Genomic DNA, 113,331 nt, shown 5'->3' with positions numbered 1-113,331 from the left:
GTGTTTGCCGAGTGTGCGGTAGTAGCGCACGGAGGCGAGGACCTCCTCGTGAGTCATTCGACGCCAACCGAAGTCGTCGATCCACCGTTTGGGGACTACGACGAAGGTGGCCAGGACGTAGAGCATGTCGTCGTTGCTGATGTCGTAGTTGTGGTGCATCTGGTTGATCCGACGGATCGCGGCGCGACCGTTGGGACTCGAGAATCCTTCGAGTAGAGGAACTTCCAGGAGGAGGCCGGTGTCGTCGTAACGTTTCTGGACTCGGCCGGTGAATTCGCCGGTGTCGTCGAGAAGTCGGCCGATGCTCGGAACGGCATAGGTGCGGAACAGAGCGAAGCTCAACGCCTGATTCATGTCCCACGGGAACTCGAAGGTGGTCAGGTTGCGGTAGACGAGTTCGAACTCGGTGTCGGGATCGAGTCCTCCATTGCGATCGATGGTGTACACACGCGCTCCTCACATCGGGCCGGTGTCGTCGACTATAAGTAGACTTACACTAATGTGCAAGGGGTCACACCAGAGATGTGTCGTGGGGTGATCGACTACTCGGACGTGGCGGACGGCATCGTCGACTCCGGGGCCGGCGCGTCGTCGAGTGGTCCGATGGCACTCTCGACAAAGAGATGAAATCCCTGGTCGAGGGCGTCGTAGGAGCGCAGCGTGCCGCTCTCGTAGCCGACCAGCAGGTACATCGAGATGGTGGCGTAGACCTCGGCCTTCGCATCGTCGCCGAGCACATCGCGGTAGGTCTCGGCGATGAAATCGCGGCGCTCGAGGTCGACCTCCTCCTGAAGCGCCCGCACCTCGGGGTCTTGGGCCGCCCACACGCGAATGGCCGACTCGGAGTCGTGGGGCAGTGTCAGGCCGATGTCCATCAGGACCGCGAGTCGCGCGCGCGGATCGGCCACCTTGCGGGCCTCGGCGATCGGGCGCTGGCTCTTCTCCTGCCGCCAGAAGGTGATGAGGGCCGAGGTGAACTCGGCCCAGTTGTCGAAGGCGTGGTAAAAGCTGCCGGTGGTGGCATCGGCGCGGGCGCAGACCGCGGCCAGCTTGAGGGCGCCGTACCCGTCCTCGGCGAGAACGGTCAGGCCGGCCTCGAGGAAGCGCACACGCGCGTACCGCGACGGTGTGGATCTGCGCTCGCGGGCCATGGAAGCCGATCCTAGTTCATCGTCGGGGCCACCCGGATCACCCGTTTCGGCTGGTTGTGCGGCCGTGATTGATCTGGATCACACCTATGTGTTAGTACTTAGCGAACGATCAGTCGGTGGTTCCGTGTGGGAATCGGGCCACCAAAGTCGTCACTCCTGGGAGGATCGCCTCATGCCCGAAGCCGTCATCGTCGACGTCGTCCGCCTCGCGTCCGGGAAGGGCAAGCCTGGTGGCGCCCTGTCGGAGACCAAGCCGGTCGAGTTGCTCGCGCACGTGCTGCGCGCGCTCGTCGAGCGCAACGACCTCGACCCCGCCCGCGTCGACGACGTCATCGGCGGATGCGTCGGCCAGGCCGGTGAGCAGGCGCTGAACATCTCGCGCACCGCATTGCTGTCCGCGGGCTTCCCGGAGTCGGTGCCTGCGACCACCGTCGACCGTCAGTGCGGCTCGAGTCAGCAGGCCGCGCACTTCGCCGCGCAGGGCGTCATCGCCGGCGCCTACGACATGGTGATCGCCGCGGGCGTCGAATCGATGAGCCGGGTGCCGATGGGATTCTCCACCGCAGGACAGAGCCCCTACGGTCCGAGCATCGCCGCCCGATACCCCGATGGTCTTGTCGGTCAGGGTATTTCGGCCGAACTGATCACAGCGAAGTGGAAGCTCGAACGTGAGGCTCTCGATGCCTTTGCGGCGCAGTCACATCAGCGCGCGGCGCAGGCCGCCGCCAACGGCTTCTTCGGTCGGGAGATTTTGCCGATCGACGTCGTCGACGCCGACGGCAACCGCGTGACCCACACCGTGGACGAAACGGTGCGTGCCACCACCACCACCGAGGGGTTGGCCGGACTCAAGCCGTCCTTCTACAGCGAGCAGTATGCGCAGCGATTTCCCGAGATCGGTTGGCACATCACGCCCGGCAACTCCTCGCCGCTCACCGACGGCGCGTCCGGCGCGTTGATCATGAGCGACGCCATGGCCTCGACGCTGGGTCTGACGCCGCGGGCCCGGTTCCATTCCTTCTCGGTGGCCGGCGACGATCCGGTCTTCATGTTGACCGCGCCGATCCCGGCGACGCACAAGGTGCTTGCCCGGGCCGGCCTGTCGATCGACGACATCGATGCCTACGAGGTCAACGAGGCATTCGCACCCGTACCGCTGGCGTGGGCACACGAGTTCGGTGCCGACCCGGCCAAGCTCAATCCGCGCGGCGGGGCGATCGCACTCGGCCACGCGCTGGGATCGTCGGGAACCCGACTGCTCTCCACGCTCGTCAATCATCTCGAGGCCACCGGCGGCCGTTATGGTCTACAGACCATGTGTGAAGGCGCCGGAATGGCCAACGCCACCATCATCGAACGGATCTGACCCATGAAACGCACCATCTTCGAAACCGAACATGAGCAGTTGCGTGAGAGCGCGCGCGAGTTCCTGGCCCGCGAATGCGCGCCGAACGTCGAGAAGTGGGAGGCCGCGGGGCAGGTCGACCGCGAGGCCTACCGTAAGGCCGGCGACGCCGGACTGCTCGGCTTCAACATCCCCGAGGAGTTCGGTGGCGGTGGAGTCACCGACGACTTCCGTTTCAATGCCGTTGTGGTGGAAGAATTCTCCCGGTTCGGTGGTGCCGCGCCCGGTCTGAGCCTGCAGAATGACGTGCTCGTCCCGTACTTTCTGGACCTGGCCAACGACGAGCAGAAGGCCCGGTGGATGCCCGGAATGGCCACCGGCGAAACGATTCTCGCCGTCGCCATGACCGAACCCGGTGCCGGAAGCGACCTGGCCGGTATCAAGACCTCGGCACGCGACGAAGGCGATCACTACGTCCTCAACGGATCGAAGACCTTCATCTCGGCCGCCATCAACTCCGACCTCGTTGTCGTGGTGTGCCGCACCAATCCGGATCCGGCCGCCGGTCACAAGGCCTTCTCGCTGCTCGTCGTCGAACGCGACATGGAGGGCTTCGAGCGCGGACGCAAGCTCGACAAGATGGGCCTCAAGGCCCAGGACACCGCCGAACTGCAGTTCACCGATGTCCGTGTGCCCAAGGAGAATCTGCTCGGTGTCGAGGGCCGCGGCTTCTATCACCTGATGCAGAACCTGCCCTCGGAGCGGTTGTCGATCGCCGTCGGTGCCACCGCCGGTGCCCGAGGGGTCTTCGAGGAGACCCTGCAGTACACCAAGGACCGCAAGGCATTCGGCAAGCCGATCGGCTCGTTCCAGGCCAACCGCTTCTACCTTGCCGAGATGTCGACCGAACTCGACATCGCCGAGCAGTACATCGACCGCTGCCTGCGCGCGGTGCTCGACGACGACCTGACCGCGGTCGACGCCGCCAAAGCCAAGTGGTGGTGCACCGAAACCGCCAAGAAGGTCATCGACCGCTGCGTGCAGCTGCACGGCGGCTACGGGTACATGAACGAGTACAAGGTCGCCCGGGCCTACACCGATTCCCGTATCCAGACCATCTTCGGTGGCACCACCGAGATCATGAAGGACCTCATCGGCCGCGACATGGGGCTGTAGTAGACCCGCGCCGTCGACGAAAACCCGCGGAAGAATGTGCTTCCGCGGGTTTCTTCGTCTTCGGCCGAGAGTTTCCGGCCGGGGAATCGGAAAGTGGGGGAGGAGTGTTCGTCCCCCACTTCCGCCATCCCTCGCTTCGGTCACCGCCGACCGACTACCCGCAGCAGTGCTTGGCCGTGCTGGGCGGCACGTTCATCACCGGGCACTTGTCGGTGAAGTTGTAGGGCTTCAACGTGAATCCGGCGTAGTCGACCGGCATGATCGGCCAGTCCTCGGTACGCGGGAAGTGGGTGATCCCGAAGGTGTGCCACACCACGATGTCCTCGCCGTCGAGGGGGCGATCGGCCGAGAGATAGGCGGGTAGGCCGTCCGTGCCCGAGCTCTGGTTGACGAAATCGCCTGCCGCATAACGTTCCGACGCATCGTAGGCGCTCACCCACACCTGATTGGTGGTGAATGCGGCCCGCTTGGCGATCGATGACGCGGGGTCGGCGAGCAGCATCGGGGTCTGATGGGCGTGAAGTGCGTACGCCGGGTGGTGACCCATCCGGCCGGTCTTCTCGGTGTTGACGATGTGCCAGGTGCGGCCCGCCGCCGCATTGGCCTGCCGCACTCCGTCGGCCTCGGAGCTGATACGGGTGGTCTGCGCGGTGAACGCGTTACCCCACGGATTGCCCTCTCCCATCGGCACACTCACCGCGTCGATCTCGTCGACGGCGTTGGTCACGCCGTCGACGGTCATGTCCAGGCGTGCGCTGAACAGGTGCTGGTGATAGGGCAGACCCAGACCGGGCGCGACGTGGCTCTGGTAATCCGACCCCTCCTCCGGGTAGGCGGCGGTGAAGGCCATGCCGGTGAGCTTCGCCTCGAGTTCGATGGTGCCGTCGAGGTAGAGGTACCAGTAGAAGCCGTAGTCGTAGTTGCCGACGGTGGTGAAGAAGCTGATCACCAGGCGGCGCTGACGCCGCATCTCACTCATGCCGGTGAAGATGTCGGTGTGCTTCCACAGCGTGCCGTAATCCTCTTCATGCATGCAGATCGCATTGGTGATCGTGCGGGGCGAGCCCTGCTCGTCGGCGAGGGTGGCGTCGAAGTAGTAGATCTCGCCGAGGCAGTCACAGCCCAGGGTCAGTGAGTTCGTGTAGCGCCCGTAGACGTACTCGCCGGTGTCGAAGTAGTTCTGCCAGTAGCGGTTCGGTGACGGATCGCCGTACGGCACCACCATCTCGTTGATCGACGCGCGGTAGGCCACGTCGCGATTCTGATACTGCAGGTTGCGCAGGATCAGTCCCTCGCGGGCGTCGAAGGAGATGTCGAGGGACCAGTTGGTCCAGTCGATGTGCTCCCCGGTGACGGTGAAACTCGGCCCCTCGGGCTGGGTGATGTCGATCGGCTTGAGGCCCTGCAACGGCTCTCCGGCGATCTCGGTGGTGTCGAAGTTCCCCGATTCGGCGGGAACGTCGAAGATCCGGTAGTCGACGATGTCGATGATCTCGCGGTTCACGATGTCGACGTAGGCGCACAATCCGTCGACGGGATGGGCCCAGGGCAGGTCCCTCTCGTGCTCCTGGACGAAAGCGAAGGAACGAATGATTCGGCGGCCCTTCTCATTCGGGTTGTCGTACGTACCCGCCGACAGCGGCACGGCGACCGTCGTGGCCGGGTCGACGCCGCGTGCCCGCAGCGCCTCACCCCAGCGGGGTTCGGTCGCGAGGAACTCCGACACGATCGCGAATTCCTCGTCGAGGATGGGGAGTTGGCCCACCTCGGGATCGACCGGGGTGCTGGCCACGAGACTCCCGTCGGTCAGCGACACCAGATTGTCGGTGGCTGCACCGGATACGATGTCCAGCAGCATGATCCGGGCACGGCGCTGAATTGCCGGGCCGTTGCCGGAGCGGTGCGCCAGCACGGCGGCCTTGTCCGGTTCGTCGAGTCCGACGTAGACGAAGCGGGTCGTGGTGGTGACGAGTCCGGCGCCGTTGAGGATGTCGCGGGCGGCGGTGATCTCGTCGGCAGTGAGGCTGCCCAGTACCGGGGCGGTGACGGTCTCGGGGGCGATGGTCATGGTGTTCCTCTCAATTGGTGGTGGGAGGCCGATTCCTGGTGAGTGGCGAGGTCAGGCCGCGATGGCGGAGGTCAGTGAGTCATAGGCGGTCTCGTTGCGACGGCGCAGGATCAACGCCTGGACGACGCCGATGAGGACCGCGGCGACCACCAGGGCGAAGAAGAAGTCGGCCAGCGACTGTGACCCACCGATGAGGGTCGGGAAGTTGGCGACGACGGCGATCAGCGTGACCCCCAGGCCGAGGAGACCGAGGACGGGTGCGACGACCGAACGCCACACGCCGGCGGCGATCTTCTTGCGCCGGAAGTAGACGATGACGGCGACGCAGGTCAGTGCCATCAGCACCACGATGCCGAGCGTCGCGACACCGGAGAACCAGGCGAAGACCTGCAGTTCGGGATCGAGTCCGAGGGCGGCGAACAGTGCCACCAGCGCCACCGCGGTGGTCGTCTGCACGAAGGAACTGACGTGCGGTGACAGGTGCGTCGGGTGGATGGTGCCGAGGCGGGACGGCATCGCCGTCGCGTTCGCCATCGAATGCTGGTAGCGGGAGATCACGTTGTGGAAACTGAGGATGCAGGCGAACAGGCTGGTGATGAGCAGGATGTTGACGGTCGTCGACGCCCAGGGGCCGAGGTAGGTCTGCGCGGTGGCCATGATCATGCCGGCCGGATCCTCGGCGGCCGCGGCCACCACATTGTCCGGGCCCCACGCCATCACCAGCGCCCACGACGTGAAGGCGTAGAACACGTCGATCAGGAGCACGGCGACGTAGGTGGCGCGCGGGATGGTGCGGTCGGGATCGCGGGCCTCATTGCGGAAGATCGCCGTCGCCTCGAAGCCGATGAAGCCGGCGACGGCGAACATCAAACCGATGCCGGGAGCGCCGGAGAAGACCGCCGACGGGGTGAACGATTCCAGCGACAACCCTTGTGCGCCACCCTGAACCATGATGGCGATGTCGAGGATGAGCACGATGCCGATCTCGGCGATCAGCAGCAGTCCCAGCACCTTGGAGCTGAGCTCGATGTGGCGGTAGCCGAGTACTCCGGTGAACGCGGCGACGGCCAGCGCGCAGGCCCACCACGGGATGTCCGGGCCACCGAGGTCGACGATGCCCGAGGAGATCAGCACACCGATCAGCCCGTACACCGCGACCTGCACCATCGTGTAGGTGAGCAGTGCGAGATGGGCGGTGCCCAGGCCGAGAGGCCGGCCGAGGCCGTAGCCGACGTAGGTGAAGAAGGCGCCGGGACGCGGGATATGGCGGGCCATCGTCGACAGGCCGACCGCGAACAGCAGCAGCACCACGGCGGTGACGACGAACATCGCCGGCACACCGGGCCCGTTGCCCAGCAGGAACGCGATCGGCACGCCGCCGCCGACGACGGTCAGCGGTGCGGCCGCCGCGACGACCATGAAGACGATCGCCCCCACACCGAGGGAACCGGACAAGGATTGGGCGGTGGGAGCCGAGGCTGTCCCCGGGGAGGTCGTCGCGGCGGAGGCCGCGCCGGCGTCGATGGATGTCATGGGTGTGTCTTTCGTGGCAGGGGCGCGCAGTGGGATCGGGCGCCGGGGATGAACGCATCGGGCCGCAATGCCCGTCGTGCATCCAGAATCACGGTCGCTCATCGCCACGGAGTTGCTCCGCCGTTAACCGTTGTGACACCCCATCGGGAATCGGCCGGGCCCGACGACCCGTTGCATGTCACCGCGCGAACACGGGCCCGAAACACGGCGGCAACACCGCGTCACTAGCGTCGCGCCCTATGTCCGAGCCCGTAGCCGATGGTGCCGGGCGCCGCGCTCGGGTGCGCCTGCGGTTGGGTGCCCGGACGCAACTTGCGGGCCTCGACCGCCGCACCCTGGGCTTCGGCGACGTCGTGGCCCAGTCGGTGGCGGTGATGGCACCGTGTGCCGCGGCCGCCACCATACCGATGCTGGTGAGCCAATCCGGCGGGCCGCTGGTCTGGAGTGTCCTCGGCGCCGCGGTGTTGTCGGCGCTGGTCGCGGTCACCCTGGGCGCGTTCGCGTCGCGGATGGCCGCCCCGGGTGCGCTCTACACCTACGTCGCCAAGGGATTGGGATCGACGAGCGGGCTGATCACGGCCGCCGCGATGGTGCTCGGGTACGGCGCGTTGAGTGTACTCATGCTGTCGCAGATGTCCTGGTACGGGCTGCGCCTGATCGGTGTCGACGATCCCGGACCCGTGCAGATCTGCGTCGCCGCCACCGCGCTCGCCGTGTTGTGCGCGGTCCTGCTCATTCGCGGAATACGCTTCTCGGCCAGGGTGGGACTGGTGGTGGAGGCCGTCGCCGTCGTCGTGCTGTTGGCCGTCGTGGTCGCACTGCTCGTCCGAACCTCTCCGCATTCGTCGTTGTCGGCGATGGTGGCCGGCCCGGAACGCATGACCGATCTGTTCAGCGGCGTTGCCATCGGCGTGTGCGGACTCATCGGATTCGAGAGCGCGGCAACGGTGTCGGTGGAGGCGCGGCGACCGCTGCGCACCGTTCCGCGGGCCATGCGCGTCTCGCTCGGCATCGGGGTCGTCGTCGTGGTTCTCGCCACCGCGGCACAGGCGGGCAACCTGTCGGTGTTGGAGGCCATCGCGGGCCTCGGCAGCGGCGACCTCGGTGTTCTCACCCGGGAACTGGGGGTCGGGTGGGTCACGCCGATCGTCTACATCGGGGTGTGCGCGTCGTTCCTGGCGTGCATGCTCGCCAGCACGACGGCGTTGACGAGGACATTGCTGTCGCTGTCGCGTGAGGGTGTCGTGCCCGCGCCGCTCGGGCGCACCCATCCGCGATACAAGACCCCGGTGGTGGGGGTGGTGATGTCGGTGGCGCTGATCGCCGCGGTGGTGGTCGTGAGTATCTTTGCGGGGGCGTCGGCCAACAGCGTCCGTGGGTCGATGGCGTCGGCGCCGGCGATCGCGTTTCTCGTGGCGTACGCCCTGGTGTGTGTCGCGGCGCCGGTATTCCTCTATCGGACCGGTGAACTGCAGCCGCGGATCGTCGTCGCCGCCGCGCTCGGTTCCGTCGGGATCGTCGCGATCCTCGTGGTCTTCATCGTCACCAACATCGGTGGGGTGTGGTGGCCGGGGATCCTGGCGGCGGTGGCCTGGCTGGTGATCGCGGCGCTGGGCTGCGTGGTCTTGCGTGTCGTGCGGCCGGAGTTGTTGGCTCGGGTCGGTATTCACGAAACGCCGACCCGTTCCGAAGTCTGGAGTGGGCATCTGGACACCGACGACATCGCCGTCGTCGGGCCGACCCGATGAGCCCGGCCTTCGCCGGCGATTCGTCGTCGCGGTCGGTGATCAACGCGCTGCAGATCCTCGAAGAAGTGGCCACGATCGGGCCCGGTGTCAGTGCCGCCGAACTGTCGCGGCATCTGGGACTGTCGAAGTCGGCGATCTACCGGCTGGTGAATCTGCTTGCCCAGGAGGAGTATCTGGTCCGGACTCCCGATCTCGGCGGGTTCGCGCTGGGTGCCAAGATCGAGCGTCTCGTCGGAGTCGCGTCGGGCTCGACGGTGCCGGAACAACTGCGCACCACCCTGGATGAGCTCCGGGGTGGGTTGCGCTTCGGCGTGCACCTGTTCGGCTGTCACCGGCCCGGTACCGCGCGTGCGCGTCTGAGTCTGATCGACATCGACCCCGACTATCCACTCAGCGATCCCGGGCGGCTCCTGCACGATCTGACCGCCTCGGCCGCCGGACGTCTCGTACTCGCCGTCGGATCGGGACATCCCTCGGCGGCACCGGAATTCGTCAGTCAAGTCGGATCGTTCATCCACAATTTCGGCTGCGTGGCGGTGCCCGTCTGGGGGCGGGACGATGAGTTGAGTGCCGTGCTGGTGATCTCGGCGCCGGCCAAGCACATCGACAACGCCGACGCGCTGGCGCGGTTGCTGAGCGAGCCGGCCGCCCGGGTGGGGGCCATCCTGCGGGCCGAGGGCTGAGCTCGGATTCGGGTTATGTCTCCTGCGCGCGTTCACCCAACGCGTGCAACAACTCCCGGAGCCGGCCGAGATGCACGTCGAGGTGGGAGAGATCGCCGTCGCCGAGGGTGAGGGCGCGGAACACGAGGCCGTCGACGGCGGAGAAGACCACCTCCACGGTGGTGTCGTCGTCGGGAAGGTGCATCCGCCGCAACGATTCTCCGATGGACTCGGCATATCGCGCGTAATAGCGCTCGACGTGCGGCCGTAGCTCGGGACGGCGACGGGACTCGAGCACGAGTTCGTACTGGAAGACCTGTTCGTCGAGGGTATCGCTGACCAGGCGCGACAGTCCCGCCATGAAGTTGTCGACGCTGTCATGGCCGCCGGATAGGGCCGAATCGGCGATGCTGACGTCAACGCAATGCTCGAGGGCGGCCTCGAGGAGGGTGTCCAGATTGGCGAAATGATGCTGCACCGTGCCGTGGGTGACGCCGGCGGCCGCGGCCACCGCACGGTAGGTCAGTTTCCGAATGCCTTGTGTGGCAACGATGGTGATGGTAGCCGACACCAGGGCATCCCGGCCGGTGCCGTAGCCGGGACGGGCGCCGGAGGTGGGCGTGGAGACGTTGTTCACGACGGTGGCTCCTCCTCCCGATGCGGTTTACCCAAAGGGAACATACCAGCACTCATCCGAAACATTACGTTTGTAATGTTGCTGGCAACCGCAGGGTATCGACGTCGATGCGACTGCGCGACCGATGACCTCACCCACACGTCAGGACCCACGATCATGACCGAAACGACCCGACCGACCACCGCCATCGACTTCCGCTACCTGTCCGAGCAGGACATGATCGCCGCCGGCGTCACCGACATGGCCGCCTGCGTGGACGCCATGGCTGAGACCTTCGTGCTGCTGCACCGTGGCGACTACCGGATGGCCGGACCCAACGCGGACTCGCACGGTGCGATGATCACCTTCCCCGATGAATCCGAGTTCGAGACGATGCCGGCCAACACCGCCGACCGTCGCTTCATGGCGATGCCCGCCTACCTCGGTGGCAGCTTCGGCACCAGTGGAATGAAGTGGTACGGATCGAACATCGCCAACCGCGAGAAGGGGCTTCCCCGTTCGATTCTCATGTTCATGCTGAACGACACCGACACCGGTGCCCCGCTGGCACTCATGTCGGCGAATCTGCTGTCGGCGTATCGCACCGGCGCGGTTCCCGGCGTCGGCGCACGACTGCTCGCCCAACCCGACTCGCAGGTCATCGGCATCGTCGGACCCGGCGTGATGGCCAAGACCTCACTAGCCGCGTTCGTGGCGACCTGCCCCAAGATCGACACCGTCAAGATCAAGGGCCGCGGCCGAAAGAGCCTGGACACCTACACCTCCTGGGTCGCCGAGCAGTTCCCGCAGATCGAGGTGATCGAGGTGGACACCCTGGAAGAGGCCGTCCGCGACAGCGACATCGTCACCTTCTGCACCTCCGGTGAGGCCGGTGATCCGTCGACCTATCCGACGCTGACCCGCGACTGGATCAAGCCCGGTGCCTTCCTGAGCATGCCGGCCGGCTGCAACATCGACGAGACCCTCCGGGGTCCCGACGTGCGCAAGGTCGTCGACAACACCCGCCTCTACGAGGCCTGGGCGGAGGAGGCCGGACACCCGTCGCACAACGTGATCCCGATCATCGGCTGCAAATTCCTCGACATGATCCACGACGGCACGATGGACCGTGACGAACTCATCGACCTCGGTGCGGTGGCCGCGGGCGATGTGGTCGGTCGTCGCAGCGACGACGAGATCGTGCTGATGTCGGTGGGCGGCATGCCTGTCGAGGATGTCGCGTGGGCAACGGTGGTGTACCGCAACGCCGTCGAACGCGGCATTGGGACCTCGTTGAACCTGTGGGAAAGCCCGGTGCTGGCGTGAGTCCCGCCGCGCGACGTTCGGTGATCGTCGTCGGACTCGGCTCCATCGGGTCGATGACGCTGTGGCAGTTGGCCTCCCGGGGTGTGGATGTGCTCGGTATCGAACAGTACGGGCGTGTCCACCCCAATGGGGCCTACGCGGGGGAATCCCGACTGTTCCGGGTCGCCGCCAAGGAAGGCGAACTGTTCACCCCGGCGTTGTTGCGCTCGCGGGAACTGTGGCAGCAGTTGGGTGCCGCCTACGGCAGCGACGTCCTGCTGCCGGTGGGTGCGCTGAGCGTGGCGCCCGCCGACCACCCCGATCTGGTGCCGACCCTCGCCGCGATCGACCAGTTCGATCTGCCGCATGAGGTCTTCGATGCCGCGTCATTGCGAGAACGGTTCCCCCAGTTCGCCATCGATGACGGCGACGTGGGTGTTCTCGACACACTGGGCGGCGCGATGCGGCCCGAGATGGCCGTCGCGGCAGCCACGGATCAGGCAGTTGCGCACGGTGCTTCGATGCTCTACGACACCACGGTGCTCGACATCGAGGACACCGGGCACGGGGTCAGGGTGAGCACCACCCGGGGTGAGTACCTCGCCGATCAGGTCATCGTCACCGCCGGTCCGTGGACCACACAGGTACTGCCCGGCCTCGCCGACATCGTCACGTCCAAGACGTTCGCGCTCACCTGGCTGATGCCGCGCCACGTCGACCTGTTCACCCCGGATCGGTTGCCCGGCTTCATGCGTGACCGCGACGACGTGCATGCGTTCGGCGTGCCGACACTCGACGGGTACAGCATCAAGATCTGCCCGCATCTCGACTTCGACACCGCCACCGAGCATCCCACGACACTCGACGGCGATCAGTTGCGCTGGGTCGGCGAGCAGGCACAGCGGCTGATGCCCGATCTCATCCCCGAGGTCGTCCGGTGGTCGCTGCACGCGGATTCGTGGACGCAGACGAAGATGCCGGTCATCGATCGAGTCGGTGACCGGGTTGTTGTGGCAACGGCGATGAGCGGCAACGGTTTCAAGTTCGCACCGGTGTGGGGTGAGGAACTGGCGGCGATGGCGCTCGGAGAGCCGGTGCGGTTCGTCGGGGATGCGTTCACCGTCGACGGGCACCGGAGTGTGGCGGTGTCCTGACCACTACCCGGTCACCACACCCGCGACGAGGTTGATGGTGGTGGCCAGGATCACCGCACCGAAGACGTAGGAGATCAGGCAGTGACGCAGGGCCACCGCACGGATCGCGGAGTCCGAGACCGACGTGTCGGACACCTGATACGTCATGCCGAGGTTGTAGCTGAAGTAGAAGAAGTCGCGGAACGCCGGCGGGTCGTCGGAGTTGAAGTCGATGCCGCCGGGCGTGGCGTCGGCGTAGTACATGTAGGCGTACCGGGTGGCGAACATCAGGTGCACGCTCGCCCAGGCGAGGAAGACGCCGGCCAGAGCGAGTGCCGCCGGAGGCCACTGCGCGTGGGAACCACCCTCGATGAGCAATCCGACGATGCCGCCGAGAGCGGAGAGGGCGGCGGCGATGACGATGATCTCGTCGACCTGCGGCCGGAAATCCTCGCGCGCCACATGCTCCTTGGTTTCGGCGCCGTCCATCGGCCACAGAGCGAGCCAGCCCATCAGCACGAACGCTCCCGCGGTCCCGACGATGCCGACGAGCAGTCCGTGTCCGATGTCGTCGATGAGCACGCCGGTGGCGGTGCCGGCCACGACTCCTACGGCCACCGCGGTGAGGATGCGGTGGGTCGCGGCGATCGGCGTTATCTGCATGCTTCAGTGATAGTGGTTCGTCAGCCGTTTGCGGCTGTACGACGCGGCGTGTGGCACCCCGATGCCGTGTGGATCCGGTCTCCCGGCACCCTGGAGGCATGTCCACCTGGGAATTGATCGCGGTGCTCGCCGCCGGGTTCGGCGCCGGAGCCATCAACGCTCTGGTCGGTAGCGGAACACTCATCACCTTCCCCACGCTCGTGGCGTTCGGGGTGCCCCCGGTCAGTGCGACCATCTCCAATGCGATCGGATTGGTCGCCGGCGGCGTGTCGGGAACGTGGGGGTACCGGCGAGAACTCGATGGGCAGTGGCCGAGGCTGCGGTGGCAGATCCCCGGGTCGTTCCTCGGTGCGTTGCTGGGATGCTTTCTGTTGCTGCATCTGCCGGAGACGGTGTTCGAGGCGGTCGTACCGGTGTTGCTCATCGGTGCGCTGATCCTGGTGGTTCTCGGACCCCGGATCCAACGGTGGTCGTTGCAGCGGTCGAGGGCAGGCCATGACCCGGATGTGCCGATCTCCCAGGCATTTCCGCTGACGCCCACGCGCCTCGCCGCGATGACGGCGGCCACCTTCCTCATCGGCATCTACGGCGGCTACTTCACCGCCGCGCAGGGCATCCTGCTGATCGGTGCCATCGGTGTGATCGCCCCGGACGACATCCAGCGCCTCAACGCGGCCAAGAATCTGCTGTCGTTGATCGTGAATGTCGTTGCCGCCGTGACCTACACGATTGTCGCGTTTGACCGGATCGAGTGGGCGGCGGCCGGGATGATCGCCGTCGGTTCGCTGATCGGCGGCGTGGTGGGTGCGCGGTACGGGCGGCGGTTGTCGCCGTGGACGCTGCGCGTGGTGATCGTCGTCGTCGGTCTCGTCGGCCTGTGGCGGCTGCTCGCCTGAGTTCTGAGGTTTCACCGTCGATGGGATGGCCACCGGGTAGCGTGCGACAGGTCAAACTGCAGTCGAGACGAAGGTGAGTGACACGAGATGTCCGAGGTGATCGTGGTGGCGACAATCAGCCCGCAGGAGGGCAGGGAAGCCGAGGTCAAGGACGCGATCCTGACTGCCATCGACAAGGTCCACGGCGAGCCGGGCTGCGAACTGTACGCATTGCACGAAGCGGCCGTCGGCACCGATTTCGTGATGATCGAGAAGTGGGAATCGGCCGACGCCCTCAAGGTGCATGGCAGCGCACCGGCGCTCGCCGAACTCGGCGCCGCGATCGGTCCCCTCCTCGCGGGGCCGTTGGACGTGAAGACTTTCACCGCCGTCCCGGCCGGCGACGCAAACAAGGGCGCCCTCTAGGTTCCGTCGACCGCAGTCGACCAAGGAACGGCCGTCTCGCAGACGGCCGTTCCTTGTGAGGATTCCCCGACCCGCGCTCTCTCACTGCGTTGACAGCGCTCTCTTCCACGTTGACAGCGCTTTGTTCGACGCTGATGGCGCCCGGCCGGTGTGAGCCTGGCGCCGTCAGACGTCAAGCGAGCGCTGTCACGTCATCGGTGAGCGCTGTCAACGTCGGTCCGGGCGCTGTCAACGACGACGAGGGCGCTGTCAGTGGGGGCGAGGACGCTGTCAACGGTGTCGGGCTGCGCGGCCTGTCGGGACCGGAGTGCGAGGACCGAGTGACGACGGCCGTAGAGCAGGTAGACGACGACGCCGATCAGCATCCAGACGACGAACCGAATCCAGGTCTCCACCGACAGGTTGATCATCAGCCACCCGCAGGCGACGATCGCGAGGATCGGGACGAATGGGCTTGCCGGAACCCGGAAGCCGCGCTTGAGATCTGGTCGGGTGCGACGCAGGATCAGCACACCGGCGCAGACGAGCACGAAGGCGAAGAGGGTGCCGATGTTGACCATCTGCTCGAGCACACCGATCGGGAACAATGCGGCGATCACCGCGACCACGACGCCGACGATCATGGTGACGCGCACCGGATTTCCCGACGCGTTCGTGGTTCCCCACGATCGCGGGATCAGGCCGTCGCGTGACATCGCGAACAGCACACGGGTCTGACCCAGCATCATCACCATCACGACCGTGGTGAGGCCCGCCAGGGCGCCGACGTTGATCGCGGTCTGTGCCCAGGTGACGCCATGCGCCTCGAATGCGGTGGCCAGGGTGGCGCTGCCGTCGCCGACCAGCGGGCTGCCGGGCCGCAGTTCCTGATATCCGACCATGCCGGTCAGTACAACGGTCACCGCCACGTAGAGCACGGTGACGATCGCGAGGGACCCGAGGATGCCACGCGGAATGGAGCGTTGCGGGTTCTTGGTCTCTTCGGCGGTGGTCGCGACGACGTCGAAGCCGATGAACGCGAAGAAGAGCAGGCTTGCCGCGGCCAGCAGTCCGTACCAGCCGTAGTTACTGCCGTCCGACCCGCTCAGCGCCGCGAACAGGGTCTGCTGCAGTCCCGCGTTGCTGTCGGTGTTCGGTTCTGCCGCAGGCACATACGGATGATAGTTCGCCGTGTTGATGAAGAACGCGCCGACGATGATCACCAGCAGGACCACCGCCACCTTGATGGCGGTGATGATGGCCGAGACGCGTGAGGACAACTTGACCCCGAACGCCAGGGTCAGGGTGATCGCGCCGATCACCGCCACCGCACCCCAGTCTGTGTCGATCCCGCCGATCGAGATGGTCGTCGGCAGACCGATGAAGTCCGACAGATACAGCGACCATCCTTTGGCGACAACCGCACTGGCCAAGGCGAATTCGAGGATGAGGTCCCACCCGATGATCCAGGCGATGAATTCGCCGAAGGTGGCGTAGGAAAAGGTGTAGGCGCTGCCCGCGACCGGGACGGTGGACGCGAACTCGGCGTAGCACAACGCCGCGAGACCGCACGCCACCGCGGCGAGGATGAACGCCAAGGACACCGACGGCCCGGCCATGTCGCCGGCGGTGCGGGCGGTGAGGGTGAAGATGCCCGCTCCGATCACCACGGCGACCCCGAAGGCCGTGAGATCCTTGGTCGTCAGGTCCTTGCGCAGCTTGCTGCGCGGTTCGTCGGTCTCGGCGATCGATTGCTCGACGGATTTTGTCCGCCATATCCCGGTTCCGGCATATGTGTTCTCCTCGTTGCGAGTTCGCTACGCGCAGTGCATCTCTGACTGCCGACCTGACACGGGGGTACCCGTGGCACGCACTGGGGTGCCTGCGCGCACGAGGGCTGTGGCCGGTGCGGGCAGACGATGATCGGCAGTGCTCGTCATGCAATCAGTGTGACCTGGGCCACGCCAAGGAGAACGGCGATCCCGGTGCCGATACGCAAAGAAGTCGAGCACGCCGCCGCAACCGGTGAAAATTCTTGTGTTCGACGGCGACAGGTCCGGGTGGGTCTCGCTCAGCGATGCCAGGACCCGAGCACGATCATCGTCTTCGTGCCGGTCGCCTTGCCGCCTCGCCGCAGGTGGTTGATCACCTGCTGCAGATGGCTGTGGTCGCGGGCGCGCACCTTGACGAGCATGTCGGGGTCGCCGGCGATTGTGTAGACCGCCTCCACCTCGGGGATCTGCGTCATCTCGGCCATCATCTCGTCCGGTTGGGAGTTGCCGACGTAGCGGACCTCGGTGAAGGCCTCGACGGGGCGTCCGAGCGCGGCGTGGTCGACGGTCGCGGTGAAACCGGTGATGACATTCTGTGCGCGAAGCCGGTCGACGCGCCGTTTGGTGGCGGCCACCGACAGATTCACCCGTGATGCGAGATCCGAGAACGTCGCCCGACCGTCGTCGGACAGCAGCGCGAGCAGGTGGAGATCAACGTCATCGAGCTGGACCATGCGCAATAATCTATCGCGAAGATCGTCCCTGTGACAAAGATTTGCGTACTCGTCGCTATTTCGCGCCAAGTCCTTGTGCAGGACCGCGCCGCGCCAATAGCGTCCTGCGCCATGACATCACAGACATCGACCACTGGATTCCTCACCGCGCTGCATGATCGCGACTTCGAGCAGATCGTGCTCTGCCGCGACCCCGAGGTAGGTCTCGAATCCGTTATCGCCGTGCACGATACGACGCTCGGACCGTCATTGGGTGGTGTCCGGATGCGTTCCTACGCCTAGCCCGCGGACGCCGTTGCCGATGCGATGAACCTCGCCCAGGCGATGACCTACAAGGCGGCCCTCGCCGGAGTGCCACTCGGTGGCGGCAAGAGCGTGATCAACATCGATCCGCGAGTGGCCAATCGGGACGAGGTGCTCATCGCCCACGCCAAATACATTGCCTCACTGAATGGCCGGTACATCCCCGGCGTCGACATGGGCACCTCGGTGCGCGACCTGGAATTGATCGGCCGCCACGTACCCGTCGTCTCCAGTCAACGCGGCGACCCGTCGTACTTCACCGCTCGCGGCGTGGTCCGCAGCATCGAGGTGGCCCTAGAGGCCTGCGGCCGGACCGTCGCCGGCGCCCGGGTGGCGGTGCAGGGACTCGGCAACGTCGGCCTGCACGTCGCGCGGATGCTGACCCAGGTCGACGCGCAGGTCTTCGGCGCCGACATCGATGCCGACCGGATGCATCGCGCCGTCGACGAGATCGGAATCATCGCAGTCGATCTGGAGGATGTGTTGCAGCTCGACGTCGATGTCGTGGCGCCGTGTGCCGGTGGTGGTGTCATCGACGGGAATGCGGTCGGCGCGCTGCGTGCTACCGCGCTCGTCGGTGCGGCCAACAATATGCTGAGCGCCAATTCCCTTGCGGCCGAACTCCGTACACGCGGCATCATCCACGTCCCCGACTTCGTCGCCAACGCCGGCGGACTGCTCGCCGTCGAGGCCGAGGTACGCGACGACGAGACCGGGCTCACCGAACGGGTCGACGCCATCGCCGACACCGCCCGTGAGGTGCTCAATCGCTCGACGGCGGCCGGCACCGACACCGTCTCGGTGGCGCTGACGATGGCAGGAGAGATCGTCGAGGCCAACCGGAAGCACCGGCCGTACTTCCGGACGGAGTGAACGTCACCGGTTATCGGCGGCGTCGTTGATCACGACGTCCAACAACACGATCACCGACAGCGGCGAGACGAGCACGACCAGCAGGCAGGCCCACAGCGGCCAACCGACGGCCGCCAACACCGTGGCCACGACCGGCGATGTGCACATATATGCCCACGGAATCACGTTGTCCCGCCGAACATCGAGGATCGGACCCGAGGGAATGACGAAGTACGTCCACCACAACGAGAACGAGATGAGCACGCCGGCGGCGAGCGCGACCACCGATTCCACCGTCCGTCCCTGTGCGTTCGATATCATCTGGGCGGCAGCCAGAGCGCCGGTGATCGATTCGCCGATCGCGATGATGGCGAGCAGGCCGTAACGCTCGGCGATGTGGTGCGCATGCCACGGAAAGCCGCCGCCGCGTCGGCGGTCGTTGAACTCGGCGATGACCGGTCCGCCCAAATCGAGGATCCAGATGATCACCAGCCGGACGAGCGCAGCGGTGAACGACAGTGGTAGCAGAATCCATGTCACCCAACCGATCTGGGCGATCCGCCACGGCCTCTCCTTTTTCGGCGAAGTTTATCCATATGGCGGATGCATCGTTCGGAGCCGGCCGGACCGGGTCGGTGCGGGCGAATCGGGTCAGGGCGTGTCGGCGCCCAAGGGTACGGCGGGACCGACGAAATACTGCTGCCCGTCGAATGACGCGGGCAGCCCGGCCGCGAGATATCGGCCGATTCCGGGTTGATCGAGTTCGGCGAACAGCGGATTCCTCGCGAGCTCACCCGACGCGACGACCTCGTCGAAGCTGCGGTACCGCTGCGACAGCACCGATGATCCGGCCAGTGCGGCGGCGACCTCGTCGGTCGAATGGTCGGCGAACCACCTGCCGAACAACGCGTTCAGCACGGCTCGGTGGGTGAAGCGATCGGATTCGGCGGAGAAGTCGACGCCGAGCGACTGCTGGAGGGAGTCGACGACCGCCTCCGTTCCGGTGATCCGGACCAGGTCGCGGAAATGGCGGCCGGTAAGCGCGACGAGCATGAACCGGTCACCGTCGGCGGTCACCACATCGGTGCCGTAGGTGCCGTACACGTCGTTGCCGGTGGCCGGGCGGGACTGCGAATTGACCTGCGGTTCGGTGAGATAGCCGAGTGTACCGGCGATGGAGAGGGCGGTGTCCGCCAGCGGCAACCGAATCCGGCTGCCCACTCCGGTCTGTTCACGGCGCCGGACGGCGGCGGTGATCGCCAGCGCCGCATAGAGTCCGCACACCACATCCCACGCCGGGAGCACGTGGTTGACCGGGCCGTCGTGGTCGAGGGGGCCGGTGATCAGTGGGAATCCCAGTCCCGCATTGACGGTGTAGTCGACGGCGGGGGTGCCGTCGGAGCCGCCGAGGAGTTCCAGGGTGATGACGTTGGGTCGCAGTGCGGCCAGGGTGTCGTGGCTCATCCAGTCGCGACCACCCGCGTTGGTGACGAGAATGCCGCCACCGGAACCGGATTCGGTGACGAGCCGCTGGACCAAGGCCTGCCCGTCGGGTGATCGCAGATCCGCGGTGACCGACTTCTTGCCCTTGTTCAGTCCGGTCCAGTAGATGGAGGTGGTGCCGTCATCGGTGAGTGGCCACCGATTCACGTCGGCGGCCCCGCCGATGGGATCGACGCGGATCACCTCGGCACCCAACTGGGCCAGTGTCAGCCCGCACAGTGGGGTGGCGACGAAACTGGAGACCTCCACCACGCGTACACCGGCGAGCGGACGGACATGGGAATCGGGCGACGTCATTGTCAGATCTCCTTGATTCTCAGACGGATTCAACGATGGCGGCAAATCCCTGACCGCCACCGATACACATGGTGACCAGGCCGCGACCGCCGCCACGGCGATGCAACTCGTGTAGCAGCGTGGTGGCAATGCAAACGCCGGTGGCGCCGATCGGATGACCGAGCGAGATGCCGGAGCCGTTGACATTGAGCCGGGCCTGATCATTCCATTTCCAGCGCTCCAGCACGCGCAACAACCGGACGGCGAATGCCTCGTTCAGCTCCACCAGGTCGACCGATTCGGGAGGTGTGGCCGCGGAGTCGAATCCGCGTCGGCCGGTGGCCGGAACCGGGCCGGCCCCCATCCGGGACGGATCGCATCCGCCGCCTGCACCATCATCGCCGCGGTCGCCAGGGCCTGCAGGCCACCACCGCAGCGACGATCGCGGCCCGCCGAAGCTGTTGCGCGCTCACATGAACCGCCCGCCGGTGACCTCCATGACCGTGCCGGTCATGTAGGACGACAGATGGGTGGCCAGGAACAGTGCCACCGTGGCCACCTCGGTGACCTCACCGGCGCGGCCCATCGGGATCTCGGCCATCTTCTGATCCCACGCCTTCTGCGGCATGGCCTCGGTCATTGCCGACCGGATCAGGCCGGGCTGGATCGCGTTGACCCGAACACCATGATGGGCAAGCTCTTTGGCGGCGGCCTTGGTCATGCCGACGATGCCGGCCTTCGCGGCGGAGTAGTTGGTCTGCCCGACCATGCCGACCTTGCCCGACAAGGACGAGAGGTTGACGATGGCGCCGCTCTTACGTTCCCGCATGATCGCGGCGGCCTTGCGGGTGCCGTTCCAGGTGCCCTTGAGGTGCACGTTGATGACCTGATCGAACTGCTCCTCGGTCATGTTCCGCATTGTCGCGTCCCGGGTGATACCGGCGTTGTTGACCATGACGTCGACCGGGCTGAACGTGTCCGCGGCGGCGGCGAGAAGGGCGTCGACCTCGTCGCCCTTTGTGACGTCGCAGCGCACGCCGATCGCGACCGACGGGCCGCCCAGTTCGGCGGCGGCCTTCTCGGCGGCCTCGGCGTTGACGTCGCCGATGACGACGCGTGCACCCTCGTCGACGAACAGTTGGGCGATCGCGAAGCCGATTCCCTGTGCGGCGCCGGTGATCACGGCGGTCTGGTTGTTCAGAAGTGGTCCGGGCATGGGTGGGTCCTTCGGGGTTGCGGTGGTGTGCGGGTGGTGGGGTTCAACGACCGACTGGCGGGATCTACTTGGACGCCGCGCGAATCAGGTTGCCGCCGATGATGAGTCGCTGGATCTCGCTGGTGCCCTCGTAGAGGCGAAGCAGGCGGACCTCGCGGTAGATGCGTTCGACCGGGACCTCACGCATGTAGCCGGTGCCGCCGTGGATCTGGACCGCGAGGTCGGCGACCTTCCCGACCATCTCGCTGCAATAAAGTTTCGCGACCGACGGTGCGGTTCGGCGGTCCTCGCCGGAGACATATTTGGCGGCGGCGTCGCGGACCAGTGCGCGGCCGGCCATCACGCCGGTTTGCTGATCGGCGAGCATCGCCTGCACCAATTGGAAAGAGCCGATGGGCTTTCCGCCCTGGGTGGCACTGGCGGCGTACGCGACCGACTCGTCGAGCGCACGCTGCGCCGCGCCGACCGCGAGAGCCGCGATGTGGACGCGTCCGCGGGCCAGGGTGGTCATAGCCGCCTTGTAGCCGGCTTCCTCCTTGCCGCCGACGAGGGCCGACGCCGGGACGCGGACACCGTCGAAGGAGACATCGGCGGTCCACGCACCCTCCTGGCCCATCTTCTTGTCCTTGACGCCCACCTCGACACCGGGTGTGTCGGCGGGGACGAGGAACACCGCGATGCCGGTGCCGGATTCGTCGGCGGGACGGGTGCGGGCGAACACGATGAACAGATCGGCGATGGGGGCGTTGGTGATGAATCGCTTCTGTCCGTCGATGACCCACTCGTCGTCGTGGCGGACGGCCTTGGTGCGCAGACCCGCCGGATTGGAACCGGCGCCGGGCTCGGTCAGCGCGAACGATGCCACCACCTCGCCGGAGGCGATGCCTTCGAGCCACTGCTTCTTCTGCCCGTCGGTGCCGAAGTTCACCAGCACCTGCCCGGCGATGCCGTTGTTGGTGCCGAACATCGATCGCAGCGCGAGGCTGGTGTAGCCGAATTCCATGGCGAGTTCGACGTCCTGGGTGAGGTCGAGGCCGAGGCCGCCCCATTCCTGCGGTATCGCATAGCCGAACAGCCCCATCTCGGCGGCCTGTGCGCGCAGGTCGTCGGGGATGGCGTTGGTCTCCATGATCTCGGTTTCGCGGGGCACCACCTTGGTGCGGATGAAGTCGTGGACGACCGCGCGGATCTGCTCGAAATCGTCGGCGCCGACGGCGGGGGTGTGTGGCTGAGTCGTGACTGACATGACCCGAAATTATCAAAAAGGTTGCGCGCAAACCAGATGGACTAGAAAAAGGCCTGCAAGACTTCGCCTGTGCGGCCAAGAGTTGATAATCTATACGCGTCGCCTACCAGCAACGGAAGAGAGACCATGACCCGCGCGGAACCGCATCACGCCACCGGCGACTCCTCGTCGCCGGCGTCCCTGTCTTCGGTCTCCTCGTCCTCGGTCTCCTCGTCCTCGGTCTCCTCGTCCTCGGTCTACTCGTCCTCGGTGCTCAAGCAGACCGCCGCCAAGGAGATCCGGCGACGGGTGTTCTCCGGCGAGATGAAGCCCGGGACCAAGGTCGATCAGGACGCGCTCGCCGATCGGCTCGGCATGAGCAAACTCCCTGTCCGCGAAGCGCTGATCTCCTTGGCCGGCGAGGGGATCATCGAGACCATTCCGCGGCGCGGTGCCTTCGTCGCCGACCTCGCACGCGAGGACATCCGGGATCACTACTGGATGCTCGGCGTCATCTCCGGGCTGGCCGCCGAACGTGCATCGATGAACCTGACCGACGACGAACTCGCCGAACTGAGCGCGCTGGCCACCCGGATGGAGTCCGCCGACGACCTCCTGGCGTTGGAGCGCCTCAACTTCGGATTCCACCGGGTCGTCAATCTGGGGGCGCGGTCGCGGCGGCTCGTCGCCGAACTGCGGCTCCTCAGCGGAGCCATCCCGGACGGCTTCTTCGACTCCCATCCCGAGTCGGTCGCATCGTCGTTGCGCGATCACCGTGAGATCGTCGATGCGCTCGCGAGCCGGTCGCCGGGGATGGCACGCACCCTCACCGAGGGGCATTTCCTGCGTGGCGGTCACCGTGCGGTGGCGTTGCTCGAGGAACGCGGCTTCTGGGCGTGAGTGGCGGCATGGCAGATCAAGAATGCAGGGAGATCAAGAATCAACAGTGCCGTGCGGGCGAACATCCGGGCGGTGTCGGAGATCGGCGGCGTTGGCCGCTTCTTCCATCGTCGACGGCCGTTCGACGCCGAGGATGGTGAACAGTCGGTGGAGTTCGGAGTAGTCGTCGTCGCTCATGTTGCCGCTGTTGGTCTCAGCTTCCGATGAAATACGGCGATTCACCGCGTCGACGTCGAACGCCTCGGGATCGAAGGTGTCGGCATGTTCGCCGAGCCAGTCCCGATACTCGTGCTTCGGATCGGCCTTGACCTCGAGGACGACCGACAGATGACGGTGAGACGCCGGCACGGTGGTCAGCGCAACGACAAGGCGACGTCCGCGTGTCGGCGATACTGCTGGTAGACGTCGGGTCTGGGGTCCGCGCTGATCAGTGTGGACCCGATCTCCCAGTCGGGCAGATCGCCGGTGAGCGCCCAGGCGGCCTGGCGGGCGGCGCCGAGCGCCACGTACTCGCCGTCGGCGGGCAGGACGATCGATCCCCCGAAGAGTCCGGGGGCGATCGATTGCACCGCGCACGATTTGGTGCCGCCGCCGATCGTGATAAACCGGCGCAGCGCGATGCCCTGGGCCTCGATCTGTTCGCGGCAGTACACCAACGAGCACAGCAACCCCTCCACGGCGGCTCGTGCGATGTTGGCGGGCAGAAAGTTGGTGGCGGTGATCCCGCCCAGGTTTCCGGTGGCGTCGGGCAGGTTCGGTGAGCGTTCACCGCCCAGGTAGGGCACCATCGTCAGGCCGCCGGCTCCGGACGGCGCCGACTGCGCGAGGTCGGCGAACGTCGCGAGGTCGACATCCAGTGCTCGCGCGGCGGCGGCCAGTACCGGCGCGCCGTTCAGCGTGCACACCAGGGGAAGGTGTCGTCCGGTGGCGTCGGCGAATCCTGCGACGAGGCCGTTCGCGTCGTGGGGTGCCACCTCGGTGACGGCGCTGACCACCCCCGAGGTGCCCAGCGACACGATGGCGTCGCCCGGTCCTGCGTGCAAACCCAATGCGGCAGCGGCATTGTCACCCGCACCCGCGCCGAGCAGGGATCCGGTCGACGTCCGTCCCGCGGACTCCGCGGGACCGAGGACCCGGGGCAGCGCGGGGGTACGCCCCCGAAAAGCCATCGCCAGGATGTCCTTTTGGTACTCGCCGGAATCGGCGCTGAAATAGCCGGTGCCGGAGGCGTCGCTGCGATCGGTGGTGAGTGTCGCGATGTCACCGGTGCCCGACAGCCGCCACGTCAGCCAGTCATGGGGCAGGCACACCGCGGCGGTGGCGTCGGCGTGTTCCGGTTCGTGGTCGGCGAGCCACCGCAGTTTGGTGGCGGTGATCGAGGCCACCGGGACGACGCCGATCTGCTCGGCCCAGGAACCTGCCCCGCCGAACTCCCCGATCAACTCCGCTGCAGCGGGTGCGGATCGGGTGTCATTCCACAACAACGCATCTCGCACCACCGCACCGGAGTCATCGAGACACACCATGCCGTGCTGTTGTCCGGCCACCGACAGTGCCGCCACGTCGTCGATGCCGCCCGCATCGGAGATCGCCCTGCACAACGCATCCCACCATCGATCGGGATGGACGGTGGTGCCCTGGGGGTGCGGTGCGCCACCCATGCGGACCACCACCCCGGTGTCGGCGTCGCACACCACCACCTTGCACGACTGCGTCGACGAGTCGACGCCGGCGACCAGCGTCATGACAGCAACTCGGCGAGAGTGGCGCGAGCTCCCTTGCTGCGCAGTGATTCCAGCGCCCAGGAGTAGGGCGCGGTGAATGCCTCGCGGGTGCCGAGATCGCCGAACAATGACTGCTCGGAGAGGAAGGCAAGGGGATCGTTGCGGGATTGCCGGGCCAGCGGGACAAGCCGATCGGCGATGGGGTCGTCGACGTCGATGGGTTCACCGTTCTCGTCGACACCTTCGGCATAGCGCGTCCAGCACGCCACCACCGCGGCCGCGAGATCCACCGAACCGCCGGCGTCGAGGCGATCGCGGATCACCGGTACCAGCCACTTCGGAATCCGATTGGACGAGTCCTGACACAGTCGTGCAATCGTGTCGGCGACAGCGGGATTGGCGAATCGTTCCAGCAGGGTGTCGATGTAGGTGTCGACGTCCACATCCGGCAGTGGCGCGAGCGTCGGCTTGCCCTCCTCGGACATGTAGCGGCGCAGCAGTGTTCGCAGATCAGGGTCAATGGCAGCGTCGTGGACGTAGCGGTACCCCAGGAGATACGCGAAGTAACAGAGTGCTTGGTGGCCGGCGTTGAGCAGCCGCAACTTCATCAGTTCATACGGTTCCACATCGTCGACGACCTGCACGCCCACCGTCTCCAGAGGTGGTCGTCCGCAGGCGAAGTCGTCCTCGAGCACCCACTGGGTGAACGGCTCGGCCACCACCGGCCAGCGGTCGATGATGCCGGTCCGTGCCACCACCTCGTCGGCGAGATCCGGTGGGGTGGCCGGTGTGATCCGATCCACCATCGAGTTGGGGAACGTCGTGTGCTCGGAGATCCATTCCGCCAGAGCGGGATCACGCAGCCGGGCGTAGGCGAGGAAGGTGGCTCCTGCGACGTGGCCGTTGCCCGCGATGTTGTCGCACGACATCACGGTGAAGGAGTCGATTCCTCGGTCGCGGCGGCGGGCGAGAGCCTCGGTGACCAGGCCGAACACCGTTGTCGGAAGCCGCTTTCCGGTCAGGTCGGCCACGATGTCGGGATTGGCTGCGTCGAATTCTCCGGTGACCGGCGAGAAGTTGTATCCGCCCTCGGTGACGGTGAGCGACACGATACGGGTGGCCGGATCGGCCAGCGCCTCGATGACGGCCTCGGGATCGTCGGGGGCGTAGAGGTAGTCGACGATCGACCCGATCACCGATGTCTCGACCTTTCCGTCGGGATGCTTGAGGGTCAGGGTGTAAAGGCAGTCCTGTGGTAGCAGCGCATCACGCATGCGGGCGTCGGCGGGTCGTACACCGACGCCGCGGATTCCCCACGACGGATCGTGGGAGAGCAGGCGGTCGAGGTACATCGCCTGATGGGCGCGGTGGAATCCGCCGACCCCGAAGTGGACGATCGATGCGGTGACCCTGCCTCGGTCGTAGTCGGGGATGGGCACCCCGGTGATGGTGGGGAGGTTGTCGGCGCTCAGCGCGGTGCTCACGATTCGGCCTTTCGGGATGTGTCCGGGGTGTCGGGGTGATGTGAGATCTGTGGGTGGACAACGGCTTTGATCATTCCGGCCATCCGATCGGAGTTCAGTGCCGCCTCGGTGTCGTCGAGTCCGTAGTGTGCGGTGACCATGGCGTCGAGATCGACGGCCCCCGACGAGATGAGGGCGAGTGCCGTCGGCCAGGTGTTGGCGTAGCGGAACACTCCGGTCAGCACGATCTCGCGGTTCTGGATCAGCGACACGGGTAGTTCCATGGTGTCGGCACCCATGCCGACCAGGACGGCCCGGCCACCCGGGCGCAGCGCCGCGAGTCCGGCACGCACCGCGGCGGGGGCGCCACTGGCATCGACGAAGGCGTCGACGGGCTCGACCTCGTCGTCCGGGGACACCGCCAGCGTGGCGCCGAACTCCGCGGCGCGCGAGCGTCGATCCGCATCCGGTTCGCTCACGACGATTCGTGATACCCCGGCCGCGCGGGCCACTTGCGCGCACATCAGGCCGATCGGTCCGCCGCCGGCGATGAGCAGGGAGTCGCCGATCCCGACGTGGGCCTTCGTGATCGACGCGATTCCCACCGACAGGGGTTCGAGGAGTGCGGCCGCCTCGTCGCTCACCTCGTCGGGGATGTCGTGCGCAAACGCCGAACCGATCGTGACGAACCCGGCGAGCGCGCCGTCGACGGGGGGAGTGGCGAAGAACCGCATGTGCGGACAGAGGTGGTAGTCGCCGCGCAGGGATTCCGCGGTCGTGGGGTCCGGGCGCTGGGGCTCGATGGAGACGCGCCGGCCGATCCGACCTGGGTCGACGTCGGCTCCGACCGCGGTGATCACGCCCGAAGCCTCGTGTCCGAGGATCAGCGGTTCGGTGACGACGTGTTCGCCGATCCGGCCGTGGCGCAGGTAGTGGGTGTCCGAACCGCACACACCCACCGCGCTGACCTGCACCAACACGTCGCCACGTGCCGGAGTGGGGATCGGCCGATCCTCGGTGGTGATGGTGCGCCCGGGGGTCAGAACCGCCGCTCGCATGGTGCGGCCGGTTGCCTCACGTTGATCGGTAACTGTTGCGTAGCTCACATCGAGGATGTTAGCGTACTGAGCACATTTACCGCTAGTGAGCAGATGCTCACGAAGGCTGATAGGACGGAATCACCGCCGATGGCATCTCGTAAACACACAACCGAGACGGTGCGTTCGGCCACCGATACCGGCCAGGACCTGCGGCTGCTCGTGCGTGCCGCGACCATGTACCACCTCGAAGGCCTCACCCAGGCCGACATCGCCGCCCGGCTCGGCGTGTCACGACCCACCGCCGGCCGACTCATCCAACGGGCCCGCGCGCAGGGCCTTGTCCAGGTCAGCGTGACCGCCCCGGCACACCTGTCGGCATCGATCCACACCGACCTCGAACGACGTGTGGAGGAGGTCTTCGGACTCAACGAGGTCCTCATCATCGACGAGGAGGCCGACGGATCGGCGTCGGGCAACGCGGCACTCGGGCGCGCCGGTGCGTCGGTGGTGGCACGCCGAATCCAGGCATCGGATACCTTCGGTTTCACCTGGGGCCCTGAGCAGGTGGCCACCGCCGACGCCATGGGCGGGGCATCGAGTTGCCAGCGGGTGGTCCAGATGGACGGATCGATGACCTCGGTGGACTATCACACCGGCGTCGACCACGCCCTGGCGCGATTCTCCGAACGCCTGCACGCGCAACCGCTGCGGCTGGTCGCCCCGCTCTTCGCCGATCCGGAGACCGTGATCGCTCTCAACCGGGATTCGATTCTCTCGCAGGCACTCTCCGCGGCGCGCGGCGCCCAGGTGATGCTGTTCGGGGTCGGCTCGGTGTCCACCTCGACGACCCTGTTCGAGGGTGCCTACATCGATGCGATCGTCCTCGACGAACTCATCGCCCTCGGCGCCGTCGGCGAGATCGGCGGCCGGTTCTATGACAAGGACGGCGCTCCCGTCGAATCCAGTCTGGTGCAGCGGACCGTGTCGGTCCCGCTCGAAGCGATCCGGGCCTGTCCCACGGCAATTCTCATCTCCGGTGGAACCCACCGCCGGGAATCGATTCTCGGCGCCCTCCGCGGCGGCTACGCGACCATTCTCGTCACCGACGTCACCACCGCGGAATGGCTTGTCTCACAACAGGAAGGTCAACAGTGAGATATTCACGACGACGTCCGGGCGCGACGGTGCGCCGGACCTGGCGGCACGGGCGTGCGGCCGTGACGGCCGTCCTCGCCGCGGTGGCACTGACGGCCACCGCCTGCGCGGGCGCGGGCTCGCTGACCGGCGGCGGGGATCGTGAGATCACCGTCGCAATGGTCTCCAATTCCCAGATGCAGGACGCGGTCTCGCTCTCGAGTCAGTTCGAGGAGCAGAATCCCGGCGTCAAGGTCCGCTTCGTCACCCTGTCGGAGAACGAGGCCCGGGCCAAGATCACCGCATCGGTGGCCACCGGCGGCGGCGAGTTCGACGTGGTGATGATCAGCAACTACGAGACCCCGATGTGGGCCGAGAACGGCTGGCTGGTCAACCTCACCCCCTACATGGACGCCGACCCGGGCTATCAGGCCGACGACTTCATCCCGACTCTCAAAACCGCACTGTCATACCAGGGTTCGATGTACTCGGCGCCGTTCTACGGCGAGTCATCGTTCCTGATGTACAACAAGAAACTGTTCCAGCAGGCTGGGGTGAGTTTGCCCGCGGACCCGACGTGGCCGCAGGTCGCCGAGGCCGCCCGCAAACTGACCACCGACACCACGGCCGGTATCTGCCTGCGCGGCAAGCCCGGCTGGGGTGAGGTCCTCGCACCGCTGAACACGGTGATCAACGCCTATGGTGGCCGCTGGTACGACGAGGACTGGAACGCACAGCTCACCAGTCCGCAGGTGGAGGCGGCCGTACAGTTCTACGTCGACACCGTCCGCAAATACGGTGAGGCCGGCGCATCGTCGTCGGGCTTCCAGGAGTGCGGAAATCTGATGTCGCAGGGGCAGGTGGCGATGTGGTACGACGCCACGTCGGCGGTCTCGGTGCTGGAAAGCCCGGACACCTCCACCATCGCCGGTGATGTCGGCTACCTGCCGGCACCGCGAATGGCCAAGAGCGACAACGGATGGCTCTACACCTGGTCGCTGGGCATCCCGACCAGCAGCAGTCATCAGGACGAGGCGTGGAAGTTCATCGACTGGATGACCAACCGCAACTACATCGAGCACGTCGCCGACACCCTCGGCGCCACCCACATCCCGCCCGGCAGCCGCCTGTCGACCTACCAGCTGCCCGCCTACCAGGAGATCTCGAAACCATTTGCCGCCCAGACACTGCAAGCGATGCAGGCGGCCGACCAGCAGAAGCCCACCGCGGACCCGGTGCCCTATACCGGAATTCAGTTCCTGGCGATCCCGGAGTTCCAGGACCTGGGAACCCGCGTCAGCCAGCAGATCTCGGCCGCGATCGCCGGACAGATCAGCGTCCACGACGCCCTCGAACAGGCGCAGCAGTACGCCCAGGTCGTGGGTAAGACCTACCAGAGGGAGCAATAGCGATGGCCACCGCAGTATCGACCCCCGGGCCGCAGACCGACACCGGCGATGATGCGCCGTTGACGTCGCGACGCGACCACATCAGTCGCGCCGAAGGCTGGCGCCGCCGCGGTCCACTCCTGCCCGCGCTGATCTTCATGATCGTGGTCACCCAGATCCCGTTCGTGTTCACCCTGTACTACTCCACCCAGTCGTGGAATCTGGTCCGACCGGGTTCGCGACGATTCGTCGGACTCGACAACTACGGCGCCGTGTTCGCCGACATGCAGTTCTGGCGGGTCACCCTCAACACCATCGTGCTGATCGTCGGCACCGTCATCGTGTCGGTGGTCCTGGGGTTGATCTTCGCACTGCTGCTGGACCGAAAGTTCCTGGGCCGCGGGGTGGTTCGAACCCTGCTGATCACGCCGTTCCTGGTGACGCCGGTGGCCGCCGCGCTGCTGTGGAAGACCAGCCTGCTCTCACCCACCAACGGCCTGGTCAACTGGGCGTTGAGTCCGTTCGGAATCCACACCGACTGGCTCTCGGAATTCCCGCTGATGAGCGTGATGGCCGAATTGGTCTGGCAGTGGACACCGTTCATGATGCTGCTCATCCTGGCCGGCCTGCAGTCGATGCCGCGTGACATCCAGGAGGCCGCCCGGGTGGACGGAGCGACCAGCGTCCGGCTGTTCCGGGAACTGACGTTGCCGCACCTGCGGCGGTTCATCGAACTCGGCACCGTGCTGGGCGCGATCTACCTCGTCAACACCTTCGACGCGGTGTACATGATGACCTCCGGTGGTCCCGGGGTGTCGAGTTCGAACCTGTCCTACTACATCTATCAACGCGCCTTCCTCGGATTCGACATCGGACAGGCCGCAGCGATGGGCGTGGTCACCGTGATCGGCACCATCGTCGTCGCATCACTGGCCCTGCGCCTGATCTTCAAGAGTTTCACCGGAACAGAGGAGCCGGCCTGATGAGCACCGACATCCGCCCCGAAGCGACAACACCCGCGTCCGCCGGACACCTGACCCCCGACGACATCGAACGCCGCCGCGACCCGCGGCGGATGGCACTGACCACCATCACCTGGATCCTCGCCATCGGCTTCTTCTTCCCGGTGCTGTGGATGGTGCTGACCGCGTTCAAACAGGAGAGCGACGCGGCCACCAACCCACCGACGTTCATCTTCACCCCGACGCTGCAGCAGTTCCGCGACGTCTTCGACGCGGGAATCGGTACCCCGCTGCTCAATTCACTGTTCGCGACCATTGCCTCCACCATCCTGGTGCTGGTACTGGGTGTGCCCGCGGCCTTCGCGCTGTCGCTGCGACCGGTGCGCAAGACCAAGGACGCCCTGTTCTTCTTCATCTCCACCAAGATGCTGCCGATCGTCGCGGCGATCATCCCGCTGTATGTGATCGTCGGCAAGATGGGCATGCTCGACAACATCTGGACACTCGTGATCCTGTACACCGCAATGAATCTGCCGATCGCGGTATGGATGATGCGGTCCTTCTTCCTGGAAGTACCCGGAGAACTCCTCGAAGCGGCCAGCATCGACGGAGCGAGCCTGTGGACCTCGGTGCGCGAGGTGATCCTGCCGCTCATCTCACCCGGAATCGCCGCCACCGCACTGATCTGCGTGATCTTCTCGTGGAACGAGTTCTTCTTCGCCGTCAACATGACCGCCGTCAACGCCCAGACGATGCCGGTGTTCCTCACCGGATTCATGTCCGGCCAGGGACTGTACTGGGCGCAGCTGTCGGCGGCGTCGGTCCTCGCCGCACTGCCGGTCGTCATCTGCGGGTGGATCGCCCAGAACAAACTCGTCCGCGGCCTGAGCTTTGGCGCCATCAAGTAGATCCGTCGTCCACCTCTTCACCACAACGGTTTTCATCAAGGAGAACACCATGGCTTCCATCACCTACGACAAGGCGTGCTGCGTTTACCCCGGCGCCGACAAACTCGCCGTCGACTCCCTCGACCTCGACATCAACGACGGCGAGTTCGTCGTCCTGGTAGGCCCCTCCGGTTCGGGCAAGTCCACCGCACTGCGGATGCTCGCCGGGCTCGAGGAGATCGACTCCGGCCAGATCCGCATCGGCGGTGACAACATGGTCGGCGTCGCGCCCAAGGACCGCGACATCGCCATGGTGTTCCAGAACTATGCGCTCTATCCCAACAAGACCGTCGGCGAGAACATGGGTTTCGCACTGAAGATGCGGGGCGTGCCCACCGAGGAGCGCAAGCGCAAAGTGGCCGAGGCGGCCAAGTTGCTCGACCTGACCGACTTCCTCGACCGCAAGCCGGCCAAGCTCTCCGGTGGTCAGCGACAGCGAGTTGCGATGGGCCGCGCCATCGTTCGTGAGCCACAGGTGTTCTGCATGGACGAGCCGCTGTCGAACCTCGATGCCAAACTGCGGGTGCAGACCCGCACCCAGATCGCCGCGCTGCAACGGCGGCTGGGTACCACCACCGTCTACGTCACGCACGATCAGGTGGAGGCGATGACCATGGGCGATCGGGTGGCCGTCCTCAAACACGGTGTACTGCAGCAGTTCTCCACGCCCACCGAACTCTACGATCATCCGGTCAACGCCTTCGTCGCCGGCTTCATCGGCTCACCCGGCATGAATCTGTTCACCGCCCCGGTCGACGCCGGCGACATCACCATCTCGGGAGCGTCCATCGACATCGACGCACAATCGCAGGCGGCACTGCGCAAGGCGGGCCTGTCGTCGGTGATCGTCGGTATCCGACCCGAACATCTCGCGCTCTCCGACGACGATCGTGGCCTGTCGGCGGATGTCGCGCTGCTGGAGGAACTGGGCAGTGAGACCTACGTCTATGCGAGTCTCGCCGATCAGTCGGTACGCAACCTCGACGGTGAACCGATGGTGCTCGTCGCGCGCTCGCACGAGCGGGCCCCGGCCAAACGTGGCGAGGGAGTGCGCCTGCGCCAGGCCGATCGGGCGGTGCACCTGTTCCACCCGCAGACCGGTGACCGCATCGGCTGATGCAGGTGTCAGTCCCGCGGCCGGCGATAGACGAACGACCCAACCTGTAGGTAGGACATCCGTTCTGCCAGATGGGTACTCAGTCGGTTGGCCGCGTCGAAGACGTGGGCATCGGCGCCGATCACCACCCGCTGCCGTCCCCGGAGCGTCGCATCGACCATCCGGCGGGCCGCGCGCTCCGGGTTCATCGCGAAGCGTCGCGTGAGGGCCTCACTGGTGCCGAGGGAGCGGGCGGCGTCGCGGACCAGTCCGGTCCACACCGTTCCGGGTAGCGCGGCGGTCACGGTGACCTTCGAACGTCCTCGAAGGTCTTGGGCCAGGCCGTAACTCATCAGGGCGACCGCGGCCTTGGAGGCCCCGTAGATCGCCGTGCCGGGGAACGGTGTGATCGCCGACAGACTCGAGGTGTTCATGATGACCGCGCCGTCGGGACGCTCCTCGAGGCGTGGCAGGAAGGCACGGCACATCCACAGCGTGCCGAAGAAGTTGATGCGCAGGATCTGCTCGGCGGTGTCGGCGTCGACCTCGGTCACCGTCGAAACCGGTTGTGGGATACCGGCGATGTTGAACAGTCCGTCCACCCGGCCGTGCGCGACGATCACCTCGTCGGGGAATGCGGCGATCGCGTCGGCGTCGCCGATGTCGAGCACATGGGTTGCAAAGCGTGACCGGTCGCCGATGAGCAGCGAGGTCTCGGCCAGTCCGGCGTCGTTGCGGTCGGCACCCACCACGAACCCGCCGCGGCGTACCAATTCCTGTGCCACGCAACGCCCGATGCCGCTCGCGGCTCCGGTGACGACGAACACTCGCCCGGCAGCGTCCACATTTACCCCCCTGCGTCGGATGTCCTGTCTTCTGGCCGGGGCTCCGTCGGTTCCGTCCCGATACGACGGCTCCCCGTATCCGATGAGCAGGATACGGGGAGCCGTCGTAGTGGATGGGCGGTAATGACCGATCAGTGAGAAGTGGCGGGAGACTTCGCCTCCGCACCACTGACCACCACGCCCGACGGGACCGGCTGCGGTCCACGCTTGGGGATGAGCAGCGTGATCGCGGCGCCGACGAAGGCGGCCAGAGCGCCCACCAGGAAGCAGAGCTTGAAGGTGGTGTGCGTCGGGACGTCGCTGCCGGCCATCGAGATCGTCGAGGTGGTCAGCAGTACGGCCATCACCGCCGACGAGATGGTGGTGCCGATCGAGCGCATCAGGCCGTTGAGGCCCACGGCGGCACCGGCTTCGGTCATCGGCACCGCGCCCATGATCAGCGTGGGCATGGCCGCGTAGCCGATGCCCACACCCGATGCGGCGATGATCGAGGCCAGCATGAGCTGCCACGGCGAGTTCATCAGGAACATCGCGATCAGATATCCGCTGCCGAGCACGGTGGCGCCGATCGCCAGGGTGTACTTGGCGCCGATCTTGTTCATCAGGGTGCCCGAGACCGGTGCGAAAACCAGCATCATCAGACCGCCCGGAGCCATCCAGAGGCCGGCGTGCAGCAGCGACTGCCCGAGTCCGACACCGGTTTCCTTCGGCATCTCCAGCAGCATCGGGATGACGATCGACTGGGCCATCATGCCGAAGCCGATGGCGATGGCGGCGATGTTGGTGAGCAGCACCGCCGGACGGGCGGTGGTGCGCAGGTCGACCAGCGGGTCGGTGGTGCGCAGTTCGAAGAAGCCCCACGCGACGAGGACGACCACGCCGGCGATCAGCAGGCCGAGGGTCTTGCCGTTCGCCCAGCCCCAGTCATTGCCCTTGGAGATCGCGATCAGTGCGGCACACAGGCCGATGGCGAGGCCGATGGCGCCGCCGATGTCGAGGCGACCGCCGACCGCGTCGGAGACATTCGGGACGACCACCACGACCAGCGCGACGACCACCGCGGACAGGATCGCCGAGATCCAGAACAGTCCGTGCCAGTTCCAGCTCTGCGCGATCCACGCCGACAGCGGCAGACCGATGGCGCCGCCGACGCCGAGGGTCGCACTCATCGCGGCGATCGCCATCGAGGTGATCCGGGGTGGGGTGACCTCACGCATGAGGCTGATACCGACCGGGATGAAGCCCATGGCCAGACCCTGGATGGCGCGGCCGGCGATCATCGGGATGACCGAGGTGCTCAGGGCGCACACGATCGATCCGATGACCAGCAGGACGGCGCTGGCCAGCATCACGCGGCGTTTGCCGAACATGTCGCCGAGCCGACCGGCGATGGGCATCGCGACGGCCGCGGCGAGCAGCGTCGCGGTGATGACCCACGACGCGTTGGATCGTGAGGTGCCGAGCAACTCGGGTAGTTCGGGCTGGATCGGGATGACCAGCGTCTGCATCAACGATGCGATCAGACCGCCGAAGCACAGCACGACGACGGTGGCGATCGCCGCACCCTGCGACGAACCGTCGCGGGGGGTATCGGCGTAGGGGACCGGATTCTCTGTTCCCGGCGAAGAATTCGCGTCGGACATAACACCTCCTTGGCTATGTGTAGGATACATATGTACCGTACATAATCAAGTCGGCGGTACGGCGCCGCGACAAATCGGACATCATGGACCGAACATCATGGACCGGGGGTCGGAGAATGGATGACGCGAACGTGGACGATGACCATGCGCCGTGGCCGTCGCCGCTGTATCGCGACATCGTCGAGGAACTGAGTAGGCTGCACCGCCGCAAGGGGCAGTACCACGTCGATTCGATCCTCGAGGCCTCGGCGTTCGCCATCCTGCTGGTGCTCTCCGATGGGCGGCCCCGCACCCTGCGGAACCTCGCCGAGGACCTCGACCTCGAACAGTCGACGGTCAATCGTCAGGTCAACGCGGCCATCAAATTGGGCTACCTGGAACGCTTCGAGGTCGAGGGTTCGTTGAGTCGGATGGTTCGCCCCACCGATGCCGGACACCAGGCGTTCGTCCATGACGGCATGCTTCGGGTGCGGCGCCTCGAGCAGGTCTTCGCCGATCTCGCACCCGGCGAGCCCGACGCGCTCCTGCGAGAGCTGCGGGCATTCAATGAGGCCTACGATCGCGCACTGCGCTCCGAGGCCCGCACCGACGGTGATCACCGCCGACACGGATGACCGAGTCGCACAGCGGGCATGACACGAGAGGGGTCGTGATGGGGACGTATGTCGTGACCGGTTCGGCATCCGGGATGGGTGCGGCGGTGGCAGAGTCGCTGCGCGACGCGGGGCAGTCGGTGATCGGCGTCGACCGTGACGCCGCGGACGTGGCGGCCGACCTGTCCACCGAGGAGGGGCGACGCGCCGCCATCGACGCGGTCCTCGAGAGATCTGGCGGCGAACTCGCCGGCGCGGTGTTCGCCGCGGGTGTGGGTCCCGCACGTGATCGCGAACGCGTCATCGTCGAGGTCAACATGGCGGGGGTGACCGATCTGCTGGAGGCATTGCGGCCCGCACTTGCCGCGTCCGACAAGGCGAAAGTCGTTGTCTTCGGCTCGAATTCGACGACGGCCACACCGTTCGTGCCGGCCCGCGCGGTGCGCGCCTTGCTTTCTGGCGACCGCGAACGTGCGACGGCCATCCTCCGGCGGCGTGGACCGATGCTCTCGGGCCCCGCGGCGTACGCGGCATCGAAGATCGCGGTCACCCGGTGGTGTCGCGTGCACGGGACCGGTCCGGATTGGGCCGGTGAGGGCATTCGCGTCAACGTCATCGCGCCGGGCCCGGTGATGACCCCGCTGCTGAAATCGCAACTCGACGGGCCGTCGGCGAAGAACGTGCGCTCCTTCCCGGTTCCGGTGCGCGAGTACGGAACTCCCGATCAACTCGCCCAGTGGGTGATGCTGATGCTTTCTCCCGCAGCCGATTTCATGTGCGGCACCGTCGTCACCGTCGACGGTGGGACCGAAGCACTTCTGCGGGGACGGGATTGGCCACGGGCGGTGCCGCTGCACACGGTGCCGAGGGTGCTGTGGCAGATGTATCGCGCACCCAAGAAGGGGCAGGTCGCGCAGTACTGACTCGGGCCCCGTCGAGTGGGCGCCCATTTCCGTCGAGTGTGCGTCGAATTGCGTTGAGTGTGCGCTGCGCTGCGTCGAGTGTGCGTTTCAGTCCTGGTCGTGCGGCCAGTTGCCCTGCGTGATCAGCTCTTCGAAGTTCTTGATGAGATGCGGATTCAGGTCGGTCTCCACGGCCTTCTCGTAGTCGCCGTCCCACTTGGCGAACCAGGAATCGTCGCGCTTCATCAGGAAGATGGGCCAGCCGTGGGTGATGTCGAGTTCGTCGAGGTAGAGGTCCGTCGAACCGTCCTCACGCATGTACCAGTACTGCTTGCCCGACTGCTCGAACGCTGCCACCTCGTCGGCCGTCACGTAGTACTCGCCATCTGATTGCTTCATGCCTGCGATCGTAGTGATCGTCACCCTCGATTGCGGATCGATCCGGGCGACCCGTTTAATCGAGACCGCACAGCCGATCAGGAGGAGAACGTCCATGACCGAGGTACTGATCGATGTCAACGCACTGACCGAGGAGATGCTGTCGGACCGGCCACCGGTCATCCTGGACGTGCGGTGGCAACTCGGGCGCACCGACGGTCATGAGCAGTACCGCGAAGGTCATGTGCCCGGTGCCGTCTGGGTGGATCTCGACACCGAACTCGCCGATCCGCCCACACCCGAGGCGGGTCGCCACCCGCTTCCGTCGCTGTCGCGATTGCAGGAGGCGGCACGCAGGTGGGGTGTCGACGACGCGTCGCCTGTGGTCGTCTACGACGACATCGGCAATCTCGCATCGGCACGGGCGTGGTGGTTGCTGCGCTGGGGTGGTCACTCCGACGTGCGCATCCTCGACGGCGGGCTCGCCGCGTGGCGGTCGGCCGGACTGCGCCTGTCGACCGGGGACACCGCACCCCGCCGCGGCACGATCACGCTGCGCGCCGGCGAACTGCCGAGCGTCACCATCGATGAGGTCGCGGCGTTGTCGGACCGGTTGTGCGCCGACGACGCGGCGGGCGACGCGCTCGTCGATGCGCGCGTCGACGAGCGGTACCGCGGTGAGGTCGAGCCGATCGATCCCCGGGCCGGCCACATCCCCGGGGCGGTGAACGTACCGACTGCGGGCAACCTCACCTCCGACGGGCACTTCCTGTCGGCGGCGGACCTGCGTGCCCGGTTCGCGGCGAACGGCATCACCGACGGGAAACAGGCCGTCGTCTACTGCGGATCGGGGGTCAACGCGGCGCACGAGATCGCCGCACTGGCGGTCGCCGGGATCTCCGGGGTGCTCTATCCCGGGTCGTGGTCGCAGTGGTCGGCCGACCCCGACCGTCCAACTGCAGGGGATTCGATAACCTGATGTGACATCCATCACCTTCATGTGCACGATTGGCCATGTGTTTCGACTAACAACTGGGCGCGGCATGCCCACCGATCAAGAAGCGATCGACAATGCCGCCGGACCGACCCCATGACCACATGATCGACAACCAAGGAGTGGCAAAGAGTGCGCGACTTCCACTGCCGTAAATGCGGCCAACAGCTGATCTTCGAGAACTCGCTCTGCCTCAACTGCGAGAGCCAGTTGGGATTCCACCTGCCGTCCCGCACGATTCAGGTGCTCGACGACAACGAGACGGCAACCGTCGACGATGTGCCGGTGGCCCGGTGTGCGAACGCACCGGTGGCCGCCTGCAATTGGCTCGTCGCCGTCGGCGACGATCTCCCGGCACTGTGCGAATCCTGCCGTCTGACCCGTACCCGGCCGGAAGACAGTGACACCAAGGCGATGGAGGCCTTCGCCGAGGCCGAACTGGCCAAGCGGCGCGTCATCGTCGAACTCGACGAACTCGGCCTGCCGATCTTCGGCAAAGACCAAGACCCCGCCGTCGGCCTCGCCTTCGACCTGCTGTCGAGTGCCAACGAATCGGTCATCACCGGCCATGCCGACGGTGTGATCACCCTCGATCTCGCCGAGGGCGACGACGTCCACCGTGAGCAACTGCGTGTCTCGATGGACGAGCCGTACCGAACCCTCATCGGACACTTCCGGCACGAGATCGGGCACTTCTATCAGATGGTGCTCGTCGGGAACGGCCCCAACCGCGCCCGCTACGAGGAGCTTTTCGGCAACCCGGACGACGATTATCAGGCCGCGCTCGACCGTCACTACAACGACGGCCCGCCGGCGAACTGGGAGGACGACTACGTGTCCTCCTACGCCACCATGCATCCGGCCGAGGACTGGGCCGAGACATTCGCGCACTACCTGCACATCCGTGACACGCTCGACACCGCGGCGGCGTTTGCGCTCGCGCCGGCCGGTGCGACCCTGGACGCGGACCTGCCCGGCCAGGTCGGTTTCGACCGGATCATCGAATGGTGGCTCCCGCTGACCTGGGCGCTGAACCAGATCAACCGGTCGATGGGTCATCAGGACCTATATCCGTTCGTGCTGCCGCCGAAGGTTCTGGAGAAGATGGAGTTTCTGCACGAGCTGATCACGCCTGACGAGTGATCGAGCCCAGGTGGTCCGAGTTCACCCCGGTCGCTTCGATCGGGGTGAATTCAATTCTGGGACAAGAGAGCGGGCGGTGGCGCGTTTGAGTGTCGGCGTTTCGCCCCGGGCCGATCTCGCTATCCACAGGTGCTGTCGTTGTTGTTCGCCGAAAAGATCGCACCGGCATTGGGCTGGGTGCCACCGAATCGCAGGTAGACCAACTCACGATCACCGCGGGTCAAAACCTTGGCGGGTGCGACGTCGTCGGGTGCAATCGAGTGGTTGTGCCCAAGTCTCCCTCGACCTCGACTGAGGAGTGCGCAGGGAGAAGTCGATGAGAAATGGATTGAGCTGGCGTGAAGTTTCATTGGTTTCTTCCCACCAACGGCGGTGACGGACGCAGCGTGGTCGGCGGCGGCCACGGACTGGCGGCCGAGGCGTCGTCGCGCGCGGCGACGGTGCCCTACCTCGGACAGATCGCCCGCAGCGCCGAGCAGCTGGGATTCGAGGCGGCGTTGACGCCGACCGGAGCCTGGTGTGAGGACGCGTGGGTGGCCACCGCCATGCTCAACAGCCTGTCCGAACGGCTGAAGTTTCTCGTGGCCTTCCGCCCGGGTGTGACCGCTCCCTTCCTGGCCGCGCAGATGGCGGGGACTTTCCAGAACCTGTCCGGCGGCCGGCTGCTGCTCAACGTCGTCACCGGTGGGGAAGATGCCGAGCAGGCCATGTTCGGCGACTTCTCCACCAAGGACGAGCGGTATGCGCGCGCCGACGAATTCCTCGAGATCGTGCGACGCCTGTGGACCGGGGAGACGGTGAACTTCACCGGAAAGTACCTGTCGGTGGAAAACGCGACACTGCACCAGATTCCGGACCCGGTACCGGAGATCTACTTCGGTGGCTCCTCGCCCGCCGGCATCGCGGTGGCCGCCAAACACGCCGACGTCTACCTCACCTGGGGTGAACCACCGGAGGCGGTGGCCGAGAAGATCGCGCGGGTCCGGCGCGCCGCGGAGGAACACGGCCGGGAACTCGTCTACGGCATCCGCCTGCACACGATCGCCCGCGACACCTCCGGGGAGGCGTGGGCGGAGGCGAATCGCCTGCTCACCCACATCTCCGCCGACGACATCGCGCGCATCCAGTCGGGCCTCAAACGCTCGGCATCGGTGGGACAACAGCGAATGTTGGCTCTCAACAACGGTTCCAAGGACAATCTGGAGATCTATCCGAACCTGTGGGCGGGTATCGGCCTGGTCCGTGGCGGCGCGGGTACGGCGATGGTCGGGTCGTACACCGAAATCGCCGACCTCATCGAGGCCTACCACGAGGTCGGTATCGACGAATTCGTGTTGTCCGGGTACCCGCATCTCGAGGAGTCGTATTGGTTCGGCGAGGGCGTGCTGCCGGAGTTGACCCGCCGTGGTCTCTGGCAGCACCCGGCTCCGCCGAACGTCCGGGCCGCATCCGTGCCCTTCGGTGCGCAGGCCCCCGTCTCTGCCCGGACCGACAGCCGCCCGGCCACGGCGGTGTCGGCATCATGACGATCGTGAGAACAGCTGTGGTGGTGGGCAATCCGAAGCCCGCCAGTCGGACCCTGTCCGCGGCGAGATATGTGGCCACCCAGCTGACCGGTGCCGAACCGGATCTGATCGTCGACGTCGCCACTCTTGGTGCGGCAGTGCTGGATTGGTCCGATCCGAAGGTGTCGGATCTGGTCCGGCAGGTCGGCGAGGCCGACCTCGTCGTCGTCGCCAGTCCCACCTACAAGGCCGCCTACACCGGTCTGCTGAAGCTGTTCCTGGACCGATTTGCCGGTGGCACAGGACTTTCCGGTCTGGCCATCCCGCTGATGCTGGGTGGTTCGGAGGCGCATTCGTTGGCTCCGGAACTGGTGCTGCGGCCGGTTCTCACCGAGATCGGTGGCACCGTCCCCGGTCGCGGTCTGTACGTGGTGGATTCCCGTCACGACGATCCGTCCGCATACGCCGACTGGTTGGCGGCCACCGCGCCCATCGTGTCCCGACAACTGGGAGTGCTTTCATGAGTGACTTCGCCACCAACCAGGATCTCGATGCGGCGCGACTACGCAAGGCCTTCGGGGTCTTCCCGACCGGTGTCGTCGCGGTGGCCGCCGAGGTGGACGGCGAGTTGATCGGGCTTGCCGCAAGCTCTTTCACCAGCGTCAGCCTCGATCCGCCGCTCGTCTCGATCTCGATCGCGAACACGTCGAAGACCTGGCCGGATCTGCGGCGTGCCGCTCACCTGGGCGTCACCGTCCTCGCCGAGCATCAGGCCACCGTGTGCCGTCAGCTGGCCGGGCCGGTCGCCAACCGATTCGACGATATTGCGATCAAGGCATCCGACGACGGCGCGGTCACCCTCGATAACGGTGTGGCGCACTTCGATTGCACCATCTACCGCGAGGTCGAGGCAGGCGATCACTTCATCGTTCTCCTCGAACTGCACGGCGTCGAGCATCCCGAATCGGGCAATCCACTCATCTTCCACCGCAGTGGCTTTCCCAAGTTGGCCGAGTTGGTGTAGGCGATGTCGGTCTCCGGCGTGTTGGCTGCCGACCGACGCGGACGGGTCTAGCGTCGGAGAGATGACGCAGTTGGGCGGCATCTTCCGGAAGAAGTCCGTCGACACGGTGATCCATCAGAACGATGAGGGACACCAACTCGAAGGCGGACGACTCAAACAGACACTGCGGGCCCGCGATCTCATCGGGTTCGGCGTCGGCATGGTCATCGGTACGGGAATCTTCACGTTGACCGGCGTGCAGGCGAAAGACAATGCGGGACCGGCCATCATGATCTCGTTCGTGGTGGCCGGGGTCATCGCCCTGTTTGCCGCATTCTGTTACGCCGAACTCGCCTCCGCGGTGCCGACGGCCGGATCGTCCTACACTTACGCCTACACCACCCTCGGCGAGATCATCGCGTGGATCATCGGCTGGGATCTGATCCTCGAGTTCGCGCTCGGTGCGGCGGTGGTGTCCCGCGGGTGGTCGGGCTACTTGCAGGACGTCTTCAACCTGCCGACGACGTTCTTCGGTGAGGATTCGACGGTCAACCTGGGTGCGGTCGCGATCGCGTTGGTCCTGGGTGTGGTGGCGACCGTGGGTATCAAGGAATCCGGCTGGGTCACCAACGCGCTGGTCTACCTGAAGGTGAGCATCTGCGTCTTCGTCATCGTCGCCGGGCTCTTCTTCATCAAGGCGGCGAATTACACGCCGTTCATCCCGCCCGCGCAACACACCGGCGGGGAAAGTGGCTGGCGGCAGCCGTTGTGGCAGTGGATCTCCGGAGTGGAGGCAACGGCATTCGGGGTGGCCGGGGTGCTGTTCGCCTCGGCGGTGGTGTTCTTCTCCTACAGCGGTTTCGAGATCGTCGCGAACCTCGGTGAGGAGACCCGGCATCCCGCACGCGACATGGCCCGCGGCCTGTTGGGCACCCTGTTGATCTGCACGGTCCTCTACGTCGGCGTGTGCTTTGTGCTGGTGGGCATGGTGCATTACACCGATCTCAGCACGGGGGCGCCGCTGTCGGATGCGTTCAACCAGGTCGGATTGAGTTGGGCCGGTGTGCTTGTCGGGATCGCCGCGGTTGCCGGGCTGACGTCGGTGATCCTCGTCGATATCGTCGGCATGTCCCGCATCGGTTTCGCGCTGTCGCGTGATGGGCTCATCCCGCATTCGGCGGGAAGGATCCATCCGAAATGGCGGACCCCGTACCGCATCACGATGATCACCACCGCCGTCGTGGTTCTGCTCGCGGCGTTCGTCCCGCTGGCCGCACTGGCCGAGATGGTTTCGATCGGAACGTTGTTCGCCTTCTTGGTGGTCTCGATCGCCGTTCCGGTGCTGCGGCGGACGCAGCCGGACATGAAGCGGCCCTTCCGCGTTCCGTGGTCACCGGTGCTGCCGATCGTCTCCGCGATCTGTTGCGCGGGACTGATGGTCAACCTCGCCATCGAGACGTGGTTGCGGTTCGTGGTGTGGCTGGTCATCGGACTGCTCATCTACGCCTTCTATGGGCGCTCGCACGCGAATCTGGCTCGTGCGGACCGAGATTCGGGCGCCGGGAACGTCAACCGCGGTGCAGTTCCAGGATCGTGACCTCGGGCGGTGCGCCGACACGCACCGGTGGACCCCACGCTCCGGCGCCGCGCGTCGTGTACAGCACGGTGTTGCCGATCTTGTCCAGGCCCTCGACGGACGGCTGCTGGAGGGGCACGACGTAGCGGATCGGCCAGATCTGACCACCGTGCGTGTGGCCTGACAATTGAAGGTCCACACCGAGATCGGAGGCCTGCCGCGCCTGACGCGGTTCATGGGCGAGTAGGAGCCGGAACCTGCCGGGGTCGCTGCCGTCGAGCGCCTCGGGGAGATCCGGTTCATACGGTTGCGGTGCCGTGTAGTCCTGGATGCCCACGACATCGATCGTTGCGCCGTCGTGGGTCACCTCGACTCGTTGATTGCGCAGTGTGGTGATGTCGAGCTGCTCCCAGTGGTCGAGCCAGCGTCCCCCGTCGTCGGCATAGAACTCGTGATTACCGCTGACTCCGAACACTCCCAGCGGCGCTCGGAGTTGGGCGAGGGGGTCGATGTCGGCACCGACCTCGGCGACGGTGCCGTCGGCGAGATCGCCGGTGATGGCGATCAGGTCGGGCTTTTCGCCCATGACCTCGTCGACGACATGTTGGGTGAAATCACGTCCGCGTGCGGGGCCGACGTGGAGGTCGGAGATCAGTGCGACGCGGATTCCGTCGAACTGTTCGGGGAGTCGTGGGAGGGTGACCGTGGTGTGGGTGACGCGTGGTGATGCGGCTTCCCAGACGCCGTACGAGGTGGTGACGAGTGCTGCGATGACGACGACACCGGTGGTCACGCGTACTGCGAGGAGGCGGCGGTGCCGCCCGGTGTCACCGGGTGCGAGCCGCAGCACCAGACGCCAGATCAGCGACATCAGCCCGACCAGGACGAGGCCGAGGACCAGGTAGAGAACGACGGCGAGCCACGTCAGGCCGAGCCATGCGGGGGCTCGGAAGGCGGACGGGTCGAGTTCGCGTCCGGTGGCGATGCCGACCACGGCGAATGCCCACATGATGACGAGCACCGCGTCGGCGACGATCGACCACGGGCGCGCCATGGCTGTGGCACGAACGATGCGGCGGTGCAGCCAGAAGGTGATGAGCGCGAGGAACGCCGCGAAAACGAGGACCATGATGATCTCCCAACGTACCGGAATGTCGGAGATGGGCGGATCGGCGGATGGAATCGCGGTGATCGGTGGGTGCGGCAAACACGCGCGAGGTGGGCATGATGGGGAGATGAGCTTTGAGCTGTCGGCAGATGCGGAATGGACCTACGACGAACTCGAGTCCGCAGCGACAACGCTGGTCGCCGACGAACATGACCGAATCGCGAATGCCGCCAACATCTCATCGCTGATCTATCACTCTGTGCCCCGACTGAACTGGGTTGGCTTCTACCTCTTCGACGGCACCGAATTGGTGGTGGGGCCGTTCCAGGGCAAGCCGGCATGTGTTCGGATTCCGCTGGATCGTGGTGTGTGCGGGGCGGCCGCACGGACCCGCCGGACTCAACGGGTGGCCGACGTCCATGCCGTGCCGGACCACATCGCCTGCGACGCGGAGAGTCGGTCGGAGTTGGTCGTCCCGCTGGTCGCCGACGACGGCACACTCATCGGAGTCTTCGACATCGACAGTCCCGACGCCGATCGGTTCGGCGACGACGATCAGCGAGGGCTCGAGGCTGTCGCGGCCGTGTATGTGCGGTCGCTGACCGGCTGATCTGACGACGCCGGTTTGGCAGCCGCACGGTGACGGTTGTCGAGGTATCGCACGCTGCGTACCGGCCATGGGGTCGTTGACCGTCGAGCGCTTGTCTCGTTCCTCGACGGGACTGACCGGCGGAAGTCGTTTGCTGTCAGCGGCATTGGGGATAATTCAGCGGAGAATTGTGCGCTGTCAACAGAATTCAGAGTGCTTCCACGTGGTCGGGGTGCTCGAGGGTGGGGTGCCGGCGTGGGGATGAGTGCAATGGTGGTCGGCGAGGGACCCGGGGCCGTAGGGTGAGAAGCCAGTCGCGCCGCAACCGATGAGCGTGACACCGACGGAACAGGGGATGACCGTGACCAGTGCCTACGACTTCACCGCAACCGACATCGACGGCAATCCGGTGGATCTCGAGAAGTATCGGGGACATCCGATGCTGATCGTCAACACCGCGTCGAAGTGTGGTTTCACACCCCAGTACGAGGGATTGGAGAAGCTGCACCGCGAGTACGCCGACAAGGGTCTGGTGATCCTGGGTTTCCCGTGTGACCAGTTCGCTCATCAGGAGCCCGGCGATGAGGCGGAGATCAAGAATTTCTGTTCACTCACCTACGACGTGACATTCCCGATGTTCGCCAAAGTCGACGTCAACGGTGATCAGGCGCATCCGCTGTATCAGTGGTTGCGCCAGCAGAAGTCGGGAGTTCTGGGTTCACGGGTGAAGTGGAACTTCACCAAGTTCCTCGTCGACAAGTCCGGTGCGGTGGTGGACCGATTCGCTCCGACGGTCAAGCCCGAGAAGCTCACCGACGACATCGACAAGGTGCTCTGACCGCCACCGGCATCAGGATCTACGCCGGCGGTGTAGATGCGGCAGGTGGGTGTCGTGTTCGTCGTTGACCCAGGCGTAGTAGATGCCGATGAGTAGACCACCGCCGACGAAGTTGCCCAGCAACACGATTCCGAGATTGCCCAGCGCTGTCCACAGGTTCACGTCGCCATGCATGCCGACGATCATGAACAGGACGGTGTTGGCCACGGAATGTTCGAAGTCGAGGAAGGCGAAGACGAAGACGGAGGTGACCATCGCCATGCATTTGGCGATGTCCTCCACCAGATAGCCGTTGTACACCAGCAGCATCGCCATGTTGATCATGAAATTGCAGAGGATGGCGCGGATGAATAGATCCATGCATCCGGAGAAGCCGTCGGTGACGTAGCCGGTCTTCACCTCGACGGCATGGTGCATGGCCTCGAGGACCGGTCCCTCGATCAGGGTGGTGCCGCGCAAGAGCAGTGCGATGAACAGGCCGCCCAGGATGTTGCCGAGGTAGCAGAACGCCAGAATGCGGATGAACAGCATCGGGGTGAGCCGCCGGTAGTACGCACCGACGGAGACGATCATCATGTTCGATGTGAGCAGTTCGGATTTGGTGTAGTAGATGAACACCAGTGCCCAGCCGAAAATGAAGGCTCCGATGAGTTTGCCCACCGCGTGGAGTTGCTCGGGCGTGGATCCCATCTGATCGAAGGCGGCGACGATCGTGTAGTTGATGACGTAGAAAATGGCGATGATGGCGCCGGCCATCGCTGCGCGTTGTAGGAACCGCCGCCGCATGTGCCCGGTCATCTTCTTCTTCGACTCGAGCACGTCGAGCGTGGTGCTGATGAAGAACTTTCCCGGGAACAGCTTGTTCACGTCGAAAGCCGGCGACGGATCGGTCATGCATCAACGGTGACAGACATCGGCGGTGCGTGCTCGTCGATTGCGACGGCACGCCCCGATCGTCGTCGGGGCGCGTGGCCGTCCTGGCTGCGGGTTCAGGCGGAGTCGCCGAGAACCCGCACCACCGTCCGTCCGGTCATCTTGCCCGCACGGATCGAGTCGAGGGCGGCGGGCAGGTCGTCGAGTCCGATCTCGGTGATGACGGCATCGAGGTGCCTCGGGCGTAGGTCGCCCTCGATTCGCGACCAGATGGCCCGTCGGAGATCGGCACCGATGAGGACCGAATCGATGCCGAGCAGTGCGACGCCGCGCAGGATGAACGGCATCACCGTGGTCGGGAGGTCGGCACCGCCGGTGAGTCCGCTGGCGGCGACCGCACCGCTGTGGTTCATCGTGCTCAACACGTAGGCGAGGGTCTTGCCGCCGACGCAGTCGACCGCGCCCGCCCAGACCGACTTGCCGAGTGGGCGGATCTTGGTCTCGTCGTCGACGAGGCGGCCGACGACCTCTGCGGCGCCGAGTGTGGTGAGTAGTTCGGCGGCCTCCGCCTTTCCGCTCGAGGCGGTCACCGAGAAGCCCTGTGCGGCAAGGATGTCGACGCTGACGGCGCCGACGCCGCCGCTGGCTCCGGTGACGACGACGGGGCCGTCATCCGGTGTCAGGCCGTGATCGAGGAGTGCGGCCACGCTCATCGCGGCGGTGAATCCCGCGGTGCCGATGGCCGCAGCCTCGCGGGTGGACAGCGAGGTGAGCTTCACGACCTGCGCCGCCGGAACACGGGCGTAATCGGCGTAACCGCCATGCTGTTCGGTGCCGATCGGGCCGCCGTGTGCGACGACGCGGTCTCCCGGGGCGAAGCCCGGGTCGGTGGATTCGATCACCTCTCCGGCGATGTCGATGCCCGGGATGATCGGGTAATTGCGCACCACGCCTCCGCGCGGTGTCACCGCGAGGGCGTCCTTGTAGTTCACGCCGGAGTACTGCACCGCGATCGTCACGTCGCCGCCGGGCAGATCCGCCGCGGCGAAATCGGTACGGTCCACGGTGATCGCGCCGTCGGATTCCGTGGCCACGAGCGCAGTGAATTGGTCGGGGACGGTGCTCATCGTTGTGCTCCTGGAGTTGGGGTGTCACGTCGACGGGTGTCGCGTGGTCCACATCGTGCCACCGGATGGGGCGTGCGAACCAGGTGGGTCTTGCCGAAACGGCTCCGACCGGCGTGAACGGCAGTACCGTCGACGAATGAGGCAACTCGCACGCGGCATGCTGGTGATGGTCTCGGTGGTGCTGTGTGTCGGTCTCGTGCCGGCTATCGCGCGGGCGACGCCGTCATCCGGGGTCTCCGCGGTCACGTTCGCGGAGGGAGACATCCCGGCAGATCTGTTGCCGTTTGTTCCCGAGGGAGTCCACGTCGCCGTTCGCGAGATCACTATCGCTCCGGGTGGAACGACCGGCTGGCACTATCACGACGGCCAACTGGTCGGACTGGTCCGGGCCGGAACACTGACCCATCCCGGAGCCGACTGCGAGCCGGTGATCTACCGGACCGGGGACATCATCAAAGAACCGGCGGGACAGTCGAATACGCACGTCGGCCGGAATCTCGGGAACACGCCGGTGGTCCTGGACGTGCTGTACCTGATTCCGCTGGGCAAGCCGCTCTTCGAGGACGCACCGGCCCCTGGATGCGACGCCCCCGGGACGTGATCGCACGGGTAGGCGCGGCGCCGCGGTTGCCGAGTTCCGTTGAGAGCCCGTGCATTTGCGTTGACAGCGCTCTTGAGGTCATTGACAGCGCTCGAGTCGACGTTCACGGCGCTTGGGTTTGGTAACCGGCACTACGCTGAGCGCTGTCAACGAAGAGGCGAGCGCTGTCAACGACGAGGCGAGCGCTGTCAACGACGAGGCGGTCCGATCGTCCTTGGCAGGATGGGGTTGGTCTGTAGGGTCGGGAGTGAGCGGTCAGGAGTGGGGCGGGCAACCGCGGCGAAAGCTTACGAAGCGCGACGACGAGCTCTGAAGAGAGGGGTGACGGCACGTGCCAACCCGTAGGACCATCGTGATCACCGGTGCCAGCGACGGTATCGGTGCGGCAGCCGCCCGAGAACTGGCGGGGCCCGACGTCGACCTCATTCTGGTGGGTCGCTCGGCCGAGAAACTCGCCGCCGTGACCGCCGACACCGGGGCCGTCGGGCTGACCGCGGACTTCGCCCGCCTCGATGACGTCCGCACGCTGGCCACCCGAATCGGTGAACGCACGACGTCCATCGACGTCCTGTTGAACAATGCCGGTGGCACATTCGAACCCACGCCGCCGACCGTCGACGGTCATGAACCCAACTTCCAGGTCAATCATCTGGCGCCGTTCCTGCTCACGAACCTGCTCCACGATCGATTGGGCGCGGCCGAATCGGGTGCTCTCGTCGTCAACACGTCGAGTATCGGCAATCTGATCGGTCGGGTGGACCCGACCGATCTCGACTTCCGGCGCCGCCGCACCACCCAGTTCCGCGCCTACGGCACCAGCAAGCTGGAGAACATCATGTTCACCCGCGGTATCGCCAAGCGGTGGCGTGACGATGGGATCGTCTCTGCGGCAGTGCATCCGGGTGCAGTGGCGTCGAGTTTCGGACGCGACTCGTTTCTGATCGGACTCCTGTACCGGACGCCACTGAAGCGTCTGGGTCTGATCACCCCGGAACAGGGTGCCGCGTCACTGATCGATCTGGTTCATCGGGGCGCCGATCCCGACATCAACGGCGTGTACTTCTCGCGGCATCGGGCACGCGGACCGGAGAGCCGACAAGCGCACGACCCCGAGTTGATCGACCAATTGTGGACGGTGTCAGCAGAGTTGGTGGGACTGGACTGACTCGCTACCCGGCTGCCCCGCGTGTATCGGACCCGCGCGTATCGAACCAGGCGCGGATGGCCGCGGCGAACTGATCGGGTGCATCCGACTGCACGAAATGGCTTGCACCGTGGATGATCTCAATGTGATGGTCGGCGAAGGTCGATTCCCAGCGCTTCAGTTCGGCATCCCCGAAGGCGATGTCGGCATCCGCCCAGATGATCAACGCGGGCAGCGTCGCCAGATCGGGCAACGCGTCCGCCACGGCGGCGAGGAAATCGTGCCCGGCGGTCAGTTGCCGGGGGAAGATCGATGATCCTTGCCGTCGTCGACCGGTGTCCAGGGCATTGCGGTAGTGGTTCATCTCGGCGTCGGAGGGCTTGCGGAGTTTGTGTCCCGCCGGAATCATCACGTTCACAAACAGATTGAGGTGCCGGATGAGCAGCGCCCCGACCGGGCCGCCCATCACATACGACATGATCTTCACGTGTAGGGCGGTTACCGGCCAGGCCCACGTGTTGGCGAGGACCACCCCGGTGAACCGCGATCGATCCCGCGCGATGGCCGCCAGGCCGATCGGCCCGCCCCAATCGTGCGCCACCAGGGTCAGGTCGGTCAGATCCAACCGGTCGATGAACGCGGTGACGATGCGGGTGTGATCGTCGGGCAGTGCGGTGTACTCGTCGGACTCCCCGGACAGCCCGAATCCGGGATAATCCAGTGCGATGCACCGAAATTGACCCCGCAGGTCGCGGATGACATCGCGGTAGACGAACGACCAGGTGGGATTGCCGTGCAGGAAGAGCAGTGTGGCGCTCGGAGCAGTCTCGGGACCCTCGTCGACGTAGTGCACAGTGTTGCCGTCGATCTCGATCACGTGGCTGGTGAACGGGTAGAGCGATTCGTCGACCCAGTCGGGCCGGTGGCTGACAGTCATGGTGATGTCCATTCTCGGCGAGAGCCGATATGATCAAGGCAACTTTAAAATATCAAGCAGAGATGTGAGTAAAGAGTACGGCCAGTACTGCGGGCTTGCGCGGGCGCTCGACGTGGTGGGTGACCGGTGGAACCTTTTGATCGTGCGGCAGTTGTTGATCCGCCCGGCCCGCTACAGCGAATTGCGATCGGGCCTGCCCGGCGTGGCCACCAATCTGCTCGCCGGGCGGCTGCGTGAACTCGAGGCGGCGGGCGTGATCGAGCGGCGCCTCGCCGACGACGCGGACGGCATCGAGTACGCGCTCACCGCCTGGGGCCGGGAGCTTCGCGAGCCGATCGAAGGCCTCATCCGATGGTCCACACCCCTGATGACGCGGGGGCCGCAAGGTGATGAGTTCCGTGCCGAGTGGCTCGAACTCGCCCTGCCCGCGGTGCTGGCGGATCGGCCACGGCCTCGCCGAACGGTGTCGATCCGAGTGGAGTTGCCGGAGGGCACGATCGTGATCACCTCGACGCGTTCGGGATTCGAGATCGGCGGATCCGCGGACGGCCCGGTGGACGCAGTCATCCGGACTGGCGCGGACGTGCTCCTCGGCGTGGCGGTGGGGATGCTCCCCGTCGACTCCCTCGACGTCGACGGCGATCGGTCGGCCGTGCGGGCCGTCTTTGATCGATCAGGAATCAAGAAGCAACCCACCGGCCGGCAGTCATAGCCTTGCGGTACCCGATGATCCGAGACGGTCATCGACACCACCGAGTCATCGACACCACAGAGGAGCACCCGATGAAGACCATGACATGCCGTGAACTGGGCGGACCGTGCGACACCGCGCACCGAGGCGAGGATGCCAACGACGTGATCCACGCACAGGACCAACATCTCAAGGATGCGGTCGCCGCCGGCGACGAGACGCACCGTGCAGCCGCCGACGATATGAAGGGCCGCTGGCGTCGACCGGTGTCCGGGATGAAGTGGTACCGCAAGGCGCAGAGGGATTTCGCGGCTCTGCCGGAGGACTGACGGCGAGCGACTCGTCGCCACGCGGGTCTATGCGTGGCGGGCTCGCCGATCTCGCCACTGACCCGATCAGCCCGCCACGTACGACGTCATCGACAGCGACCCGTAGGAGCAGCCGTCCACGAGAACCTCCGGAGAGTCCTGGGTCGACGTCGATGAGGCCGCGAGCATGCCGGCGAGATACACCGACGGCAGGAAATGATCCGGTGTCGGAACGGCTTTCGCATAATCGGCATGCTCGGCCAGGGCGAGGTAGTCGGCCGGGTTCTCGAGCATCGTGGTGCGGGCGGCGTCGTCGAAGCGTTGGGCCCACGCGTATCCGGTGTCGGGCCGGGAGAAGTCGACGGCACGCAGGTTGTGGACGATGTTGCCGCTGCCGACGATGAGCACGCCCGATTCGCGCAGCGGTGCCAGACGCGCACCGAGATCGAAGTGAAAGTCGAGGTCGCGTTCACCGTTGATGCTCAGCTGGACGACGGGGATGTCGGCGTCAGGGAAGGCGTGGGCGAGAACCGACCACGCGCCGTGATCGATACCCCAGCTGTCCAGATCGCTGCCGAGCCAGGTCGGCTTGACGGTCTCGGCGACTTCGCCGGCCAATTCGGGCAAACCGGGTGCCGGGTAATCGAAGTCGAACAGCTCGCGGGGGAACCCGTAGAAGTCGTGGATGGTGCGGGGGCTGGCCATCGCGGTGACCGCGGTGGCGTTGATGTACCAGTGCGCGCTGATCATCAGGATCGCGCGTGGGCGCGGTACCGACTTTCCGAACCGCGCCCACGCCTGCGTGAACTGGTTGTGCTCGATGGCGTTCATCGGGTTGCCGTGACCGATGAACGCCATCGGCATGACGGTGGGTGGGGTGCTGTCGACCATCGGGTTGTTCCTTCACTGTCCACCAGGGTGGATGAATCTTCATGTTTCTTCGAGGATACGACCATCTGTATGAAAGTTCAAGTAGTTGATAGGATGGTCCGGTGGCATTGACCCCCGATCAGGAGCGGGCCTTTCGTGGTCTGCTCGTCGTGTCGATGCTGCTCGACGATGCGCTCGACACCCAGTTGCGTCGTGACAGTGGCTTGACGCACTCGCAGTACATCGTCTTGTTCCGGCTGTCGGAGGCGCCGGGGCGGACGCTGGGCATGCGCCGGCTGGCGGTCCTGGCTCATGCCGAGCAGAGCCGGCTGTCGCACGCGGTCACCACCATGGAGAAGCGTGGATGGGTGCGTCGCACCAAGTCGGCCGATCCCGACGATCGGCGTGCGGTGTCGGTGACCCTGACCGACGCCGGGATGGACATCGTGCGCGACGCCGCCCCGCGCCACGCCGACGAGGCGGGGAGGCTGATCTTCTCCGCCCTGGACGACGAGCGGCTGGCCGGGCTCAACGCGGCGCTCGACCAGGCCTTACCGCATCTGGCCGAGATTGGCCTGGAACTCCCGACAGCACAAGAAGATTCGGTGCTGTGGGACGGGCGTGAATCGTCGTCCTGACCGATTGCCGCATGATCGAGAACCGTCAGAACGGTCTCTCGGCACGACGCTGGCGCCGGTGCTCATGTCTGCTCGGAGAAGTCGTCGCCGTGTGTGGCGAGGGGTAGATCGAGGTCGCGGCGTCGACCCGAAAGATATTCCACCACTTGGGAGCTGGTCCGATCAAGAAGTGGATCGTCAGCGGCGTCGACCACGGTGTGCCGGATGTCGGCTGCGGGGTCCGTCGCTCGGGGTTCGTCGCGTCGGCTACGTGCGGTTGTGTGCTACGGCTGCCCGAATGAGTTCGCTGAAGGCATCGGAGTCCAGCGCGTCGCCGTCCTTGATGTCCACCGCGCGACGAGTGCCTGCGGTGAGACTGGCGTTGAACACCCTTCCCGGATCGGGTAATGACGCGCCCTGTGCGAAGGTGACTTTGATCTTGTCCTTGTAGGTCTCCAGCGTGCAGACGATACCGTCGAGCGAAAACGTCGGAACACCATCGGGATTCGACGGCTTGCGCCACTTGACCTCTTCGGTGATGTCGGGTTCCGCGGCCAGAATCAGTGCGCGGACCTCGTCGGCACGTTCGGTTCGCCAGTCGGTCGTCATGTGCTCACAGTAACCCGCGACAGGCGGGCGGCACAGCGGTCAGGGAACCTGCAGACGTACCGATGGGATCGGCACATTCGGGCGGTGCGGGTCCATCCGGAGGTCGATGAGACCGGGACCGGTCCGGACATCGGCGTGCAGGACGTGCGTCGGCGCCGACGGCAGCATGGTGCCCGATACCCATCCGGTGGTCACACCGTGTGCTCCGGTGTTCAGGTTTCGCCAGTGAACGCTCACCCCGACGCTGCACGGCAGCGAGGTACCCGAGATGCCGAAGAATCCGCCGACCACCTGGATGGAGGCGGTGCCCGGTGCGCTGGGCGCTGCGAGCAGACCGACCCGCCCGCCGCACAGCGGGCCGTCGGCCACCGTCCACAAGGGGTCGGCCAGGACGGTGCGGTTGACGGGTTCGGCTTTCGCGGTCACCGGTATCGCGGCGAGCAGGAGGCACGACACCGCGATCACGCACCATCGGATCGGGTGGCGGCGTCGCTGGATACGCGCGTCGATGTTCGAGGTTTCCGACTTCTGATGGGAGGAGGTCATCTCGGCGCCCTTCGTGGTGGGGTGCGCTGCTTCGGTACCGGTGTGATCGTCGTGCGTCGGACGATCGTTACCGATTCTCCCACGACCGCAGGAGGAGTCGACCCACATCGGCATCGAGCACCAGGGCCGCGCGGAACCCGGTGAGCAGGTCGACCGACAGCCCCGGTTCATCGGACAACAGCGGCATGGCCATGTCGTAGAGGGCGATCTGTTCGTGGACGGCATCGGCCTCGACGTGCTCGTCGAAGAATCGTGTCGCGTTCTCGCCGAATCCCAGTCGCCGAAGTCCCTGTGCGTAGCGCTTGTTGGGCAGCGAGGAGGTGCATTCGATGGCGAGCAGATGCCCGACCACAGCGGCGCGTAGCCTGCGCCGCGACGCGAATAGTGTCAGTGCGTTGATCCATGCGAGCGTCGTCGCCGGCAGCATTGCGGCGTAGGCGGCGTAGGAGGTGTCGAGGCCTACGGCGTTCATGGCACACGAGAACAGGGTCGAGTGCATGCGTTCGAACCTTCCTCCGCCGTACTCGTCGCTCTGAATCTCCACCAGACCCGCCTTCGCGCGCCCGGCGAGTCGGGGGATTGCCGCGGTGTGTGGATCGGCTTCGCGGAGGTGATAGACCGACCTGTGTCGCAGGAACTCTCGATACTGGTCCACGGTTCCCGTGCTGCGCAGATGCCCGGACAGTGGCGGAGCGTCGGTGGAGTCGAGCTCGAGCCGTACCCGCTCGGGTAGATCCGTTGCAGCACAGGGGGACACCGGCCCGACGCGGTCGCGGACGGCGTGCTCCAGCGCGTCTCCCAGCCTGCTCCGTAGCAGCGCGACCGCCGGATGCTCGGTCCAGCGCTCGTCGACACCGGTCACGCCGCGTCCGTCGAGTTCGCAGAGCAGGAACCAGGTGCGCTGGGCGTCGAGGTGGACGAGCAGGTCGATGCCGTGGGGTAGCCGTGTGAGCGGGCCCTCGACGTCGGGTGTCCAACCGTGCCGCGCGGTCGGGTCGCCGGCGAGCAATTCATCGACGGCCGCGCCGAGTTCGCCGACCGGCGGGAGCTTTGGGCATGTCGTCGAGACGGTGGGTCGCCCCATCATCGCCTCCCGTCACGCACAATGGTGAAATGACCACTCCGGAGCCCCGCCGGTCCCACTCCGCCAACGGCGTGCCTGCGAGTATCACCGTCACCCCTGGAGGTCCGCTGGTGGTGCGCGGCGACGTCGAACTCGTCGACGTCGACGGAGCGCCGATCCCGCGACGTCGCGCCACCATTGCGCTGTGTCGGTGCGGGCGGTCGAGTATCCAGCCGTATTGCGACGGCAGTCACGCGCTCGGTCGGCCGCCGATCCGCGACGAGTGAGACGGCGGCTGTCATCGCGGCCTCGAGATCTGCTCGACCACGGCCGTCAGGATCTGTTCGATCCGGCGGTGACCGAGGCCCCCTGCGACGCCGGTGACCGCGACGGTCAATGCGCCGGACGCCAGGGACGTACCCTCGATCTGGAGTAGCCACCGGGTCTTGTCCGGCCCGAAGACATGGACCGAGCCTGCGGCGTGGAGATCGGCCGGGGCATCGGACCAGCCGAGCATCACCGGCACCGGGAACAGTCGTTGTGCTGACGCGGGACGGCCGATCAGATCGAGGATGTCCTCCATCGGGACCGTCGCGGCCTCGACGCACCGCCGGGAGAGGCGGGCGCCCTCGCCGGCCTCCCGATGAACGGCCAGCGGAATGATCGTCGACAGGATGAAATCGTCCACGACCTCCGACGCATCGGCTGGGCGGCGCGAGGTCGGCGTCGCCGACACCACCCGGGAATCCCCGGTGACATCGTGAAGTGCGTTGGCCGCCGCCGACTCGAATGCCTCGAAACCCGTGACACCAGCGGCCGCGGCGTCCGCGCGGAACCGCCTGGCCACCTCGAGTGGAATCGTGTGTGAACGGCGTTGCGGAGAACCGGGATTCACCTCGGCCGGTTTGATACCGGCCAGGGTCCAGGCCGACTCGGGTTCGGCCAACAGCAGATCACGCCAGAACTGCTCACCGTCCGGTGTCAGAATGTCCGGCGCAACGGGCGCTGCCACCGGCGTGGCGGCAACTGTGGCAGATGCAGACGCAGATGCCGACAGACTCTCGGCCATGCCGGCGGCCAGCACTGCGAGGGAGTGCCCGTCGACGGCGATATGGTGCAGGACCAGAATGACTGCGGCGGTGTGGCCGTCGGGTGTGGTGAGGACCGTCAGCGCGATCGGCGGCCCCGAGCGGACGTCGAGGTGACCGCTCATCCGACGGGCCCAGGTGCGCAGGATCTCGCGGTCGGGGGTGTGCTCCACCGGGTGCACACTGACGACAGCGTCCGCCGAAAGCGAGTGCGCCACACGACGAATCGGGCCCGACGGGGTGTCGGGGAAGGTTGAGCGCAGCGACGGATGGCGATCCACCAGGGATTGGACCGCCCTGCGGATCTCGGTGGGCGAGGGGGCCGATCCGGAGGTCGGCAGCCAGGCGAGCCGAATCAATTGTGCGCACGGATCGCCGGGTTCGCGGGAGACGGTCCGTTGTGCCGCCGACAACGGTGTCTCGGGGGTTGTCTCGCGCCGTCGGTCCATCTGTGACTGCGGTGAATCGTGCGCCGCGGCAGTTGGTGGCCGGCCGGATGTCATGGCACTTGCCACCGCGGCGAGGCTTTCGCCGACGAGGAGGTCGTTGGCGGTGACCTCGGGATGTCCGGCCGCTGCCATCAGGCGCGCGGCCGCCATGACCGCGAGCGAATCGCCGCCGTGGTCGAGGAAGCTTGCATCGGGATCGACGGTGTCGAGAGTCAGGGCCTCCGCGACCGCACGCATCAGCAGTTCCTCGCCGTCGTCGCGCGCGCGACGTGCGCCCCGACGATCGGGCAGTGGCAGCGCGGCCAGGGCCCTGGTGTCGAGTTTGTCGTTGGCGGTGTGGGGTAGGGCCTCGACCGGCACGATGATCGACGGCACCATATAGCTCGGGACAATTGCCGCCACCTCGTGCCGCAGCGCCGTCGGATCAAGCGCTGCGTCGTGGTCCGCGGGTACCACGTAGGAGACCAATGCCTTACGTCCGGATGGCATGTCGCGCATCACGGTTGCGCACTGCCGGACCGAAGTGCTGCGTGTCAGCGCCGCGTTGACCTCGCCGAGTTCTATTCGCAGGCCGCGCAACTTGATCTGACCGTCCCGGCGTCCGAGTACCCGGACCTCCCCGTCATCGGTCCAGGTGGCCAGATCGCCGGTGCAGTACATCACCGGGTCGTCGGAAAAGGTGCAGCCGGAGAACGCTTCGGCGGTCAACTCCGGTGCGTCGAGGTATCCGTCGGCCACTTGCGGTCCGGAACAGTGCAAGACGCCGAGGGCATCCGGCGGCTGAGGTCGGCCGCGTCGGTCCAGGATGGCCTCGGTGACGCCGGTCATCGGTGCGCCCACTGTGACGGGCCGGCCGGGTACGAGTCCCGAGAAGTTGATACTGCAGCGGGTTTCGGTGGGCCCATACGCATTTCGCAGTGACACCCGGTCACCCCAGCGGGCCACCAGTCCGCTGGTCACCGGCTCACCGCCGAGAACCACCTGAACCAGCTGATCGGCAAGGTCGGGTGAGAGGGTGTCGAGTACCGATGGGGTGACGATGATGTGCGTGATGTCATGCCGCCGGATCAGTTCGGTCATCTCGTCGCCACCGCGTATCGACATCGGAGCGATCACCAGGGCCGCGCCGGTGGAGACTGCTGACAGCAGTTCCACGAGGCCGGTGTCGAATGTGGGTGCCGACGCATGCATCATCCGCGAAGCGGGTGTGAGGGCGTAGTGTTCGCGGATCTCGGCGACCAGTGAGGGGATCCCGCGGTGCGGCATGTCCACGCCCTTCGGGGTGCCGGTGGAACCCGAGGTGAACAGGATGTAGGCGCGGTCGTCGGGGCCCCGATCCAGACCGGGCGGGTGGTGGGCGGACGGGGTGATCTCCGCGGAGTCGAGGGGCGAGGTGGTTCTCGCGGGGATGTCGGTGGCGAGGTCGAGGTCGAGCCACTCGACGGCGTCTTCGGGAAGAGTGCTCGCACGCGCGGCCCGAGAGCTCAGTCCCACGTTGATTCCGGTGCGTTGCAGGATGTCTCGAGTTCTGCTCCGGGGTGAGAACGGGTCGCCGACGGGCACCCACACCGCGCCGGCGCGTAGGACTGCCCAGAACGCGACGACTGAGGCCGCCGAACGCGGGATGCACACCGCGACGGGATCGCCGGGTGCTACGCCGGCACTGATCAGTCGCCGCGCCGCGTGGTCGGCCCACGCCCGTAGCTGCGTCCTGCTCAGCGTCATCTGCCCGTCGATGAGCGCCGGAGCCCCGGGATCGTCGGTGCACACTTCGTCGAGGAGTGCTGCGGTGGGGGTGAATTCGGGTGCCGGTGGGCCCGATCGCGATGCGGAGCGGGCCCATTCGCCGTCGAGGAACACCGCGTCGTCGGGTACGGTTCGGCCGGTGTCGATCTCGGTGAGGAAGGCGCCGAGGTAGCCGTTGAAGCGAGATGAGAGGGCCTCGAGCGCATCGCGACCGAGGCTGCGGCTCGGTGCTTCCCAACTGACCGCCCGGCCACCGGTCGGGTCGTCCGGATGCAGCGTCATCGTCACGTCACCGGTGGGGCCGGTACGCATCACCTCCACCGACCAGTGGAGTCCGGTGTCGGTGGGCGGATCGAATGCCGGCAGCAGATTGGCGACCGCCCCGAATCCCGCGATGTCGTCGCGTCTGCGGAGCATGTCTTCCCGATGAAAGAGCTGATGGCGCAGCGTTCGGGTCACGGCGGTACCGATGTCTTCCACGGCGCCCTCGGCGGTCCGGTCCCCGATGCCCGGCAGGCTCATCGGCACCACATTGGACAACGGGGCAAGTGCTTGTCTGCGGAGATGCGTGGTGCGGGTGGCCACCGGCAGTGACAGTCCGACGTCTGCGGTGTCGAGAAGGCGTGCGCAGAGTCCGGCGAAGGCTGCGAGGATCTCGGCGGTGGTCGGTGGCCGCGGCACGTCGAGTCGACGGGTGATCCGCGTCAGATCCGAGGTCGCCTCGACCGGGGCGCCGGACAAGAAGCTGGGCTGATGCAGATCGAGAGTGTCGCTCCAGAACCGCTCGTCCGACCGGTAGCGCGCGGAGTCGAGATAGTGCGTGTCGGCGGTCTGCAGGTCGGCGGGGCTCGGTACCCGGAGGTCATCGGAGCCGGAGTTGCCTGCGTACACCTCTCCGATGTGGCGCATGATGCGTAGCGCGCCGGCCCCGTCGGTGAGTGCGTGATGCAGGCGCACGACCCATCGATGCCTCAGGTCGGACAGAACGTGGAGTTCGCTGGCCCACAGCGGTTTCGTGAGGTCGGCCCCGTCGGGTGAGTCCACGAAATGCTCAGCGCGCAGGCGACTCGCTGTGTCCGGATCTGGGTGATCGCCGAAGTCGAGCCCGATGATCGGCGGTTGCCCGGAGTGCGCGGCGCGGACCGGATCGACACAGTCGGGGTCGGCGGGCGAAAGATGCGGTGGGATGTGCACGTCGTGCCAGCCGACATGGCGAAGCACCTCGTCGACCGTCCGATGCAACCGTGAGATGTCCAGCGGCCCGGTCAGATCCACGCTGAACGCGATCACGTAGGAGGTCTGCGGGTGCATCAGCTGCGCGAGCCAGAGGGAGCGTCGGGTGAGGGTCATAGATCACTCACCCGTACCGAACCCGACCTCGCCCCGACCGTACCGACCTCGCCAGGAGACCTCCCAAACCCAGATTGCGTATTCCGCGAGCGTAGGACTCCAGAGTTGAAAGGACGCTGAAGTCGCAGGTGATGGCGCCGGACGAGGCGGTGGCACCAGATTCGGGAACCCATCGTGTCCTGTCGGAGGGTGGACAGATCAGGCGCCGAGTGCGCTGGCGAAAACCGGCCAGGACCGGTGCATTTCGTCTTGCCAGTAGGCCCATGAGTGTGTGCCGTTGGGACGGAAATGCACATGCGCCGGGATTCGCAGGTCGGAGAGCCGTCGCGTCAGGGAGGCGGTGCAGTACTGGGAGGCCGCCTCGTCGAGTCCGCCGATGGTCACCTGGGAGGCGAGTTCGCCCGCATTGCCGCGTATGTGCGGATCGCCCAGGGTGTCGTGTGCGCCCGGAAGGCCCGATGCTGCGCTGATCCACAGTGCCGGGGTACGCCGGGCCAGCTTGTGCGCGTTGATGACCGGATCCTGCGCAGCCCATTCGGGGTCACCGGGAGGGCCGTACATATTGCTCGCGTCGGCGCCACCGGGGAAGAACGCCACGGTGCGGGCGATGAGGTTGCCCAACGGGGAGGCGGTGTCAGCACATCCCGAGTACGCGCCCACCGCCCGGTAGAGCCCCGGATGATTCTCGGCCAGTCTGATGACCGCGGTACCGGACATCGAGATGCCCGAAATCCCGCGTGAGCGGCCCGGACTCCACCCGCCGTGCGCATTCTCGAAGGTCCGCGGCAACTCGGAGGTCAGGAAGGTCTCCCACCGCAGCGGACGATTGGTCTTCACGCCGAATCGGAAATTTGCGGCCGGATCGACTCGGCGCCAATCGGCGTAGTAGCTGGCGGCGCCGCCGATCGGGGTCACCGTCCAGACGCTCTTACCCGCGAAGAATGCGTTGGCGTCGGTGGCGTGCGTCCAGTCGTCGCCCTCCTCGCCGCCGGTTGAACCGTTCAGCATGTACATCACCGGCGCTGACGGATTCCCGTTGGCCGGCGACTGCACCAGCATCGGGACCTGCGTACGCATGGCCGGCGACCACACCGACACCAGAGAACGGCGTCCCGACATTCGTGTTTCCCGATAGGGATGATCGGCACTCGCGGGCGCGTAGCGAATACCGAACAGGGTGTCGGCCTGCGCCGACCCGCCGACGGCGACCAGCGTGCCGGCCGCGACGAGAAGTGCTGCGCCGGTCGCCGCGATCTTTCCGCCGACTCTGAGCAGGGTGGGGCGCATGAATACCTCCGGTGTCGTCCCCGACCGTCGTATTTCCACGGAACTCGGGGTGGACTGACCGAATTCCGGTGTGCTCGCGCGGGGCGGACGAAACCCCGGGATCGCTGACAGTTCTGCCATAGTGGCACACATGTCGGCGGGCGACGAACACAATCCTGGACGCCGCGGGAGGTGACATGGGTGAAGGCCGGTTCCGGAACTTCGTCGTTCTCGTCCTGATCTTGGCCTGTGTTCAGTTCGTGATCGTCGTCGACGAGACCGGTGTCGCGCTGTTGGCCCCGGCGATGGCACGCGAGTTCTCGCTGGGGGCCAGTGCGCGCCAGATTCTCGTGACCCCGTTCGCGATTGCCTTCGTCTGCGGGCTACCGCTGGCCGGGTTGGCGATGCGCACGTTCGATCCAGGCCGCGTTCTGATGCCCGCGGCGCTGTTCTTCGGCATCGGAGCCTCCTCGGGCGCAGTTGTCCCGACGGTGGGATGGCTGGTGTTTACCCGTGTGGTACAGGGACTTTCGGCTGCCGTTGTGACCACCAGCGTGCTCGCCTGTCTCCATGTGCTCACTCGGAAGGACCCGCGCAGGCTACGAGCGTTTGCCGGGTTCTCGCTGATGTCGGGGTCGGGTGCTGTCGCTGCACTGATCGTCATCGGACCGCTGGCGGATTTGTCATGGCGGTGGTGTTTCTGGGCCATCGGGATCACTGCTGTCATCGGTGGTCTGGCGTGGGGGGTGTTCGCGGTGCCTCGCGTTGTCGGGGCCGGGGTGACCGCCCCGGCGCAGGATCGGCGGCGGTGCGGTATCGATTTGGAAACACGCCGCTCGCTCGCTGCCGTGATCGGCGCCAACGCAGTGCTCGCCGCCACGGTGATCAACACGAGTTTTCTCCTGCAGCAGGAGTATGGATGGTCCGCCGCCGAAACCGGTTGGGGCTTCCTGGTGCTCAATGCCGCCGCCGCGATCGGTACCGTCGTCGTCGCGCGGACGGGATCTCCGTCGGCAGCTCGCGGCGCCCTGCTTGTCGGTTTCGTCTTCCTCGTCCTGGGTTGTGTGACGGTGGCGGTCGCCGCGCGTTCGGCCGGGTGGGCCGTTGCCGCCACCATCCCGGTCGGGCTGGGGGTGGGTCTCGTCTTTCCGTTGGTCAACCACGGAAGCCTGGCGTCCGCGCAAGACCGGTCGATGGGCAGGGCTGCGCAGGTGGGGGCGGCGCAGCAGGTCGGTCTGGCCGCGGGTGCGTTGGTGGCGGCGGTGCACACCCCCGCGGCTCTCGCGGGCCTGGCGGCCGTCGTGGCCGGCGCGGTGGTGTTGGGAGCGGTGGTGCACGGAGCGGTCGACCGGAGCGGACCGTCATCGGTCAGGAATCGAGAAGCGTAGCGCGCTTGTCCCGTCCTAGATTCGAGTCATCCGACGGTCGAGGGCCGTCGAAACCGATCGGAAGGAGATCTGACATGAAGACGATGACATGCCGCGAACTCGGCGGTCCGTGCGATATGGCACATCAGGGACGAGATGCCAACGAGGTCATCAAATCCCAGGACCGTCATCTCAAGGAGGCAGTTGCCGCCGGCGACGGTTCCCACCGCGAGGCTGCCGAAGCGATGGCCGGTCGATGGCGCCGCCCGGTGTCGGGGATGCGGTGGTACCGCAAGGCGCAGCGGGACTTCGCCGCGCTGGCGGACGACTGAGCGGGTCAGCCAGTCGTCATTCGGTCACAGTATCGGTATCTGCGGACGGGACACCGCACGTGGCCACTTACCGGTTCAGTGCTTCGCGCGTCGGCTGCCGCCATGCCAGTCTTCGGCCACCCCCACCTCGTCGACGTCGACACCGAACGCCTTGAGTTGGGGCTTTTCTCGGAGGCTGCGCTTGAGTTCCGCGAACCCCGGGAAGCGGGCGAGACCGACCACGTGATCCCACAACTCGAGCGCGTCTTCGGCCGCGGGAAGCCGGGAGATCACCGGACCGAAGAATGCGACGCCGCCGGGTGGCTGAAAATGGATGATCGGTGTACCGACGTCGCGGCCGGTCAGTGCGAGGGCCTCGTCGGTCTCGGATCGGATCTCGGTGTCCCACGACTCGTCGTCGAGGGCCGATACATGATGTCGAGGCAGGCGCAGGGAATCGAGGATCGGCCCGAGGAACTGCTCGGTGCCCCGAAAGTCTCGCTCGTCGACGAGGTATGTGCCCGTGTGCGAATCGAAGATCCGCGTGCCGAACGCCTCGTACAGCGGCCCCATCAGGTCGCGACCGTGTTCGCGCCGGACACTCGCCGCCGCGCGCAACAGGCGCAACCCGGCAGAGTGCCCCGCCTCGTATTCCGGCGGAAAGTGTGCGGCGTAGTCGATATGGGCGTTCAGCAGGCGCAGTGAGATGAAGCGGTAGTCGACCGAATAGTCGCGCTGGGTCTGCACGATCCGGACCCATTTGCTGGTCAGCCACGCGAACGGGCAGACCGGGTCGAAGTAGAAGTGAATGTCCGCATCGCTCATGGGGCCATTGTCCTCCGGGAGGTGTCCGTCGATCAGTGCGGGCATCCGTTGGCTGCCGCGATGCCGCGCAGCCGGGCGTCAAGCCACGTCATCGCACCCGGGAAACCGGTGAACATGGTGGTGATGTGTTCGCCGAAATACTCATGGTAGACGGCGGTGGCACCCAACCGGCACTGCTCGGCGAAGAGGTTCCGCGCTCCGGCCGCCGGTATCCACCATTCCTGGGCGCCGTTGTAAATGTACAGCGGCACAACCGATTTCTTGTCGGCCATCTTTGTCACCCGATAAATGTGCTCGGCGACCGGTGAATGGAACGGGTCGCCGACGTTGGCCAGCAACTGCATCGGCATGAAGGTCTGACCGGCCAGCGCCTCGGGGATCAAGCAGACATTCTTCAGCGGCGATGTCGCGATCCACAGCGCGGGGTTGTTGGCCATCGTGAGGATCTCGGGCCGTTCCCGGGCGATACCGAATGTCGCGGCATGGAACAGCCCGGTCGCGAGGTTGGCGTTCATGCTGCCCACCAGTATCCGGAAGTCGGCGGGTACACCGCCCATGGCGGCCCCGACGAATCGCGGTGCCAGTTCGGGTGCGTAGCTGCCGAGCAGTTTCGCGGCGCCGTTGGTGGCGATCGAGCCGCCCGAGTAGCCGGTCATCGCAACTCGGCTGCCGGCGAAGTGCTTCGGGTCCAGTGCGGCGACTGCGCGCACCGAATCGAGGACGACATGTCCGGCGACGATCGGTTCGGCGTAGGCCATCCGCGGGCCCTGGTGATCGGGGATCAGCACGGCGTAACCGTGGGACAACGCCAGGGCCGTCGTCGGCGGGATGATGTCTGTGGGTCCGGTGGCGATGGAAAACCCATGGGCCAGTGTGTAACCGGGTGTGCATGCGGAACCGAGCGAGTCGATGGGCAGGTTGTTCACCAGGATGGGACGCGGTCCGGGCGTCGGTGATGGTGCGCGCGGCACGATGAGTGTTGCGGTGCCGTAGCTCGGTCGGCCGACGGCGTCGGTGCTGCGGAACTTGATCAGACGCGCCGAGGTGATCGGCGCGGTGACGACCGGAGCTGCGGTGGCCGTGACGTCGCGGACGGCGATGACGGTGCCCGGTGCCATGGTGTCGAGGTCGCTCGGCCACCGATCGAAGAGCGGATCGCCGGTGGGGGAGGGCAGTGTGGCCTCGCGGAGTTCCTCGACGCGCCGCGGGAAGCCCGGTGATTTCGCGCGCGGCGGGATCGTTTCCAGGCGCGGATAGGGCGGTGGGCCGATGACCTCGTTAATCGCCTGCGGGATCTGGGGGTTGATCCCCATCATGTTCGGGGGGTCGGCGGTGGCGGGTGTTGCGGTGAGCGTCACCGCGAGAGCCACGGCCGCGGCCGCCGGGACGAGCGTGACGTCACGTGAACGCAAGGAGCGCAGTCGTTGTCGCGGTTGCCTTCGTGTCACCGTGCCACCTCCCGATGGTGAGCGAAGCATCCCCGACCGATGTTCCGCTGAGTCGCACGATAGGAGCCCGAAGTGGGTCGATTGACTCACCTGGGAGTGTTGTTAGCGTTTGGATACCGTGCCGTTGCTGGTTGGTGATTTATCCGTGGGTTGAGCCCGGGTTTTGCACGGGCGACGATCCTGCTGTGCGGGATGATGATCCACCCGTCCGGGTGCTCGGCCCAGTCGGTCCAGGCTTGTGAGATCACGGCGAGGTCGGCTTCCGTTGCCAGTCGGCGATCGAGCGTCATCTGGCCGACCGAGGAGTGAATTCGCTTGGCCCACATTGCACCCCACGCTGCGACGGCGTGATAGATAGCGACGTCGCGGTCTCGGGACAGACCACGACGTCGCGCCCGACGCAGGTGGTGCTACTTCTTCTTGCCGACCACGTCGATGAGCTCGAACTCGGCGAGAATCTCCCCGACCTCGTTGGATTCGAACTTCTCCATCAACTTCTCCCGCAGGAACTGCGGTCCGGGGAGCTCGGCCGGCGCGCCATCACGCAGGCGACTGGTTGCGTAGATCAGCTTGCGGACGTCGTAGGTGGAACCGAACACCTCCGGAACGGCGCGTTCGATGTCGAGCAGCGTGTAAACCGCCTCCATCGGGGTGCGCACCGAGTACTCGGTGGTAAAGATGCAGTCGCGGCCGGTCTCGGCGAACTGTCCGATGAAGGCGAAGTTCAACGAACCCTCGGGCACCACATCCGGACGATCGCCCGCCTGCCGTGGCATGAAGAACGCCGTGACGTACGGCATCATGCACGGGACCGCCTTGGCGCCGGTCGCGGCGAGGTCGGCGATGTCGTCCTCGGGAACTCCCATGTGGTACAGCCACTCGGAGACGATCTCCTCGCCCGTGCACTCCGACATCGTCTTCTTGACGTAGTCACCGGGCTTGTCGACGAACAGTGCATACACCCACACCACGATCTGGTCCTTGGGCTGCTGCTTGAAGTGTGGCTGACGGTTGACAGTCCAGCTCATCAGCCAGTTCGAGTCCTTGGCGGTGACGATGCCACCGGTGACGACCTTGCCGCTGAACGGATCTCGCTTGCAGATCTTCTTGATGTACTCGGGGATGCGGTGATCGAGAGTGGTGACGGTGCACGACTCCCACTTCGTCTTGGTGATGTCGCCGCCGAACACATCGGGATGACCGAACGACGGGTCCTTGGCCGCGATCCGACGCCACAGATCCCATGCGGGTGCGGGTCCCTCATCGAGTTTCGCCGGGGTCTGATGATCGCCGGTGTTCGAATTCTCGGTCAGCGAACCGATGGTCATGAACACCAGATCGTCCTTGGTGAGCTCGACCTCGCTGGTCTCTCCACCTTCTCCACCTTCACGCAGGTAGATCTTCGACGCCTGCTTGTGTTCGCGGGTGATGAAGAAGTCGACGTCGAGGACCTCGGTGTCGAAACGGAATGTGACGCCCTGATCGAGCAGCCACGTGTAGAGCGGCAGCACCAGCGACTCGTACTGGTTGTACTTGGTGAACTTCAGCGTCGACAGGTCCGGCAGGCCGACGATGTGGTGGATGAACCGGTGCAGGTAGAGCTTGAATTCGAGTGCCGAGTGCCAGTTCTCGAAGGCGAACATGGTGCGCCAGTAGAACCAGAAGTTGCTCTCCAGGAACTCCTCGCTCATCACCTCCTCGATGCGCTTGTTCTCCATGTCCTCACGGGTTGCGAGGAAGATCGCCGCGAGCTCCTTCTGGACCTTGTCGCTCAGGCTGAACTTGCCATCGGTGTGGGCGTCCTGCCCGCGATTGATGGTGGCGCGTTGCATCGTGAAGTTGGGGTCGTCCTTGTTGAGCCAGTAGAACTCGTCGAGAACGCTGGCGCCCTCCACCTCGATCGAGGGAATCGAGCGAAAGAGATCCCACAGGCACTCGAAGTGGTTCTCCATCTCGCGTCCGCCGCGGATCACGAACCCCTTCTTCGGTTCCTTGATGCCGTCGAGAGCGCCGCCGGGCAGCTTCAGGCGCTCGAAAACCGTGATCTTGTCGCCGGCCATCTGACCGTCGCGGATCAAGAAGGCCGCGCCCGACAGAGAGGCGAGCCCCGCCCCGACGAAGTAGGCGGTCTTGTCGTCGACACCTGCAGGCTTCCGGGGACGTGCGAACGCCTCGTAGTTGCCGCTGTCGTAATGCATTTGGGGTCACTCTCCTGTACTTGCGTAGTACTGGCAAATCATCAATCTCCAGAGGGCTGAAAGGTGCGGGCGATGGGCCACACCGGCGACATATCAGCCACAACTTCCAGCATGCGCCGGTGCGTCAACGGTTGTGTACATGGGCGTCGAATGTCGCGGATCGAGTTCGGGTCCGGCATGTTTTGGTTGTTCTCGCGTGGTCGCATTGTTGCGCGGTCACATTGGTGATCGGAGTCGTCTGCGGGTGGTGGTGCGGTTGCGGATGGCGGTGCGGTTGCGGGTGGTTCGGCGTGGTCGTCGTCGGATCGGTGGGTGGGGGCGTGGTGGTTGTGGTGCGGGCGGTTGGGGTCTGATGAGCGGTGGTGCGATGCTGCGGTAGGTGTGGCCGGTGGGGGTGCGGATGTCGAGGGTGTGGGGGCCGTCGTTGGTGGCGAGGACGGTGTAGGTCCAGCCGTCGGCTTCCTTGGAGTGGTTGTGGTCACCGCAGGTGCCGTCTCCGTTGATGGCGGTGGTGGCACCGCCGCGGCGGTGGGGGTCGGCGTGGTCGATCTGTTCGACGGGGGCGTCGCAGTAGGGGACGCGGCATCGCTGGTCGCGCAGGGAGATGAAGTGCGCCAGGTTCTTCGGGAAGCAGCGACTGCGGGCGTCCATGGAGACGAGGGTGCCGTCGGCGGGTCGGACGTAGAGCCGGCGGATGGTGGAGGTGGTGGTGGCGTCGACGCCGAGGAGGATCAGGCGTCGGGCGATCTCGGCGGGGATGGGGCCGTAGCCGGGGATGTCGGCGGGTGCGTCGCTGGTGCCGAGCATGGTCTCGGCGGACATGATGAGGTTGACCGCGACGGGGACGGCGTCGGCGGTGGCTTGTCCGGTGACGCGTTCGACGAGGGTGTCGGCCATGATCTGGGCGCGGCTGCGGTCGTCGGCGCCGATGAGGGAGTCGGCGTGCTTCTTGAGGGCGGCGTACATGGCGATGCCTTGCACCATGGGTACCAGTGCCGACAGGTGGGTCATGAGGTCCGGTGCCGGTCGGACGCTGACGCGACGGTCCTTGTCGACCTTGGCTTTGCGGTCGACGACGGCGCGGGGTTCGAGTTGGTAGGCGAGTTCTTTGGCCTTGGCTTCGAGTTCTTTGTCACCGACGCCGTCCAATGCTGCGGTGTCGCTGCAGAGTTCGCGGTCGATGGTTTCGCGGGATTCGCGGGTGAGGTAGGCGGTTTCGCGGACGAGGATGGTGGCCCGCCATTCGGTGAGGTGTCCGGCGGCGAGGGCGGCGAGGGTGTGTGGCATCTCGCGGGTCAGGGCGCGGGCGAAGCCGAGGTGGCTGGAGCCTTTGCGTCCGGAGGCCTTGCGGGCCAAGCCGATTTCGGCGCCGAGGCCCTTGCCGCGCCGGCGTTGCGGGACACGGCGGGCTTCTTCGTCGGCGGCGCGGAGTTCGTCGAGGCGGGCGGTTTCACGGACCTGCGCGGCGGTGGCCGCGGATTTCAGTTCCTCGAGGACGGTGAGGCGGTCGATGGCGTCGGCTTCGGTTGCCGCCGAGGTCATCTCGACGAGCGAGGTCAGTGCTCGACGGATGTCGTCGGTCGTCTCGAACATCCCACCCCCGGATCTCGAATATGTGTTCCATGGTACACGTGTGTGGCGCAGCTGTCGATGGCCACATGGGACCTGTGGAGAACAGGAGTGCGCCGGTCGGATTCGCCCGGTCAGGGGATCGCCGCGGACCATCCCTCGAGTGCGTGCAACGTATGGATCGCCGCGGTGCGCGTGAGTGAGATCGGCTCGGCTCCAACGACTCCGAGTGATACCCGACGGAGGGTGTCGGACACCGGGCGGGCGCGATCACCGAGGCGGTCCAGCGCATTGGCGGCCTGCAGACGAATCCATCCGTCCGGGTGGCGGGCCATCGCGTCGGCGAGGTGCTGCAGGGCCCGGCGATCATTGACCACCATGACCAGTACTTCGGCGAGCATGAGGGAGACATGCGCCGAGGTCTCCGCGGCGAACGCGTCGCGAAGGTCGCCGGCGACCCGCGCACCGTGCGTGCCGAGCAGCCGGAATCCGCTTGCCGCCCAATAGTGCATCACCGCGTTGGGATGACGGAGAATCTGGTGAAAGACGGTCAGATTCATCGGGTTCCGGGTGATGGCGAGGCCGGCGAGGTGCGCGATCTCGGCGAGTGGGTAGGCCTGCGTCGATCTGCTGTTGACGTATCCCTCGATCGATGCGCTCTCCGGTATGAAGCCGTTGTCGTTGATCTCGAGCATGTGTGCGTCGAGCGCATCACGCAGTCGTGCAGCGACTTCCGCGTGCGCGGGACGCGCGGCGAGATTGGTCACCTCGTCGGGATCGTCGCGGATGTCGTAGAGTTCCTCGGCCGGTCGGCTCGTCCAGAACCGCGCGTGACGTTCGGGTAGTGTCCCGTGCTGATTGAGCGAGGCCCATTCCCGGTACCCGGCCTGCAGCCACATGAATTGCACGTGCTGGCCGTTGGGGACGTCCGGCATGTAGTTGCGGATGTAGCGAAATCGCTTGTCGCGGACTGTTCGGACGAAGTCGTAGCGTTCGTCCATCCGGTTGCGCATGCCGAAGGCGTACTGGGAGACGGCGAGCTCCGGCCCGCAGAAAGGGTCGCCGTCCATCCATTCGGGCAACGCGATGCCCGTGAGTGAGAGGACGGTCGGTGCGAGATCGGCGCTGACGCATACGGTGTCGTCGATGGTCGAACCGGGGTTTCCGGGTGCCAGGTGGGCGACATTCCGTCCGAATCGCGCGATGAGCGGGATCTTGAGTCCGCTGTCGTAGCAGAACCGTTTGGACCGGGGAAGGACCCCGCCGTGATCGCTGAAGTACAGGACGATGGTGTCGTCGGCGAGGCCGGCCTCCTCGAGTTCGCGTAGCCGGAAGGCGAGTTCGGAGTCCATCTGAGTGATCTGATTCAGATAGGTGGCCGCATCGTTGCGTGTGGTCGGGGTGTCCGGGTAGTAGTCGGGAATGCGGACATCGTCGGGCCGTGTCGGTCCACCGACGATGGGAGTCGGTGCCACGGCGTGGATTCCGGCGAGTTCGTGGAGGTAGGGCGCCGAGATGCCCGGGGGTGGCGACGGTGTCAGGAACGCCATCGACAACTCGTGGGTCATCGTCGGGTTGAAGACCGCGTAGAACGGTGCGCCTGCGGGCCGGTTGCGCCAATGTGCCTGGGGGGACGACTCATCCCAGGTGCGATCGAGATCAAGGCCGGCGGCGTTGTAGTCCTCCTTGGCGTTGTTGGTGCAGTAGTACCCGGCGTCGCGCAGGTATTGGGTCCACCCCGCGCCGTGGAGTTCGGTGGGAAGATCGCCGTCGGCGCGCATGTGGTTGGCGGGCGCGCTCCGCTCCGGCGCGACACCGGTGATCATTGCGAACCGGGATGGTGCGCAGACCGGGGCGGCGGAGAAGGCGTTGGCCCACCGAATGCCGCTGGCGGCAAGCGCGTCGATCGTCGGGGTGTGTGCGCGTCCGCCGTAGACGGCGAGATGCTGGGCTCCACAGTCCTCGCTCACCAGGACGAGAATGTTCGGCCTGCCGATCGGGCTCGCCTGCGCCGGTCCCACCGGCGCCATGGCCGCGGCGACACCCGCGATCAGGCCACCGGCGACGACCTGGCGACGGCTGAACGGTCGTGTCCGAGCGGACTCCGTCGCGAGCGATGGGCCGTGGGTCTGGCGGTGCATGTGCAGAGCATGGCAGGGCCGTTTGTTCCGAGCAGTGTTTCGAGACGTGTTGGGCCGAAGTCGCCTCCGTCTGTGCCGGTGGGGGTCCTGTCCGTCGTCTCGCGTCGCACGTCGTCGACGACGGCGGTGAAATTTGTTCCTTCAGAAGCCGCTGGGTCAGAGTTTGTGCCGATCGAGGAACGACTCGATGGCCGAGGCGAACACCTGGTTGTCGTCGCCGGCGACCATGTGGCCCGCCGCGCTGACGTCGGCGACCTCGGCGTGCGGTACCAGGGCGCGCATGCTGGCGATACCCGCATCGCTGACCACGTCCGACTTGCCGCCGCGCACGATCAACGTCGGTACCGTGACCCGACGCGCGGCGGCACTCAGACGTGCCGGGTCGGTGTGACGGCGCGGTTCGTCGTCGTCGGACACGATGAACTCGGGGTCCCAATGCCAGTACCAGCGGCCGTCGTCGTGTTGCCGCACGTTCTTGCGGAGGCCGTCGAGGTTGCGGGGCCGCTTGCGTTCCGGGTTGTAGGCGGCGATCGCGTCGGCGACCTCGTCGAGCGTGGCGAACCCGCCGACGTGGTCGGTCATGAACTTCTTGATCCGATCGACGCCGGCCGGCTCGATATCGACCACGACATCCACCAGCACCAGCGCCGTGGCGATTCCGGGATTCTCGCCGACCGTGCACAGACTGGTGATGCCACCGAGTGAGGCGCCCACCAGAATCGGGGGTGCATCGAGCGTCTTGACGAACCCGACCAGGTCACCGACGAATGCGCCGATCGCATAGTCCTTGTCGGGAGCCCAGTCACTGTCACCGTGTCCACGCAGGTCAAGGCTGTAGACCTCGTACCCCCGCTGCGCGAGCGCGGCTGCGCTGCGATCCCACGAATGCCGGGTCTGCCCGCCCCCGTGTAACAGAACGATGGGCGAGGGGTGATCGGCGGACCGCTCACCGAGCCACCGGTCACCGCTGATGCGCAAACCGGATACATCGACGGAAAAGTCTTGTGCACCAATGGTCGCCATTCATCGAGCATAGGTGATGAGGGGTCGCCGGCAGAACGATGCTCGAGACGATCATGACGACGGATGGCGGGCCGACGTGAGTGATGGCGCCACAATCGGTTTGGGGCTCTCGATCCGCTCAAACGTCGGTGTGCGCGGCCGCGAGGCCCGCGATTACGCGTCCCGGTTGTTGCGGAACTCGATAAGGGCGGACCTTATCCCGGTGTGGATGAAGTCGTTTCCCTTCCAGAGGAGCGGAAGGTTGCGCTGGATGGCCAGCGCGTAAGAGAAGCAGTCCCCGAAGTTCAGCTGGGCAGGATGACCCATCCCCTTACCGAAGTCCCGGAATGCCTGGCGGGCAATGTCGCCCTGTGTCTTGTCGGTGTCCACCACATCGACACCGTTCACATCGAGGATGCGATCGAGTCTCCGACCGGCCTCCGGGATCTTCTTCGTATCAACGACGATGCAGCATTCGAGGTACGTGGGGACCGACATCAGCGGCTGGTGATCAGCGAGGACTTCTGCGTAATCACGAGCATCGGGCTCAGCGGCGATGATGGCGATGATGGCGGAGGTATCGACCACGATCACGCCGGCATCCCGGAGTCGTCGTACAGGGTCGCAGTGGGGTCGTCGCCGGGGTCGAGTCCCAGCAGGTGCCCTAGTTCTGCGCCTTCTCGGAGGGTCGTCTCGACGGCATCGGCGGCCTTGAGTTTGCGTAGTCGTTCCTCGACCGCGCGTAGTACCGCTGTCTCCTGCGATTCGCCCGTCAGCTGGACGATCTCCTTCACCACAGAGTGCGTGTGGTCGTTCTTGATGTTCATGGCCATGCGGTACCTACCTACGTGATCTTGGTACCAAGCTACTACGGTCGCGGCCACCGGGGCTCTGCGAAAACCGGCCCGAGGAGGTGGCCGTCAGCGGTTGCGACGCCAGATCTCCGTCGACAGCAGTGTGGCGAATGCGCACCACGCCGGATACGCGGCCAGCGCTACCCCCGCGGTGCTGTCAGTCTGCGCGGTCCGCCGGGTGAGGTCGGCGCTGCTCGCGGTCAGCAACCCGGCGGCCAGCGCGGCCGGTCCGAGCTTGTGAGCGCCGAAGAACAGCCAGCTCCAGCCGGCGTTGAGTGCAAGGTTCGTGCCGAGCGCCACGGCGAACTGGCGCGCTTCGTCGTCGCGGGCGTCGTCGTGCAGACGGTCCAGGGTGGCGGCCGAAGTGAGTGCGATGTCGGCGTAGAGCGTCGTCCAGGCCAGCGGGAACACGACCGGAGGTGGAGTGAAAGGCGGCTTGCTCAGCGTCGGATACCAGTTCTCCACAGCGGATTTCGATGCCACGCTCCCGACGACGGCAGCAGCGGCGGTGGACGCTCCGGTGGCGATGAGGGTTTTCAGGCGCATGGTTTCACCGTACGTCGGCGGAGTCGAGGCGCACGCGCCTCTGTGTCATCGCCGGGTGTCGATGACCGGTGTGAGGGTCACGTCCTGGACGATCTTGTCACTGGTCGCGATGGTCAGGCCACGCCGGGTCGCTTGGGCAACGATCATGCGGTCGAAGGGATCTCGGTGCTCCCAGTTGAGTTGCCCGGCGATCACCGCGTCGGCAGAGTCGATGGCAAGATCGCTTGCCGCCATGGCGTCCAGCGTGGCAGTCCAGGTCGACAGGACTGGTCCGGCATCGAGTCGACCCAGTCGGGTCTTGATGGCGATCTCCCACGCCGACGCCGCAGAGACATACAGTTCATGGGCCGGATTCTCGAGCACTTCGAGCGCGTGACTCCCGAGGCGGTCAGGGTTCTGCAGCAACCACAGGAATGCGTTGGTGTCGAGCAGGACCGCGGTCACGAAGCGGACCCCTCCCAGATGTCCAACTCGGCTTCGGGCAACGGGGCATCGAAATCGTCGGGAATCACGAGTCCGGGAAACTGGCCGAACGCGCGAGGCCGTGCAGCGGTGGGGGAGACCACGGCCACCGCACGCCCATGGTTGGTAATCGTGACCGGTTCGCCGGTCCGCTCGACCTCGGCGAGGAGCGCGTTGAGACGCGCCTTGGCCTCGGTGCTGCTGACGGTCTTCATGGGCTCACAGTACACCGGTCGGACTAGTCTGAATAGTCATATTCGTCCAGTCTGGCTGCGTGGAGGTGCGACGCCATCTGACCACGCCGCGCTCACCGGATGGCCGAAGCATCCGAATACCCGGTCGTGTCGGAACCGCCGCACGGTGAACCGCTGGGCCGGCTAGGAGAGCTCTGCGCGCAGAATGTGGGCTCCCTGGGCGAGCGCGACCATCTTGTCCCGTGCGACACGTCGGGCGAGCGGTGCCATCCCGCAGTTCCCGCTGGCCCAGAGCTTGTCTTTGTCGACGTAGGGGAGTGCGCTGCGCAGTGTCGCCGCGACTTCCTCCGGCGTCTCGATGGTGTCGTCGGCGACGTCGATCGCGCCCAGCATGACCGTCTTGCCGCGAAGCAGTTCGATGACCTCGACAGGTACTCGCGATTTGTGACTCTCCAGCGACACGATGTCGATCGATGACCGTTGTAGGAGGGGGAATGACTCTTCGTACTGGCGCCACTCGGCTCCCAGCGTCGCCTTCCAATCGGTGTTGGCCTTGATGCCGTAGCCGTAACAGATGTGTACGGCGGTCTGGCAACTCAACCCGTCGGTCACGCGCTCGAGCGCCGCGACGCCCCAGTCCTTCAGTTCGTCGAAGAACACGTTGAATGCGGGCTCGTCGATCTGGATGACGTCGACACCGGCTGCTTCCAGGTCCTTCGCTTCTTGGTTCAAGATGGTTGCGAATTCCCACGCCAGCTTTTCGCGACTCTTGTAGTGGGCGTCGTAGAGCGTATCGACCATTGTCATCGGGCCGGGCAGCGCCCATTTGATCGGCTGATCGGTCGCTGCTCGAAGATGCGCCGCATCCGCTGCGAACACCGGCTTTTCGCGACTCACCGCGCCGACGACCGTCGGGACGCTCGCGTCGTAGCGGTCACGGATTCGCACGGTCTCGCGCCGTTCGAAGTCGACGCCACTGAGGTGCTCGATGAAGGTGGTCACGAAATGCTGACGCGTCTGCTCGCCATCGCTGATGATGTCGAGCCCGGCACGGCTCTGCTCGTGCGCGGCGAGCGTCTGGGCGTCGAGTTTTCCATCGCGCAGTTCGTCGTCGTGCAACTTCCATGGCGACCAAAGCTTCTCGGGCTCCGAGAGCCACGAGGGCTTGGGCAGACTGCCGACGATCGTGGCGGGCAGGAGTGTGTCCATCTCTCGTTCCTTACGGTCTCGCGTGGTCAGGCCGGTTGCTTGGTGGCCCAACGCTCCAGGACATGGCCGTACGGCTGCATGAGACTCACTTCGGTGAACTTTCCCTGTGTGGTGGCGAGCTGAGTGCGCTCGACACGGTCGTAGGTCACCAGCGGAAGCGAGTAGTTGCCGTTGTCGAGACTCGGCCGGTACACCTCCGACGCCGCAGTGTTCGCGTTGTAGATCTCGGGACGATAGATCTTCTGGAACGTCTCCATCGTCGCGACCGTTCCCGCGAGCGCGATGAACGAGTAGTCGTTGAGTAGATCGCCGCGGTGGTAGAAGGCCAACGGAGCCGCGGAGCCCGGAGGCATGAAGTAGCGCACCGTGAGGCCCATCTTCCCGAAGTACTCATCGGTGAGCGACAGCGCGTCCGCCTCGTACTCCACGCCGAGGATCGGGTGGCGATTGGTGAGCCTGGTGTAGGTCCGCGACGTCGAGACACTGATGCAGATGACCGGCGCCTGTGAGAACCGGTCGCGGTACTCGTCGGATTCCAGGAAACGTTGAAAGACCTGCCCGTGCAGATCGCCGAAGTCGTTGGGGATTCCTGTCGCCTGGTGTCCCGGGAGCCGGACGCTGAAATCGTAGTCACGGATGTAGGAGGAAAAGTTGTTCCCGACGATCCCTTCGATGCGGGCGCCCGTGGTGGTGTCGAGGATGTCGACGTCGAGCACTTCGATCACCGGGAAGGCGGCGTCGTCCCCGACTGTCGTGAGATGCAGATCCACCGAGACGATGTCGAGTTCGAGTTCGTAGCGGTCACCACGCGGATTGTCCCAATGGAGGAGCTCGTTGACACGGGTGTTCATCATCGACACCGCGTTGCGCAGGTTCTGCGGACGGTCTTCTCCGCGTGCGAGATTCGCGAAGTTCGTCGTGCCGCGCGAGTTGCTCGACGGGGTGTAGTCCTCGTCGAAGCGCGTCGTGCCGATGCTGAAGACACATTCATTTCTCATGCTCTGATGCCCCTATCACTGCGCAGGAGTGATTCCACGTGCGCGTCGTCGCGCGGTTCTCTGCTTGAGTTTCATAGCGCTTCGAAATCGAGCTCGCGATGGTCGAGGGTCAATCGAACGGACCCGACGACACCTGGGAGTCAGTAGTCCGAAGCGGCGCGAAAGTCAGTGTATGGAGACCGGCCGCGATAGCCTAATTCCTTCTTTCGATCGCCAGGCATAGGCATTGGCTATGTCAGCAGATCGACTCCGAACTCCGAGACGACATCGCGCATCTCCGCCACGAAACGCTGCGCCTGAGCGGTCAACGAGACCGAGGCATGGCCGATCCACCCGATCTCGATGCGTTCGTCCACGTCGAGCGCAACGTCGACGATCGACGGATCCAGATCGTCAGAGATGATGCCCGTCGAGATGGTGTAACCGCCGAGGCCGATCATCAGGTTGAAAATGGTTGCTCGATCGCTCACGCGGATCTCTTGCTTCGACGATCGCGTCGAGAGAATCTCCTCGGCGAGGTAGAACGAGTTGTTCACGCCCTGGTCGAACGTGAGCCGGGGCAGGTCCTCGAGGTCCTTCAGCGTCACGCTCTCTCTCCCTGCGAGGGGGTTCGTACGGGCGATGAAGATGTGCGGTGACGCGAAGAACAGCGGCGTGAAGACGAGCCCGGCTTCGCGGATCAGCTTGTTGATCACGCTTGCGTTGAAGTCGTTGCGGTAGAGCACACCGACCTCGCTCCGCAGCGTACGAACATCCTCGATGATGTCCCACGTGCGGGTCTCGCGAAGACTGAACGCATACTCGGCGGCTTCAGAGGCTTTCACCATGCGCGCGAATGCATCTACGACGAATGAGTAGTGCTGAGTCGATACGGCGCGGAGTCGACGTGAGGGGCCGCGCCCCAGGTACTTCTGTTCCAGAAGTTCTGATTGCTCGACGACCTGCCGCGCGTACCCGAGGAACTCCGCTCCATCGTCGGTGAGAGTCACTCCCCGCGTCGAACGGACGAAGAGCGTACGTCCCAGCCGACCTTCAAGGTCCTTGAGCGCCGCGGACATGGTTGGCTGCGCCACATACAGCACGTCGGCCGCGGCACTGATCGATCCCTCCGCTGCCACCTCCACGAAGTAGCGCAACTGCTGCAGGGTGATTCCCCGCAGCGCTCCCGCGGTCTGCCGTGCCATGGCAAGAGACTATCGAGCCGCCGATCCAGGAAAAGCGTCCGCCAGTCCAGAAACGGACCGCGCGCGGCAGCAACGGTAATGTGATCACCATCACAATCACGAGAATACTTGAGCGGAATGGACTCAACTCTACTCGCGTTGACACCACCGAACGGCCATACTTGAGCCGTACCGACTTAAGAATGTAGAGAAAGGTGCACACGAAGTGGACAGCTTCACCCCCACCACCAAGACACAGCAGGCGCTCAGCGCTGCGGTGGCTGCGGCGGCCGCTGCCGGCAATCCTGACGTGCGGCCTGCCCATATCCTGGTTGCTCTGCTCGATCAGTCCGACGGAATCGCTTCGCCCCTGCTCAAGGCGGTGGGAGTGGACCCATCGGCGGTTCGTACGCAGGCCCAGGCCATGGTTGACCGCGCGCCGACGGTGTCGAGCGCGAGCGCGCAGCCCCAGCTTTCCCGCGAGTCGATCGCGGCCGTCAGTGCCGCGCAGCAACTCGCAACAGAATTGAACGATGAGTACGTCTCCACCGAGCACCTCGTCGTCGGTCTGGCGACCGGTGATTCCGATGTCGCCAAGCTGCTTCACAACGTCGGTGCGACGCCGCAGGCGTTGCGCGAGGCGTTTGTTGCCGTCCGCGGGAATGCCCGCGTGACCTCCGAGGATCCCGAGTCGACCTATCAGGCGCTCGAGAAGTACTCGACCGACCTCACCAAGGCCGCCCGTGAGGGCAAGCTCGATCCGGTGATCGGCCGTGACTCCGAGATCCGTCGCGTCGTGCAGGTGCTCTCCCGTCGTACCAAGAACAACCCGGTCCTCATCGGTGAGCCCGGCGTCGGCAAGACCGCCATCGTCGAAGGGCTCGCCCAGCGGATCGTCGAGGGCGACGTCCCGGAGTCGTTGCGCAACAAGACCGTCATCTCGCTGGACCTCGGCTCGATGGTCGCCGGTGCCAAGTACCGCGGCGAATTCGAGGAACGTCTCAAGGCCGTCCTCGACGAGATCAAGGGATCGGCTGGACAGGTCATCACCTTCATCGACGAGCTGCACACCATCGTGGGTGCTGGTGCCACCGGCGATTCCGCGATGGACGCCGGCAACATGATCAAGCCGATGCTGGCCCGTGGCGAGCTGCGACTGGTCGGTGCCACCACGCTGGAGGAGTACCGCCAGTACATCGAGAAGGATGCCGCTCTCGAGCGTCGCTTCCAGCAGGTGTACGTCGGTGAGCCCAGCGTCGAAGATGCCATCGGTATCCTGCGTGGCCTCAAGGAACGGTACGAGGTGCACCACGGTGTGCGCATCACCGATTCCGCATTGGTCGCTGCCGCAACGCTTTCCGACCGCTACATCACCTCGCGGTTCCTGCCGGACAAGGCCATCGACCTGGTCGACGAGGCCGCGTCGCGGTTGCGGATGGAGATCGATTCGCGCCCCGTCGAGATTGACGAGGTCGAACGCATCGTCCGCCGTCTCGAGGTGGAAGAGGTTGCGCTGCAAAAGGAGCACGACGAGGCGTCGAAGGCGCGGCTGGACAAGCTGCGTCAGGAGCTGGCCGACCAGAAGGAGAAGCTCAACGAGCTCTCCGCTCGCTGGCAGTCGGAGAAGACCGCCATCGACGCGGTCCGCGACACCAAGGAAGAGCTGGAACGCCTTCGCGGAGAAGCCGATCGCGCCGAGCGTGACGGTGATCTGGGACGGGCAGCCGAGCTGCGCTACGGCAAGATCCCCGGTCTGGAGAAGGAACTCGAGGCCGCGATCGAGAAGAGCGGCACCGATCCCGACGGTGACGTGATGTTGCAGGAGGAGGTCGGACCCGACGACGTCGCACAGGTCGTGTCGGCGTGGACGGGTATCCCCGCCGGCAAGATGCTGGAGGGCGAGACTGCGAAACTGCTTCGGATGGAAGAGGAACTGGGTCACCGGGTCATCGGCCAGACCGACGCCGTGGTCGCGGTGTCGGACGCGGTACGGCGAGCCCGTGCCGGTGTCGCCGATCCCAACCGGCCACTCGGATCGTTCCTGTTCCTCGGGCCGACCGGTGTCGGCAAGACCGAGCTCGCCAAGGCATTGGCGGAGTTCCTGTTCGACGACGAACGCGCGATGGTGCGTATCGACATGAGTGAGTACGGCGAAAAGCACGCCGTCGCACGGCTTGTCGGTGCCCCTCCGGGGTACGTCGGCTACGAGCAGGGCGGTCAGCTGACCGAGGCGGTGCGTCGTCGCCCGTACACGGTGGTGCTCTTCGACGAGGTCGAAAAGGCCCACCCGGACGTCTTCGACATACTGCTGCAGGTTCTCGACGAGGGACGCCTGACCGACGGCCAGGGCCGTACCGTGGACTTCCGCAACACCATCCTCATCCTCACCTCGAACCTCGGTTCCGGTGGCAACGAGGAGCAGGTGATGGCGGCGGTGCGCGCGGCCTTCAAGCCGGAGTTCATCAACCGACTCGACGACGTGGTGATCTTCCAGGCTCTCAGCCCGGAGGAACTGGTGTCCATCGTCGACATCCAGCTGGCACAACTGCAGAAGCGGCTGGCCCAGCGTCGCCTCGAACTCGAGGTCACGCCCAAGGCCAAGGAATGGCTGGCGGAGCGGGGATTCGATCCGCTCTACGGCGCACGTCCGCTGCGGCGGCTCGTGCAGCAGGCCATCGGCGACCAGCTCGCCAAGGCACTGCTGGCCGGCGACATCCGCGACGGCGACGTCGTGCCGGTGAACGTCTCCGCCGACGGCGAAGGCCTGGTGCTCGGCTGATCTGAGCAATATGACTGAGCCGCAAGGTTTCCCGACAGGAGGCCTTGCGGCTCAGTTGTCTGTTCGTGCCGGATTGGCGTCGAGGTCAGCCGGGATGGATGATCCCGCCGATGTTGGGAAAGTGAGTGCTTCATGTCGAATCCCTTCGGGAAGGATTGATTGGCCGCGACGTGCTGTGACGTTGGTGATCCGGCCGATCGTGGGGGATTGCGAAGCGCCGCGTCCGGGTCGCGGGGTGCGTTGAATGCAGGTCCACTGAACGGGGGACGGACGCGACCGGCCGGCGCGTCTCCGCACGTCACGTGAGACCGTCCCCGAATGGAGTTGCCGGGGGACACCGCAGACACGGCCGTATCCGATGACGCCGAGCAGGCCGGGCAAACCGCTGCCGAGTCGAACCGGATGCTGCCTCGCCCCTGGGCGGTCGCCCTCGGTGCATTGACTGGCTTGGCGTTGGCCGCGGTACTCGTCGCCACGGCGTTGACAGTGTTGAACGATCCGGCATGGCACCGTACCTCGGACAGCGTCTCGGGGCCGCTCGGGACGGATGCGGTGATTCTCGCCGTGATCACCATCGTCATGGTGATTGGGTTCCTAGGCTTGTCCGTCGTCGCCCGGGTACCGCGCTGGGTGCCGTTGGTGTTCGTGCTGGCGACATGCGCGATCGCCTTTGTCGCGTTGATCGCATTCAACCCGGACAGTTCGCGTAACGAGACCGCCGACGAAATCGCCCGCACCGCACAGGTGTTCCCCCACGTGCTGAACATGCCGTCCGGGTCACGTTATGTCTTCTGGACGTGCGTGGTGGTGACCTCGGGCATGGTGGCGGTGGCCGTTGCCGCTTACGTGCGCCGCGCCGGACGACCAGAGCGATCATGGTTTCTCGGCGCGACGGTCACGGTTGCGCTCGTGGCGACGGCAGTCGGTGCGGTGATCGTGTGGCCGGAGACGCCCGGCCCTGAGCGAACCGGGGAAGGATCAGGGGGTATCGCCTTTCAACAGCCGCAGTACCTCATCGGGAAGTTCACCGCGATCCGGCCGTCGGATGAATCCCGTAACGCCCGACTGTATTCACCCGTCGTGCTACCCGTCGGGTTCGCGGTGATCGACGGAGAATCCGTTCTGGCGCGGTCCGGACACACCGGCGACCGAGTCTGGTCGGTCGACTTCGGCGCGGAGGTGAGCGCCATGTGGTCCTCCGAGGTGACCCAAGGAGGCGACACGACAGCGATCCTGGCGCAGGTCGCATACACGCCCTGGTCGCCTATCACCTATGGCATCGACGGGACCAACGGCAACATCCTGTGGAGCAGTGATGATTTCGGTCCCATACTCGACGCGGCCGGCTCTGCCGACGTGATGGTGGCGATGGTGGAAGACCGCGGGGAATCGGTCACGGGCGACGCGACAGACGTCGACAGAGACGGCGATGATGACGTGTCGGACGACTCCGCGGCACAGACCAAACCGACCACACTCAAGCGCATCGACATGACAAGCGGGAACTGGACATCGCTGAAGGCCTATGGTCCGTCACGCACCTGCCAGTACGACGGCCACGTCCATTCTGACGGATACGAGGCCGCGATCGCCGAGACGTGCGTCGATCCGCGCGGAATGCGGATAGCGCGGTTCAGTTTGGGGTCGAACGAATACGTCGAGCCGATCACGCCGGACCTCTTGGGATTCTACGACGGCGACGCGCGTATCTCCATCGCGGACATGCGGTCACGTTCGATGTTGATCACGGTGACCGGTGCCGATCCAGGCACGGACAAATCCGTGGTGTACGGCACCGAGATCGGGAGCGCACGGGTCGCTTTGCCCGCCGGATACCGCGGCACCGACATTCTGGCCGGAATCGGTGCCTACTCGTACACCGTCGCCGCGCAGGCGCCCAACGGGACCAGCGCTGTGATCGTCAGCGACCTGTCCGAATCGCCGGCGAGGTCCACGATCACCCCGACCGACACGATGGCGGGGGACGAATCAGGTCACTGGGCCGCTACCGGCGATGCGCTCTTCACGACCGGTGTGTACCGCGAGCCGCCTGAATTCAGTGCCGACACCGGGTACGCGCGTCAGATCGCTCCCCTCACCATTCTTCGGAACGCACCGATCGGACCGGCGTCGCAACGCATGTCCATCCAGATCGCGCCGAGTCCGTGCCCGCAGCTGAAGTCGGACGCGAATGGGTTGCTCACCGTCGGCGGCGGTGTTCTCTTCTTCTGTGCCGCCGGTCTGGGTATGCAACCCGTGCTCTACCTGATGAGCTGATGTGATGGGCGGAGGGGCGCGCTGAGCTGTGGTTGGTGGAGGTGCGATCACGGCGTGCGAGGTCGCGACACCTCCTCGGCCAGCGCCTCGTCGGGCTCGGTCGGTGGGGTCGTCGGGCTCGGTCGGCGGCGGGCGTAAGTGTCGGTGCCGGTGGGTAACGTCGTGTCCAATCCGAGGGAGGTAGCGATGACTGATGTGATCATCGGCGATGACGGCAGAGCGCGGTGCGTATGGGCGGCGGTCGAACCCGAGACGACCTATCACGACACCGAGTGGGGATTCCCGCTCTCGGGTGACACCGCCCTGTTCGAACGGGTCTGTCTCGAGGGTTTCCAGTCGGGGCTGAGTTGGCGCACCATCCTGAACAAGCGGGAGAACTTCCGAAAAGCGTTCAGTGGCTTCGACATTCCCACGGTGGCGCGGTTCAACGACGCCGATGTCGCACGCCTGCTGGATGATGCCGGCATCATCCGGCACCGCGGCAAGATCGAGGCGGCCATCAACAACGCCCGCCACGCCGAAGGGCTCATCGACGAGCGCGGCTCGCTCGAGGCGTTCTTCTGGGAGTACGCGCCCGGTGACGATCACGAACCGGGGTCGATGACGAGGTCGCCGGAGTCCACCGCGCTGTCGAAGGATTTGAAGAAACGCGGCTGGCGGTTCGTCGGGCCGACGACGATGTTCGCGCTCATGCAGGCCGCCGGCTTCGTCAACGATCACGCCCATGAGTGCGTGATCAGGCCGACGGTCGCGGCCGCGATTAAAGCTCACACGCGGCCATAGCGGGGCGAATCGATCATCTCGTTTCGGCCGGACCTATGGTCCCGGTTTGGCCACGAGGTGTTGACCACGTCACAGACCCGGCCTAGATTCGATCTGGAAACGATCGTTATCAGAAGAGGGGGTCGCAGATGGCGACGCATACGATGGCTCCGGTTGTTCGTGCGGCACGTGGACACATTCACACGCCCAAACGCCCATATCTGCCGCTGCCGCACGGCCGTCGGCATCCGACCAGCATGGTGGAGCTCATCACGGTTGTCGGTCTGACCAGCGGCGTGGCCAACATCATCATGCAACTGTCGTTGCCTCCCGTCGGCCACGGAGTCAACGAGAGTCGAGTCGCGTCGGGAAGTCCGCGGCGGTATCCGATGAAGCGCTCGCGCACCACCGGCACCTACCTGTCCGTCGCGCTGCTGGGCACCCAGGAGGAAAAGGACGACCTGCGTAAGCACATCGTCGAGATGCACACGCCGGTGGTGTCGACCCCGGAGAGCCCGGTGCGGTACAGCGGCAACAGCCCCGAACTGCAACTGTGGGTGGCCGCCTGCCTGTTCCGCTTCTACCTCGATCAATACCAGCTGCTGTACGGCGAACTGCCCGAGGCCGATCTCGACGTGCTGACGCGCGCCGCCGAGCCGCTGGCCACCGGTGTCAATGTGCGGCCATCGCAATGGCCGCAGAGCTGGGCGGAGTTCACCGAGTACTGGGACACCGTGGTGCCGAACCTCTCTATCGCGCCGGCGGTCCGTCACGACTTCGAGACGCTGTCGAACCTCGAGTTCGTCGTGGAGGCGTGGGGACCTGTGGGCAAGGCGTTCCCGGCGATACTGGGCAATCACTTCGAGTTCATGACCAAGGGAAATCTTCCGCCCGAGTTCCGCGAACTGATGGGCTGGGAGTGGTCGGAAGGCGCTCAGAAGAAGTTCAACCGCACTCTGCGTCGGATGCGGACGTTCGACCAGCTCGGGGGACGCTACCTGGCGCTGGGACTCGTCTGGTCGTACATGATCGACTACCGGATCCGGCGCCGCCTCGACGTCCCCGTCCTGGGCAAGCTGCGCGTGTCCGACCGGCCCGTCAAGGACGGCGGTGGCCTGCGGACCATCGCACGCCGGACCGGCCGGAAGTCGGCCCACAAGGCGGATTTGCCGAAGGCGGCCAGGGAGTCGTCGGGCTGCCCGTTCTGATCACGCTGATCACGCCGCGAGATGCGTGACCTGCGGCGCAAGGCGCTTGAGGCCCTGACGGATTCGTGACTTCACGGTGGGGAGGGCGACGTCGAGGTGGTCGGCGACCTCGCGGTAGGTGAGGCCCTGGAAGTACGCCAACTCGATGGCCTCCCGCTGCAGGGGAGTGAGCAGTCCGAGGGCCGAACGAATCGTGCGAGCCAGTTCCCTGCGCTCGGACAACTCGATGACGACGTCACGGTCCGCTCGATCGGCGTGCTCGGTGGTGCCGTAGGTGAGGGTGCGGCGCTTGGATGCGGCCTCCGAGCGCACCCGGTCCACCGCCCGACGATGGGCCAGGGTCATCAACCAGCTGATCGCCGAACCCTGCTCGGCGTGGAACGACGCGGACGACCGCCACACCGCGAGGTACACCTCCTGGGTGACCTCCTCGCTGTGGCCCGGGTCGCGCAGCACGCGCAGCACCATGCCGTACACCCGGGAGCTGGTGAGGTCGTAGAGGTCGGCGAACGCCGCGTGATCGCCGGTGGCGGTCCGGGTGAGGAGGATGTCGATGTCATCGAGTTGGGTTCGCATGAGTCGGTCTCCCTCGTGAGCGGCTGGTCGGTGTTGCCGCTGCAGCGGCGTGATGCCGACTGGGAGGCTGACCCGGTGTCTTAAGACGCTAGGCGCCGGCGCCGGGCGGATTACTGTTCAGCACGAAACCGCGACGCGATAGCAACGGTGATCACGGATTGGTAACGAAGGTGGGTCGGCGCAACCGGTGATCGTGCAGTCCGCGGGTCAGTAGGCTGGTCGTCGTGACGCCAGGCGATCCGACCCCACCCTTCGATGCCGCGACCGATGCGAAGTATGTGCAGCTCACGACGTTTCGCAAGAACGGCAACGCCGTGGCGTCACCACTGTGGGCAGCCGCCGACGGAGACCGCCTCTACATGTGGACGGTGACCGACTCGTGGAAGGTCAAACGCATCCGCAACAACCCGAATGTGATCGTGCAGGGATGCGATGCGCGTGGCCGGAAACTGATCGGTCAACCGGTGACCGGCACCGCCGAGGTCCTCGATACCGCGGGCACCGAGAAGGCCCGCGCACTCATCTCCGGCAAGTACGGAATCCTCGGGTGGATCACGATCAAGGCGAGCCTGCTGCGACGCGGTAAGGACGGCACGATCGGTGTGCGGATCACACCGGCCGCAGGCTGACGAAGAAGCCGGCGTCGCGGGTCGGGTGGTCACACCTCAGCCGTTACCCGGTGCCCGGCAGTGGCGATCTGTTCGTGGCACCGCGCCCAGAGCGCCTCGTGCTCGACCGGCGTCATACGTCCGGCGGCCACCTCACGGTCGGCGGTACGCAACTCGCCGGCCGTCTTCTCGATGATGCGCCGCATCACCAGATCCTCCACGCCCTGCCCCGGGCCCGACCACGATTCGATGATGCACATCCGATGCCGGCAGGTCGCGGTGCGTCGCTGAATCGGGACCACGACGGCCAGCGCCACGACCGCGCCGACGGCCGCACCGACCGCGGCATGCACACCGGACTTGGCGGCCGCGCAGATGCCGGCGATCAGCGCCAGCGCCACCACCGCGGGCACCCACCGCCACAACCGCAACCATCGCCGTTGCTCCGGGCTGGTCCCCGGCGGGTAGATCACCAGACGATGCCGAACCCACTGACGGGCGTATCCGACCTGCACATATCCCCAGACCGCGTCGCCCGCGACGACGGGTCGGCGGCACTCGATGTCACTCATGCATCCGGAGTAGTCCGGTCCCGGCCGCCCACGCGTATTCCTGACCAGATCTCAACGCCGGCAACCGAATTCTTGACGACTTCTTGACGGGCGCGGATGCCCGCGGAGGCGCCTGCGAAAGGGGCGTCAACAAGTCGTCGGATCGCGTATGGATCGCGTTAAGAGGTCTTCCGGCGGGCGGCGCACGGCCGCATCATCACTGGGGTGCGTGATCCCGCCGGGTCGCGTGAGGAATGTTTGTGAGGAGTTTGCGTCATGGCCGATGGCCTGTATGTGCTCGCCGCGGTGGTGGGCTTCGCCCTGTGCGTCCTGGTGGTCCAGGGTGTCGACACCAGGATCCGTCGATGACCGCGGACGGCGTCGAAACGGTCGTCCTGCTGGTGCTGTCGGCGATGGTCGTGGTGTACCTGCTGTGCGCTCTGATCTTCCCGGAAAGGTTCTGATCGGCCGTGAACTCAACTGCAGCTGCGGTGGCCCAGGTGGCCACCGTCATCGTCGTGCTGGCCGCCGCCTATATCCCGCTCGGCGACTACATGGCCCGCGTCTACCGATCCGATCGGGACCTCGCCGTCGAGCGTGGCCTGTACCGGATCGCCCGCGTCGACCCGCGTCAGTCGCAGACGTGGAAGGGCTACGCCCTTGCTGTGCTGGCCTTTTCGCTGGTCTCGACCCTCCTTCTGTACCTGCTGCAGCGTCTGCAGGGAGTGCTGCCATGGTCGGACGGCAAACCCGGCGTCGACCCGTCGGTCGCGTTCAACACCGCGATCTCCTTTGTCACCAACACCAATTGGCAGTCGTACTCGCCGGAGGTGGTGATGAGCAATCTGACGCAGATGCTCGGCCTGGCGGTGCAGAACTTCGTGTCCGCAGCGGTCGGCATGGCCGTCGCGGTGGCGTTGATCCGCGGGTTGGTGAACCGGCGGGGGACCGGTCAGATCGGCAACTTCTGGGTCGATCTGGTGCGCGGAAATCTGCGAATCCTGTTGCCGCTGTCCGTGATTGTCGCGCTCATCCTGTTGACACAGGGTGTGGTGCAGTCGCTGCACAGCGGATTCGGGTTCTCGGTGTTCGGTGGCGAATCGTCGCGCAGCCTGATCGGGCCGTTCGCTTCCCAGGAGGCGATCAAGGAACTCGGCACCAACGGCGGCGGAACCCTGTCGGCGAACTCCGCGCATCCCTTCGAGAATCCGACACCGTTGTCCAATGTCGTTGAAATCATTGCACTTCTGCTCATCCCGGTGTGCCTGACCCGGACCTACGGAACGCTGGTCGATGATCGTCGTCAGGGCCTGACCCTGGTGGCCGTCATGGGCTCGATCTGGGCGGGAATGCTCGCCGTCGTGTGGTGGTTCGAAACCCACCCGAATGGTGTCGCCGCGACTGCGGCCGGCGCGATGATGGAAGGCAAGGAACAACGTTTCGGGATACCGGCGTCGGCATTGTTCGCGGTGTCGACGACGGGAACCTCCACCGGCGCCGTGGATGCCGCCCACGACAGTTTCTCCGCAGGTGGCGGAGGTGCCCTCATCTGGAACATGCTGCTCGGCGAGGTCGCGCCCGGCGGTGTCGGTTCGGGTCTCTACGGCTTGCTGATCCTCTCGGTCATCACCGTGTTCGTCGGCGGATTGCTGGTCGGTCGCTCGCCGGAATTCCTCGGAAAGAAGGTCGGGCAGAACGAGATCACGATGTCGGCGTTGTACATCCTCGTCATGCCGGCACTGGTGCTGACGGGTGCGGGAATCAGCGTCGTCATGGGAGCGACACTCGACCCCCAGGGTAACGGTGGAGACCCCGGATCGCCGGGTTCCATCCACGGGTTCAGCGAGGTTCTCTACGCCTACGCCTCGGCCGCGAACAACAACGGCAGTGCCTTCGGTGGATTGACCGTGACCAGCGACTGGTTCCAGGTCTCGCTCGGACTCGCGATGCTGCTGGGTCGCTTCCTGCCCATCGTCTTCGTTCTCGCTCTCGCCGGATTGTTCGCCGGACAGAAGGGACGGGTCGCCCAGTCGACGGAAAAGGGCGCCCAGTCGATGGAAAAGGGCGCCCAGTCGACGGAAAAGGGCGCCCGGTCGACGGATGGCGGCGGCGGTGTGGCTATCGCGGAACGGATCTCGGTCGAGACCAAGGCGTCGACCCTACCCACCCACGGCGTGCTGTTCGGTGCGCTGTTGCTCGGCACGACGTTGCTCGTCGCCGGACTCACCTTCTTCCCGGCCATGGCGCTGGGACCCATTGCGGAGGCACTGCTGTGAGCGTTGATCTGACCGACAAGACTTCCGATTCCGAGATATCACCTCCCGTCGGGGAAGGTCCGGACGAGCCGGGGTTGGTGACGCAGGGTGCGTTTGACGTCCGGTCGCTGATCACCTCATTGCCGCAGGCGGCGCGGAAACTCAATCCCCGTGCGCAGGCGCGTAATCCGGTGATGTTCGTGGTCTATCTGGGGTCGATCGTGACCACGCTGCTCGCGATCTGGCAGCCGTCGTGGTTCGCCTGGCTGATCACCGCGTGGCTGTGGTTCACCGTCCTGTTCGCCAATCTCGCCGAGGCCGTAGCCGAAGGCCGCGGTCGCGCGCAGGCCGACAGTCTGCGAAAGGTGAAGCGCGACACGATGGCACGCCGCATCTCGACGAGCGGCGCGATCGACACCGTCGCCGGCAGCGTCCTGCGCGTCGGTGACCGGATCGTCGTCGAGGCCGGTGAGGTCATCGCCGGCGACGGGGACGTCGTCGACGGAATCGCGACGGTCGACGAGTCGGCCATCACCGGTGAATCCGCACCGGTGGTACGGGAATCCGGCGGCGACCGGTGCGCGGTGACCGGCGGCACCGTCGTGCTGTCGGACCGCATCATCGTCGAGATCACCGCCGAACCGGGGCAGACCTTCGTCGACCGGATGATCTCGCTGGTCGAAGGGGCCGCACGTAAGAAGACACCCAACGAGATCGCCCTGGACATCCTGCTGGCGAGCCTCACCATCATCTTCCTGCTCGCCGTCGTCGCCGTCGGGCCCATGAATCAGTACGCGGGACAATCACCCGACCCGACCAAGCTGATTGCGCTGCTGGTCTGCCTGATCCCGACAACCATCGGGGCACTTCTCAGCTCGATCGGCATCGCCGGAATGGATCGGCTCGTGCAGCGCAATGTCCTCGCCATGTCCGGCCGGGCGGTGGAGGCTGCCGGTGACATCGACACCCTGCTGCTGGACAAGACCGGCACCATCACCTACGGCAATCGGCGCGCCACCGAACTGCATGCGGCCCCCGGTATCTCGACCCCCGAGCTCGCCGAGGTCGCCCACCGGTGCAGCATCGCCGACGACACTCCGGAGGGACGCAGCATCGTCGACCTGTGTGTCGACACCCACGGGGTGGAGACCTTCGATGCGGGTACCGTCGCCGCCGGGCGACGTCGCGACCATCCGAGCGTCGAGGTCGTGCCGTTCACCGCGGAAACACGCATGAGCGGCATCGACTTCCATCTGCCCGTCGATGACGGTGGTGGCGTCGTCGAGTACCGCAAGGGTGCCGCCGACGCGGTGACGCGGTGGGTCGCCGAGCACGGTGGCGCGATGCCGCCGGAGGTGTCGGCGACGGTGACGTCGGTGTCCAGCGCCGGGGCCACTCCGCTGGTGGTCGCACAACGTGCCGCCGATGGCGCACCGCGCGTGCTGGGCGTCATCCAGCTCTCCGACGTGGTCAAACCCGTTATGGCGCAGCGGTTTGCGCAGTTGCGGGAGATGGGTATCCGCACGGTGATGGTGACCGGCGACAATCCGCTGACGGCGCAGGCCATAGCCGCCGAGGCGGGCGTCGACGACTTCGTCGCGGAGGCGACCCCGGAGAACAAGCTGGCCCTGATCCGTTCGGAACAGGCCGGCGGACGGCTGGTCGCGATGACCGGCGACGGCACCAACGACGCACCCGCATTGGCGCAGGCGGACGTGGGGGTCGCGATGAACACCGGTACGTCGGCGGCCAAGGAGGCCGGCAACATGGTCGACCTCGATTCGGACCCGACCAAACTCATCGAGGTGGTGGCCGTCGGCAAGCAACTGCTCATCACCCGCGGGGCGTTGACGACGTTCTCGCTGGCCAATGACCTCGCCAAGTATTTCGCGATCCTGCCCGCACTGTTCGTCGGAGTCTATCCGCAACTCGACTCGCTCAACATCATGCGGTTGCATTCGGCGCAGTCGGCGATCGTCTCGGCGGTGGTGTTCAACGCGCTGATCATCGTGGCGCTCATCCCGCTGTCGTTGCGGGGAGTCCGGTATCGGCCCAGTTCGGCGTCGCGTCTGCTCGGACGCAATCTGCTCGTCTACGGCGTCGGCGGCGTGATCACCCCGTTCGTGGGGATCTGGCTGATCGACCTCGTCGTGCGTTTCATACCGGGAATGGGGTAAGGGGACATGAAGACAACCATCACCGGGTTCGTCCGGCAATGTGGCGCCGCGGTGCTGATCCTGGCCGCGCTCACCGCAATCCTGGGCGTGGGGTATCCGGCGGTCGTGTGGGCGGCCTCGCGGATCGACTCGTCATCGGCCGAGGGGTCCCAGGTCACCGACGCGCGCGGATGTCCGGCGGGTTCGACGCTGATCGGTGTCGACCCGCAGGTGCCTGCGGGACAACCGGATTCGTATCTTCATGCCCGCGTACTGGGTTCGGCCGACGACCCGATGGCCACCGGTGACCCGTCGGCGTCGGCGGCATCCAACCAGGGACCCAACAGCGAGACGTTGGCGCGCAACATCGAGGCCCGACGTACCGTGATCGCGCAGCGTGAAGGTATTGCGCCCGAGCAGGTTCCGGCTGATGCCGTCACCGGATCCGGGTCCGGGCTCGACCCGCACATCAGCCCCGAGTATGCCGCGCTGCAGATCCCGCGAATCGCCCGCAACAGCAACCGCTCCGAGGCTCAGGTGCGCGAAATCGTCGACCGCTACACCGAAGGACGGCAGTGGGGATATCTCGGGCAGCCACGGGTCAACGTCCTCGAGGTGAACCTCGCGTTGGGGCACACCGTGTGCGGATAGACTCCGAGCATGGTCATCGCAGGTGAGGGCCGAGGGCGCCTCGAGGTCTTTCTCGGGTGCGCCCCCGGTGTCGGCAAGACCTACGAAATGCTCGCCGGTGCACGCGGGTTGGTCGACGAGGGTGTCGACGTGGTGGTCGCCGTGGTGGAGACGCACGGGCGGGCGGCCACCGCGGCCATGATCGACGGTCTGGAGGTCATACCGCGCCACGAGGTCACCCATCGGGGCACCACGCTGTCGGAGATGGATCTCGCCGCGGTACTGGCGCGTCACCCGCAGGTGACGCTGGTCGACGAACTGGCGCACACTAATGCGCCCGGTTCGGTCAACGCCAAACGCTGGCAGGACATCGAGGATCTGCGCGACGCCGGGATCGACGTGCTGACCACCGTCAACATCCAGCACCTGGAAAGCCTCAACGACGTCGTCGAACAGATCACCGGCGTGGTGCAACGCGAAACCGTTCCCGACGACGTGGTGCGCGCCGCCGATCAGATCGAGCTCGTCGACATCGCACCGGAAGCGCTGCGGCAAAGACTCACCGCGGGCAAGGTTTATGCCGCCGGGCGGATCGACGGCGCACTCACCAACTACTTCCGGCAGGGCAACCTGACCGCGTTGCGTGAATTGGCGCTGCTGTGGCTGGCCGACCAGGTCGATGACAATCTGGCCGATTACCGTGCGGCACATGCCATCACCGATACCTGGGAGGCACGCGAACGGGTCGTCGTGGCCATCACCGGCGGGCCGGAATCGGCCACCCTGCTGCGGCGGGCCAGCCGGATCGCGTCGCGGTCGAGTGCGGAGTTGGTGGCGGTCCACGTGATTCGCGGCGACGGGCTGTCCGGCGCCGCCGATCTGAACGAATTACGTGATCTGGCAGCAGGTTTCAAGGCGCGCATCCACACCGTCGTCGGCGACGACATTCCGTCGACGCTGCTCGACTTCGCGCGCGGGGTCAACGCCACCCAGTTGGTGCTGGGGACATCGCGGCGACCGCGCTGGAAGCGGATCTTCGACGAGGGCGTCGGCGCCACCGTAGTCAGTTCCAGTGGACGCATCGATGTGCACATGGTGACCCACGACGAGACCCGACGCCGGTCGCGACTCGACATCCGCGACACCCGGTTTCATCGTCCGCTGAGTTGGTTGGCGGCACTGGTCATTCCGGTCGTGATGACCGGTGTGCTGGCATTTCTGGATCGGTGGCTGGGATTCGCGTCGGAATCGGCGCTGTTCTTCGTGGCGGTGCTTGCGGTGTCGATGCTCGGTGGCGTCGGGCCGGCGGCGTTGTCGGCGGTGGTGTCGGGACTGCTGCTCAACTACTTCTTCACCGATCCGCGATTCACCTTCACCATCGCCGAACCCGACAACATGATCACCATTCTGGTGTTGCTGGTGGTGGCCATTGCGGTTGCGGTGCTGGTGGATTCGGCCACCGTACGGAGGGTGCAGGCGCAGCGGGCGGGTCGTAACGCGGAACTGCTGGCCCTGTTCAGTGATGCGGTGCTCGGTGGCGCCGGTGTCGGCGGGCTGCTGGAGAAGGTGCGCGAGACCTACGATCAGCGGGCGGTCGCGGTGGTGCGCACCGAGTCCGCCACGACGCATCGGGTGGCCGCGGCCGTCGGTGAGCGGCCGCCGACGAGTCCCGAGCAGGCCGACACGGTCTGTCCGGTACCGGGTGGGGAGTTCGAGTTGTTGCTGGCCGGACCGGCTGTCGGTGGGCGGGACCGTCGGGTGTTGACCTCGGTGGCGACGCAGGCCGCCGCCGCGGTGCGTCGAAGTGAGCTCGAGGCGCAGGCCGCCCAGGCACGTGCGCTCGCGCAAACCGACGAATTGCGGCGCGCGTTGCTCTCGGCGGTCAGTCACGACCTGCGCACCCCGCTGGCCGGCGCCAAGGCGGCGGTGTCGAGCCTGCGCAGCACCGATGTCACCTTCGGTCCAGAGGACACCGCCGAACTACTGGCCACCATCGAGGAATCGGTGGATCAGCTCGCGGCTCTGGTCAGCAACCTGCTGGACTCCACGCGGCTGGCAGCGGGAGCGGTGCGGCCGCAACGGCGGCGCACCTATCTGGTGGAGGTGCTGCATCGTGCGGTGGCGACCGTGACACGGCGGGAGCCGGGCAATCCCGAGGTGCGGATGACGTTCGGCACCGTCTGGGCCGATACCGACGGCGGATTGCTGGAACGGGCGGTGGCCAACCTCATCGACAACGCGGTCCGGCACGGCGGGGGTGAGGTGGAGGTCGAGGTGACGCCGGCGGTATCGGATGGTGGTGAATCACAGACGGTGATCCGGGTGATCGATCGCGGAGCGGGAATCCCGCCGGATCGCCGGGATCAGGTGTTCGCACCGTTCACCCAGGGCAGCGACCGCAACGGCGCCGACGGTGGTGTGGGCCTGGGATTGTCGGTGGCCGCCGGATTCGTCTCGGCGATCGGTGGCACCCTTGAGGTGGCCGACACGCCGGGAGGTGGGACGACGATGGTGATCACGTTGCCGACCTCCGAGGCGGTACACGATGGTGTCTCGGTGCAAGGTGACGGGGCGGGGGAGGTCGTCGATGGGTGACGGGGTGCGGGTGCTCGTCGTCGACGATGAGCCACAGTTGTTGCGTGCGTTGCGGATCAATCTGGCGGCGCGGGGCTTTCAGGTCACCACCGCCTCGACCGGTGCGTCGGCTCTGGCGGCCGCGGCGAAAACCAACCCGCAGGTCGTCGTGTTGGATCTCGGACTTCCCGACATCGACGGCATCACAGTCCTGGAAGGGCTTCGTGGGTGGACCAACGTTCCGGTGATCGTGCTCTCGGCGCGGGGCGAATCCGTCGACAAGGTGGCCGCACTCGATGCCGGTGCCGATGACTACGTCACCAAACCCTTTGGGATGGAAGAGTTTCTCGCGCGGCTGCGTGCGGCGGTCCGGCGCGGTGCCGCGGTGTCGGACACCCCGGGTTCGGCGGTGGTCGACGCCGGCGGATTCGTCGTGGACCTGACCGCCAAACAGGTGACGCGTTCCGGCGAGCCGGTGCATCTCACCCCGACTGAGTGGGGAATTCTGGAGCTGCTGGTGCGCAACGAGGGAAAGTTGGTGTCCCAGCGCGACATCCTCGGCGCGGTGTGGGGGCCGTCCTACCTGAATCAGTCGAACTATCTGCGGGTGTACCTGACAAGTCTGCGCCGCAAACTCGAGGACGATCCCGGTCATCCCGTGCATCTGCTGACCGAGGCCGGGATGGGGTATCGATTCGTGCGGGGATGAATCGCCGGGTGTGGTTGCCAGGCGGCGCGACATCCGAGTAGATTGTCAACAATCGCACAATAGAAGGGCGCGTTGTGGGCTCGCCGAATCGACGCGTGAAATAGCTGGTCAGGATGGGAATCGCAATGGAATGTCCAGCGCGAAGCTGACATTGCGGCCGGTGAAGAGTAAGAAGGTAGAGCAGAGATGGCGGATGCGCGCTCACGAGGCCGGGGTGACTCGACCTCGGGACGCACACGGGTGTTGGCGCCGATCGTGCAGGAATCGACACCGGCGATCATCGCCCGCAAGTTGCATGAGGCCATCGCCGACGGTAGTTTTCCGCCTGGTTCGCAACTGACGGAATCAGGCCTCGCGGCCGATCTCGGGGTCAGCCGCGGTCCGTTGCGCGAGGCGATGCAACGCCTCACCGCAGAAGGTCTGCTGGTGAGTCACCGCAACCGCGGACTGTTCGTCGTCTCGATGGATGATGACGACATTCGGGACATGTACATTGCGCGAACCGCGGTGGAGCGGGCGGCAATCGAGCAGGTCATTGCACACGACGACCCGGAATCGATTGCGGCCCTGTCCGACGCGGTCGCACTGATGCGAGCGCACGCCAACGACCCCAACGGGCCCGACATGGCCGAGGCAGACATGGTGTTTCACCAGACGTTGGTGGAACACGCACGAAGTCAGCGGCTTTCGCGTCTGCACGAGACGATTCTCGTGGAGACGCGGATGTGCCTGCGGGCGATGCGGGGAACGTACTCCTCGGGAAAGGACCGAATCGACGAACACCAGGCATTGGTGGACGCCATCGCGGCAGGAGATGCGCCGGCGGCCGACGTGCTGATGATCGAACACATGAGGGACGGGCTGCACCGTTTGATAGGTGACGCCGCGGCAGGAGAAGAAGTCTCCTAGACCGGTTGGTCATAGCCCTCGAGGACCGAGGTACGTCCGAGATCATCGCCCACCGATGTTGAGTCAGCCCGAGAACAACTGGCCCCGACTCCACCAGAGAGGCACAGATGACCACGGCAAACTCCTCGGCCAGCTTCGAGGACCTCGCACCCGATCCGGAGTCGCGAGAAGGAAAAGCGCTGCTCCGTAAGGCAATCGGGGCGTCAGCGATCGGCAACGCCACCGAGTGGTACGACTACGGCGTCTACGCCGCGACCACCACCTATCTCACCCAGGCCTTCTTTCCCGGCCATCTCGGCACCATCGGCACGATGCTCGGTTTCGCGATCTCGTTTGTGCTCCGCCCGCTCGGCGGCATGATCTGGGGACCAATCGGTGATCGCATCGGACGAAAGTCGGTGCTGGCCATCACGATCATCCTGATCTCACTGGCGACCGCCCTGATCGGTGTGCTGCCAACGCACGCCGTGGCCGGCGTCTGGGCACCGATCCTGTTGATCGCCCTGCGTGTGATCCAGGGATTCTCCACCGGCGGTGAATACGGCGGCGCCGCCACATTCATGGCCGAGTACGCGCCCGACCGCAAGCGCGGCCGGTTCGGTTCCTTCCTCGAATTCGGCACCCTCGCCGGATTCTCCGCGGGCACCGCGTTTGTGCTGCTGCTGGAGGTGCTGCTCAGCGACGAGCAGATGCAGACCTGGGGCTGGCGCATCCCATTCCTCATCGCGCTGCCGATGGGTCTGATCGGCCTGTATCTGCGGTCTCAGATGGAGGACACCCCGGTCTTCCAGGAACTCGAGCAGGACAACGAGATCACCGGTACGGCGTGGACCCGCTTCAAGGATCTGCTGAACAACTACTGGCGGCCGATTCTGATCATGTTCGGCATGGTGATCGCCCTCAACGTGGTGAACTACACGCTGCTCGCGTATCAGCCGACATATCTGAAGAGCACCATCGGGTTGTCGGAGTCGTCGGGCTCGACCGTCGTGTTGATCGGCCAGCTGGTGATGATGGTGATGATCCCGTTCTTCGGTGCCTGGTCGGATTCGACCGGACGCAAACCGATGTGGTGGGGCTCGCTGATCGGACTGTTCGTCCTGTCGCTGCCCTTGTACTGGCTCATGGGTCAGGGATTCTCTTGGGCCATAGTCGGATTCGTCATCCTCGGATTGCTCTACATTCCGCAGCTGTCGACGATCTCGGCGACCTTCCCGGCCATGTTCCCCACCCAGGTCCGGTATGCGGGATTCGCGATCTCCTACAACGTCGCGACCGCCGCCTTCGGTGGTACCGCACCACTCGTCAACGACGCGGTGGTCGACTCGACCGGCTGGAATCTCTTCCCCGCGGTGTACATGATGGGCGCCTGCGCCATCGGCATGGTGGCGCTGGTCTTCCTCAAGGAGACGGCCGGCTGCTCGATCCGCGGCACCGAGATACCGGAACGCACAGCGGATCTGGAGGTGTCGGAAGGGGCCGGTGCGCTGGCCGGACGGCGATAGATGCGTCCTCGGCCGGCGGGGTGACCACCCGCCGGCGGGGTGCGGGGGTTGCGGCGCCCTGCGCCGCGGAGCGCGGCGCTGGGCAGTGGGATCAGTCGAGTAGGTCCTGCGCCATCCGCGCGTATGCCGTTGCGGCCGTCTGCAGGTCGGCGATACGAACCATCTCGTCGGGCTGGTGGGCTTGGGTGTTGATGTCGCCCGGGCCGAACACTATTGCGGGGATACTCATGTCGCGGTTGATGAATCCGCCGTCGCAGGCGGCGGTCCATCCGCCTACGGTGGTGGGGGCGCCGATGGCAGACATCGTGTCGACGGCGGTGGTCACCAGGCGGTGATCGGCGGGGGTTTCGAAACCCGGCATCTCCATCGTCACCTTGACCTCGACACCGATACCGCCGGTATCGATGCCGGCGTCGTGAATTCGCGTACGCAGCCAGGCGGCGATGTCGTGGGCGTCCTCGTCGGGCATCAGTCGCCGATCGATACCGAGCGACGCCATCGGGGCGACCACCGAAATACCTTGTCCGCCTGCGATAGTGCCGACATTCCATGTCCCCGAACCCAGCAGTCCCTGTGCGGACCCGACCATCGCGACATGATCGGTGCGGATGAGATCGACGATGGCGGCGGCCGCGTAGATGGCGCTGGCGCCGTCATCGGGGCGGCCGGAATGTGCTGCGCGACCGGTGATGTCGACCTCGATGTAGGAGGCGCCGCGGCAACCGCGTACCACGGTGAGGCCGGTGGGTTCGGCGACCACACAGCCGAGGTACTCCCCGGATGGGCGCCGAACGAAGTCGCGGACACCGGCGCCGTGTTCCTCCTCGTCGACGGTGCAGACCAGCGTCACCGGCCCGGACAAGGTGGCGCCGGAGCGAGACAGTGCCGACATGGCCGCCACCACCGCGGCCAGACCGCCCTTCATGTCCGTGCTGCCGCGTCCGAGGATCGTGCCATCGACGACGCGGGCACGGTACGGATCGCCGGACCACCCGGGTCCGGCGGGGACGACGTCGGAGTGCCCGAGGAACATCAACCCGGGGCCGTCGCCGCCCGGCAACGTGGCGACGAGATTGGGGCGCCCGGGTGCCACCTCCTGCGTCGACACGGTGAAACCGGCTTTCTGGCAAGCCTTTTCCAACACACCGACGGCCTCTGCCTCGGTACCACCGGGATTCTCGCTGGGTGCCCCGACGAGCGCCACGGTCAGTGCGATGAGCTCGTCGACGTCGATCATCGTCGACGTGGCTGCCGCACCGGATTCGCTGGGGGTCACGCTCGGGTCCCTTCGTCACACAACCCGGGAGTCAGGGTCGTGCTGACATCCTCTCAAGAGTGCCCGTCAGACGCCGAATACCCTCCTCGATACGCTCAGGGGTCGACGAGGCGAAGCAGAGTCGCAGCGCGTTGCGGAACCGTCCGCTCGGGGACAGCGCGGGGCCGGGGATGAACGCGACGCCGTCGGTGAGGGCCACCTCGAAGAGCTCCCGGGTATCGATCTCGGCGAACTCCGCGCCGAGGGTCACCCACAGAAAGAACCCGCCGTCCGGGTTGGTGGTGGTGACGCGATCACCGAGGTGACGGCCGATCGAGGAGAGCATCGCGTCCTTGCGTTCCCGGTACAGCGTGCGCAGCGAGGCCAGATGATCCTGTAGGCCGCCGCGGGCGATGTACTCGGCGACGATGTGCTGATTGGGGACGTTGGTGCAGGTGTCCATCGCCTGCTTGCCGTTGATGAGCAGTTGGCGCAGAGACGGATCGGCGTCCACCCAGCCGACCCGCCAGCCGGGCGCGAGGATCTTGGAGAACGTGCGCACCGAGAACACGAGCGGGTCGCCGGGGGAGAGGGTCTGGAAGGTCGGGATGTCCTCGCCGGAGAAGCGCAGCAAACCATACGGGTCATCGTCGATGATGACCGCACCCCACCGATGGGCCAGGCGCAGCAGTTCCCGGCGGCGTTCCTCACTCAGGGTGACGCCGGACGGATTCTGGAAGGTGGGGATAGTGTAGATGGCCTTCGGTGTCCGGCGCGTGCGCTCGACGAGATCGACGAGAGTGTCGACCTGCATGCCGTGGTCGTCGACGGGTACCTCGAGGAGTTGGGCACCGTAGGAGAGGGCGGTGGCGCTGCCGTTGGTGTAGGTGGGGGACTCGACGATGACCAGGTCACCAGGATCGACAAAGAGTTTCGACGCGAGGTCGAGCCCTTGCATACCGCCGGTGGTGATGACGAGGCGATCATGGGTCGACGGATCCGGGGTGGTGGCGAGGTAGTCGACGAGCAGTTGCAGCAGTCGTGGTTCACCCTCGGTGGCGCCGTAGGTGAAGGACGAATTGTCCAGGATCTCGCCGGCGATCTGCCGGAACTCCTCGGCCGGGATGGCCTCGTCGGCGGGGGAACCCATGGCGAATCGGACGATGTCGTGGGTTTGTGCCGCCAGCAGCGAGGTCGACGAGTCGATCATCGACCCGACGAGGTCCTTGGCGCGTTCGGCCAGCGGGATGGTGGGTGCGGTGGGTGCGGTGAACGTCATTGGGGCATCTCACTTCTGGATGAGTTCGCGGGGGAAGCTGGTGAACGTCTCGACCCCGGTCGGGCTCACCCGAACCGACTCCGACAGCTCGAAACCGTAGTTCTCCATCCACATTCCGCAGATGATGTGAAAGGTCATGTTGGTCTCCAGGATCGTCTCGTCTTCGGTGCGGATGCTGATGGTGCGCTCACCCCAATCCGGCGGATATCCGATTCCGATGGAATAGCCGAGACGAGAGGGCTTTTCGAGACCGTACTTGGCCAGCGTCCAGTTCCAGGTGGAGGCGAGTTCCCGGGTGGCCACCCCGGGGCGGATGGCGTCGAGGACATTGTTGAGGCCCTCGGCGGTGGCCTGCGCGACGTAGTCGAGATCCTTCGACGGCGTGCCGAGCGCGACCGTGCGGGCCAGCGGGCAGTGATACCGGTTGTGCGCGCCGGTGAGTTCGATGACGACGGCCTCGTTGTTCGCGAACGTGCCCTGATGCCAGGTCAGATGCGGGGTGTCGGCGGCGGCGCCGGTCGGCATCATCGGGACGATCGCCGGATAGTCACCGCCGAAGTCCTCGGTCCCGGTGATCTGTGCCTGCGAAATGGCCGCCGCCGCATCGCATTGCCGCACCCCGACCTCGACGGTGTCGATGGCGGCGCGCATCGCCTCCGAACACACCATCCCGGCCTGGCGCATCAGCTGGATCTCCGCCTCGGACTTCACCGATCGCACCCAGTTGACCAGTTCGAAGCCGTCGACGAGTTTCCACTCCGGGATCGCGTTGTACAGCGCGCGGTACGCCTTGGGCGTGAAGTAGTGCGAATCCATCTCCAGGCCAACCGATCCGGCTCGAGACGCCGGGGCAATCAGATGCCGCTGTCGCAGCGCCCACGCCACCCAGTCGAAGGGATGCACATGCGGGCGATGCACGTAGCTCTCCGGATAGCCGACGATCTGCTCCTCTGGCAGCCACGTCGTGCGGTGTGCGCCATGGGCATCCATCTCGCGGGCGAAGAACACCAGCTCACCCTCGATGGGGACGAACAGCATCTGCGGGGTGTAGAAAGACCACGCGTTGTAGCCGATGAGGTAGAAGAGGTTGGCCGGTTCGGTGACGATGAGTGCCGAGAGCCCCTGCTGATCCATACGCTCCCGCACGCGGGTCAGCCGGTCGGCGTACTCGCTGTCGGTGAACAGCTGGGTTCCGAGATACACCTAGCGCTTCCTCTGCCGTATCGGGGTGGATGTGTACTTGACGTCGAGGAACTCCTCGATGCCGAGCCGACCGCCCTCGCGGCCGAGCCCGGACTGCTTGACACCTCCGAACGGGGCGGCCGGGTTGGAGACGAGGCCGGTGTTGAGTCCGACCATACCCACTTCGAGCGCATCGGCAATCTCGGCGAGGCGGTCGGCGTCGGCGGAGCAGACATAACCGACGAGACCCCACGGGGTGGCGTTGGCCATGCCGATCACGGCGTCGTCGGCGTCGGTGCCGTCGCCGTCGAACGGGATCAGCGCCGCGACCGGACCGAAGATCTCGGTGTGCATCAACTCCGCATCGCCGCTCACGCCGGTCAGCACCGTCGGCGGATAGAAGTGGCCGGGACCGTCGACGGACTCACCGCCACAACGGATCCGGGCACCGCGATTGACCGCGTCGGTGACGAGTCGCTCCACCTTGGCAACGGCCTTCGCTTCGACCAGCGGGCCCACCTGCGTGCCGTCGGCGGCGCCGTCGCCGACGGTCAGGGCGCGCATCCGCTGTGTGAGTCCGTCGGCGAACTCGTCGAAGACGCTGCGGTGGACGAAGATTCGATTGGCGGCGGTGCATGCCTGCCCCATGTTGCGCATCTTGGCGACCATCACGGCGTCGAGCGCGCGGTCGATGTCGGCGTCGTCGCAGACGATGAACGGTGCGTTGCCACCCAACTCCATCGAGGTTCGCATGACGTGCTCGGCGGCTTGCGCGATGAGGAGTTTGCCGACGTCGGTGGAACCGGTGAAGCTGACCTTGCGGGCCAGGCCCGAACGCATCCAGGCGCCGACGACGTCGGCGGGATCGGTGGTGGTCACGACGTTGAGGACGCCATCGGGGAGTCCGGCGTCGCGCAGCACCTCGGCGAGCAGGAGGCCGGTGAGGGGTGTGAGTTCGGCGGGTTTGAACACCATCGTGCAGCCGGCGGCGATGGCCGGACCGATCTTGCGGGTTCCCATCGCGAGGGGGAAGTTCCAGGGCGTGATGAGCACGCACGGGCCGACGGGACGTCGGGTGACGACGATCCGGTTGCCGCCGTCACCGGTGGTCGTCGCATCGCCGGGGATGCGGACCGCTTCTTCGGCGAACCACCGGAAGAACTCCGCGGCGTAGGTCACCTCGCCCCGGGCTTCGGCGAGGGGCTTACCCATCTCGGCGGTCATCACGGCCGCGAACTCGTCGGCGCGGTCGGTGATGAGTTGATAGGCGCGGGTGAGGATTTCACTGCGATAACGGGGACTCGTCATTGCCCACCGGGTCTGGTGTGCCGCCGCAGCTCGCAGGGCGACCATCGCGTCATCGGCGTCGGCATCGGCGACGGTGGTGAGGATTTCGCCGGTGGCGGGATTCTCGACGTCGAATCGGCGACCCGACGCGGCGGGTGTCGACCGGCCATCGACCAGCAGGTCGGTGGGGACGCGGTCGATCGCCGGGTGTGTGCGGGATTCGGTGGTGGTCATGCGTGTCTCCGGGGTGGGTGGGCGCTGTCAACGGGGAATCGGGCGCTGTGAACGGGGAATCGGGCGCTGTCAACGGGTTTCGGTGGTGGTGCGAGGATCTCGGCGAGGTGAGTGCCGGTGGCGGAGATGAGAGGATCGGTGGCGGCGAGGTGATCGACGGCCATGGCACAGCTGAACCCGTCGGTGATCACCGGGCCTCGTGGATCGGTGCGCAAGGCCGGTGCGAGGGCCTGCTCGGCCACCTGGCGGCTGACCTCGTAGTGACCGCGTTCGAAACCGAAATTGCCGGCCACGCCGCAGCATCCGTCGGCGGTGTGAACGGTCACACCCAGTCCGCGCAGCGCGGCTGCGCCGGTCGACGCCCCGAACGTGGCGTACTCATGGCAGTGGGTCTGCAGCGTCACCGTCTCGGGTAGGTCCTCGGGGGTGAATCCCGCCTCGATCAACCGCGGGAGGAACGCGGCGACGCTGTGGACCCGCGCCGCCACCCGATGCGCGGCCGGGGAGTCGACGAGTTCGGGGAGATCCTTGCGTAGTGCCGATGCGCAACTCGGTTCGGGTACGACGATGGGGCGGTTGGTACCGTCGTCGAGGGTATCGGCGGTGCGGGCAAGGACCTTTCGGGCGTGGGTGAGCTGCCCGGTGGAGATCCATGTCAGGCCGCAGCAGGCGTCACTGCGGGTGCCGACCGCATCGCCGGTGGCGCCGAGGAGACGGGCGGTGGCCGTGGCCACCTGCGGCCGGAATGCGCGCGTGAAGGTGTCGACGAGGAGGATGGTGTCGGTGTGCGGGTCCGGGGCGGTCAATCCGTCCAGAGACCGCCGCACCCGGCGTCGGGTGGCGAAGGCGGGCATGGCGCGGCGGGCGTCGACACCGGCGAGCCGTGAGGCGACCCGTTGGAAGGGCCGTATGTGTAGGGAGCGGTTGACGATCGGTGCCGCCGCGGTGGCCGCGGGAAGCCACGCCGGCATCCAGCCCAGCGAATAGTGCGATGCGGGACGCAGTCGTCTCCGGTAGTGATGGTGCAGGAACTGCGACTTGTAGGACGCCATGTCGACGCCGGTCGGGCAATCCGACGAGCAGGCCTTACACGACAGGCACAGATCGAGGGCGTCGGCCACATCGTCGGACCGCCAGCCGGATTGGATGTCGGGGGCGGCGCGAACCATCTCCTGGAGCACGCGGGCCCGGCCGCGGGTGGAGTCCTTCTCGTCGCGGGTGGCCCGATAGGACGGACACATCACGCCGCCGCTGGAGCTTCGGCACCGTCCGACGCCGATGCATCCCTGGACGGCATGGATGAAGGGATCGAGTGTGGTTGGCGGCGTGGATGAGTCGTCGGTGTCCGACCACGGCCGATTGCTCACATCGGCCAACGCCAGATCTGCGGTGATCGGCGCGGGGTCGACGATGGCCGTGGGGTTCAGGATGCCGTCCGGATCCCAGATCCGCTTGAACTCACCGAATGCGGTGAGCATGGCCTGCGAGTACATGATGGGCAGCAACTCGGACCGGGCGCGTCCGTCACCATGCTCGCCGGACAGGGACCCACCATGGGCGACGACGAGTCGCGCTGCGGCCGTGCAGAATCGGCGCATCGTGTCCCGACCGTTGGCGGTACGGAGGTCGAAGGTGATGCGCACATGCATGCAGCCGGCGCCGAAGTGCCCGTACATCACCCCGGTGAGGTGATACTCGTCGAGCAGTGATTGGAAGTCGACGAGGTAGTCGGCGAGCCGGTCGGGGGCGACGGCCGCGTCCTCCCAGCCGGGCCAGGATTCGTACGCCGTTGCGGCGGTGGTGTCGTCCTCGGGTGGGCTGTCGACTGTGCTGTCGGTGACCAGTCGCGCCGACAATCCCGCACCGTCCTCGCGGATGCGCCACAGGGACTTTCGGATCTGCGGATCGTCGACGAGGACGGCATCGACCATCCGGCCCTGTGCTGTGAGGTGCTCGAGTAGTCGTTTGCTGGTCGACGCCACGTCGGGTTCGGAGATGGCCCGGGCACTGTGGTCGTCGAGGTCGATGAACAGCCACGACTTGCCATCGGGCAGGCCCGTGATGGTGTCGGGTCCGCGTCGGGCCGCCATGGTGGTGACGATGGCGTGATCGATCCCCTCGATCGCGGACGGTTCGAACGGCAGGATCGCCGGCACGTCGCGGGCGGCGTCGGCGACGGAACGGTAACCGACGCACAGCAATTGCTGCGACGTCGCGGCCGGTACGAGTCGTACGGTGGCGGCCACCACGATCGCGCAGCCGCCCTCGCTGCCGACGAGTGCGCGGGCGACGTCGAAGCCGTTCTCCGGCAACAGGTGCGCGAGGTGATAGCCCGATACCTGGCGTGAGATGGTCTCGAGTTCGGTGCGCAGGGGTCCGAGATTGCGTGCGATGAGCTCGCGCATCGACTCGGCGAGGTCGGCGGCGCGCGCCGTGGCGGTCGCGTCGCCGGGCCGGGTGGCGGCCAGTCCCGTTCGGGTTGCGGTGATCCGCAGGCCGTCGGCGGTGACGAGATCCAGTGACAGTACATGATCGCTGGTACGTCCGTACCGGACTGAATGGTTACCGCAGGCGTCGTTGCCGATCGCGCCGCCGATGGTGGCCCGGGACGCCGACGACGGATCGGGCGCGAAGGTGAGGGCACCGTCGGTGGCGTGTCCGACCGCGGTGGCGAGTTCGGAGAGGATGACGCCGGCGTCGGCGGTAGCGGTGCGGGCGTCGGCGTCGATCGTGCTGACCGTGGTCAGGTGACGTGAGAGGTCGACGACGATGCCGGCGCCGATCGCGTTGCCGGCCATGGAGGTTCCGCCGCCGCGGGCGACGATGGGGACTCGGTGACGATGACACAGACGCGCGGCAGTCGCCACCTCGTCGGCGCTGCGGGGAAACACCACCGCCAGGGGTGGGACGCGATAATTGGAGGCATCGTAGGAGTATTCGGCGCGTCGGCGTGATGAGTCGTCGACGGACAGACCGTGCGCGGCGAGGTCGGCGAGGACGGGCGAGCTCATCCGCCCAGCGCTCGTGCGCTCAGCGCCGATTCCAGTGCGGCGGTGAAACGGTCGACGCCGGTGGCGATCTCGTCCTCGGTGACCACCAGCGCCGGGATCAGACGGACGACGTTGCCGGCCGGCCCGCAGGTGAGGGTGAGCAGTCCGTGGTCGGTGGTGGCCTGCTGGACGGCCAGTGCGGCTGCCGGATCGGGGACGGTGCGCCCGCCGTCGCGGATGACGAACTCGATCCCGACCATCAGTCCGAGTCCGCGGACGTCACCGACAGTGTCGAAAGGTGCGGTGGCGTGGCGGATTCCGTCGACCAACTGTTGCCCGCGTATCCGGGCGTTCTCGACGAGGTCTTCGTCATCGATGACGTCGAGGGTGGCGATGGCGGCTGCCGCGGCGACCGCATTGCCGCCGTAGGTACCACCCTGCGAACCCGGCCATGCCTTGCTCATCACCTCGGTGGGGGCGGCGATCGCCGAGATCGGGAAACCGGAGGCGAGTCCCTTGGCGGTGATGAGGATGTCGGGGGTGAGGCCGTCGGCGTGCTGGTGTCCCCAGAACCGGCCCGTCCGACCGAAGCCCGACTGCACCTCGTCGACGATCAGCAGGATGCCGTGTGCGTCGGCACGTTCACGCAGGCCGTGGAGGAATCGAAGCGGGGTGGGCAGGTAGCCGCCGTCACCGAGGACGGGTTCGATAAGGAATGCGGCGGTGTCATTGGGGGCGACGCGCGAGGTCAGCAGGTAGTCGAGTTCGGCGAGCGCGAAATCGACGGCGGTCTCGACGTCCCACCCGTATCGGTAGGCGTAAGGGAAGGGCGCCATGTGAACACCGCCCATCAGCGGGGAGAAGCCGGCCGAGAAGCGGGTTCCGGCGCTGGTCAGACTGGCCGCGGCGACAGTGCGCCCGTGGAATCCGCCTTGGAAGACGATGATGTTGGGCCGTCCGGTGGCCATCCGCGCCAGGCGAACGGAGGCCTCGACGGCCTCCGAGCCGGAATTGGCGTAGAAGACCGAGTCGAGTCCGGGTGGGAGTACTCCGCCGAGCCGTTCGGTGAGTTCCAGCAGCGGCGTATGCATCACCGTCGTGTACTGGGCGTGAATCACCTTGGCGCACTGGGCTTGTGCCGCGGCCACGACGCGTGGGTGGCAGTGTCCGGTGCTGGTCACGCCGATTCCGGTGGTGAAGTCGAGGTAATCCCTGCCGTCGGTGCCGTGAATCCACGAACCCTGCGCGTGATCGACCACGACGGGCGTGGCCTGTTTGAGGATCGGCGACAACGATGCGGTCTGAGTGCGGGGTGCCACGGCGGTCATGGGTCCACCGTGAGGCCTCATCGTCGGATTGTCAACAATTAGACACCTTCTCTGCGTCGGGTGTGGAGGATTCCGGTGTGATCAAATGGTCTCGTGGGTGATACCAAGGTCGACGTTGTCGATATCGACGTCAGGGGTGAGGTGGACGTCGCGGCTGTTCACGACCGGATGTGCGAGTGGCTGCTGCGCCGCGGCGTCATCCGTGATGAGCGGGACAGCGCGCTCGGCGGCGGGGTGCTCTGGCTACCCGGACCGGCCGCCACCGCGACCGTCGACCTCGCCCCGGGTCATGAGATGTGTTCCGAGGGTGTCGAATTCGTCACCACGCGGCAGGTGTTCAGTCCGATCGAGCTGGTGGGGCGGGCCGCCCGGTGTCCACGCTGCAGTGGCGAGGAGGACTGCGACACCTGGCAGACCAGGTCATTGGATCTGTTCAACGAGTGGTGGGATTCCGATGGTGTCGACCTTCTCCCGTGCGCTCGGTGCGGTGCCGACCTGCGTACGAGTGACTGGGAGTGGGTGGACGGGGAACGCTGGGCACTCGGCGAGTTCGCCATCAGCTTCTGGAACTGGTGGCAGCCGCTGTCCGAGGAGTTCGTCGCCGACCTGACGCGAGAACTCGGTCACGAGACATGCGTGATCTCGGTGCGGATCTGATCACTCTTCGCTCGGGAACCAACGCATCCGGCTTCGGGGCGCCGTCAACGGAGTATCGGGCGCCGTCAACGGGATTCAGGGCGCTGTGAACGGGATTGAGAGCGCTGTCAACGGAATTCAGAGCGCTGTCAACGCGGCCGAGAGTGCCTCGAGGGCTTCGAGTGCGGCCTGCCACCGTTTCTCGCCGAGTCGCTCGGCGAGCGCGTCTGCGGCGGCACTGTGCTGCGGGTTGATTCGTCCGACCGCGGCGATCCCGGCGTCGGTGGGTGCGACGAGTTTGGCGCGGACGTGGGCGGGATTGTCCCGGTACGCGATCAGTCCGTCGGCGGCGAGGATGTCGGCGGTGCGCTGCACGCTCTGACGGGTGATGCCCATGGCGCGGGCGACGTCGGACACGGTGAGCGGACTTTCCCGGGTGGCAACGAGCACCTGCCACCGAGTCGCGGTCAGTCCGGCCGGGCGGGCCAGTTCCTCGGCGAGAGCGAGGAACTGGCGTTGAGTGCGGAACGCCGTCAGCGCCGACCGGCTCAAGAGTTCCTGATGAGAAGGCCTCTCTACTCATTGCTGACCCGCCGGTCTACTCATTGCTGACCCGCCGGCCGACAGAAGCCGGACGGATCGCGGTGGTCGTAGATCTGTAACTGCGCGAAGATCTCTCGGGCGAACTCCACCGGCGCGACGGCGGCCGCGGTGATGACGCTGCGTCCGGTGACGGCGGGAGCGTCGACGTAGTGGTCGGCTCCTCGATATCCCGTCGGCGCGAACTGCTCGGCGGCGTTCGAGGTGTGCGCGGTCGCCGAGGAGTCCGCCGCGTGCCAATCCGATCCGAACGGGGGATCTCCGGTGCCGGTAGCGTGGGGCGCATGGCTGCACCCGATCCGGTGGTGGTCCTGCTCGGTTCGCCCGACGCGCCACCCCCTCCCAACCTGGCCGAACTGGAGAAACTCGCCGATATCCGGCATGCCACCGCCGACGACCTGGGCGCCGTCCTGCCGGGCGCCGACGCCCTGGTGCTCTGGGACTACTTCTCCCGGGCGCTGCGCGAGAACTGGGCCGCCGCCGACTCGCTGCGGTGGATACACGTCTGCGCGGCCGGGGTGGACTCGTTGCTGTTCGACGATCTGGTCGCCGCCGATGTCGTCGTGACCAACGCGCACGGCGCCTTCGACCGCCCCATCGCCGAGTTCGTCCTGGCCTCGATCCTGGCCCGCGACAAGCGGTTACACGAATCCAAGCAACTGCAGCGGGAGCATCGGTGGCAGCATCGCGAAACCCTGATGGCCGCCGGTCGCTCCGCGCTGGTCATCGGCACCGGCGGTATCGGCCGCGAGATCGCGCGGTTGCTGCGGGCGTTCGGCATCGAGGTGACCGGGGCCGGACGCCGCGCCCGAACCGGCGACCCCGACTTCGGTGAGGTCCGCGAGTCCGCACAGCTGACCGACTACGTGGGCGACTTCGACACCGTCGTGGTGATCGCTCCGTTCACCGCCGAGACCGAGAACATGATCGATGCCGAGGTGCTGGCCGCGATGCGCACCGACGCGCACCTCGTCAACGTCGGCCGCGGCGCACTTGTCGACGAGGCCGCCCTGATCGAGGCGCTGCGCACCGGGCAGATCGGCGCGGCATCGTTGGATGTGTTCGTCACCGAACCGCTGCCCGCCGACAGCCCGCTCTGGGACATGGACAACGTGTCCATCTCGGCGCACATGAGCGGCGACGTCGCAGGCTGGCGGGACGTGATCGCCGCACAAATCCTCGACAACCTGCGACGATATGCCGACGATCCCGATGCGCAACTGTCGGCGACACTGAACAACGTCGTCGACAAGGTGCGCGGATACGTCGTGCCGGGCGGTCCGCCGACCGCCTGAAGTACTCTGTAGCGCGATGACCACCATCGTCTACTTCGTGATCGCCGCCATCGCACTGGCCGGAGCGGTGTTTCTGCTGTGGCTGGATCGCCGGCGTTCCTCGGTGACGCGGCATCAGCGCGCCATCTGGGGCGACGAGCACGACTTCAAGTTCCGTGAATCCGACTCCAAACTGCGGACGGTGTTCCGGCGCGCGACCATGAACGTCCCCGATCACATCGCGGTCCAGAACGTGGCCTACGGGCACTACGGCGGCGCCGAGGCGGTGGTGTTCGACCTCGCCGAGACCGCGACGGTGATCGCCGTCCGGCGGTCCACACCGTCGAGCGTGGTCGTCGACCTGCGCCACGAGGATGTCCTCGCGCCCGCCGAGGACGACGTCGAACTGCTCGGCGCGATGGGATCGCGGGTGATGTTCTCCAACAATCTCGACGCCGCGCGCCGCGTCTGCGACCGTCGCATGGTGGCGCTGGCCACCAAGGCACCCACCTACGTCGAGGTGCTGTGGAATGAGGGCAACTGGGCGCTGGGTTCGATCCCGCTGACCGATGACCCCGCCGAACTGGACACCGCCCTGGAGGTCGTGCGCCGATTCGCCGATCTGCTGCGGGTGCTGCCGCCGCTGCGGGAGCCGCAGGATGCGCCGGACCCGCGGGATCCGCACGGGCCGACGCGTGCCGAACTGGCCGATGAGAAGACCGACCACATGCGGGACAAGAATCGCCGCGCCCGACTCGAGGCCGCGGCCCGCGACGACGGCACCGACGGGGCGGCGCCGCCCACCCTGCTGAGCAAGCGTCCCGGCGGGGCGCGTCGCGGCGGTCCGGCCGAACGCCAGCCGGCCCCGCGTCGGGCCCGGCGCGACGTCGATCCCGGCTTCGATCCCACCGGCTCCGGTCCCACCGGCTCCGGTCCCGTTGAGGACGACGTCGACTTCGACGACGAGCCGCCCGCACCCGAGACCCGCATCGCGCCGCGGGCCACACGCACCGGCCCCAGCGAGATGCCGGTGCGGCGCAACCGCCACCGGCGCCAGTGATCTCCGGCCGCGACCCGATCAGTTCAGCAAGAGAGTGAGTTCGCCCGTGTCTGCGCCCACCCCCCAGCCCACCGTCGACGCCGCCGACCGTGACGTTCTCGCCGCCCTGGTCACCGAACTGTCGGTGGTCCACGGGCGGGTGACGCTGTCATCGGGTAAGGAAGCCGACTACTACGTCGACCTCCGCCGGGCGACCCTGCATCATCAGGCGTCCCCGCTGATCGGCACCCTGATGCGGCAGCTGACCGCCGACTGGGACTTCGACGCGGTCGGCGGGCTGACGCTAGGTGCCGATCCGGTGGCCACCGCGATCATGCACGCCCCGGGTCGCGCCATCGACGCGTTCGTCGTCCGCAAGGCCGCCAAGGCGCACGGTATGCAGCGCCGCATCGAGGGACCCGACATCGTCGGCAAGCGGGTACTCGTCGTCGAGGACACCTCCACGACCGGCGCGTCACCGTCGACGGCCGTCGAGGCCGCCCGCGAAGCCGGCGCGATCGTGGTCGGCGTGGCGACCGTCGTCGACCGCGCGACCGGCGCCGACGCCGTCATCGAGGCGTTGGGTGTGCCCTACCGTTCACTGCTCAGCCTGGCCGACCTCGGCCTCGCCTGAGGTCGGTGACACCGGAAACGGCGTCGGGTCCGGCGGCGCCCGGCCCCACCGAATGGCAGTCGGCGTCGACCCCACCCGTCGGGGTGGGTCCCTGGTCGGCCGAACACGACGGCCCGGTCCCCGACGATCCCCGCTACGACCCGGAACTGCTCGCCGACGGCGACACCCGCAATGTGGTTGACGCCTACCGCTATTGGACGCGCGAGGCGATCGTCGCCGACATCGACGCCCGCCGCCACCCGTTCCACGTCGCGATCGAGAACTTCGCCCACGACGCCAACATCGGCACGGTGGTGCGCACCGCCAACGCGTTTGCCGCCGCCGCGGTGCACATCGTCGGACGGCGACGCTGGAATCGCCGGGGCGCCATGGTGACCGACCGCTATCAGCGTCTCGAACATCACGACACCGTCACCGACCTCATCACCTGGGCTCGGGAGCGTGGCCTGGCGATCGTCGCCGTCGACAACACACCCGGCGCGGTGCCGCTCGAGACCGCGGATCTGCCCCGGGACTGCATCCTGCTGTTCGGGCAGGAGGGCCCCGGGGTGAGCGCCGATGCACTATCCCGGGCCGACCTGACGGTGTCGATCGCCCAGTTCGGGTCCACCCGCAGCATCAATGCCGGTGTGGCGGCGGGCATTGCGATGCACGCGTGGATTCGGCAGCACGCCGATCTCGGGCAGGCGTGGTGATGGCGGACCTCAGATGCGGATCTCGCGCTTGAGGATCTAGCCGGTCGGACCGAGAGTCCGTCGACGGTTCGGATGCGTGGGCGGCTCTAGCACAGCGACGCGACGAAACCGGGGTTCGAGGCGGCTCTCGACCGGTTTCGCGCGGTCTCCTGGCAATCGGCCGCGCACGTGATGGCAGAGGAGATCGGCGCGGCCATCGAGAAGACCGACGAGATCCGGCAGCGCGTCGAGGCGGGGGACATCGATCTCGGGGATGAGTGATCCGGCCGGACTTGCCGGAGAGCGAACATCAGGTGAACGGACCTCTACGCCGATCGCGATTCTGCCCACCTGGCACCGGCCCCTCTTGCCCGGGCGTATGGGCATGCGCGAGAGTGTTTCCCATGCATGTCCCGTCGCTGTCGATGCGTCTCCGTACTGTCCTGGTCTCGTTGGTCGCCGTCCTCGCCCTCGTCGGCGCGGGTACCGCGCAGGCTGCACCTGCTCCGGTGGCTCCGCCGGCGGGTTTCTCCACCGCACAGCTCGTCGGCCCGTTCGCCTCGGACGTCCCGCCCGGCGGAACCTACATCCCGATCCTCGACGGCTTCGCATCGGTCAAGGCCGACCATCCCGAGATCATCCGGCAGAACCTGTCGAAGGTCATCGCCATCAACAACGACGCCACCCCGGTGCAGCAGGCCGACGCGTTGGCGATCAACTACGACGACCGCATCGTGTCGCTGTCGGAGGCGTTGGGCGCCAAGGTCGGTGCCACCTTCCGGCAACTGCTCACCGAGGGTCGGATCCCCGAGGTGGCACAGCTGGTGGAGGGTGACACCGCGCGGGCCGGGATTCCGTTGCAGACCACCCTGATCGAGAAGCAGTACTACAACAACCCACGGCCCTTCGTCGTTGCGCCGACTCAGATCAAGCGCTACAACCGGCCGGGTTCGGATCTGTACCCCGCACTCGCGGGCAACGGGTCGTATCCGTCGGGCCACACCAGCCAGGGCTACTTGATGGGTGCGCTGATGGCCTACTGGCTGCCCGAGCTCGGACCGCAGATTCTCGCGCGTTCCGGCGAGATCGGCTATGGCCGAATGGTTCTCGGTGTGCACTACCCGCTCGACGTGATGGGCGGGCGGATCATGGGACTGGCCGTCGCCGCCGAGCGACTGGCCGACCCGGCGTTCGCGAGGCTCGTCGACAGTGCCGGTGTCCAGTTGCGTACCCAGCTGTCCGCCGCGCTCGGCACCTCGGTGGCGCAGGCCGTCGCCGCGGACACGCCGTATCTGAGCGACACCGCTGCCGTCGCAGAAGCCGATGAGCAGATGACCTGGGGCTTCGCGCGGATCATCCCGAATCAGGCCAATGCGATCCCGGCGCAGGCCGCCGCGCTCCTGCGTGGCCGCTACCCGAACCTGACCGACGCGCAGCGGCTGGACATCCTGCGTCGCACCGCGATTCCGGCCGGCTACCCGCTCGATCAGAGTGGCGCCGATGGCGGCTGGTTGCG

Annotated in this window: 105 protein-coding genes and 1 pseudogene (2 of these 106 cut by a window edge); 53 read left to right on the top strand and 53 right to left on the bottom strand. The window is 66.1% G+C overall.

Going from position 1 to position 113,331, the window contains the following annotated elements:
- Nucleotides 1–447, bottom strand: the 5' portion of a protein-coding gene (locus tag ACWDPV_RS03560; protein ID WP_449741770.1) for an oxygenase MpaB family protein. 438 nt of this gene lie to the left of the window's left edge; 447 of the gene's 885 nt are visible here — the first part of the coding sequence; it begins with the start codon at nt 445–447; its stop codon lies beyond the left edge, outside the window.
- Between the two features lie 95 nt (nt 448–542).
- On the bottom strand, nt 543–1,151 hold the full coding sequence (locus tag ACWDPV_RS03555; protein ID WP_348809908.1) for a TetR/AcrR family transcriptional regulator: 609 nt from the start codon (nt 1,149–1,151) through the stop codon (nt 543–545).
- A gap of 172 nt (nt 1,152–1,323) precedes the next feature.
- On the opposite strand from ACWDPV_RS03555, the gene ACWDPV_RS03550 reads away from it, so the two are divergent.
- On the top strand, nt 1,324–2,517 hold the full coding sequence (locus tag ACWDPV_RS03550) for a thiolase family protein (protein WP_449741769.1): 1,194 nt from the start codon (nt 1,324–1,326) through the stop codon (nt 2,515–2,517).
- 3 nt (nt 2,518–2,520) lie between these two features.
- Nucleotides 2,521–3,672 (top strand): acyl-CoA dehydrogenase family protein, encoded by a 1,152-nt coding sequence (locus ACWDPV_RS03545; RefSeq protein ID WP_449741768.1) that lies wholly within the window; start codon nt 2,521–2,523, stop codon nt 3,670–3,672.
- A 154-nt stretch (nt 3,673–3,826) separates the two neighbouring features.
- Here ACWDPV_RS03545 and ACWDPV_RS03540 read toward each other — a convergent pair whose 3' ends face one another.
- Nucleotides 3,827–5,740 (bottom strand): primary-amine oxidase, encoded by a 1,914-nt coding sequence (locus ACWDPV_RS03540; RefSeq protein ID WP_348809911.1) that lies wholly within the window; start codon nt 5,738–5,740, stop codon nt 3,827–3,829.
- A 51-nt stretch (nt 5,741–5,791) separates the two neighbouring features.
- Nucleotides 5,792–7,273 carry an APC family permease gene (locus tag ACWDPV_RS03535; protein WP_449741767.1) on the bottom strand — a complete coding sequence of 494 codons (1,482 nt, stop codon included), beginning with the start codon at nt 7,271–7,273 and terminating at the stop codon, nt 5,792–5,794.
- Between the two features lie 239 nt (nt 7,274–7,512).
- Here ACWDPV_RS03535 and ACWDPV_RS03530 point away from each other — a divergent pair, with 239 nt between their 5' ends.
- Both ACWDPV_RS03530 and ACWDPV_RS03525 read left to right on the top strand, forming a co-directional pair.
- Nucleotides 7,513–9,021, top strand: a complete 1,509-nt coding sequence (locus ACWDPV_RS03530; protein ID WP_449741766.1) for an APC family permease — start codon at nt 7,513–7,515, stop codon at nt 9,019–9,021.
- A complete protein-coding gene (locus ACWDPV_RS03525; protein ID WP_348809915.1) occupies nt 9,018–9,704 on the top strand; it encodes a helix-turn-helix domain-containing protein in 687 nt (228 codons plus the stop codon). The genes ACWDPV_RS03530 and ACWDPV_RS03525 overlap by 4 nt, the downstream gene beginning before the upstream one ends.
- Before the next feature lie 13 nt (nt 9,705–9,717).
- Here the strand turns inward: ACWDPV_RS03525 and ACWDPV_RS03520 are convergent, their stop codons facing one another.
- Nucleotides 9,718–10,320, bottom strand: coding sequence for a TetR/AcrR family transcriptional regulator (locus tag ACWDPV_RS03520; RefSeq protein ID WP_449741765.1), 603 nt, complete (start codon nt 10,318–10,320; stop codon nt 9,718–9,720).
- Nucleotides 10,321–10,476: 156 nt separating this feature from the next.
- Between ACWDPV_RS03520 and ACWDPV_RS03515 the strand changes: the two genes are divergently transcribed.
- Together ACWDPV_RS03515 and solA are read left to right on the top strand one after the other, a co-directional pair.
- Nucleotides 10,477–11,625 (top strand): tyramine oxidase subunit B, encoded by a 1,149-nt coding sequence (locus tag ACWDPV_RS03515; protein ID WP_348809917.1) that lies wholly within the window; start codon nt 10,477–10,479, stop codon nt 11,623–11,625.
- Nucleotides 11,622–12,758, top strand: coding sequence for an N-methyl-L-tryptophan oxidase (gene solA, locus ACWDPV_RS03510; protein WP_348809918.1), 1,137 nt, complete (start codon nt 11,622–11,624; stop codon nt 12,756–12,758). The genes ACWDPV_RS03515 and solA overlap by 4 nt, the downstream gene beginning before the upstream one ends.
- 3 nt (nt 12,759–12,761) lie before the next feature.
- Here solA and ACWDPV_RS03505 read toward each other — a convergent pair whose 3' ends face one another.
- On the bottom strand, nt 12,762–13,400 hold the full coding sequence (locus tag ACWDPV_RS03505) for a DUF1345 domain-containing protein (protein WP_348809919.1): 639 nt from the start codon (nt 13,398–13,400) through the stop codon (nt 12,762–12,764).
- A 98-nt stretch (nt 13,401–13,498) separates the two neighbouring features.
- On the opposite strand from ACWDPV_RS03505, the gene ACWDPV_RS03500 reads away from it, so the two are divergent.
- Together ACWDPV_RS03500 and ACWDPV_RS03495 are read left to right on the top strand one after the other, a co-directional pair.
- Nucleotides 13,499–14,296, top strand: coding sequence for a sulfite exporter TauE/SafE family protein (locus ACWDPV_RS03500; protein ID WP_348809920.1), 798 nt, complete (start codon nt 13,499–13,501; stop codon nt 14,294–14,296).
- A gap of 87 nt (nt 14,297–14,383) precedes the next feature.
- Nucleotides 14,384–14,701 (top strand): putative quinol monooxygenase, encoded by a 318-nt coding sequence (locus ACWDPV_RS03495; protein WP_449741764.1) that lies wholly within the window; start codon nt 14,384–14,386, stop codon nt 14,699–14,701.
- A 191-nt stretch (nt 14,702–14,892) separates the two neighbouring features.
- On the opposite strand, the gene ACWDPV_RS03490 is transcribed toward ACWDPV_RS03495, so the two are convergent.
- Nucleotides 14,893–16,458: an APC family permease gene (locus ACWDPV_RS03490; RefSeq protein ID WP_449741900.1), complete on the bottom strand. Its 1,566-nt coding sequence runs from the start codon at nt 16,456–16,458 to the stop codon at nt 14,893–14,895.
- Nucleotides 16,459–16,751: 293 nt separating this feature from the next.
- Complete coding sequence (locus ACWDPV_RS03485) at nt 16,752–17,186, bottom strand: Lrp/AsnC family transcriptional regulator (protein ID WP_449741763.1); 435 nt, start codon at nt 17,184–17,186, stop codon at nt 16,752–16,754.
- 111 nt (nt 17,187–17,297) lie between these two features.
- Between ACWDPV_RS03485 and ACWDPV_RS03480 the strand changes: the two genes are divergently transcribed.
- Nucleotides 17,298–17,468 (top strand): hypothetical protein, encoded by a 171-nt coding sequence (locus ACWDPV_RS03480; protein ID WP_449741762.1) that lies wholly within the window; start codon nt 17,298–17,300, stop codon nt 17,466–17,468.
- Nucleotides 17,469–17,492: 24 nt separating this feature from the next.
- The gene (locus ACWDPV_RS03475) at nt 17,493–18,362 is read left to right on the top strand and encodes a Glu/Leu/Phe/Val dehydrogenase dimerization domain-containing protein (protein ID WP_449741761.1); all 870 of its coding nucleotides are present in this window, start codon (nt 17,493–17,495) and stop codon (nt 18,360–18,362) included.
- Between the two features lie 3 nt (nt 18,363–18,365).
- Here ACWDPV_RS03475 and ACWDPV_RS03470 read toward each other — a convergent pair whose 3' ends face one another.
- The 5 genes and pseudogenes from ACWDPV_RS03470 to ACWDPV_RS03450 form a co-directional block, all read right to left on the bottom strand.
- A complete protein-coding gene (locus ACWDPV_RS03470; protein ID WP_449741899.1) occupies nt 18,366–18,890 on the bottom strand; it encodes a low temperature requirement protein A in 525 nt (174 codons plus the stop codon).
- 102 nt (nt 18,891–18,992) lie between these two features.
- On the bottom strand, nt 18,993–20,141 hold the full coding sequence (locus ACWDPV_RS03465) for a CoA transferase (RefSeq protein ID WP_449741760.1): 1,149 nt from the start codon (nt 20,139–20,141) through the stop codon (nt 18,993–18,995).
- 19 nt (nt 20,142–20,160) lie between these two features.
- A pseudogene (locus tag ACWDPV_RS03460) lies at nt 20,161–20,511 on the bottom strand (acetyl-CoA C-acyltransferase); the annotation flags it as partial.
- A 78-nt stretch (nt 20,512–20,589) separates the two neighbouring features.
- A complete protein-coding gene (fabG, locus tag ACWDPV_RS03455; protein ID WP_449741759.1) occupies nt 20,590–21,336 on the bottom strand; it encodes a 3-oxoacyl-ACP reductase FabG in 747 nt (248 codons plus the stop codon).
- A 64-nt stretch (nt 21,337–21,400) separates the two neighbouring features.
- A complete protein-coding gene (locus ACWDPV_RS03450) occupies nt 21,401–22,582 on the bottom strand; it encodes an acyl-CoA dehydrogenase family protein (protein WP_449741758.1) in 1,182 nt (393 codons plus the stop codon).
- Between the two features lie 126 nt (nt 22,583–22,708).
- On the opposite strand from ACWDPV_RS03450, the gene ACWDPV_RS03445 reads away from it, so the two are divergent.
- Nucleotides 22,709–23,461, top strand: a complete 753-nt coding sequence (locus ACWDPV_RS03445; RefSeq protein WP_449741757.1) for a GntR family transcriptional regulator — start codon at nt 22,709–22,711, stop codon at nt 23,459–23,461.
- A gap of 33 nt (nt 23,462–23,494) precedes the next feature.
- Here ACWDPV_RS03445 and ACWDPV_RS03440 read toward each other — a convergent pair whose 3' ends face one another.
- Genes ACWDPV_RS03440 through ACWDPV_RS03425 form a run of 4 tightly spaced genes read right to left on the bottom strand, consistent with a single transcriptional unit; the run spans nt 23,495 to nt 27,706 of the window.
- Complete coding sequence (locus tag ACWDPV_RS03440) at nt 23,495–23,809, bottom strand: hypothetical protein (protein WP_348809928.1); 315 nt, start codon at nt 23,807–23,809, stop codon at nt 23,495–23,497.
- A 5-nt stretch (nt 23,810–23,814) separates the two neighbouring features.
- Nucleotides 23,815–25,206: an FGGY family carbohydrate kinase gene (locus ACWDPV_RS03435; protein ID WP_449741756.1), complete on the bottom strand. Its 1,392-nt coding sequence runs from the start codon at nt 25,204–25,206 to the stop codon at nt 23,815–23,817.
- Nucleotides 25,203–26,669, bottom strand: coding sequence for a mannitol dehydrogenase family protein (locus tag ACWDPV_RS03430; RefSeq protein ID WP_348809930.1), 1,467 nt, complete (start codon nt 26,667–26,669; stop codon nt 25,203–25,205). The genes ACWDPV_RS03435 and ACWDPV_RS03430 overlap by 4 nt, the downstream gene beginning before the upstream one ends.
- A complete protein-coding gene (locus ACWDPV_RS03425; RefSeq protein ID WP_449741898.1) occupies nt 26,666–27,706 on the bottom strand; it encodes an NAD(P)-dependent alcohol dehydrogenase in 1,041 nt (346 codons plus the stop codon). The genes ACWDPV_RS03430 and ACWDPV_RS03425 overlap by 4 nt, the downstream gene beginning before the upstream one ends.
- A gap of 129 nt (nt 27,707–27,835) precedes the next feature.
- Between ACWDPV_RS03425 and ACWDPV_RS03420 the strand changes: the two genes are divergently transcribed.
- The 5 genes from ACWDPV_RS03420 to ACWDPV_RS03400 all read left to right on the top strand — a co-directional run bounded on the left by ACWDPV_RS03420 (nt 27,836) and on the right by ACWDPV_RS03400 (nt 33,236).
- Nucleotides 27,836–28,843 (top strand): sugar-binding transcriptional regulator, encoded by a 1,008-nt coding sequence (locus tag ACWDPV_RS03420; protein ID WP_348809931.1) that lies wholly within the window; start codon nt 27,836–27,838, stop codon nt 28,841–28,843.
- 62 nt (nt 28,844–28,905) lie between these two features.
- A complete protein-coding gene (locus ACWDPV_RS03415; RefSeq protein WP_449741755.1) occupies nt 28,906–30,231 on the top strand; it encodes an ABC transporter substrate-binding protein in 1,326 nt (441 codons plus the stop codon).
- 2 nt (nt 30,232–30,233) lie between these two features.
- A complete protein-coding gene (locus ACWDPV_RS03410; protein ID WP_449741754.1) occupies nt 30,234–31,193 on the top strand; it encodes a carbohydrate ABC transporter permease in 960 nt (319 codons plus the stop codon).
- Entirely contained in the window at nt 31,193–32,080 is an 888-nt protein-coding gene (locus tag ACWDPV_RS03405; protein ID WP_449741753.1) for a carbohydrate ABC transporter permease, read from the top strand. The genes ACWDPV_RS03410 and ACWDPV_RS03405 overlap by 1 nt, the downstream gene beginning before the upstream one ends.
- Before the next feature lie 49 nt (nt 32,081–32,129).
- Nucleotides 32,130–33,236 carry an ABC transporter ATP-binding protein gene (locus ACWDPV_RS03400; RefSeq protein ID WP_449741752.1) on the top strand — a complete coding sequence of 369 codons (1,107 nt, stop codon included), beginning with the start codon at nt 32,130–32,132 and terminating at the stop codon, nt 33,234–33,236.
- An 8-nt stretch (nt 33,237–33,244) separates the two neighbouring features.
- Here the strand turns inward: ACWDPV_RS03400 and ACWDPV_RS03395 are convergent, their stop codons facing one another.
- Both ACWDPV_RS03395 and ACWDPV_RS03390 read right to left on the bottom strand, forming a co-directional pair.
- Nucleotides 33,245–34,060 (bottom strand): SDR family NAD(P)-dependent oxidoreductase, encoded by an 816-nt coding sequence (locus ACWDPV_RS03395; protein ID WP_449741751.1) that lies wholly within the window; start codon nt 34,058–34,060, stop codon nt 33,245–33,247.
- Nucleotides 34,061–34,191: 131 nt separating this feature from the next.
- Complete coding sequence (locus tag ACWDPV_RS03390; RefSeq protein ID WP_449741750.1) at nt 34,192–35,703, bottom strand: MFS transporter; 1,512 nt, start codon at nt 35,701–35,703, stop codon at nt 34,192–34,194.
- Nucleotides 35,704–35,819: 116 nt separating this feature from the next.
- Here ACWDPV_RS03390 and ACWDPV_RS03385 point away from each other — a divergent pair, with 116 nt between their 5' ends.
- Nucleotides 35,820–36,317, top strand: a complete 498-nt coding sequence (locus tag ACWDPV_RS03385; protein WP_449741749.1) for a MarR family winged helix-turn-helix transcriptional regulator — start codon at nt 35,820–35,822, stop codon at nt 36,315–36,317.
- Between the two features lie 38 nt (nt 36,318–36,355).
- Nucleotides 36,356–37,219: an SDR family oxidoreductase gene (locus ACWDPV_RS03380; protein ID WP_449741748.1), complete on the top strand. Its 864-nt coding sequence runs from the start codon at nt 36,356–36,358 to the stop codon at nt 37,217–37,219.
- Nucleotides 37,220–37,306: 87 nt separating this feature from the next.
- Here ACWDPV_RS03380 and ACWDPV_RS03375 read toward each other — a convergent pair whose 3' ends face one another.
- The gene (locus tag ACWDPV_RS03375; protein WP_348807341.1) at nt 37,307–37,597 is read right to left on the bottom strand and encodes a hypothetical protein; all 291 of its coding nucleotides are present in this window, start codon (nt 37,595–37,597) and stop codon (nt 37,307–37,309) included.
- 94 nt (nt 37,598–37,691) lie between these two features.
- On the opposite strand from ACWDPV_RS03375, the gene ACWDPV_RS03370 reads away from it, so the two are divergent.
- From ACWDPV_RS03370 to ACWDPV_RS03345, 6 genes are all read left to right on the top strand, one after another.
- The gene (locus ACWDPV_RS03370) at nt 37,692–38,555 is read left to right on the top strand and encodes a sulfurtransferase (RefSeq protein ID WP_348807340.1); all 864 of its coding nucleotides are present in this window, start codon (nt 37,692–37,694) and stop codon (nt 38,553–38,555) included.
- Between the two features lie 147 nt (nt 38,556–38,702).
- The gene (locus ACWDPV_RS03365) at nt 38,703–39,713 is read left to right on the top strand and encodes a zinc-binding metallopeptidase family protein (protein WP_449741747.1); all 1,011 of its coding nucleotides are present in this window, start codon (nt 38,703–38,705) and stop codon (nt 39,711–39,713) included.
- Between the two features lie 338 nt (nt 39,714–40,051).
- Nucleotides 40,052–41,239: an LLM class flavin-dependent oxidoreductase gene (locus ACWDPV_RS03360; RefSeq protein WP_449741746.1), complete on the top strand. Its 1,188-nt coding sequence runs from the start codon at nt 40,052–40,054 to the stop codon at nt 41,237–41,239.
- Between the two features lie 5 nt (nt 41,240–41,244).
- Nucleotides 41,245–41,742, top strand: coding sequence for an NAD(P)H-dependent oxidoreductase (locus tag ACWDPV_RS03355; protein ID WP_449741745.1), 498 nt, complete (start codon nt 41,245–41,247; stop codon nt 41,740–41,742).
- The gene (locus ACWDPV_RS03350) at nt 41,739–42,242 is read left to right on the top strand and encodes a flavin reductase family protein (protein ID WP_449741744.1); all 504 of its coding nucleotides are present in this window, start codon (nt 41,739–41,741) and stop codon (nt 42,240–42,242) included. Before ACWDPV_RS03355 ends, ACWDPV_RS03350 begins: the two co-directional genes overlap by 4 nt.
- Before the next feature lie 61 nt (nt 42,243–42,303).
- Nucleotides 42,304–43,818 carry an APC family permease gene (locus ACWDPV_RS03345; RefSeq protein ID WP_449741743.1) on the top strand — a complete coding sequence of 505 codons (1,515 nt, stop codon included), beginning with the start codon at nt 42,304–42,306 and terminating at the stop codon, nt 43,816–43,818.
- Here ACWDPV_RS03345 and ACWDPV_RS03340 read toward each other — a convergent pair.
- Nucleotides 43,790–44,926: a metallophosphoesterase gene (locus tag ACWDPV_RS03340; protein ID WP_449741742.1), complete on the bottom strand. Its 1,137-nt coding sequence runs from the start codon at nt 44,924–44,926 to the stop codon at nt 43,790–43,792. The two genes, ACWDPV_RS03345 and ACWDPV_RS03340, sit on opposite strands and share 29 nt — an antisense overlap.
- Before the next feature lie 106 nt (nt 44,927–45,032).
- Here ACWDPV_RS03340 and ACWDPV_RS03335 point away from each other — a divergent pair, with 106 nt between their 5' ends.
- The gene (locus ACWDPV_RS03335; protein WP_449741897.1) at nt 45,033–45,515 is read left to right on the top strand and encodes a GAF domain-containing protein; all 483 of its coding nucleotides are present in this window, start codon (nt 45,033–45,035) and stop codon (nt 45,513–45,515) included.
- A 340-nt stretch (nt 45,516–45,855) separates the two neighbouring features.
- Nucleotides 45,856–46,332: a glutathione peroxidase gene (locus ACWDPV_RS03330; RefSeq protein WP_348807367.1), complete on the top strand. Its 477-nt coding sequence runs from the start codon at nt 45,856–45,858 to the stop codon at nt 46,330–46,332.
- Nucleotides 46,333–46,344: 12 nt separating this feature from the next.
- Here ACWDPV_RS03330 and ACWDPV_RS03325 read toward each other — a convergent pair whose 3' ends face one another.
- Both ACWDPV_RS03325 and ACWDPV_RS03320 read right to left on the bottom strand, forming a co-directional pair.
- Nucleotides 46,345–47,226 carry a formate/nitrite transporter family protein gene (locus ACWDPV_RS03325; protein WP_449741741.1) on the bottom strand — a complete coding sequence of 294 codons (882 nt, stop codon included), beginning with the start codon at nt 47,224–47,226 and terminating at the stop codon, nt 46,345–46,347.
- Nucleotides 47,227–47,321: 95 nt separating this feature from the next.
- The gene (locus tag ACWDPV_RS03320) at nt 47,322–48,332 is read right to left on the bottom strand and encodes an acrylyl-CoA reductase family protein (protein ID WP_449741740.1); all 1,011 of its coding nucleotides are present in this window, start codon (nt 48,330–48,332) and stop codon (nt 47,322–47,324) included.
- A 157-nt stretch (nt 48,333–48,489) separates the two neighbouring features.
- Here ACWDPV_RS03320 and ACWDPV_RS03315 point away from each other — a divergent pair, with 157 nt between their 5' ends.
- Nucleotides 48,490–48,933 (top strand): cupin domain-containing protein, encoded by a 444-nt coding sequence (locus ACWDPV_RS03315; protein WP_449741896.1) that lies wholly within the window; start codon nt 48,490–48,492, stop codon nt 48,931–48,933.
- A gap of 331 nt (nt 48,934–49,264) precedes the next feature.
- Nucleotides 49,265–50,098: an SDR family NAD(P)-dependent oxidoreductase gene (locus tag ACWDPV_RS03310; protein WP_449741739.1), complete on the top strand. Its 834-nt coding sequence runs from the start codon at nt 49,265–49,267 to the stop codon at nt 50,096–50,098.
- A 4-nt stretch (nt 50,099–50,102) separates the two neighbouring features.
- On the opposite strand, the gene ACWDPV_RS03305 is transcribed toward ACWDPV_RS03310, so the two are convergent.
- The gene (locus ACWDPV_RS03305; protein WP_449741738.1) at nt 50,103–51,014 is read right to left on the bottom strand and encodes an alpha/beta fold hydrolase; all 912 of its coding nucleotides are present in this window, start codon (nt 51,012–51,014) and stop codon (nt 50,103–50,105) included.
- Between the two features lie 64 nt (nt 51,015–51,078).
- Between ACWDPV_RS03305 and ACWDPV_RS03300 the strand changes: the two genes are divergently transcribed.
- Both ACWDPV_RS03300 and ACWDPV_RS03295 read left to right on the top strand, forming a co-directional pair.
- Complete coding sequence (locus ACWDPV_RS03300) at nt 51,079–51,726, top strand: winged helix-turn-helix transcriptional regulator (RefSeq protein ID WP_449741737.1); 648 nt, start codon at nt 51,079–51,081, stop codon at nt 51,724–51,726.
- Nucleotides 51,727–51,797: 71 nt separating this feature from the next.
- Nucleotides 51,798–52,034: a hypothetical protein gene (locus ACWDPV_RS03295; RefSeq protein ID WP_449741736.1), complete on the top strand. Its 237-nt coding sequence runs from the start codon at nt 51,798–51,800 to the stop codon at nt 52,032–52,034.
- Nucleotides 52,035–52,100: 66 nt separating this feature from the next.
- Here ACWDPV_RS03295 and ygiD read toward each other — a convergent pair whose 3' ends face one another.
- Nucleotides 52,101–52,877: a 4,5-DOPA-extradiol-dioxygenase gene (gene ygiD, locus ACWDPV_RS03290; protein WP_449741895.1), complete on the bottom strand. Its 777-nt coding sequence runs from the start codon at nt 52,875–52,877 to the stop codon at nt 52,101–52,103.
- Nucleotides 52,878–53,005: 128 nt separating this feature from the next.
- Between ygiD and ACWDPV_RS03285 the strand changes: the two genes are divergently transcribed.
- Entirely contained in the window at nt 53,006–53,521 is a 516-nt protein-coding gene (locus ACWDPV_RS03285; RefSeq protein WP_449741735.1) for a MarR family winged helix-turn-helix transcriptional regulator, read from the top strand.
- 246 nt (nt 53,522–53,767) lie between these two features.
- On the opposite strand, the gene ACWDPV_RS03280 is transcribed toward ACWDPV_RS03285, so the two are convergent.
- The 3 genes from ACWDPV_RS03280 to ACWDPV_RS03270 form a co-directional block, all read right to left on the bottom strand.
- On the bottom strand, nt 53,768–54,109 hold the full coding sequence (locus tag ACWDPV_RS03280; RefSeq protein WP_449741734.1) for a DUF1801 domain-containing protein: 342 nt from the start codon (nt 54,107–54,109) through the stop codon (nt 53,768–53,770).
- Between the two features lie 39 nt (nt 54,110–54,148).
- On the bottom strand, nt 54,149–54,655 hold the full coding sequence (locus ACWDPV_RS03275) for a hypothetical protein (RefSeq protein ID WP_449741733.1): 507 nt from the start codon (nt 54,653–54,655) through the stop codon (nt 54,149–54,151).
- A 67-nt stretch (nt 54,656–54,722) separates the two neighbouring features.
- The gene (locus ACWDPV_RS03270; protein ID WP_449741732.1) at nt 54,723–55,742 is read right to left on the bottom strand and encodes an iron-containing redox enzyme family protein; all 1,020 of its coding nucleotides are present in this window, start codon (nt 55,740–55,742) and stop codon (nt 54,723–54,725) included.
- A 26-nt stretch (nt 55,743–55,768) separates the two neighbouring features.
- Here ACWDPV_RS03270 and ACWDPV_RS03265 point away from each other — a divergent pair, with 26 nt between their 5' ends.
- Complete coding sequence (locus ACWDPV_RS03265) at nt 55,769–56,005, top strand: CDGSH iron-sulfur domain-containing protein (RefSeq protein WP_449741731.1); 237 nt, start codon at nt 55,769–55,771, stop codon at nt 56,003–56,005.
- An 11-nt stretch (nt 56,006–56,016) separates the two neighbouring features.
- On the opposite strand, the gene ACWDPV_RS03260 is transcribed toward ACWDPV_RS03265, so the two are convergent.
- Together ACWDPV_RS03260 and ACWDPV_RS03255 are read right to left on the bottom strand one after the other, a co-directional pair.
- On the bottom strand, nt 56,017–60,351 hold the full coding sequence (locus ACWDPV_RS03260) for an amino acid adenylation domain-containing protein (RefSeq protein WP_449741730.1): 4,335 nt from the start codon (nt 60,349–60,351) through the stop codon (nt 56,017–56,019).
- 198 nt (nt 60,352–60,549) lie between these two features.
- Complete coding sequence (locus ACWDPV_RS03255; protein WP_449741729.1) at nt 60,550–61,638, bottom strand: alpha/beta hydrolase; 1,089 nt, start codon at nt 61,636–61,638, stop codon at nt 60,550–60,552.
- Between the two features lie 176 nt (nt 61,639–61,814).
- Between ACWDPV_RS03255 and ACWDPV_RS03250 the strand changes: the two genes are divergently transcribed.
- A complete protein-coding gene (locus tag ACWDPV_RS03250; protein ID WP_449741728.1) occupies nt 61,815–63,005 on the top strand; it encodes an MFS transporter in 1,191 nt (396 codons plus the stop codon).
- Between the two features lie 74 nt (nt 63,006–63,079).
- The gene (locus ACWDPV_RS03245; protein WP_449741727.1) at nt 63,080–63,316 is read left to right on the top strand and encodes a hypothetical protein; all 237 of its coding nucleotides are present in this window, start codon (nt 63,080–63,082) and stop codon (nt 63,314–63,316) included.
- A 75-nt stretch (nt 63,317–63,391) separates the two neighbouring features.
- Here ACWDPV_RS03245 and ACWDPV_RS03240 read toward each other — a convergent pair whose 3' ends face one another.
- From ACWDPV_RS03240 to ACWDPV_RS03175, 14 genes are all read right to left on the bottom strand, one after another.
- Entirely contained in the window at nt 63,392–64,120 is a 729-nt protein-coding gene (locus ACWDPV_RS03240) for a mycothiol-dependent nitroreductase Rv2466c family protein (RefSeq protein ID WP_449741726.1), read from the bottom strand.
- Between the two features lie 32 nt (nt 64,121–64,152).
- Nucleotides 64,153–65,436 (bottom strand): lipase family protein, encoded by a 1,284-nt coding sequence (locus tag ACWDPV_RS03235; RefSeq protein WP_449741894.1) that lies wholly within the window; start codon nt 65,434–65,436, stop codon nt 64,153–64,155.
- Between the two features lie 542 nt (nt 65,437–65,978).
- Nucleotides 65,979–67,766: an oleate hydratase gene (locus ACWDPV_RS03230; RefSeq protein ID WP_449741725.1), complete on the bottom strand. Its 1,788-nt coding sequence runs from the start codon at nt 67,764–67,766 to the stop codon at nt 65,979–65,981.
- Between the two features lie 216 nt (nt 67,767–67,982).
- Complete coding sequence (locus tag ACWDPV_RS03225; RefSeq protein WP_449741724.1) at nt 67,983–69,359, bottom strand: HNH endonuclease; 1,377 nt, start codon at nt 69,357–69,359, stop codon at nt 67,983–67,985.
- Nucleotides 69,360–69,469: 110 nt separating this feature from the next.
- Nucleotides 69,470–71,476, bottom strand: coding sequence for a sulfatase family protein (locus ACWDPV_RS03220; RefSeq protein WP_449741723.1), 2,007 nt, complete (start codon nt 71,474–71,476; stop codon nt 69,470–69,472).
- 156 nt (nt 71,477–71,632) lie between these two features.
- Nucleotides 71,633–72,499, bottom strand: a complete 867-nt coding sequence (locus tag ACWDPV_RS03215) for an alpha/beta fold hydrolase (protein ID WP_348807313.1) — start codon at nt 72,497–72,499, stop codon at nt 71,633–71,635.
- Between the two features lie 153 nt (nt 72,500–72,652).
- Nucleotides 72,653–73,072 carry a type II toxin-antitoxin system VapC family toxin gene (locus ACWDPV_RS03210; protein WP_348809799.1) on the bottom strand — a complete coding sequence of 140 codons (420 nt, stop codon included), beginning with the start codon at nt 73,070–73,072 and terminating at the stop codon, nt 72,653–72,655.
- Complete coding sequence (locus ACWDPV_RS03205) at nt 73,069–73,305, bottom strand: type II toxin-antitoxin system VapB family antitoxin (RefSeq protein WP_348807311.1); 237 nt, start codon at nt 73,303–73,305, stop codon at nt 73,069–73,071. The genes ACWDPV_RS03210 and ACWDPV_RS03205 overlap by 4 nt, the downstream gene beginning before the upstream one ends.
- A gap of 93 nt (nt 73,306–73,398) precedes the next feature.
- Entirely contained in the window at nt 73,399–73,878 is a 480-nt protein-coding gene (locus tag ACWDPV_RS03200) for a TspO/MBR family protein (RefSeq protein WP_348807310.1), read from the bottom strand.
- A gap of 45 nt (nt 73,879–73,923) precedes the next feature.
- Nucleotides 73,924–74,322, bottom strand: coding sequence for a type II toxin-antitoxin system VapC family toxin (locus ACWDPV_RS03195; RefSeq protein ID WP_348807309.1), 399 nt, complete (start codon nt 74,320–74,322; stop codon nt 73,924–73,926).
- On the bottom strand, nt 74,319–74,555 hold the full coding sequence (locus tag ACWDPV_RS03190) for a type II toxin-antitoxin system Phd/YefM family antitoxin (protein WP_348807308.1): 237 nt from the start codon (nt 74,553–74,555) through the stop codon (nt 74,319–74,321). Before ACWDPV_RS03190 ends, ACWDPV_RS03195 begins: the two co-directional genes overlap by 4 nt.
- Before the next feature lie 162 nt (nt 74,556–74,717).
- On the bottom strand, nt 74,718–75,743 hold the full coding sequence (locus ACWDPV_RS03185; RefSeq protein WP_449741722.1) for a methionine synthase: 1,026 nt from the start codon (nt 75,741–75,743) through the stop codon (nt 74,718–74,720).
- A gap of 26 nt (nt 75,744–75,769) precedes the next feature.
- Nucleotides 75,770–76,741 (bottom strand): putative oxygenase MesX, encoded by a 972-nt coding sequence (locus ACWDPV_RS03180; protein WP_449741721.1) that lies wholly within the window; start codon nt 76,739–76,741, stop codon nt 75,770–75,772.
- A 230-nt stretch (nt 76,742–76,971) separates the two neighbouring features.
- The gene (locus tag ACWDPV_RS03175; protein ID WP_449741720.1) at nt 76,972–77,925 is read right to left on the bottom strand and encodes a LysR family transcriptional regulator; all 954 of its coding nucleotides are present in this window, start codon (nt 77,923–77,925) and stop codon (nt 76,972–76,974) included.
- Nucleotides 77,926–78,130: 205 nt separating this feature from the next.
- Here ACWDPV_RS03175 and clpB point away from each other — a divergent pair, with 205 nt between their 5' ends.
- The 4 genes from clpB (at nt 78,131) to ACWDPV_RS03155 (ending at nt 84,930) form a co-directional block, all read left to right on the top strand.
- The gene (clpB, locus tag ACWDPV_RS03170; RefSeq protein WP_348809796.1) at nt 78,131–80,683 is read left to right on the top strand and encodes an ATP-dependent chaperone ClpB; all 2,553 of its coding nucleotides are present in this window, start codon (nt 78,131–78,133) and stop codon (nt 80,681–80,683) included.
- Nucleotides 80,684–81,001: 318 nt separating this feature from the next.
- Nucleotides 81,002–82,960 (top strand): hypothetical protein, encoded by a 1,959-nt coding sequence (locus ACWDPV_RS03165; protein ID WP_449741719.1) that lies wholly within the window; start codon nt 81,002–81,004, stop codon nt 82,958–82,960.
- Between the two features lie 186 nt (nt 82,961–83,146).
- Nucleotides 83,147–83,743 carry a DNA-3-methyladenine glycosylase I gene (locus ACWDPV_RS03160; protein WP_449741718.1) on the top strand — a complete coding sequence of 199 codons (597 nt, stop codon included), beginning with the start codon at nt 83,147–83,149 and terminating at the stop codon, nt 83,741–83,743.
- Nucleotides 83,744–83,979: 236 nt separating this feature from the next.
- Entirely contained in the window at nt 83,980–84,930 is a 951-nt protein-coding gene (locus ACWDPV_RS03155; protein ID WP_449741717.1) for an oxygenase MpaB family protein, read from the top strand.
- Nucleotides 84,931–84,939: 9 nt separating this feature from the next.
- Here ACWDPV_RS03155 and sigK read toward each other — a convergent pair whose 3' ends face one another.
- Nucleotides 84,940–85,506 (bottom strand): ECF RNA polymerase sigma factor SigK, encoded by a 567-nt coding sequence (sigK, locus tag ACWDPV_RS03150; RefSeq protein ID WP_449741716.1) that lies wholly within the window; start codon nt 85,504–85,506, stop codon nt 84,940–84,942.
- 224 nt (nt 85,507–85,730) lie between these two features.
- Between sigK and ACWDPV_RS03145 the strand changes: the two genes are divergently transcribed.
- On the top strand, nt 85,731–86,135 hold the full coding sequence (locus tag ACWDPV_RS03145; RefSeq protein WP_449741715.1) for a PPOX class F420-dependent oxidoreductase: 405 nt from the start codon (nt 85,731–85,733) through the stop codon (nt 86,133–86,135).
- A 29-nt stretch (nt 86,136–86,164) separates the two neighbouring features.
- On the opposite strand, the gene ACWDPV_RS03140 is transcribed toward ACWDPV_RS03145, so the two are convergent.
- Nucleotides 86,165–86,686, bottom strand: coding sequence for a DUF6611 family protein (locus ACWDPV_RS03140; RefSeq protein WP_449741714.1), 522 nt, complete (start codon nt 86,684–86,686; stop codon nt 86,165–86,167).
- A gap of 344 nt (nt 86,687–87,030) precedes the next feature.
- Here ACWDPV_RS03140 and ACWDPV_RS03135 point away from each other — a divergent pair, with 344 nt between their 5' ends.
- The 8 genes from ACWDPV_RS03135 to ACWDPV_RS03100 all read left to right on the top strand — a co-directional run bounded on the left by ACWDPV_RS03135 (nt 87,031) and on the right by ACWDPV_RS03100 (nt 97,403).
- Nucleotides 87,031–87,129, top strand: coding sequence for a potassium-transporting ATPase subunit F (locus ACWDPV_RS03135; RefSeq protein ID WP_449741713.1), 99 nt, complete (start codon nt 87,031–87,033; stop codon nt 87,127–87,129).
- A 6-nt stretch (nt 87,130–87,135) separates the two neighbouring features.
- Nucleotides 87,136–88,941, top strand: coding sequence for a potassium-transporting ATPase subunit KdpA (kdpA, locus tag ACWDPV_RS03130; protein ID WP_449741712.1), 1,806 nt, complete (start codon nt 87,136–87,138; stop codon nt 88,939–88,941).
- A complete protein-coding gene (gene kdpB / locus ACWDPV_RS03125) occupies nt 88,938–91,097 on the top strand; it encodes a potassium-transporting ATPase subunit KdpB (RefSeq protein WP_449741711.1) in 2,160 nt (719 codons plus the stop codon). Before kdpA ends, kdpB begins: the two co-directional genes overlap by 4 nt.
- 6 nt (nt 91,098–91,103) lie before the next feature.
- A complete protein-coding gene (locus ACWDPV_RS03120) occupies nt 91,104–91,727 on the top strand; it encodes a potassium-transporting ATPase subunit C (protein WP_449741710.1) in 624 nt (207 codons plus the stop codon).
- A 9-nt stretch (nt 91,728–91,736) separates the two neighbouring features.
- Nucleotides 91,737–94,301 carry a DUF4118 domain-containing protein gene (locus ACWDPV_RS03115; RefSeq protein WP_449741709.1) on the top strand — a complete coding sequence of 855 codons (2,565 nt, stop codon included), beginning with the start codon at nt 91,737–91,739 and terminating at the stop codon, nt 94,299–94,301.
- Nucleotides 94,294–94,989 carry a response regulator gene (locus ACWDPV_RS03110; RefSeq protein ID WP_449741708.1) on the top strand — a complete coding sequence of 232 codons (696 nt, stop codon included), beginning with the start codon at nt 94,294–94,296 and terminating at the stop codon, nt 94,987–94,989. Before ACWDPV_RS03115 ends, ACWDPV_RS03110 begins: the two co-directional genes overlap by 8 nt.
- Before the next feature lie 186 nt (nt 94,990–95,175).
- Nucleotides 95,176–95,898, top strand: coding sequence for a GntR family transcriptional regulator (locus tag ACWDPV_RS03105; protein ID WP_449741707.1), 723 nt, complete (start codon nt 95,176–95,178; stop codon nt 95,896–95,898).
- A gap of 107 nt (nt 95,899–96,005) precedes the next feature.
- Nucleotides 96,006–97,403 (top strand): MFS transporter, encoded by a 1,398-nt coding sequence (locus ACWDPV_RS03100; RefSeq protein ID WP_449741706.1) that lies wholly within the window; start codon nt 96,006–96,008, stop codon nt 97,401–97,403.
- A gap of 91 nt (nt 97,404–97,494) precedes the next feature.
- Here the strand turns inward: ACWDPV_RS03100 and ACWDPV_RS03095 are convergent, their stop codons facing one another.
- The 6 genes from ACWDPV_RS03095 to ACWDPV_RS03070 all read right to left on the bottom strand — a co-directional run bounded on the left by ACWDPV_RS03095 (nt 97,495) and on the right by ACWDPV_RS03070 (nt 106,958).
- On the bottom strand, nt 97,495–98,640 hold the full coding sequence (locus ACWDPV_RS03095) for a M20 family metallopeptidase (RefSeq protein WP_449741893.1): 1,146 nt from the start codon (nt 98,638–98,640) through the stop codon (nt 97,495–97,497).
- 70 nt (nt 98,641–98,710) lie between these two features.
- Nucleotides 98,711–99,937, bottom strand: a complete 1,227-nt coding sequence (locus tag ACWDPV_RS03090; protein WP_449741705.1) for an aminotransferase-like domain-containing protein — start codon at nt 99,935–99,937, stop codon at nt 98,711–98,713.
- Between the two features lie 9 nt (nt 99,938–99,946).
- Complete coding sequence (locus tag ACWDPV_RS03085) at nt 99,947–101,140, bottom strand: M24 family metallopeptidase (protein ID WP_449741704.1); 1,194 nt, start codon at nt 101,138–101,140, stop codon at nt 99,947–99,949.
- Complete coding sequence (locus ACWDPV_RS03080) at nt 101,141–102,640, bottom strand: NAD-dependent succinate-semialdehyde dehydrogenase (protein ID WP_449741703.1); 1,500 nt, start codon at nt 102,638–102,640, stop codon at nt 101,141–101,143.
- A complete protein-coding gene (locus ACWDPV_RS03075) occupies nt 102,637–105,651 on the bottom strand; it encodes an FAD-binding and (Fe-S)-binding domain-containing protein (RefSeq protein ID WP_449741702.1) in 3,015 nt (1,004 codons plus the stop codon). The genes ACWDPV_RS03080 and ACWDPV_RS03075 overlap by 4 nt, the downstream gene beginning before the upstream one ends.
- Nucleotides 105,648–106,958 (bottom strand): aspartate aminotransferase family protein, encoded by a 1,311-nt coding sequence (locus tag ACWDPV_RS03070; RefSeq protein ID WP_449741701.1) that lies wholly within the window; start codon nt 106,956–106,958, stop codon nt 105,648–105,650. The genes ACWDPV_RS03075 and ACWDPV_RS03070 overlap by 4 nt, the downstream gene beginning before the upstream one ends.
- Before the next feature lie 93 nt (nt 106,959–107,051).
- Between ACWDPV_RS03070 and ACWDPV_RS03065 the strand changes: the two genes are divergently transcribed.
- Nucleotides 107,052–107,615, top strand: coding sequence for a hypothetical protein (locus tag ACWDPV_RS03065; protein ID WP_449741700.1), 564 nt, complete (start codon nt 107,052–107,054; stop codon nt 107,613–107,615).
- Between the two features lie 117 nt (nt 107,616–107,732).
- Here the strand turns inward: ACWDPV_RS03065 and ACWDPV_RS03060 are convergent, their stop codons facing one another.
- Nucleotides 107,733–108,146 carry a MarR family winged helix-turn-helix transcriptional regulator gene (locus ACWDPV_RS03060; protein ID WP_449741699.1) on the bottom strand — a complete coding sequence of 138 codons (414 nt, stop codon included), beginning with the start codon at nt 108,144–108,146 and terminating at the stop codon, nt 107,733–107,735.
- 332 nt (nt 108,147–108,478) lie between these two features.
- Here ACWDPV_RS03060 and ACWDPV_RS03055 point away from each other — a divergent pair, with 332 nt between their 5' ends.
- From ACWDPV_RS03055 to ACWDPV_RS03035, 5 genes are all read left to right on the top strand, one after another.
- A complete protein-coding gene (locus ACWDPV_RS03055; protein ID WP_449741698.1) occupies nt 108,479–109,489 on the top strand; it encodes a D-2-hydroxyacid dehydrogenase in 1,011 nt (336 codons plus the stop codon).
- A gap of 16 nt (nt 109,490–109,505) precedes the next feature.
- Nucleotides 109,506–110,528, top strand: a complete 1,023-nt coding sequence (locus ACWDPV_RS03050; protein WP_449741697.1) for a hypothetical protein — start codon at nt 109,506–109,508, stop codon at nt 110,526–110,528.
- 46 nt (nt 110,529–110,574) lie between these two features.
- On the top strand, nt 110,575–111,141 hold the full coding sequence (gene pyrE / locus ACWDPV_RS03045; protein ID WP_449741696.1) for an orotate phosphoribosyltransferase: 567 nt from the start codon (nt 110,575–110,577) through the stop codon (nt 111,139–111,141).
- A 5-nt stretch (nt 111,142–111,146) separates the two neighbouring features.
- Nucleotides 111,147–111,836 carry a TrmH family RNA methyltransferase gene (locus ACWDPV_RS03040; protein ID WP_449741695.1) on the top strand — a complete coding sequence of 230 codons (690 nt, stop codon included), beginning with the start codon at nt 111,147–111,149 and terminating at the stop codon, nt 111,834–111,836.
- A 383-nt stretch (nt 111,837–112,219) separates the two neighbouring features.
- Nucleotides 112,220–113,331 carry the 5' portion of an acid phosphatase gene (locus ACWDPV_RS03035; protein WP_449741694.1) on the top strand. Its footprint extends 31 nt past the window's final position, so the window shows 1,112 of its 1,143 coding nt (coding positions 1–1,112); the start codon lies at nt 112,220–112,222; the stop codon falls past the right edge of the window.

The organism is Gordonia sp. NPDC003504 (assembly GCF_053587995.1).
Note: the sequence above shows the minus strand (reverse complement) of the source record. Positions and strands in the feature narration are given on the sequence as shown.

Excerpts from the sequence above, each read along its gene's own strand:
- ACWDPV_RS03555 (WP_348809908.1), bottom strand. The coding sequence starts at position 1,151 with ATGGCCCGCGAGCGCAGATCCACACCGTCGCGGTACGCGCGTGTGCGC.
- ACWDPV_RS03550 (WP_449741769.1), top strand. The coding sequence starts at position 1,324 with ATGCCCGAAGCCGTCATCGTCGACGTCGTCCGCCTCGCGTCCGGGAAG.
- ACWDPV_RS03545 (WP_449741768.1), top strand. The coding sequence starts at position 2,521 with ATGAAACGCACCATCTTCGAAACCGAACATGAGCAGTTGCGTGAGAGC.
- ACWDPV_RS03540 (WP_348809911.1), bottom strand. The coding sequence starts at position 5,740 with ATGACCATCGCCCCCGAGACCGTCACCGCCCCGGTACTGGGCAGCCTC.
- ACWDPV_RS03535 (WP_449741767.1), bottom strand. The coding sequence starts at position 7,273 with ATGACATCCATCGACGCCGGCGCGGCCTCCGCCGCGACGACCTCCCCG.
- ACWDPV_RS03530 (WP_449741766.1), top strand. The coding sequence starts at position 7,513 with ATGTCCGAGCCCGTAGCCGATGGTGCCGGGCGCCGCGCTCGGGTGCGC.
- ACWDPV_RS03525 (WP_348809915.1), top strand. The coding sequence starts at position 9,018 with ATGAGCCCGGCCTTCGCCGGCGATTCGTCGTCGCGGTCGGTGATCAAC.
- ACWDPV_RS03515 (WP_348809917.1), top strand. The coding sequence starts at position 10,477 with ATGACCGAAACGACCCGACCGACCACCGCCATCGACTTCCGCTACCTG.
- ACWDPV_RS03505 (WP_348809919.1), bottom strand. The coding sequence starts at position 13,400 with ATGCAGATAACGCCGATCGCCGCGACCCACCGCATCCTCACCGCGGTG.
- ACWDPV_RS03500 (WP_348809920.1), top strand. The coding sequence starts at position 13,499 with ATGTCCACCTGGGAATTGATCGCGGTGCTCGCCGCCGGGTTCGGCGCC.
- ACWDPV_RS03495 (WP_449741764.1), top strand. The coding sequence starts at position 14,384 with ATGTCCGAGGTGATCGTGGTGGCGACAATCAGCCCGCAGGAGGGCAGG.
- ACWDPV_RS03485 (WP_449741763.1), bottom strand. The coding sequence starts at position 17,186 with ATGGTCCAGCTCGATGACGTTGATCTCCACCTGCTCGCGCTGCTGTCC.
- ACWDPV_RS03480 (WP_449741762.1), top strand. The coding sequence starts at position 17,298 with ATGACATCACAGACATCGACCACTGGATTCCTCACCGCGCTGCATGAT.
- ACWDPV_RS03475 (WP_449741761.1), top strand. The coding sequence starts at position 17,493 with ATGAACCTCGCCCAGGCGATGACCTACAAGGCGGCCCTCGCCGGAGTG.
- ACWDPV_RS03465 (WP_449741760.1), bottom strand. The coding sequence starts at position 20,141 with ATGACGTCGCCCGATTCCCATGTCCGTCCGCTCGCCGGTGTACGCGTG.
- fabG (WP_449741759.1), bottom strand. The coding sequence starts at position 21,336 with ATGCCCGGACCACTTCTGAACAACCAGACCGCCGTGATCACCGGCGCC.
- ACWDPV_RS03450 (WP_449741758.1), bottom strand. The coding sequence starts at position 22,582 with ATGTCAGTCACGACTCAGCCACACACCCCCGCCGTCGGCGCCGACGAT.
- ACWDPV_RS03445 (WP_449741757.1), top strand. The coding sequence starts at position 22,709 with ATGACCCGCGCGGAACCGCATCACGCCACCGGCGACTCCTCGTCGCCG.
- ACWDPV_RS03435 (WP_449741756.1), bottom strand. The coding sequence starts at position 25,206 with ATGACGCTGGTCGCCGGCGTCGACTCGTCGACGCAGTCGTGCAAGGTG.
- ACWDPV_RS03425 (WP_449741898.1), bottom strand. The coding sequence starts at position 27,706 with ATGCGAGCGGCGGTTCTGACCCCCGGGCGCACCATCACCACCGAGGAT.
- ACWDPV_RS03420 (WP_348809931.1), top strand. The coding sequence starts at position 27,836 with ATGGCATCTCGTAAACACACAACCGAGACGGTGCGTTCGGCCACCGAT.
- ACWDPV_RS03410 (WP_449741754.1), top strand. The coding sequence starts at position 30,234 with ATGGCCACCGCAGTATCGACCCCCGGGCCGCAGACCGACACCGGCGAT.
- ACWDPV_RS03405 (WP_449741753.1), top strand. The coding sequence starts at position 31,193 with ATGAGCACCGACATCCGCCCCGAAGCGACAACACCCGCGTCCGCCGGA.
- ACWDPV_RS03400 (WP_449741752.1), top strand. The coding sequence starts at position 32,130 with ATGGCTTCCATCACCTACGACAAGGCGTGCTGCGTTTACCCCGGCGCC.
- ACWDPV_RS03390 (WP_449741750.1), bottom strand. The coding sequence starts at position 35,703 with ATGTCCGACGCGAATTCTTCGCCGGGAACAGAGAATCCGGTCCCCTAC.
- ACWDPV_RS03385 (WP_449741749.1), top strand. The coding sequence starts at position 35,820 with ATGGATGACGCGAACGTGGACGATGACCATGCGCCGTGGCCGTCGCCG.
- ACWDPV_RS03380 (WP_449741748.1), top strand. The coding sequence starts at position 36,356 with ATGGGGACGTATGTCGTGACCGGTTCGGCATCCGGGATGGGTGCGGCG.
- ACWDPV_RS03375 (WP_348807341.1), bottom strand. The coding sequence starts at position 37,597 with ATGAAGCAATCAGATGGCGAGTACTACGTGACGGCCGACGAGGTGGCA.
- ACWDPV_RS03370 (WP_348807340.1), top strand. The coding sequence starts at position 37,692 with ATGACCGAGGTACTGATCGATGTCAACGCACTGACCGAGGAGATGCTG.
- ACWDPV_RS03350 (WP_449741744.1), top strand. The coding sequence starts at position 41,739 with ATGAGTGACTTCGCCACCAACCAGGATCTCGATGCGGCGCGACTACGC.
- ACWDPV_RS03345 (WP_449741743.1), top strand. The coding sequence starts at position 42,304 with ATGACGCAGTTGGGCGGCATCTTCCGGAAGAAGTCCGTCGACACGGTG.
- ACWDPV_RS03340 (WP_449741742.1), bottom strand. The coding sequence starts at position 44,926 with ATGGTCCTCGTTTTCGCGGCGTTCCTCGCGCTCATCACCTTCTGGCTG.
- ACWDPV_RS03335 (WP_449741897.1), top strand. The coding sequence starts at position 45,033 with ATGAGCTTTGAGCTGTCGGCAGATGCGGAATGGACCTACGACGAACTC.
- ACWDPV_RS03325 (WP_449741741.1), bottom strand. The coding sequence starts at position 47,226 with ATGACCGATCCGTCGCCGGCTTTCGACGTGAACAAGCTGTTCCCGGGA.
- ACWDPV_RS03320 (WP_449741740.1), bottom strand. The coding sequence starts at position 48,332 with ATGAGCACCGTCCCCGACCAATTCACTGCGCTCGTGGCCACGGAATCC.
- ACWDPV_RS03315 (WP_449741896.1), top strand. The coding sequence starts at position 48,490 with ATGCTGGTGATGGTCTCGGTGGTGCTGTGTGTCGGTCTCGTGCCGGCT.
- ACWDPV_RS03305 (WP_449741738.1), bottom strand. The coding sequence starts at position 51,014 with ATGACTGTCAGCCACCGGCCCGACTGGGTCGACGAATCGCTCTACCCG.
- ACWDPV_RS03295 (WP_449741736.1), top strand. The coding sequence starts at position 51,798 with ATGAAGACCATGACATGCCGTGAACTGGGCGGACCGTGCGACACCGCG.
- ygiD (WP_449741895.1), bottom strand. The coding sequence starts at position 52,877 with ATGCCGATGGCGTTCATCGGTCACGGCAACCCGATGAACGCCATCGAG.
- ACWDPV_RS03280 (WP_449741734.1), bottom strand. The coding sequence starts at position 54,109 with ATGACGACCGACTGGCGAACCGAACGTGCCGACGAGGTCCGCGCACTG.
- ACWDPV_RS03275 (WP_449741733.1), bottom strand. The coding sequence starts at position 54,655 with ATGACCTCCTCCCATCAGAAGTCGGAAACCTCGAACATCGACGCGCGT.
- ACWDPV_RS03270 (WP_449741732.1), bottom strand. The coding sequence starts at position 55,742 with ATGATGGGGCGACCCACCGTCTCGACGACATGCCCAAAGCTCCCGCCG.
- ACWDPV_RS03265 (WP_449741731.1), top strand. The coding sequence starts at position 55,769 with ATGACCACTCCGGAGCCCCGCCGGTCCCACTCCGCCAACGGCGTGCCT.
- ACWDPV_RS03260 (WP_449741730.1), bottom strand. The coding sequence starts at position 60,351 with ATGACCCTCACCCGACGCTCCCTCTGGCTCGCGCAGCTGATGCACCCG.
- ACWDPV_RS03255 (WP_449741729.1), bottom strand. The coding sequence starts at position 61,638 with ATGCGCCCCACCCTGCTCAGAGTCGGCGGAAAGATCGCGGCGACCGGC.
- ACWDPV_RS03250 (WP_449741728.1), top strand. The coding sequence starts at position 61,815 with ATGGGTGAAGGCCGGTTCCGGAACTTCGTCGTTCTCGTCCTGATCTTG.
- ACWDPV_RS03245 (WP_449741727.1), top strand. The coding sequence starts at position 63,080 with ATGAAGACGATGACATGCCGCGAACTCGGCGGTCCGTGCGATATGGCA.
- ACWDPV_RS03240 (WP_449741726.1), bottom strand. The coding sequence starts at position 64,120 with ATGAGCGATGCGGACATTCACTTCTACTTCGACCCGGTCTGCCCGTTC.
- ACWDPV_RS03235 (WP_449741894.1), bottom strand. The coding sequence starts at position 65,436 with ATGATGGGGATCAACCCCCAGATCCCGCAGGCGATTAACGAGGTCATC.
- ACWDPV_RS03230 (WP_449741725.1), bottom strand. The coding sequence starts at position 67,766 with ATGCATTACGACAGCGGCAACTACGAGGCGTTCGCACGTCCCCGGAAG.
- ACWDPV_RS03225 (WP_449741724.1), bottom strand. The coding sequence starts at position 69,359 with ATGTTCGAGACGACCGACGACATCCGTCGAGCACTGACCTCGCTCGTC.
- ACWDPV_RS03220 (WP_449741723.1), bottom strand. The coding sequence starts at position 71,476 with ATGCACCGCCAGACCCACGGCCCATCGCTCGCGACGGAGTCCGCTCGG.
- ACWDPV_RS03215 (WP_348807313.1), bottom strand. The coding sequence starts at position 72,499 with ATGGCGACCATTGGTGCACAAGACTTTTCCGTCGATGTATCCGGTTTG.
- ACWDPV_RS03205 (WP_348807311.1), bottom strand. The coding sequence starts at position 73,305 with ATGAACATCAAGAACGACCACACGCACTCTGTGGTGAAGGAGATCGTC.
- ACWDPV_RS03200 (WP_348807310.1), bottom strand. The coding sequence starts at position 73,878 with ATGCGCCTGAAAACCCTCATCGCCACCGGAGCGTCCACCGCCGCTGCT.
- ACWDPV_RS03190 (WP_348807308.1), bottom strand. The coding sequence starts at position 74,555 with ATGAAGACCGTCAGCAGCACCGAGGCCAAGGCGCGTCTCAACGCGCTC.
- ACWDPV_RS03185 (WP_449741722.1), bottom strand. The coding sequence starts at position 75,743 with ATGGACACACTCCTGCCCGCCACGATCGTCGGCAGTCTGCCCAAGCCC.
- ACWDPV_RS03180 (WP_449741721.1), bottom strand. The coding sequence starts at position 76,741 with ATGAGAAATGAATGTGTCTTCAGCATCGGCACGACGCGCTTCGACGAG.
- ACWDPV_RS03175 (WP_449741720.1), bottom strand. The coding sequence starts at position 77,925 with ATGGCACGGCAGACCGCGGGAGCGCTGCGGGGAATCACCCTGCAGCAG.
- ACWDPV_RS03165 (WP_449741719.1), top strand. The coding sequence starts at position 81,002 with ATGGAGTTGCCGGGGGACACCGCAGACACGGCCGTATCCGATGACGCC.
- ACWDPV_RS03160 (WP_449741718.1), top strand. The coding sequence starts at position 83,147 with ATGACTGATGTGATCATCGGCGATGACGGCAGAGCGCGGTGCGTATGG.
- ACWDPV_RS03155 (WP_449741717.1), top strand. The coding sequence starts at position 83,980 with ATGGTGGAGCTCATCACGGTTGTCGGTCTGACCAGCGGCGTGGCCAAC.
- sigK (WP_449741716.1), bottom strand. The coding sequence starts at position 85,506 with ATGCGAACCCAACTCGATGACATCGACATCCTCCTCACCCGGACCGCC.
- ACWDPV_RS03140 (WP_449741714.1), bottom strand. The coding sequence starts at position 86,686 with ATGAGTGACATCGAGTGCCGCCGACCCGTCGTCGCGGGCGACGCGGTC.
- ACWDPV_RS03135 (WP_449741713.1), top strand. The coding sequence starts at position 87,031 with ATGACCGCGGACGGCGTCGAAACGGTCGTCCTGCTGGTGCTGTCGGCG.
- ACWDPV_RS03120 (WP_449741710.1), top strand. The coding sequence starts at position 91,104 with ATGAAGACAACCATCACCGGGTTCGTCCGGCAATGTGGCGCCGCGGTG.
- ACWDPV_RS03115 (WP_449741709.1), top strand. The coding sequence starts at position 91,737 with ATGGTCATCGCAGGTGAGGGCCGAGGGCGCCTCGAGGTCTTTCTCGGG.
- ACWDPV_RS03110 (WP_449741708.1), top strand. The coding sequence starts at position 94,294 with ATGGGTGACGGGGTGCGGGTGCTCGTCGTCGACGATGAGCCACAGTTG.
- ACWDPV_RS03105 (WP_449741707.1), top strand. The coding sequence starts at position 95,176 with ATGGCGGATGCGCGCTCACGAGGCCGGGGTGACTCGACCTCGGGACGC.
- ACWDPV_RS03100 (WP_449741706.1), top strand. The coding sequence starts at position 96,006 with ATGACCACGGCAAACTCCTCGGCCAGCTTCGAGGACCTCGCACCCGAT.
- ACWDPV_RS03095 (WP_449741893.1), bottom strand. The coding sequence starts at position 98,640 with ATGATCGACGTCGACGAGCTCATCGCACTGACCGTGGCGCTCGTCGGG.
- ACWDPV_RS03090 (WP_449741705.1), bottom strand. The coding sequence starts at position 99,937 with ATGACGTTCACCGCACCCACCGCACCCACCATCCCGCTGGCCGAACGC.
- ACWDPV_RS03080 (WP_449741703.1), bottom strand. The coding sequence starts at position 102,640 with ATGACCACCACCGAATCCCGCACACACCCGGCGATCGACCGCGTCCCC.
- ACWDPV_RS03075 (WP_449741702.1), bottom strand. The coding sequence starts at position 105,651 with ATGAGCTCGCCCGTCCTCGCCGACCTCGCCGCGCACGGTCTGTCCGTC.
- ACWDPV_RS03070 (WP_449741701.1), bottom strand. The coding sequence starts at position 106,958 with ATGACCGCCGTGGCACCCCGCACTCAGACCGCATCGTTGTCGCCGATC.
- ACWDPV_RS03055 (WP_449741698.1), top strand. The coding sequence starts at position 108,479 with ATGGCTGCACCCGATCCGGTGGTGGTCCTGCTCGGTTCGCCCGACGCG.
- ACWDPV_RS03050 (WP_449741697.1), top strand. The coding sequence starts at position 109,506 with ATGACCACCATCGTCTACTTCGTGATCGCCGCCATCGCACTGGCCGGA.